We start from the raw sequence: 113811 nt of genomic DNA, 5'->3' as shown, positions 1-113811 counted from the left end.
GACGAAGTGCACGCCTTCAGCCGTGCGCTGCGGGCAAAGGCCGCGTAACAGTTTCATGCTGCAGTGCGATAGCGTTTGAATTGAGCCACCACGGTGCGTGAAGCCAAGGGCACGGGTGGAATCCTCGCCGCTTTGGTGCGCACAGGGTGAGTGACTACTTGCGTGCCGGTGGCCCAAACTGGCCCGGGCAGGGTGTCAAGCGATTTATTTCGCACCTTTTTGTGCGCACCCTGCCTGTCAAGACTTGACTTATGCACAAAGCTGTCGCGGCTTGTTTTTTTCGCGGCGCAGCAGAAAGGCCTGTGCGCATTCAACGCATAAGTGTTTGATTTTTTTGAAAGAAAGCCGCGTGCGCGGAAATCGTGCAAGCTAGAAAAACGCTGGACATATCGGCCTTCGCAGACGTAGCGGCCGACTTTTCAACAAAGTTATCCACAGGTTGTGTGGACAGGCCGGAAAACTGATCCCGCATCAGGGCGCCAAGGCACAAACCTCAAGTAATACTTGAACATCGCGCCCGCCACGGCAAAGGCTGTGGAGGCAAGGTGAGATGGGCAGGACGCTTTTACCGGGTGCAGGATTCGCCGCCGCATCGCAACAATCCCTTTGCAATTCAACCGTTTGCGCTTCGCATGACCACCACCCACGTCGACGCCGCGTTTCCTGATGCCCGGGCGTCGGCCGCCATTGCGCGGGTGGTGATCGATACGCCGCTCGATGCGGTGTTCGACTACCGTTGCGCGCAGCCGGTGTTGCCCGGGCAACTGGTGGTGGTGCCGTTCGGCAACCGGCGCGTCGTGGCACTGGTGATCGACACCGCCGCTACGACCGAGGTGCCGCAAGGCAAGCTGCGCGACGTCGAACGCGTGCTCGATTGGGTCCCGCCACTCGACGCTGAATGGCGCGCCCTGGCCGAATTTGCCGCTGGTTACTACCACCGGGCGCTGGGCGAAGTGACGTTGCCGGCGCTGCCACCGCTATGGCGCACGCCTGGCAGTTGGGACAACCTCGCGCGCCAGGCCACCGAAACCGTCTACGTGATGTTTGAGCCGGCGCGGGTGGCGTTGCTGGACAGCGTCCCGAAGCGCGCCACGGGCGCCATGCGCCTGGCCGAAGCGCTGACCGGCGACGGTGAACTGTCCACCAGCGCCGCCGTCGCCCTGCACGGGCAGGCCGTGGCCAAGCTGCGTGACTGGGCGGCGGTGGGTTGGCTGCGCGCCGAACTGCGGCCGAAGGCGCTACTGCCGCAACCGCTGGAATTGCCCGAACCGTCTGTCGCACCCGCCCTGAATACCGAGCAGGCCGCCGCCGTGGCCGCGATTGCGCAGGGTGGAGCGAGCGGGGCCTTCAGCCCGTTCCTGCTCTACGGCGTGACCGGCAGCGGCAAGACCGAGGTCTACCTGCACGCCATCGCCGACGCCCTGGCGCGCGACTCCGCCGCGCAGGTGCTGATGCTGGTGCCCGAGATCAACCTCACGCCGCAGCTGGAGGCGCGCATTGCGGCGCGTTTTCCCGGCGTACCCATGGCTGCGCTGCACAGCGGCCTGGCGGAGCAGCCGCGCGCGCTGAACTGGCTCGCCGCCCATCGCGGCGAGGCGCGCATCGTGCTCGGTACGCGGCTGGCGATGCTGGCGTCGCTGCCGAACCTGGCGCTCATCCTCGTCGACGAAGAGCACGACACGTCCTACAAGCAGCAGGAAGGCTTGCGCTACTCCGCGCGCGACCTGGCGCTGTGGCGCGCCAAGCAGCGCAACATCCCCGTCGTGCTGGGTTCGGCCACGCCGTCACTGGAAACCTGGTGGCGTGCCGAGCAGGGCGCCACCGTGCGCCTGACGCTCTCGCAGCGCGCGCAGGCCGAGGCGGTGTTGCCGCGCGTGTCGCTCATCGACCTGAACCTGGAGCGCCGCGCGGGGCGGGAGATCCGCGATGGATTGTCCAAGCCGCTGGTCGACGCGATTGCCGACCGCCTCGCACGCGGCGAGCAGAGCCTGCTGTTCCTCAACCGCCGCGGCTATGCGCCGGTGCTGTCGTGCGACTCTTGCGGTTGGCTGTCGGGCTGCCCGCGCTGCTCTGCGTACCTGGTGCTGCACAAGCCGGAGCGGCGCCTGCGCTGCCACCATTGCGGGTACGAATCGCGCATTCCGCATCACTGCCCCGACTGCGGCAACGTCGATATCGCCCCGCTGGGGCGCGGCACACAGCGTATCGAAGAGACGCTCGGTGCACTGTTTCCCCAGGCGCGCGTGGCGCGCATCGACGCCGATTCCACCCGCCGCAAGGGCAGCGCCGAAGCGCTGTTCGACACCGTGCACGAGGGCAGCGTCGACATCCTGATCGGCACGCAGATGGTCGCCAAGGGGCATGACTTCCAGCGCGTGACGCTGGTGGGCGTGGTAGGGCCGGATCCTTCGCTGTTCTCCCATGACTTCCGGGCCGGTGAACATCTGTTTGCCTCGCTGATGCAGGTGGCGGGGCGCGCCGGCCGTGCCGGGCTGGCGGGCGAAGTGCTGATCCAGACGCGCTATCCGGATGCGCCGGCGCTGCAGGCGCTGGTTCGGCACGACTACGGCGGGTTCGCGCGGCAACTGCTGCGCGAGCGCAAGCAGGCCGGGCTGCCGCCGTTTGCCTATCAGGCGTTGCTCACTGCCGAGCACAAGGAGGTGGCGCGCGCGCTGGCGTTCCTCGGCGAGGCCCGCGCGGCCGGAGAATCCCTCGCCGCAGAACTGGGCGCGACGGTTTTCCTGCATGACCCGGTGCCGATGACGATGGTGCGGCTGGCCAACCGCGAACGCGCGCAATTGCTGGTGGAGAGCGCGTCCCGGGGCGCCCTGCAAAAGCTGCTGACGGCCTGGACTGAGGGTTTTGCCGAGATCGGCAAGACCGTCAAAGGCGTGCGGTGGCAACTGGAGATTGATCCGCTGCGGATCTAGGGCCTTGTGGGGTGCATCCCCGCCCCGGCGAGGGGAAAGGCCCCCCGGTTGTCGCCCCAAAACCATGTGCGGTTGCACCAAAATTAGCCCATTAGAAGCAAGGGGTTCTACTAGGTTGCACCTTCTGTTCGCGCGGGCGTATTATCCGCTCCGTTTGCCGGCCACAAGCTTTGGCACTGGCAGCTCTGGTAAAGGAACCCACATGGCTACAACCACCCTCGGGGTCAAGCTGGACGACGCTTCGCGTGAACGCCTCAAGCGCGTTGCACAGTCCATTGACCGCACGCCGCACTGGCTGATCAAGCAGGCGATCTTCACGTATCTGGATCAAGTGGAGCGGGGGCAGCTGCCAACTGAAACAAACGGCACGGCGGCGGATGGCCTCCCGTCCGCTGCCGCCGCCGTCTCGGATGTGCACGAGGGTGACGAACCTGCGGTGCAACCGTTCCTCGAATTCGCGCAGAGCGTGCAACCGCAGTCGGTGCTGCGCGCTGCCATCACGGCCGCGTATCGCCGGCCGGAAACCGAAGCCATTCCGATGCTGCTGGAGCAGGCCCGCTTGCCGGGTGCGCTCGCTTCGGACGCCAAGCAACTTGCTCACAACCTCGCCGGCAAGCTGCGTGCGCAAAAGGCCGGCACGGGCCGTGAAGGCCTCGTCCAAGGCCTCATCCAAGAATTCTCCCTGTCGAGCCAGGAAGGCGTGGCGCTGATGTGCCTGGCCGAAGCGCTGCTGCGCATCCCCGACAAAGCCACGCGCGACGCGCTCATCCGCGACAAGATCAGCAACGGCAACTGGCACTCGCACCTGGGCCAGAGCCCGTCGCTGTTCGTCAACGCCGCCACCTGGGGGCTGCTGCTCACGGGCAAGCTGGTCGCCACGCACAACGAAGCGGGGCTCTCCAAGGCGCTCACGCGCATCATCGGCAAGAGCGGCGAGCCGCTGATCCGCAAGGGCGTGGACATGGCGATGCGCCTGATGGGCGAGCAGTTCGTCACCGGCGAAACCATTTCCGAAGCGCTGGCCAACGCGCGCAAGTTCGAGGCCGAAGGCTTCCGCTACTCCTACGACATGCTCGGCGAGGCCGCCATGACGGAGGAAGACGCGCAGCGCTATCTCGCGTCGTACGAGCAGGCCATCCGCGCGATCGGGCAGGCCTCGGGCGGTCGGGGCATCTACGAAGGGCCGGGCATTTCGATCAAGCTGTCGGCGCTGCACCCGCGTTATAGCCGTGCGCAATACGACCGCACGATCAACGAGCTGTACCCGCGCGTGAAGAGCCTGGCGATGCTGGCCCGCGAGTACGACATCGGCATCAACATCGATGCGGAAGAGGCTGACCGCCTGGAGCTGTCGCTCGATCTGCTGGAGCGCCTGTGCTTTGCGCCCGAGCTGGCTGGCTGGAACGGCATCGGCTTCGTGGTGCAGGGCTATCAGAAGCGCTGCCCGTTCGTGCTCGACTTCATCATCGACCTGGCCCGCCGCAGCAAGCACCGCCTGATGATCCGCCTGGTGAAGGGCGCCTACTGGGACAGCGAGGTCAAGCGCGCCCAGGTCGAGGGCCTGGAGGGTTACCCGGTCTACACGCGCAAGGTCTACACGGATGTGTCGTACCTGGCGTGCGCGCGCAAGCTGCTGGCGGCGCCGGATGCGATCTTCCCGCAGTTCGCCACGCACAACGCGCACACGCTGGCCGCGATCTACCAGATGGCTGGCCAGAACTACTACCCCGGCCAGTACGAATTCCAGTGCCTGCACGGCATGGGCGAGCCGCTGTACGAGCAGGTCGTCGGCAACAAGCCGGGCAAGCTGAACCGCCCGTGCCGCATCTACGCGCCGGTCGGCACGCACGAAACACTGCTGGCCTACCTCGTGCGCCGTCTGCTCGAAAACGGCGCCAACACCTCGTTCGTGAACCGCATTGCGGACGAGGCGATTCCGCTGGACGACCTCGTCGCCGATCCGGTGGCCGTGGTGGAGAAGATGCACGCCGAGGAAGGCACGCTCGGCCTGCCGCATCCGAAGATTCCGCTGCCACGCCACCTGTATGGCGATGTCCGTGCCAACTCGGCCGGTATCGACCTGGCGAATGAGCAGCGCCTGGCGTCGCTATCGTCCGCGCTGCTGGCCAGCACGAGCACCGTGTGGAATGCCGCGCCGACCATCGGCGATGCACCGTACGTCGGTGGCACGCCGCAACCTGTGCGCAATCCGTCGGACCTGCGCGATGTGGTGGGCCACGTGACGGAAGCCACCGAAGCGGATGTCGATGCCGCGCTCGCTGCCGCGACGGCCGCCGCCCCGATCTGGCAAGCCACGCCGCCCGAAGCGCGTGCCGCGCTGCTCGATCGCGCCGCCGATCTGATGGAAGGCGAGATGCAGCACCTGATGGGGCTGATCATCCGCGAGGCGGGCAAGACGCTGTCCAACGCCATCGCCGAAGTGCGTGAAGCCGTGGACTTCCTGCGCTACTACGCGGCACAGGTGCGCGGCGGGTTCTCCAACGACACGCACCGCCCGCTGGGCCCGGTGGTCTGCATCAGCCCGTGGAACTTCCCGCTGGCAATCTTCACCGGTCAGGTGAGCGCCGCGCTGGCCGCCGGCAACCCGGTACTGGCCAAGCCCGCCGAGCAGACCCCGCTGATCGCCGCCCAAGCCGTGCGCATCCTGCGCGAAGCCGGCGTACCTGCCGGTGCCGTGCAACTGCTGCCGGGCCGCGGCGAGACCGTTGGTGCCGCACTGGTGAAAGACACGCGCACCAAGGGTGTGATGTTCACGGGCTCCACCGAAGTCGCGCGCATTTTGCAGCGCACGCTGGCCGGCCGCCTGGATGCCAACGGCGCGCCGATCCCCCTGATTGCCGAAACCGGCGGCCAGAACGCGATGATCGTGGACTCGTCCGCGCTGGCCGAGCAGGTGGTGGCGGATGTGCTGTCGTCCGCGTTCGATTCAGCGGGCCAGCGTTGTTCCGCACTGCGCGTGCTGTGCCTGCAGGACGATGTGGCCGACCGCGTGCTCGCGATGCTCAAGGGCGGCATGGCCGAACTGGCGATGGGCAATCCGGACCGCCTTGCCACGGATGTCGGCCCGGTGATCGACGCCGAAGCGCGCGACAACATCGTCGGCCATATCGAAGCCATGCGTGCCAAGGGCCGCCGCGTGCATCAGGCACCCGTGCCCGATGCGTGCGCACACGGCACCTTCGTGCCGCCGACGGTGATCGAACTCGACAGCCTGTCGGACCTCACGCGCGAAATCTTCGGCCCGGTGCTGCACGTGGTGCGCTGGAAGCGCTCCGGTGACAACGCGGGCCTCACCAAGCTGATCGAGCAGATCAACGGCACGGGCTACGGCCTGACGCTGGGCATCCACACGCGCATTGACGAGACCATCGCACACGTGGTGGACCGCGCGCATGTCGGCAACCTGTATGTGAACCGCAATATCGTCGGCGCCGTGGTGGGGGTGCAGCCGTTCGGCGGCGAAGGCCTGTCGGGCACCGGCCCGAAGGCAGGCGGCCCGCTGTATCTGCTGCGCCTGCTGTCGACGTGCCCGCAGGACGGCATGCGCACCGCGCTGCAGCTGACCGCAGGCACGGGTACGGACGTCGATACCGATGCGCGCCGTGCGCTGCTGGCGCCGTTCGATGCGCTGGCCGATTGGGCGCGCAAGCAGTCGCCTGAACTGGCTGCGTTGTGCGACCGCCTGGCCGCTGCATCGGCCACCGGTGCCACGGCCACGCTGCCGGGCCCGACCGGCGAGCGCAATACCTATACGCTGCTGCCGCGCGAAGCGGTGCTGTGCGTGGCGGCTGATCCGGCCGACTGGCTGCGCCAATTGGCAGCGGTTCTGGCGGTCGGCAGTACGGCTGTCGTGCAGGAAAACCCTGCCATCGAAGCGGTACTGCGTGGCCTGCCGGCGGCAGTACAATCGCGCGTCCGCGTGGTCGGGTCGACCGACGAAGCGGTGTTTGATGCGGTGCTGCACCACGGCGATTCGGACCATCTGCGCGCCATCTGCGAAGGGTTGGCACGGCGTGCCGGCCCGATCGTGGGCGTACAGGGCCTGCCGCACGGCGGGGAAGGGCTGGCGCTGGAGCGCCTGCTGATCGAGCGATCGCTGTCGGTCAACACGGCTGCAGCGGGTGGCAACGCCAGCCTGATGACCATCGGCTGACGGGGAGCACGAGCAGGATTCGCGGTTTCACCCACACGACGGGTGCGGGTGGAATGCGAAGCGGGAGGAGGGCGACGGTGATCCCGTCGCGCTATTGATCCAAATTGCGTTTGAACTAGGAGACGCACAAATGAAATTGAAGCAACTGTGTCTGGCGGCCGCACTGTGCGCGCTGGGGAGTGCAGCATCGGCCCAGGAAGTCATCAAGCTCGGTTACGCCGGCCCGATGACCGGTCCTCAAGCCCAGTACGGCAAGGACATGCAGAACGGCCTGACGCTGGCGGTGGAAGAGTTCAACGCCACCAAGCCGAAGATCGCCGGCAAGGACGTCAAGTTCCAGCTGGTGTCGGAAGACGACCAGGCTGACCCGAAGACGGGCACCACCGTCGCACAGAAGCTGGTGGACAACGGCATCAAGGGCATGCTGGGCCACTTCAACTCGGGCACCACCATCCCGGCCTCGCGCATCTACAACAACGCCGGCATCGCAGAAATCGCCATGGCGACGGCGCCTGAGTACACCAAGCAAGGCTACAAGACGACGTTCCGCATGATGACCTCCGACACCCAGCAGGGCTCGGTGGTCGGCACGTACGCCGTCAAGAAGCTGGGCTACAAGAACATCGCCATCATCGATGACCGCACGGCCTACGGCCAGGGTCTGGCGGACGAGTTCGAGAAGGCCGCCAAGGCTGCCGGCGCCACCATCGTGCGTCGCGAGTTCACCAACGACAAGGCCTCCGACTTCAAGTCGATCCTTACGCAGATCAAGGCCAAGAAGCCGGACGCCGTTTTCTACGGCGGCGCGGAAGGCCAATCGGCCCCGCTGGTCAAGCAGATGCGCGAACTGGGCATGAAGTCGACGCTGATGTCGGGCGAAATGTCCAAGACCGACGACTTCATCAAGCTGGCAGGCGCACAGGCGGCTGAAGGCGTGGTGTGCTCGCTGGCCGGCCTGCCGCTGGAGCAGATGCCGGGCGGCGCGGGCTACAAGGCCCGTTATGAGAAGCGTTTTGGCACGCCGGTGCAGACGTACTCGCCGTACGCCTACGACGGCGCCATGGCGCTGATGCAAGCCATGGTGAAGGCCGGTTCCTCGGACCCGGGCAAGTACCTGCCGATCCTGGCCGCCACCAACATGCAAGGCGTGACCGCCAAGCATTACGCCTACGACGACAAAGGCGACCTGAAGGATGGCGGTATCACCGTCTACAAGGTTACCGGCGGCAAGTGGGCACCGCTGGAGAGCGTGGGCGGCAAGTAAGCCGAACGTCTCTCAGCCGTTGGTTGGAGAAAAAACCGCCCCGAAGGGCGGTTTTTTCTTTGGCCGCGACTTGTCGCCAACACACGCGAATGCCGCAATTAACGATAATTTTCGCCCATCTCCGTTTAAACATCGTGTAACGCAGTCTTATTGCGTGTCAGTGCTTGGCTGACTTTTCGGCTGGGGTGCTTCGGGTACCATGTCGGCCATGACAGGACTTCACGATCTCTTCCCTTCGTGGCCGCCGGAACCTGGTGGCCTGTTCTGGATCGGGCTGGCGCTGGTCGGCGCGGCGCTGTGTGGCGAGTTCGCCCGCGTGGCGCTCAAGCTGCCACGCATCGTCGGTTATGCGTTGGCGGGGCTGGTGGCCGGTGTGCTCGGCCGCCCGCTGATCGACGCCGACATGCTCGACCAGACCCAAATCCTCATTGAGATGGCGCTGGCGCTGGCGCTGTTCGAACTGGGGCATCGGCTCTCGTTCGAGTGGCTGCGGGCCAATCGCTGGCTGCTGCTCACCAGTGGGTTCGAGAGCCTGCTGACCTGGGGCCTGGTGACCTGGGTGCTGCAGGTGTTTGGCGTGGCGGCGCCGGTGGCGGTGGCCGCGGGCGCCATCGCGGTGGCTACGTCCCCCACGGTGCTGCTGCAGCTCAAGAACGAGTTGCGCGCGGAAGGCCAGGTGACGGAGCGGCTGCTTTCGCTGGGCGCGCTCAACAGCATCTATGCGAGCGTGCTGGCGCCTCTTACGGCCGGCTGGCTGCACAGCGAATACGGCCACTGGGCCGCCGCCCTGATCCACCCGCTGTATTTGCTGGCAGGCTCCGTGCTTCTGGCCTGGGTGGTCGGCAAGGTGGGCCATGCGCTGTACCACCGCATGGCGGGTGATGATCACTACGCGTTCCTGGTGCTGGTGGGCCTGGTGCTGTTTGCACTGGCGATGGCCAAGCTGCTCAAACTGTCGGTGCCGCTCACGCTGCTGCTGGCGGGCGTGGTGTTCAAGCACCAGGACGACCACCCGCGCGTGTGGCCGTCGCACTTCGGCAGCGCGGGCAGCATCCTGATCGTGGTGATGATCGTGTCACTCGGCCTGCCGCTGCGGGCGTCGGACTGGATGATCGGCGGTGTGGCGGCGGTGGCGCTGGTGCTGTCGCGCTTCATTGCCAAACTGGCGGCCACGACGGCGCTGGGCTCGTTCACGGGCCTGTCGATGCGGCAGAGCGTGGCCCTGGGCCTGGCGCTCGGGCCGATGTCGGGATTGTCATGGTTGCTGATGCACGATACGGCAGCGCTGTATCCACAGACCGGCGGTCCGCTGGCGGCCATCATCCTGTGCACGCTGGCGATCCAGCAAATTGCTGCGCCCATCCTGACCGCGCGTTCGCTGCGCTGGGCCGGTGAGGTGCGCCAAGACGAAGGGAGGCACTAAGCCCCATGTCCCTCGAACCGTTCTCGAAATCCGAAGCCCTCACGTTTGGCGTCGAGCTGGAGCTGCAGCTCGTCAATCGCCACGACTACGACCTCGCCTCCGCGTCGCCAGACTTGCTGCGCATGCTCAAAGGCAAGGAGTACCCCGGCGACATCAAGCCGGAGATCACCGATTCGATGATCGAAATCTCCACCGGCATCTGCCACAGCCACGATGAGGCGTTGTGGCAACTGCGCGAGATGCGCGACCGCATGGCCGATGCCGCCACGGCGCTGAACATCGGCATCTGCGGCGGCGGCACGCATCCGTTCCAGCAGTGGAGCCAGCGGCAGATTTCGCAGTCGCCGCGCTATCAGTACATCTCGGATCTGTACGGTTATCTGGCCAAGCAGTTCACCGTGTTCGGCCAGCACGTGCACATTGGCTGCCCGAATCCCGACGACGCGCTGTACCTGCTGCACGCCATGTCGCGCTACGTGCCGCACTTCATTGCGCTGGCCGCGTCGTCGCCGTTCGTGCAGGGGGTGGATACCGGGTTTGCCTCGGCACGCATGAATTCGGTCAGCGCCTTCCCGATGTCGGGCCGCGCGCCGTTCGTGCTCACGTGGGATGCCTTCATTGCGTACTTCAACAAGATGCACGCCACCGGCGTGATCGAAAGCATGAAGGACTTCTACTGGGACATCCGCCCCAAGCCCGAATTCGGCACGATCGAAGTGCGCGTGATGGACACCCCGCTCACCGTTGAGCGCGCCGCCGCCATCGCCGCCTACATCCAGGCGCTGGGCCGCTGGCTGCTGCTCGATCGCCCGTTCACGCCGGTGGAAGACGATTACCTCGTCTACACGTTCAACCGATTCCAAGCGTGCCGCTTCGGGCTGGCGGGCGAATACGTCGACCCCGCCACCGGCAGCCGTGGCGCGCTGGCCGATCACATTCTGGAGACGAGCAAGGTGCTCTCGACGCACGCCGAGGCGCTGTCGTCCGAAGGCGCGCTCGACATGGTGCGCGAGGTGGTGGAGGCGCGCGATGCGGATGCCGAGTGGATCCGCGCGGCGCAGCGCGAAACCCGCAACCTGCACGAGACCGTACGACGCGGTTGCGGGCGATGGACGCAGGCTGCTACGCAGCCTGCATAAGGCATCGGCGGAACGGTCAGTCGTTGCCGACCGTGCCCGGTGCTTCGAGCATGCGCTGCATGAAGACGAGGTCGAGCCACTGGCCGCGCTTGATGGCCGCCTCGGGCATGCGGCCCACCTCTTTGAAGCCGAGCTTTTCGTGCATGCGGATCGAGCCCGCGTTGGCACCGTCGATGGCGCCGACCATCACATGCTTGCCGATCGCCGCGGCGCGTTCGCACAGCGCTTCGGTCAGCAGGCTGCCAAGACCCTTGCCGCGCCAGTCGCGGTGAATGTGCACCGAGTGTTCGACCGTGGTCCGAAAGCCCGGATACGGTCGGAAATCCCCAAACGACGCAAAGCCTGCGACCTGCCCATCCTCCTCAGCCACCAGTACCGGATAACCCTGCGTGGCGCGCAGGGCCAGCCACGCGGTGCGGTCTTCCAGCGTGGCCAGGGCTTCGGTGTAGACCGCGTTGGAGGTGGCGATCACATCGTTGTAGATGGCGAGGATGGCCGGCAGATCGGCTTGCGTAGCGTCGCGGAGCAGCATGGTGAGGCGTTGGAACGTTAGTGTGTCGGGCGCACCGCCAGCACGCGGCGCGCGAACGCCCAGCATACCAAGGCGAACACGATCAGCCCAAGCCATTGCGCCGTGCCTTCAAACGACGCGCCCACAATCGCCAGCGGCGCATCGCTGCTCGTGCTGCCAATGATGGCCGCCATCACCACGCCGACCAGGCTCTCGCCCACGATCAGGCCCGAAGCCAGCAGCACGCCGTGGCGGTTCGGCACCTCGGCATAACGCTCGACCGGCACGCCTGCAGCTTGTGCGCGCTTGGCAAGCATCTTCTCGATGACCCACGCCAGCACCGCGCCGGTCACCAGCACCGTACTGATGGTCGGCGGCAGATAGATGCCGATGCCCACGGCCAGCACGGGCAGCCGTGCCACGCCGCCGCGGCGCTTCAATACCCAGTCGATGGCGATGAGGATGGCACCGATCACGATGCCCGCAATCACCATGTTCCACTCCAGCTTGTGCGTGAAGATGCCGGTGGCAATCGCCGTCATGAGCGTGGCTTGCGGTGCGGACAGCGCCTGGGCCGCATCCATGCCGGCGCGCGGCAGCGCACCCGGGAAGCCGTATGCGTTGTAGAGCAGCTCCAGCACCGGCGAGATGACCGCTGCCCCCGCCACGCAGCCGATCAGCAGCGCCACCTGCTGGCGCCACGGCGTAGCCCCGACCAGCCAGCCGGTCTTCAGATCCTGCAGGTTGTCGTTGGAGATGGTCGCCACGGCCACCACGGCCGACGTCGTGAAGATCGCCAGCGCGATGCCCAGCTTGCTCGCTTCCGGCGAACCCATCAGGCCATTGTTCGCGCCAATGGCCAACAACAGCAGCGACACCAAGGTGATGGCGATGATGCCGATGCCCGAAATCGGGCTCGACGACGAGCCGATCAGCCCGGCCATATAGCCGCACGCCGCTGCCACCAGGAAGCCGAACACCACCGCGAAGATCACCGCGCAGGTGATCAGCGTCCAGCGTGAGCCGGCCGACAGCATGGTCGGCGCGAGGAACGCTGCGAAGGTGATCACCAGCACCACCACCATCGCCAGCGTGACGAGCAGAATCCAGCGCGGCGCCATGTCCTGGTCGGTACGCTGTTTGGCGTCGCCTTGCGGGCGCAGGCTGCCGAACGAGCGCTTCACGCCCTGCACCACGGGGCCGATCAGCGTGCCCAGTGTCCACACCGCCGCCACGGCGATCACGCCCGCGCCAATGAAGCGCACCTGCGTGCGCCACACATCGGTGCCGAATGCGGCGAGCGCCTTGCCCGCCGGCATCGGCGTGATGGAAGTCAGGTAGGGCACCGCGATGCCCCAAGCGATGATCAGGCCCACCAGCATTGCCAGCCCGGCCACCAGGCCGATCAGGTAACCCGCGCCGAGCAGCGCCGTTGAAAAGCCCAACGGCAATCGCACCACCGATGCGCCGGCCGCGAACCACCAGCTCGCGCCTTCGCCCAGCACGCGCAGGCCGCTGGTTGCAAACGCCACGATGGCCGCGACGATGCCGCCCGCGGCGAGATCGCGCATGCCGGTGGCGGCGGGCACGGCATCGTCATCGGTGTCTGCACCGTCCGCCGAGTGGCCGCTGCCCACGCGCAGGATTTCCGCCGCAGCCACGCCTTCGGGGTAGGGCAGATCACTCTGCACCACCATCGCGTGGCGCAGCGGGATCGTGAACACCACGCCCAGCATGCCGCCGGCCATGCACACGCCGAACGTTTGCCAGAACGGAAAACCTTGCCAGTGCCCGATCATCACCAGGCCCGGCAGGATGAAGATGATCGAAGACAGCGTCCCGGCCGCAGACGCTTGCGTCTGCACCATGTTGTTCTCGAGGATGTTCGTGCCGCCGAGCATGCGCAGCACCGCCATCGAGATCACCGCTGCGGGAATCGCCGAAGAAAATGTCAGGCCCACTTTCAGGCCGAGGTACACGTTGGATGCGGTGAAGATCACGGTGATGATGGCACCGAGGATCATGCCGCGCAGCGTCAGCTCCGGCAGGGTCGCTGCCGGAATGTGCTTGGGAGGATGGAGAGGTTGCATCCTGCGGGGCTCCTAAAGGGTTCTTGTGGCGCGGATTATAGGAGGGGAGGGATGGGGTGGTTTGTTGGTTTTTTTTGTGCCTCCTCTAATTTTTTGCTTGTGGTGCATCCCCCGTTTCATCCCCTGCCGGGGCTGACTCACTTTCTTTGGTCTTGCCCAAAGAAAGTAAGCAAAGAAATGCGCGCCCGAGATGGCGACTTCCCCTTGGATTTGTGTCGCGGGGAGGGAAGGGAGGCAAACTCGCTACGCTCAGACAAGCCTCCCTTCTTTATCCTCCCCGCAACAAAAATCCAAGGCGCCATCAAGGGCAGGAACGTCAAAGGACAAAAGACAAAGGCCAACCCATCGCGAGGTTGGCCTTGTCGTTTGCGCTGGCGCTTCGAGGGTTTGGCTTTTGACTTTCAGGCCCTATGCGGCGCCTTGAATTTCTGTTGCAAGGAGGAAAAAGAGGGGAGGCTTGTCTGAGCGCAGCGAGTTTGCTTCCCCTCCCTCCTTGCGACAGAAATTCAAGGAGTGGGTCGCCGCATCGGGCGCGCCTTTCTTTGCTTACTTTCTTTGGCAAGACAAAGAAAGTGAGTCAGCCCCGGCAGGGGATGAAACAAGGGATGCACCAACAACACAAATCCAGAAGCTCAGCACTCCACGATATTGACAGCCAACCCACCCCGCGCTGTCTCCTTGTACTTCGTCTTCATATCCGCCCCCGTCTCCCGCATCGTCTTGATGACGGAGTCGAGCGACACATAGTGCGTGCCATCCCCGCGCAACGCCATGCGCGCCGCATTCACGGCCTTCACCGACGCCATCGCATTACGCTCAATACACGGAATCTGCACCAGCCCGCCCACCGGGTCACACGTCAGGCCAAGGTTGTGCTCCATACCGATCTCGGCCGCGTTCTCGACTTGCTCGGGCGTGCCGCCTTGCACGGCAGCCAGCGCACCGGCGGCCATCGAACATGCGACACCCACTTCGCCCTGACAGCCGACTTCCGCGCCGGAGATGGAAGCATTCATCTTGTACAACATGCCGATCGCACCGGCGGTGAGCAGGAAATCCACCACGCCGCTGTCGTTCGCACCGGGCACGAAGCGGTCGTAGTAATGCAGCACTGCCGGGATGATGCCCGCCGCGCCGTTGGTCGGCGCTGTAACCACGCGCCCGCCCGCTGCGTTCTCTTCGTTCACGGCAATCGCATACAGGTTCACCCAGTCGATCACCGACAGCGGGTCGGACAGCGTGCGCTCGGCTTGCACCGTGAGTCGTGAATACAACTCAGCGGCGCGGCGACGCACATGGAACGGGCCCGGCAGTTCACCCTCGGTGCGGCAGCCGCGCGCCACGCACGCCTGCATCACGTGCCAGATGTTGAGCAGGCCCGCGCGCACTTCGGCTTCGGTGCGCCAGACCAGCTCGTTCTCCAACATCAGGCGGGCGATGGATTTGCCGGTCGATTCGCACATCGCCAGCAGTTCCTTGCCGCTGCGGAACGGGTGCGGCAACTGGTCATGCGCGGACAGCACCTGCGTATTCGGTGCCCCGGCCGTGACGACAAAGCCGCCACCGACCGACAGGTAGCGCGCCTCGCGCAGCCGCTCGCCCGCTGCGTCGAAGGCGTGGAACTTCATCCCGTTCGGGTGCTCGGCCATCGCTTCGCGGCGGTAGAAGGCGATGTGCTCCTTCTCGGTAAAGCGCACGGCATGGCGGCCCAGCAGCGACAGGGACTGCGATTTACGCAACTCGGCCAGCTTGGCTTCGATCGTGTCGGGGTCGATGGTGTCCGGTGCCTCGCCCATCAGGCCGAGGATCACGCCGCGATCGGTGCCGTGGCCCTTGCCGGTTGCGCCGAGCGAGCCGTACAGCTCCACGCGCACACTGGCCACTTGCGGCATCAGCCCATCAGTTTCGAGCGCCGTGGCGAACATCAGCGCGGCGCGCATCGGGCCGACGGTGTGTGAGCTGGACGGGCCAATGCCGATCTTGAAGAGGTCGAAAACGGAAACAGCCATGGGGTAGGCCTCCGGGGGCGCGTGGGGATAAAGCGCGCGAGTCGGGTCGTGGCCGCCCGCGCACGGGTTGTTCAGATGCAAACGGCCGCCCCGGGGTACGAGGCGGCCGTCAAGACGCTTGGCGCGGTTTGGCGCCAGGGTCGCCTTTAGTCTTGCGCGTACTCGCTCATCGGCACGCAGGCGCAGAACAGGTTGCGATCGCCGTACACGTTGTCCGCACGGCCAACCGGCGGCCAGTACTTCTGCTTGCGCAGCGACGCCACCGGGTAGGCAGCCTGCTCACGCGTGTACTTGTGCTGCCAGTCGTCAGCCATCACCACGGCAGCGGTGTGCGGCGCGTGCTTGAGCGGGTTGTCTTCGCGGTCGAATTCGCCCGAGATCACCTTGTCCACTTCGCTACGGATGGCGATCATCGCGTCGATGAAGCGGTCGAGTTCCACCTTCGGCTCGCTCTCGGTCGGCTCGATCATCAGCGTGCCGGGCACCGGGAAGCTCATCGTTGGGGCGTGGAAGCCAAAGTCCATCAGGCGCTTGGCGATGTCTTCGTTGCTGATGCCCGATTCCTTCTGCAGCGGGCGGATGTCGAGAATGCACTCGTGCGCGACCAGATCGTGCGCGCCCGTGTACAGCACCGGGTAGTACGGCGCCAGACGCTTGGCCACGTAGTTGGCCGACAGGATGGCCGTCTCGGTAGCAGCGGTCAGGCCCGCCGCGCCCATCATGGCGATGTACATCCACGAGATCGGCAGGATCGACGCCGAACCGAATGCCGCCGCCGACACATTGCCGATGTTCCGGCTGGCGTCTTCACCCGACGCCGCGCGCCCCGGGAGGAACGGGGCGAGATGCGCGCCCACGGCCACCGGACCGACGCCCGGGCCGCCACCGCCGTGCGGAATGCAGAACGTCTTGTGCAGGTTTAGGTGCGAGACGTCGCCGCCGAAGTGGCCCGGCGCAGCGGTGCCGACCATCGCATTCATGTTGGCGCCGTCCACATACACTTGGCCGCCGTGGCTGTGCACGATCTCGCAGACGCGCTTCACGCCTTCCTCGAACACGCCGTGCGTGGACGGGTAGGTGATCATGATTGCCGCGAGGTTCTTGCTGTGCTCGGCGGCCTTCTTTTCCAGATCCGCCAGATCGACGTTGCCGCGCTCATCGCACGCCACGACGACGACCTGCATGCCGGCCATCTGCGCCGATGCCGGGTTCGTGCCGTGCGCCGACGACGGGATCAGGCACACGTTGCGGTGGCCCTCACCACGGCTGGCGTGGTACGCGTGGATGATCAGCAGGCCAGCGTATTCGCCCTGCGAGCCGGCGTTCGGCTGCAGGCTCACGGCGGCGTAGCCGGTGGCGGCGCACAGCATTTGTTCGAGCTGGTCGATCATCTCGCGGTAGCCCACGGTCTGGTCGGCCGGTGCGAACGGGTGGATGTTCGAGAACTCGGGCCACGTCACCGGCAGCATTTCGGCGGTGGCGTTGAGCTTCATCGTGCACGAGCCCAGCGGGATCATCGTGCGGTCCAGCGCCAGGTCCTTGTCGGCCAGGCTGCGCAGGTAGCGCAGCATTTCGTGCTCGGAGTGGTGGGCGTTGAACACCGGGTGCGTCAGGTACGCGCTCTGGCGGACGAGCGATGCCGGGTAGGCATCGGCCACGCTGGCTTCGGTCTTGTCGAAGTCCGGCGCCGCAGCGTGGGCGGCGTGCGCGAAGATGTCCCACAGCGCGACCACGTCGGCGCGCGTAACGGTCTCGTCCAGCGAGATGCCCAGGCGTGCATCATCGATCTGGCGCAGGTTGATGCCGTGCGCCTGCGCAGCGATGTGCAGGTTGGCGGTGCGCGGGCCGGTGGCGATCGTCAGCGTGTCGAAGAAGGCGTCGGCTTCCAGCGTGTAGCCGATCGCGCGCAGGCCGGCGGCCAGCGTGGCGGTCAGACGGTGCACGCGCTGGGCGATGCGCTTGAGGCCCTGCGGGCCGTGGTAGACGGCGTACATCGACGCCATCACACCCAGCAGCACCTGCGCGGTGCAGATGTTCGAGGTGGCCTTCTCGCGGCGGATGTGTTGCTCGCGCGTCTGCAGCGCGAGGCGATACGCCGAGTTGCCCTGCGCATCGATCGTCACGCCGACGAGGCGACCCGGCATCGAACGCTTGAACGCATCGCGCACAGCCATGTAACCAGCGTGCGGGCCACCAAAACCGAACGGCACGCCAAAGCGCTGCGTGTTGCCGATCACCACGTCGGCACCCCATTCGCCCGGCGCGGCCAGCAGCGTGAGCGCCAGCAGGTCCGCAGCGGCGACAACCAGGCCGCCGGCCGCGTGCACGGCGTCGGTCAGCGCTTGATACGTTGCCAGATCCCCCAGCAGTGCACCGTTGGCGCCCGGGTATTGCAGCAGCACGCCGAAGGCATCGTGCTTGGCAGCATCAGCGGCTGGGCCCGTCACCACTTGTACGCCGATCGGCTCGGCGCGCGTGCGGACCACTTCCAGCGTTTGCGGCAGCACGTCGTCGGCCACGAAGAACACCGTCGACTTCGACTTGCCGATGCGCTGCAGCAGCGTCATCGCTTCCGCCGCAGCGGTGGCTTCGTCGAGCATCGACGCGTTGGCGATGTCCATGGCCGTCAGGTCGATCACCATCTGCTGGAAGTTCAGCATCGCTTCCAGGCGGCCCTGCGAGATCTCGGGCTGATACGGCGTGTAGGCCGTGTACCAGGCCGGGTTCTCCAGGATGTTGCGCAGGATGACGCCCGGCGTGTGCGTGCCGTAGTAGCCCTGACCGATCAGGCTCTTGGCCACGCGGTTCTGCCCGGCGATGCCGCGCAGCTTGGCCAGTGCCGCTTCTTCGGTCAGCGGCTGGGTGAATTCGCCCAGCGGCATGCCGTCCTGGCGGCGGATGGCGGCGGGGATCACGGCGTCGATCAGCGCGGCGCGGCTGGCGTAGCCGAGCGCGCTGAGCATGGAAGCCTGCTCGTCGGCCGACGGGCCGATGTGGCGGTGCGAGAAGGCGTCGCGCGCCTCCAGGTCAGCCAAAGAGGGGCGTTCGGCAGACAGCGCCGAGGAAGCGGGGTGCGGAGCGTTCATGGCAAGGGCTCGAATCAAACAGAAAAAGCCGATGCGCAGGTGAGGCGCATCGGCTTGAGGTGTGGCTTAGCCTTTCGTGGCAGCGTACTGCTCGGCCGACATCAGGGCGTTCACGTCGTCGGCGTTGGTCGGCTTGATCTTGAACAGCCACGCCGCGTAGGCATCGGCGTTGACGGATTCGGGCGCGCTGCCAGCATCCTCATTCTTGGCGACGATCTCGCCCGACACCGGTGCGTAAATGTCCGAAGCGGCCTTCACCGATTCCACCACGGCGATCGCTTCATCCTTGGACACGGCGCGGCCGGCTTCCGGCAGATCCAGAAAGACGATGTCGCCGAGCGCATCTTGCGCGAAGTCGGTGATGCCGATGGTCAGCGTGCCGTCGGCTTCAACGCGGACCCACTCGTCGTGTTCGGTGTACTTCAGATCAGCAGGAAAGTTGCTCATGAAAGGGTTCTCCGGAAGATTGGAATGATTGGAATTCGGGGGGGTCAGCTGACCAGCGCCTTGCCATTGCGCACGAACGGCAGTTTAACCACAGTCGCGGTCAACTTGCGGTCGCGGATCTCGACCTGCACGTCGGTGCCGACTGCCACATCCTTGGGCAGGCGCGCCAGCGCGATGGACAGCGACAGGCTCGGGCTGAACGTGCCGCTGGTGATCTCGCCGTCACCGGAAGCGGTGATGACCTTCTGGTGGGCGCGCAGCACGCCGCCCTTGTCGCGCAGGATCAGGCCGACGAACTGCTCGCGCTGGCCGCCGGCCTGCAGCGCCGCCTTGCCGGTGAAGTCGCGTTCGCTTTGCAGGTCGACCGTCCAGGCGAGGCCCGCGTCGAGCGGCGAGACCTGCTCGTCCATGTCCTGGCCGTAGAGGTTCATGCCGGCTTCCAGGCGCAGCGTATCGCGCGCGCCGAGGCCGGCCGGGCGCACGCCGGCTTGCAGCAGGCGTTCCCACACGCCGGCGATCTGCGCGGCGGGCACCACCAGTTCGAAGCCGTCTTCACCGGTGTAGCCGGTGCGCGCGACCATGATCTCGCCCACGTTTTCCACGGTGACGAAGCCTGCATTGAACGGCTTGAGCGCCTCGCCCACGGCTTGCGTGCCGGGCAGCGCGGCGTAGGTCTTGGCGCGGGCGTTCGGGCCTTGCACCGCGAGGATGCCCAGCGGCTCGGCGCCCGCGTTGTTGTCCGAGCGGCGCGGGGTGATGGTCACGCCCGTGCCGGCCGCTTCGTTCTGCGCGACGATCCACTCGAGGTCGGTCGGTGCGGTGCCGGCGTTGACCACCAGGCGGAACCAGTCTTCACGGAAGAAGTAGACGATCAGGTCGTCGATCACGCCGCCCTTGGGGTTGAGCATGCAGCTGTAGAGCGCCTTGCCCGGGGTCTGCAGCTTGTCGACGTTGTTGGCGAGCAGCCCACGCAGGAAATCGCGCACACGCGCGCCGGTGAGGTCGACCACGCACATGTGCGAGACGTCGAAGATGCCGGCGTCTTGGCGCACGGCGTGGTGTTCTTCGATCTGGGAGCCGTAGTTGACGGGCATGTCCCAGCCGCCAAAGTCGACCATGCGGGCGCCCAGCGAGCGGTGGATGGCATTGAGCGGCGTGTGTTGGAGCGTCATGGAATCTCTCGGCTGAGTGCGCCGCCGGTGGCCTGAGCGCGGCGCATGGATCGGGACCAGAAAAGCAAAAAGGCCACCCGCGCAGCCTGATGCCCCATGGTGACGCCATGAAGAATCAAGCTACGCGGATGGCCCCTCTGTCCTTGGTACCTGAGAGATTGCGAAGCGGTGCGCATAGCGGTGCGCGCCGTTCGTGAGCCCCTTCGGTGGGCGCCCGCAGTGGTCGTGCGGCGCCAGCTCTCCAGAGTGCGGTCAGACGCATGTCTGGCCGATCCACCCGGTCCTGGATGCCTGAGAGTTTTCGGGTGCTACCCCTTCGGCGGTGCCTTGCCGTGTGCGGCGGGCACGCTCTCCCGGATGGATGGGCGGAATGTACGGAAGGGGGCTGGGATTGTCAATCAGGACTAATGGATGGCGCTTTTTGGCAGGTATGCCGCAAAAAAATCGGCCACACCCGACGAGGCCCGGCATAACGCCATGCCTCTGGGTGTGGCCCAGGTGTACAGAAGCGGGTTGTTGGAAGCCGGTGATCAGTTGCCGATCTGGCGGCTCACCTTGTTTTCCTGCTGGTTCAGGGTGCGCTGTTCCTGCTTGGTAATGTGGCCGCCATTCTGGGCTGCCATGTCGCGTTCTTCCTGGCGGATCTGACGGTCTTCTTTGTGCAGCGCCTTGGCCTGGCCCTTGGTGATCTCGCCTTCCTTCACTTCGTTGTGGATGCGCTTGTTCTGGTTGGCGAGGCGGTGGTTCACTTCGGCGCGGCGCGGGTGATCCTTCTGCCATTGCGTCTGGGCAAAGGCGCCGGTGGTGGCGGACAGGGCGACGGCGCTAACGGCCAGGATCTTGACGAGGCGGTTCATGGTGTCTCTCCGGTGCGCGGCTGACCGATTCAGCCGCTGTCCCGTCTATAACGAGCCGGATTGCCGGCGCGCTTACGGCCGTCGTGTAACCGCGGGTAAGCCGTGTAACGCGTCCGGGGCAAAGCGGGGGGAGCAAACGAGTGCGGTCATCCTGGACTTTGATGCCTAAAGAGAAACGGACGCGCCCGTGAGGTGCGCGCCCGTCCGCTTTCAGCCAGTCAACGCTGCGAACTTACCAGCCGTAGCCTGCGCCCACGCCGACGTTGTACTCGCTGCCGCCCGCGGTCGAGCCGCCGATCGTGACCGTCGCGCGCGCGCCGACCTTGCGCTGGTAGCCGATCGCCAGGGCGGTCTGGCCGCGGTACAGACCCGTACCGATGGCCATGCGGTTGTCGGTCTGCAGACCAGCCGCGCTCGCCATCATCGTGGACATGGCCGCGCTCATGGCGCCTACGCGGTTGACCTTGCTGTCGATCTGGCCGACTTGGTTTTGCAGGTTGCCGACGCTGTTTTGCACGCCTGCAATTTCGCGATCCATTTGTGCCTTGTTCACCGCATCGGTGGGGTTCATGCCTTCCGCGACGTTGGTAATGGCGCGTTCGTTGCCAACGGAGCCGACGGACACCGTGTTGGCCGTATCCGCGATCGAGCCGGCACCCAAGGCGACGCTGTTCGCTGCGTTTGCCTGGGCATTGGCACCCGTCGCAGTGGAGTTTTGGCCCTTGGCAACCGCGTTGGCGCCTGATGCCGTGGCGTAGGCACCCGATGCTACGGCTTGCTCCTTCTGGCCGGGATTGCCGTTGTTTGCACCGCTACCGGAGAACTTGTCGTTGGCAGCGCCACCGCCGCCGACGCTGCTGCCGATGGTGCCTTCCAGGGTGAAAACGCGGTTATCCAACTTCGAGAGTGCATCGCCCACATTGGTCGACTGGTCGCCATTGCGGAAGGTGTAGGTCGGGCCGGTCCACACACCATTGTTGAACCCAGCACCACCGCCCAACGCGCTGCCCACGCCATTGAGCTGGCTGAAGTTGACGGCGTCGTTGGCATTCACGCCATTGGCGATGTTCGACAGCTTGACCGGTGCCGTTGCCGGAACCATGGCGCCCGTGCCGTCGTCCTTCAGGCCACCCAGCGTAACGCTGTCCTTCTTATCGCTGTCGTATGTCACAGCATTGGCCAATTTGCCATCATTGCCCACCAGGCCTGCGTCTTTGAGTTGCTTGACGTTCACGGCGTCGGTGTCGTCCGTGCCGGCCGCCACGTTCTTGATCTGCACGGGGCCCGTGCCAGTCGCCGGGTTCGTGAGGGTGATGGTGTTGCCGGCAGCGTCGTACTGGACGGAGTTGTTCGCCTTGGTGGCGGCCTGTTCAGCCGCGCTCTTGACGTCGAACAGTTGGCCACCGTTGACGGCGTCCTTGCTGTCCTTGGCCACATCGCCCTTGGCAACGTTATGGAGGGCGACGCCATCCGTGCTGCTGCCGCTGTCGAGCGTGACGGAGTTCAGCTTGGCACCCGTGGCGTCGGTGTCGTACTTGACAGCCAGTCCATCCAGCTTGCCGATCGTCTCGGCATTGCTGACGATGTTGTTGTTCAAGCTTGTCAGCGCATCGCCCACATTGTGGAACGTGTCTTTGCCCGAGATGGGGTCGGGGCTCAGCACGTAGGTCGGCGAGGTCATCTTGCCGTCCGCACCGATGGTCGAGCCGCCACCCAATGCATCCGACACGGCTGTGGCATTGGCTGCGTTGAGGGCATTGGCGGCGCTGAGCTGACCGAAGTTGACGGCGTCAGTGCTGTCCGTGCCGGCCGCCACGTTCTTGATCTGGACGGGGCCCGTGCCAGTCGCCGGATTCGCGAGGGTGATGGTGTTGCCGGCAGCGTCGTATTGGACGGAGTTGTTCGCCACCGCTTTTACCGCGTTGACCTGGCCGACATTGGCGGCATCGGTATCGGCCGTGCCGGCGGCGACATTCGTGATCTGGCGCTCCTTGCCAGCCGAGCCTACCGACACCGTGGATGCGCGGTCGGCCATCGAGCCAGCGCCCAGTGCGACGGAGTTTTCTGCCGCGTCAGAAACGAAGCTGTTTGCACCGATGGCAACGGCATCCTTGGCACCGATTTCGGCACCCGTACCGATGGCGACGGTCGATGCAAAGTTGGTCGAGGCGAATTGGCCAATGGCCACAGCCCCTGCGGCACCCGCCCCAGCGTTGTTGCCCACGGCCACGCTGCCGCCGCCGCTCGCACCAGCTCCCGCGCCGAGTGCGGTGGAAGCCTTGCCGATTGCCTGGCTGCTTCCCCCCACTGCAAGTGCATCGCCGCCTGTTGCCGACGCCGGGGTGGTCTGGTCGACAGCGTTGTATGCAACATATTTGCCGGCGGCACCCGTGGCCCGCTCCAATTGACCGAGGTTGACGGCATCGGTTGCGTTTTCACCGTCGGCCACGTTGGTCAGCTTGCGGTTGATGGTGGCACCCGTCGTGGCATCCTTGCCCGCGAAATTCACTGCGGCACCATCCGTATCTTTCGCCACGGTGATGTCCGCACCGGGCGCAGCTTGCTGAACCATACCGGCCGTGCCGTTGGTGATGTTGGTGATGTTGGTGGTGTTGTTGGCGATGCCAGCAGCGTTGCTTTTGATGCGGTTGTTCAGGTTGCCAAGAGCGCCGCCAACGTTGCTATACGATTGCGTGCCATCTGGATTAACAGGCGTCGTCAGGTCTGAGGGATCTGTATCCAATTTGTACGTTGGTGCGGTACTCAAGCGCCCGTCTACTGGATTAATCGAAGCGCCCCCCCCAAAGAAATCAGCTATTGCACCTGTGGCGCGCGCGAGCTGTCGATAGCTAACGGCGTCAGTATTAGCGGTGCCGTCAGAAATCCCCGTCAATTTGCGAGTTCCAGAACCTGTTGGCGAAAAATCAACGACGTTCCCGCCGGTATTGCCACCAATCTCGATGTTATTCGAAAACGGATCTTGCACCACGAGTTGAGCCGCCGCGCTAGGTGCCAAAATCGTCGCCACACCGGCAACCAACACCGTGCTGACCGCCCGCACCACTGCACGTCCCTTCCCACGCCCACGTGCAATTTCCGAAACCGCCATCCATACACCGCTCGCCTTGTTGAAGACGACCCGATACGCTTTGTTCATGTCCATCACCCCTGCGGATATCAAATTGGAATTCGGTGCCAATTCAAATGCATGATTGGCGGTGGCGGAGTCTGGACAAATCGCGCGAGGAGTTCCGTGGAGTTGCGTGCAAATCGCAATGAATGATGGAAACCAAAAAATCAGAAAGCTCTGATGCCGTGGGTGGCGGATGCGTGTCGGCGACGTTGTAAGCCACGTGTGCCGCAACGCATCAGGCAGGCGCGAGGCGACACAATAAATTCCAAAAATCCGTCAATTCAGGTTTCTCCATTTGACGGAAGTCAACCAACCCCTTTCTGCTTTGAGCCAAGCGCTGCTGTGTGGTCGGTCAATCAGTTTAGGCGCCTATCAGGGGGAAATATTCGGCATAAAACAGGGAGAACCGACCTCGCGATCGGCTCGGAATCACCAAGAAAATGCCGATCCGGATCGAGCTGGACGCAGGCGGTGAGCGACGCCACCCCCGCGTGCTACCATCGCCCTCCGCTGTGCCTTCCCGCCTGATGTTTCCTGCCTGTCCCCCATGTCTTCTGGTCTCGCCCACGGGCTCAATGCTGCCCAATCCGAAGGTGTGCACTTCCTTGATGGCCCGTGCCTGGTGCTGGCCGGGGCGGGGTCGGGCAAGACGCGCGTGATCACGCAGAAGATCGCGCACCTGATCCTGGACAAGGGCTTCGAGCCCAAGCACATCGCCGCGGTCACCTTCACCAACAAGGCGGCCAAGGAAATGCAGGAGCGCGTGGCCAAGCTGATGGAAGGCAAGACGCGCGAAGACGGCAAGCGCATCCCCATCAAGCAGCTGACGGTGTGCACGTTCCACTCGCTGGGCGTGCAGATTCTGCGGGCCGAGGCCGAGCACGTGGGCCTCAAGCCGCGCTTTTCGATCATGGATTCGGACGATTGCTTCGGCATGATCCAGGAGCAGCTGGCAACCACCGATAAGCAACTGATCCGCCGCGTGCAGAGCACGATCTCGCTGTGGAAGAACGGCCTCGTCGATCCGGAAACGGCGATTGCCGAGGCGCTGGCCAACAACAACGTCGATGATCACCAGGCCGCGCTGGTCTACCGCAACTACGTCGCCACGCTGCACGCGTATCAGGCGGTGGACTTCGACGATCTGATCCGCCTGCCCGCCGAGCTGTTCGCGCGCAATGAGGAAGTGCGCCTGAAGTGGCAGAACCGCCTGCGCTACTTCCTCGTCGACGAATACCAAGACACCAACGCCTGCCAGTACCAGTTGCTCAAGCTGCTGGCGGGCGGCTCGCACCTGCGTGCGCCGGCCTTCACGGCGGTGGGCGACGACGACCAGGCCATCTACGGCTGGCGCGGCGCCACGCTCGACAACCTCAAGCTGCTGCAGACGGATTTCCCGAACCTGAAGGTGATCAAGCTGGAGCAGAACTACCGCTCCACGGTGCGCATCCTGAATGCCGCCAACGCGGTGATCGCCCAGAACCCGAAGCTGTTCGAGAAGACGCTGTGGAGCGAGCACGGCATGGGCGATGCCATCAACGTGACCAGCGCCAACGACGAAGAGCACGAAGCCGAGAGCGTCGTCTTCAAGCTCTCCGCGCACAAGTTTGAGCGCCGCGCCCAGTTCCGGGATTACGCGATCCTGTATCGCGGCAATTTCCAGGCGCGGCTGTTCGAGCAGATTCTGCGGCGCGAGCGCATCCCCTATGTGCTCTCGGGCGGGCAGAGCTTTTTCGACAAGGCCGAGATCAAGGATCTGTGCGCGTACCTGCGCCTGATCGCCAACGCGGATGACGACCCTGCCTTCATCCGCGCCATCACCACGCCCAAGCGCGGCGTGGGCAATGCGACGCTGGAAGTGCTGGGCGCCTTCGCCGGGCAGGCCAAGGTGTCATTGTTCGAGGCGGCGATGATGGGCGGCATCGAGGCGCAACTCGCGGCGCGCCAGCTGGAGCCGTTGCGCGTGTTCTGCGAATTCATCGTGCGGCTGTCGGACCGCGCTGCGAAGGAGCCAGCCGCCACGCTGCTCGACGAGATGATGGAAGGCATCCACTACGAGGCCTACCTGTACGACACCTACGACGAGCGCCAGGCCCAGAACAAGTGGACCAACGTGCTGGAGTTTCTCGACTGGCTCAAGCGCAAGGGCACCAAGCCGGAGAAAGACGACGCTGAAGAGGCCACCGGCTTCGACAACGCGGATGGGTTGATGGACACCGGCAAGAATCTGCTCGAACTCACGCAGACCATCGCGCTGATCAGCATGCTCGAAGGCAAGGAAGAGGACCCGGACGCGGTGCGGCTCTCAACGCTGCATGCGAGCAAGGGGCTGGAGTATCCGCACGTGTTCCTGGTGGGCGTGGAGGAGGGCATCCTCCCGCACTGCCGTGAAGACGATGACCTGACCGACGAGAAGATCGAGGAAGAGCGGCGGTTGATGTATGTGGGGATTACGCGGGCGCAGCGCAGCCTGCATATCAGTTGGTGCAAGAAGCGCAAGCGGGCGCGGGAAACGGTTGTGTGTGAGCCTTCGCGGTATATCGCTGAGATGAAGCTTGGTGATGATGCTGGGCCGACGCCCGAGGACTCGATGCCGGCGATGTCGCCTAAGGATCGGCTTGGTGCGCTGAAGGGGTTGTTGTCGGCTAAGAAGCCTGTGGTTTCCTGATGGTTTTTGGGCTTGTGGTCCGCCTCCCTTTCGTTCCCTGCCGGGACCGACTCACTTTTCTTTGTCTTGCCAAAGAAAAGTAAGCAAAAGAAAGGCGCGCCCGAGATGGCGACCCATCCCTTGAATTTTCGTAACCGGGCGGAGATGGGGAAAACTCGCTGCGCTCAGACAGTTCCCCATCTTTTTTCCGCCCGGTTACGAAAATTCAAGGCGCCATCAAGGGCTCAACGTCAAAAGACAAAAACAAAGGCCAACCCATCGCGAGGTTGGCCTTGTCGTTTGGGCTCGCGCACCAAGGGTTTGGTTTTGGCCTTTGACTTTCAGGCCCTATGCGGCGCCTTGAATTTCTGTTGCAAGGAGGAAAAAGAGGGGAGGCTGTCTGAGCGAAGCGAGTTTGCCTCCCCTCCCTCCTTGCGACAGAAATTCAAGGAGTGGGTCGCCGCATCGGGCGCGCCTTTCTTTGCTTACTTTCTTTGGCAAGACAAAGAAAGTGAGTCAGCCCCGGCAGGGGATGAAACAAGGGATGCACCACCAACATAAAAACCCTAATTCCCAACCCCCTGGATGTAATTCAGATCCACAAACTCACTCCCGCGATTCCCGCGCGTGAAGTCCAAAGTAAAGCCACCAACATCCACCCGAGCCTGCAGCGCCCGCCGCAGTTCAGCCCCCGCCACCTTCCCCCCGGCCGCATTCATCGCCTGAATCAGATACGTCGCGGCGATATACCCCGACAACGTCGCAGCAGAAGGCGGCTCATCGAGAAATTGCTTCATGCGCGCCATGTGCTCACGCGCGACCTTGGTGTTGCCGCTGGCCGCATTGGGCACCGTCTGCGCGAGCAGCATCCCGCCGCTGTAGCCGCTGCCAAGAATCTCCCTGGCCACCAGCGGGTTCACTGACGACAGCCCGACCAGAAAGCCATACCACCCCTGCTGCGCGAGCGCGCGTCCAACACCGGCGTAGGTGAGGGTGTCGCCGGCCACGATGACGGCCGTGGGCTTGGTGGGCGCAATGCGTGCGGCCAGTTCACCCGGTTCGCCGGTGAGGGTGTAGAGATCCAGCACCTCGGCAGCCTCGCCCTTGGCCGGTGCCGTGCCAGCCAGCGCGCTTCGCAGGCGCGCGCCGAGCTGCGGGTCGAAGCCCGAGGCGGTGACCAGCGCAATGCGCCGCATGCCGAACTGCCGCAGCCGGTTGTGCGCGGCGATGATCTCGTGGTCGTAGTCGGGGCGGATGAAGAGCACGTTGTCGGACGCTGACGTGGCGCCCGAGAGCGGCGCAAGCAGCGGCACATTGCGCCGCGTGATTTCCGGTGACGCGGCCAGCGCGGGCAGCAGGCGCTCGCTCACGCCGAACAGCACTTCCACGCGGTCGCGCTCAATCATGTCCACGGCCTGCGGCACGGCCTCGTTCTGCGCGGCTTCGCGCCGCACGAGGCTGATGCGCCGGCCCTTGATGCCGCCGCCCTGGTTGGCGGCATCGAACGCGACCTTGGCGCCGGCCATGAAATCACGCGCGTAGTCGGCCTGCGCGCCGCCGCGTTCGACCAGTTGCCCGACCACGAACGGCGCGTTGCCCTGTGCCTGGGCCGCCAGCGTCACGGCGGCGGCCGCACAGGCCAGCGCATGGGCGCTGCGGCGTGCCAGTGTCTGCCACATGGTGCTTCCCCCAAAAGACGAGTCGACGGCGTGCGTTGTGGTGTTGTCGTAGTGGCCTGCGCATCCAGACCATGACGCCGATCGTCGATGTTAGGGGGCGGAACGTGACAGATCGGTGAAGTTGGCTCCCTCCCAACGGAGGGGGGCGAGGCGTTTGAACTGGCGTCGATCGACGTTGACGCACGTCAACGCGGCGCTGACAGGGCGGTTTTAGGATGGACCATCGCCCTCGCCACACCCGCACCATGTTCCCTTTTACCAAGCCGGCCGACGTTCCGTCCGCCGCCAACGACACCGACTTCCGCTGGTCTGCGCCGCAGGTGCGCGCGCTCGCGCAGCGCTTTGACACGCACGGCCCGCGCTATACCTCGTACCCGACGGCAGACCGCTTCCACACCGGGTTCGACAACGCCGATTACCTCGCCGCACTGCACCGCCGCGCCGCCATTGCGCCCGCGCTGCATGCGCCGCTGTCGCTGTACATGCACCTGCCGTTCTGCGCGAACCTCTGCTACTACTGCGGCTGCAACAAGGTCATCACCAAAGACCGCTCCCGCAGCGCCCGCTACGTGCAGACGCTGGCGCGCGAGATGGCCTTGGTGGCCGAGCAGATCGGCCCGCTGCGCCGCGTGACGCAGCTGCACTGGGGCGGCGGCACACCCACCTTCCTCGCGCATGACGAGATGCGTGCGGTGATGGCCGCCACACGCCAGCATTTCGACCTGGCCAGCGATGGCGAGATCTCCGTCGAGCTTGACCCGCGCCACGCTGACGCCGCCACGCTCGCCGTGCTGGCCGAGATCGGCTTCAACCGCGCAAGCCTCGGCATTCAGGACTTTGACCCCGATGTGCAGCGTGCCATCCACCGCACGCAGAGCGTGGAAGAAACGCGCCGCGTGGTCGACACCGCGCGCCGCATGGGCTTCGAATCGATCAGCTTCGACCTGATCTACGGCCTGCCGCATCAGCGCACCGAGACGTTCTATGCCACGCTGGACCGCGTGCTTGAGATGGCGCCGGACCGGCTGTCCGTCTACAGCTACGCGCACCTGCCGCACTTGTTCAAGCCGCAGCGCCGCATCGACATCCTCACGCTGCCGACGGCCGACGAGAAGCTCGACCTGCTGGCGATGACGGTGGAGCGCCTGGTCGCCGAAGGCTACGTGTACATCGGCATGGACCACTTTGCGCGGCCCGACGATGCGCTCGCCATCGCGCAGCGCGAGGGGCGGCTGCAGCGCAACTTCCAGGGCTACTCCACGCACGCCGACTGTGACCTGCTGGCCTTTGGCGTGTCCGCCATCAGCCGCGTGGGCGATGTGTATGCGCAGAACGAAAAGGATCTCGACGCGTATTACGCGCGCATCGATGCGGGGGAACTGGCGGTGCTGCGCGGCATGTCGCTCACGCCGGACGACCATGTGCGCCGCGCGCTGATCGGCGAGCTGATGTGCGGGTTCGAACTGGACATGCGCGCATTCGGCGCCCGCCACGGGTTGGATTTCAAGTCCACCTTCGCCGACGAGCTTGCCGCGCTGGTGCCGCTGGAAGCGGCTGGGCTGTTGAAGGTGGGCGACGAGCGCATCGTCATCACGCCGCAAGGGCGGCTGCTGGTACGACGCATCGCCATGGTGTTTGATGCGCACCTGCGCGCTGCGATGCAGGCCGCGCAGATGGCAGAAGACGCGCGTGAAGCCAACGCTGGCACAGGCATGGCGGCAGTGCCGCTGCCCGTGCCGCGTTACTCCAAGGTGGTCTGACGAACCGGCGTCAGACCGCTGCCGGCTCGATCTGCGAGCTGGTGTCCGCTTGTGCCGTCGACAGTGTCTGCGGCCAGATTTCAGCCAGGCGCAGCAGGTTGGTCGAACCTGCCTGACCGAACGGCATGCCCGCCGTGATGGCGATGTGGTCGCCCGCAGCGGCAAAGCCTTCGCGCGCGGCCGCGCGGCAGGCGGCGTCTACCATCTCGTCCACGCTGCTCACGTCCGGGCTGACGGTGCTGTGCACACCCCAGACGATCGCCAGGCGGCGCGCCGTATCCAGGCGCGGCGTGATGCTGACGATGGGTGCCAGCGGCCGCTCGCGGGCGGCGCGCAGGCTCGTCTTGCCGCTGGACGTGTAGGTGACGGTGGCCACCGCGCCCAGGATGTGCGTCACGTCGCGCAGGGCCGCGCAGATGGCGTCCTGGCGCGTCGGCAGCGGGGCCTGGTGCTGCGCGTCGATCAGGTTGCGGTACAGCGGATCGCGCTCGGTCTCGGCAATGATGCGGTTCATGATGCTGACCGCCGCCACCGGGTGCTTGCCGCTGGCCGATTCGGCCGAGAGCATCACGGCGTCGGTGCCGTCGTACACGGCGGTGGCCACGTCGGACGCTTCGGCGCGCGTCGGCACCGGCGCCTCGATCATCGATTCGAGCATCTGCGTGGCCACGACCACCGGCTTGCCGTGCTGGCGCGCGATGCGCAGGATGCGCTTCTGCACGCCGGGCACGCGCTCGGGCGGCAGCTCCACGCCCAGGTCACCGCGTGCCACCATCAGCGCATCGGAGGCCTGCACGATGTCTTCCAGGTGCAGCAGCGCGGCGGGCTTCTCGATCTTGGAGAGCAGGCCTGCGCGGTCGCCGATGATCTCGCGCGCGGCGATCACGTCTTCGGCGCGCTGCACGAACGACAGCGCAATCCAGTCCACCCCCAGCGACAGCGCGAAGTCCAGATCGCGCAGGTCTTTCTCGGTGAGCGCGGGAATGGGGATCACCGCGTCGGGCACGTTCACGCCCTTGCGGTCCGACAGCGGGCCACCGTCGACCACGCGCGTGACGATGGCCGTCGGGTCGGCGGCTTCCACGGCCAGGCGGATCTTGCCGTCATCCAGCAGCAGCGATTGGCCGGGCGCGGCCGCCGCGTACAGCTCGGGGTGCGGCAGGTGCACGCGGGTGACATCGCCCGGCGTGGGGTCGCGGTCGAGCACGAAGCGCTCGCCGTGCTTGAGCACGACACGGCCTTCGGCAAACGTACCGATGCGCAGCTTCGGGCCTTGCATGTCAGCGAGGATGCCGATGGGGCGGCCGGTCTCGGCTTCCACCGCGCGCACGGTGTCGTAGCGCTTGCGGTGGTCTTCGTGCGAGCCGTGGCTGAAGTTCAGGCGGAAGACGTCTGCGCCCGCGTCGACGAGGGCGCGGATGGTGTCTTTGTCGCTGCTGGCGGGGCCGAGGGTGGCGAGGATTTTGGTGTTGCGGAAGCGGCGCATGATGTGTTGTTCCGGTGTGTTGCTGTTTGGGCCTTGGTGGTCCACTCCCTTTCACCCCCTGCCGGGGGCGACTCACTTTCTTTGTCTTGCCAAAGAAAGTAAGCAAAGAAAGGCGCGCCCGAGATGGCGACCCCCTCCTTGAATTTGTGTAACCGGGCGGAGAAGGAGGCAAACTCGCTGCGCTCAAACAGCCTCCTTCTTGTTTCCGCCCGCTTACACAAATTCAAGGCGCCATCTAGGGCAGGGTACGACCACACCATCTGTGGGCTGCCCCGTGGCGCTGTGTTTCTTGTTCCTATCGACACTCAAAGCGTCGGTGCAAGGACTCCAAGAGTCGATGCTGACTCCCAAAACTCCAGTTCTGGCTCTCAAAGAGCCGGCGTCGACTCTCAAAGCGCTAACACCGGGACTCACAGAGCCAGTGCCGAGTCTCAAAGCATCAGCGTCGGGACTCCAAGAGCCGGCGTTGACTCTCAAAGAGCCAACATCGGGACTCAGGAGAGCCAGCACTGAGGCTCAAAGCATCAGCGTCGGGACTCCAAGAGCCGGCGTTGACTCTCAAAGAGCCAACATCGGGACTCAAGAGAGCCCGCGCTGAGTCTCAAAGCATCAGCGTCGGGACTCCAGGAGCCAGCGTTGACTCCCAAAGAGCCAACATCGGGACTCAGGAGAGCCAGCGCCGAGTCTCAAAGCGTCAGCGTCGGGACTCCGAGAGCCGATGCTGGCTCTCAAAGAGCCGGCGTCGACTCTCAAAGCGCTAACACCGGGACTCACAGAGCCAGTGCCGAGGGCTCCGCGACGGTGTGGCCGTTCCTTGCCCTTGATGGCGCCTTGAATTTCTGTTGCAAGGAGGATCAAGGAAGGGGAACTGTCTGAGCGCAGCGAGTTTTCCCCTTCCCCTCCTTGCGACAGAAATTCAAGGAGGCTTTCGCCATCTCGGGCGCGCCTTTCTTTTGCTTACTTTTCTTTGGCAAGACAAAGAAAAGTGAGTCAGCCCCGGCAGGGGATGAAACAAGGGATGGACCACCAACCTCAATCCATCCCTCATCCAACCTCACCCAGTAATCAAAATCGCCCGAAAGTCATTCACATTCGTCCGAGTCGGCTTGGTAACAATCAAATCGCCGAGCGCATCAAAGAACCCATACCCATCGTTGTTGTCGAGCAGCTGCTTCGGCTTCAGGCCCAGCGCCTCGGCACGAGCAAGACTGTCCGGCGTAAGAATCGCCCCAGCGTTGTCTTCCGAGCCATCGATGCCATCGGTATCGCAAGCAATCGCATGCACGCCCGGCAGGCCGTCCAGCGCCACGCCCAGCGCGAGCAGGAACTCGGCATTGCGGCCACCGCGCCCGTTGCCACGCACGGTGACGGTGGTTTCACCGCCCGACAGAATCACGCACGGCTTGGTGAACGGCTGATTGCGCGCCACGATCTGCCGCACGATGCCGGCATGCACTTCGGCCACATCACGCGCTTCGCCTTCGATGCTGTCCGACAGGATGTGCGCTTCGTAACCGAGTGCGCGTGCCTGTGCGGCAGCCGCTTCCAGCGCATCCTGCGCCGTTGCGATGACATGGCTGCGATGGCCTTCGAAGCGCGCATCGCCGGGCTTGGGCGTTTCGCCCGCGCCGGTTTCCAGATGACGGCGCACCGCTTCCGGCACGTCGATGCCGTATTTGTTGATGACGGCCAGCGCATCCGCGCAGGTGGTCGCATCCGGCAGCGTCGGGCCGCTGGCGATGAGCGTCGGATCATCGCCGGGGATGTCGGAGATCAGCAGCGTCTCCACGCGCGCCGGTGCGCAGGCCAGTGCCAGGCGCCCACCCTTGATCGACGAGAGGTGCTTGCGCACGCAGTTCATCTCGCCGATGCTCGCGCCGCTCTTGAGCAGCGCGCGGTTGACCGTCTGCTTGTCGGCCAGCGTCAGGCCTTCGGCCGGTGCGGCCAGCAGGGCCGAGCCGCCGCCCGAGATCAGGCACAGCACGAGGTCGTCTTCCGTCAGGCCCTTGAGCAGTTCGACCATGCGTTGCGCGGCACGTTGGCCGGCCGCATCGGGCACCGGGTGCGAGGCTTCCACGACTTCAATGCGGCCTTGCGTGCCGGGCGTACGGCCATGCTCATAGCGCGTGACGACCAGGCCCGACAGTTCGCCCGTCCAGTGTTGCTCCACGGCTTCGGCCATCGCCGCAGCACCTTTGCCGGCACCAATGACGATGGTGCGGCCACGCGGGGGTTCCGGCAGAAACGCGGGCAGGCACTGTGCAGCACTGACAGCAGCCACCGCGGTATCAAACAAGCCGTGCAGCAGCGCGCGCGGCGACGGGTTGGGCAGGGCGGCGCGCAAGGCGGCCTGAGCGGAAGAGTCGTTGTGCATGGCAGAAAGCGTGGGGACAGCTCAAACGAAACTGCCGCCACCCGAAGGCGGCGGCAAGGTACGGCTTAGGCGATCTCGTGGTTCGACATGATCTCGATCGCGCGGCACAGTGCCGAGTGATCTTGCTTGCCCATGCCGTTGGCGGCGCAGGTGTTGAACAGCTCTTGCGCGGTCGCGGTGTTCGGCAGGGCCACGCCCAGTGCCTTGGCGCCTTGCAGGGCCAGGTTCAGGTCCTTCTGGTGCAGTTCGATGCGGAAGCCCGGGTCGAACGTACGCTTGACCATGCGCTCGCCGTGCACTTCCAGAATGCGCGAGTTGGCGAAGCCGCCCATCAGCGCCTGACGCACCTTTGCGGGGTCGGCACCGGCCTTCGAGGCAAACAGCAGGGCTTCCGACACGGCCTGGATGTTCAGCGCCACGATGATCTGGTTGGCCACCTTGGTGGTCTGGCCGTCGCCGTTGCCGCCCACCAGCGTGATGTTCTTGCCCATCAGCTGGAACAGCGGCGTGACACGGTCGAATGCAGCTTGGTCACCGCCGACCATGATCGTCAGCGAGGCCGCCTTCGCGCCCACTTCGCCACCCGACACCGGAGCGTCCAGGTATTGGGCACCGGTCTTGTTGATGCGTGCGGCAAAGTCCTTCGTGGCGATCGGCGAGATCGAGCTCATGTCGACCACGATCTTGTTGGCAGCAGCGTCCTTGCCTGCGTCCTTCAGCGCCTTGGCAACGCCCTTCTCGCTGAACAGCACGGCTTCAACGTGCGGGGTGTCCGGCACCATGATGAAGATGATGTCGGCGCGCTTGGCAACTTCCTCGGCGCTTGTGCAGACCGTCACACCGGCTTCCACCAGTGCGGCCGGGGCCGGGTTCACGTCGTGCACGAACAGCGTGTGGCCAGCGGCGCGCAGGTGGCCGGCCATGGGGGCGCCCATGATGCCGAGGCCGATGAAACCGAGGTTGAGTGCGTTTGCCATGGTGAGGGATCTCCTTGGTTTGAATGTTGGTTCGTCGGTTGTTGGATTGGGCCTTGGTGGTCCACTCCCTTTCACCCCCTGCCGGGGGCGACTCACTTTCTTTGTCTTGCCAAAGAAAGTAAGCAAAGAAAGGCGCGCCCGAGATGGCGACACCCTCCTTGAATTTGTGTAACCGGGCGGAGAACGGGAAAACTCGCTTCGCTTAGACAGTTCCCGTTCTTTTTCCGGCCCGCTTACACAAATTCAAGGCGCCATCTAGGGCAAGGGAAAAGCAAACCGTAGGTCTGCATGTCCTGTCGCTCTGTCTGGCTCTTGATTGCTGTTTTGCTGCGTGACCTGCAACTGCTCTTACTACTGCACTAATGAACCGACTGTTTGGCCGTTGGAGCCCTTGATGGCGCCTTGAATTTCTGTTGCAGGGAGGAAAAAGGAAGGGAAACTGTCTGAGCGAAGCGAGTTTTTCCCTTCCCCTCCCTGCGACATAAATTCAAGGAGTCTTTCGCCATCTCGGGCGCGCCTTTCTTTTGCTTACTTTTCTTTGGCAAGACAAAGAAAAGTGAGTCAGCCCCGGCAGGGGATGAAACAAGGGATGCACCACCGGGGCAAAAACCAAACCAGACAAAAAGCTCAAGCCACCTGGTGAGCCTCACGCCAGCCAAGACCTTCAACCGTCCCAGCCTTAGGCTTGTACTCACACCCCACCCAGCCCTTGTACCCAATCTCATCCAGCCAACGGAACAAGAACTGGTAGTTGATCTCGCCAGTCCCCGGCTCATTACGCCCCGGGTTGTCCGCCAGCTGCACATGCTTGATCTTGTCCAGATGGCGCTTCAGCGTGTTCGCCACTTCGCCCTCCATCCGTTGCATGTGATAGATGTCGTACTGCACGTACAGGTTGGACGCATCCACGTCGTTGATGAGGTCCAGCGCCTGCTGCGTGCGGTTCAGGTAGAAGCCAGGAATGTCGAACGTATTGATCGGCTCGACCAGCAGATCAATCTTCTCGGCCTTCAGTGCCTTCGCTGCAAACTTCAGGTTCTCCACCAGCGTCTTGCGTGCAACGTCTTCGCTCACGCCTTCGGGGCGAATGCCCACCAGGCAGTTGAGTTGCTTGACGCCGAGCACCTTGGCGTACTTGATCGCTTCACCCACGCCTTCCTGAAACTCGCCCACGCGATCGGGCAGCACGGCGATGCCGCGCTCGCCACCGTCCCAGTTGCCGGCCGGCAGGTTGTGCAGGACCAGGTCGAGCTGGAAGCGGTTCAGGCGATCAGCAATCTGGTCTGCATGGAACGCGTAGGGGAACAGGAACTCCACACCGCGGAAGCCCGCGCGAGCGGCGGCTTCGAAGCGGTCGAGGAACGCCTGCTCGTTGAAGAGCATGGTCAGGTTGGCTGCCAGCTTTGTCATGTTTTCTCCTTATCGGATCGGTGAGGGACAGACGCGCCGTCTTTATGCGGTGGCGCCTTCGGCTTCCGTGACGGTGTCTTCCAGGTCGAGCACCTCTTCAAACTCGACCACGTTGTCGATCTCCGTGCCCATCGCGATGTTGGTCACGCGCTCGAGAATCACTTCCACCATCACCGGCACCGAGAACTCGGCCATCAGCTTGCGGGCCTGTGCGAATGCGGGTTCGATGTCTTCCGGCTTGAACACGCGGATCGCCTTGCAACCCAGGCCTTCCACGACCTTCACGTGGTCCACGCCGTAGCCGTTCACTTCCGGCGAGTTGACGTTGTCGAAGGCGAGCTGGACGCAGTAGTCCATGTCGAAGTTGCGCTGCGCCTGGCGGATCAGGCCCAGGTACGAGTTGTTCACCACCACGTGGATGTACGGCACCTTGAACTGCGCGGCCACCGCCATTTCTTCGATCATGAACTGGAAGTCGTAGTCACCCGAGATGGCGACGACGTCGCTGTTGGGCGAAGCCACCTTCACGCCGATCGCGGCAGGAATCGTCCAGCCCAGCGGGCCTGCCTGGCCGCAGTTGATCCAGTGGCGCGGCTGGTTGACCGACAGGAACTGCGCAGCGGCGATCTGCGACAGACCGATCGTGCTCACGTAACGCACGTCGCGCGGGAAGTACTGGTTCATCTCGCGGTACACGCGCTGCGGCTTGATGGGCACGTTGTCGAAGTCCGAGCGACGCAGCATCGTGCGCTTGCGCTTCTGCACGTCAGCGTTCCAGCTCTTGCGGCACGGCAGCTTGCCGGCGGCCTTCAGCTCGCGGGCGACTTCAATGAACTTCTCCAATGCAGCCTTGGCGTCCGACACGATGCCCAGGTCGGGGCCGAACACGCGGCCAATCTGGGTCGGTTCGATGTCGACGTGCACGAACTTGCGGCCCTTCGTGTACACCTCGACGCTGCCGGTGTGGCGGTTGGCCCAGCGGTTGCCGATACCGAACACGAAGTCCGAAGCGAGCAGCGTGGCGTTGCCGTAGCGGTGCGACGTTTGCAGGCCGACCATGCCGGCGTTGAGCGGGTGGTCATCAGCCAGCACGCCCCAGCCCATCAGGGTCGGAACCACGGGCACGTTCACCAGCTCGGCAAACTCGACCATCAGCTTGGCCGCATCGGCGTTGATCACGCCGCCGCCGCACACCAGCAGCGGGCGCTCGGCTTCGCACAGCATCTCGATGGCGCGCTCGGCCTGGGCACGCGTGGCCGCGGGCTTGTAGACCGGCAGCGGGCTGTAGGTGTCGGGGTCGAACTCGATCTCGGCGACTTGCACGTCGAACGGCAGGTCGATCAGCACCGGGCCCGGACGGCCCGAACGCATCAGGTGGAATGCCTGCTGGAACACGCGCGGCACCAGGGCCGGTTCGCGAACGGTGACGGCCCACTTGGTGACCGGCTTGGCGATCGACTCGATGTCGACAGCCTGGAAGTCTTCCTTGTACAGACGGGCGCGCGGCGCCTGGCCGGTGATGCAGAGGATGGGAATCGAATCTGCCCAGGCCGAGTACAGGCCGGTGATCATGTCCGTGCCCGCCGGGCCCGAGGTGCCGATACACACGCCGATGTTGCCCGGTTCGGCACGGGTGTAGCCCTCGGCCATGTGCGAGGCGCCCTCAACGTGGCGGGCCAGCACGTGGCTGATGTTGCCGGCCTTACGCAGGGCCGAGTACAACGGGTTGATGGCGGCACCAGGCACGCCGAAGGCGGTGGTGATGCCTTCTTTTTCCATCACCGCAACTGCGGCATCAATCGCTCTCATCTTCGGCATGGTGTGTCTCCAGGAAAGGGGAAGGGTGGGATTGCTTTGAGGTGATCCTATTCCCGCATGCCGATATGGATAAACGCTGATTTCGTCAGTTGATTGCTAACTCCACGTATCGAAATATTTTGCGTGCTGCAGCAATACCCAGGCAGCGAAGATGCTGCAAATGCCCGTGGTAAAGCCATTGCTGGGTGATTTGGTGCGTCGCAAAAACTCGCATCGGTGCGTGGTTATCGATCACATCGCCAATCCCGATTTTTTCCATTCGTCACAGGTGATATGCGCGAGAAAGTGGCAATCCAGGTACGGAATGCTCACTAAAATGGTCAGACATTGCGAACTGGAATGATGGAATGGACAAGCTCAAGCAGATCGAAGCGTTCATCGCCGTGGTGGAGCACGGCAGCATGGCCGCCGCCGCGCTCACGCAGGACGTGACGCCCGTCATGATCGGCCGGCGCATCAACGCGCTGGAAGCCCGCCTGGGTGTGAAGCTGCTGCACCGGTCCACGCGCCGCATTGCCGTGACCGAGCAGGGCGCGGTGTTCATGGAGCAGTGCAAGAAGGCACTGGGCGAACTGGACCGCGCCGAGCTGCTGGTGGCCGAAGGCCGCCACAAGGCGACGGGCCACCTGATCGTGTCCGCACCGGCCGCGTTCGGTCGCAAGCATGTTGCGCCGCACGCGCCGGACTTCCTGCGCGCCAACCCCGATGTGCGCTGCTCGTTCAACCTGACCGACCGCGTGGTCGACCTGGTGCGCGAGGGCTACGACGTGGGCATCCGCATCGGTGGGGCGATCGACCCGAACTTCGTGGCGATCCGCCTGGCGTCGAACAAGCGCGTCGTGTGCGGCACGCCCGCGTACTTTGCCAAGCACGGCGTGCCGCGCACGCTGGATGACCTCGAGCGTCACAACTGCCTCGCCTTCAACCTGCAGGGCGGCCAGCAGCGCGGCTGGTACTTTCAGCAGAACGGCAAGGCCGTCACCGTGAAAGTGAGCGGCAACCTCGACTGCAACGACGGCGAACTGCTGCACCGCTGGATGGGCGAGGGCCTGGGCCTCGGCTGGCGTTCCACCTGGGAAATCCAGCCCGAGTTGGAATCGGGTGCGCTGATGACGGTGCTGGACGACTACGCGCTGCCCGACTACGACATCCTCGCCGTGTACCCGCAGCAGCGGCCGGTGCCGGCGAAGATCCGGTTCTTTATCGAGCACCTGAAGACGGTGTTTGCACAGCCGGGGTACTGGTCGCGCGCGGGGTGAGCGGTACCGAACGGATGAGGGTGCCTCGGCGCGCCATCCGGCGCATAGTGGGGACGTGCTCACGACCGGAGACGGAAGATGCTACGCACAACTGCAGTGGTCGGTGCCCTCATGTTCAGCACCTCCGTGCTGGCGTGCACAACGACCGGGTTTGAGCATCCACTGGTGTTCCCGCCCGGCGAGTCAGCGCTGCCCACCACCGAAATCCTGAAGCTGGCGGACTGGGACTCGCAACTCAAGGAAGATTTCCGCAGCGGCGGCAAGTATCGGGTGAGCTTGCGGGAAGCGCCCGAGCCCGCCACCGACTCGGAACTGGCGGTTCTACGCCTCAGAAGCATCCAGGCCGTCCTGGCCGCTGTTGGGATCGATGGCGACAAGGTGGAGTTGTCCGAAGCCGATACGCGTCTGCGCGCGGTGCAACGCGAGGGTGCCATTCCCAAAATGCCGACCGCTGTCTACGTGGTCTTCCAGCCGGACTGTCCTGACCCGTGTTGCCCTGGCCCCGCGCTCGCCGCGCCGCCTGCTCCCGCACATTAAGCGCTAGGTGATCGACACACGCCCCTGTGTCAGATCCCGCAATGCAACCCGCGCCTGCGCCTCGTCCGTCACAGGCAGTCGCACAGTCAGCGTGACGCCCGCGTCGTAGGCGGCATCGACAAGCGCATACCCGCCGTCGTCAATCCAGCGTCGGATGCGCGCCTCGTCCGCGTAGTCGGTGGCGAGGGTGAGCGTGGTGCTGGCGATGCGCTCCACGCGCTCGGCCTGCATGAGGGCGGTGGCGATGGCATCGGTATAGGCGCGCACGAGGCCACCCGCGCCGAGCTTCACGCCGCCGAAGTAGCGCACCACGGCGCCCAGCGTGCCATCCAGGTCGTGATGGCGCAGCACTTCCAGAATCGGACGGCCAGCCGTGCCGGAGGGTTCGCCGTCATCGGACATGCCGGATTGCCCGCCCGCCAGCAGCGCCCAGCAGACGTGCGTGGCCGTCGGGTGCTCCGCGCGCAAGCGGGCGATGACCTCCATGGCCGCGGCCCGGTCTTCAACCGGCACGGCCCATCCGATGAAGCGGCTTTTCTTGATGTCCAGCTCGGCTGAGACAGGCGCGCGCAGCGTGTACGTCGGCACGACGCGTATCAGGCGAGGAGCGCGGCAACGAGATCCGTTGCGCGGCCACCCGGCGATTCGAACTTGAGCGAAGACTCGGTGTGCGCCATGTGTTCTTCCATCAGGGCGATGGCGCCTTCCACGTCGCCGCGCTTGGCGGCCTCCAGGAAGGCGGTGTGCTCGTCGGACGAGCGCACGGCGTCATAGGTGGACTGGTACATCATCGTGATGACCGAGCTGCGCGCGGAAAGCTCACGCAGCATTTCCTTGAGCACGCTGTTGCCGACCACATCGGCCATCAACAGGTGGAAGTCCGCCATCATGCGGTTGCGGCGCGGCACGTCGGCGAGGCTGCCGCTTGCCGCCGCCCGGTGTTCTTCGGCCAGGTGCTTTTCCAGTCGCTTGTAATCGGCGGGGGTGGCTTTCGCGATGAACTCGCGCACCAGCGCCACCTCCAGCACGCGGCGCACGGCAAACACCTCGCGCGCCTCGGTCTCGTCGGGCTTGGCCACGAACGCGCCGCGGTCCGGCTCCATGCGGATCAGCTTGTCTTTGGCCAGCATCAGCAGCGCCGCCCGAATCTTGGTGCGGCTCACGCCGTAGACCTTCGCCAGCGCCTCTTCACGCAGCTTGGTGCCCGGGGGCAGCCGATGCGCGACGATCGCCTGGGCGATGTCGTCGGCGATGCCTTCGGAGGAGATGTCGGCGGCGGTGGTTTCAGTCATGGTGCCGATTTTACCGCCGTCCGACAGGAGGGCCGCTTCAGGCATGCGGCAGCGTGTGTGCAGCCGGTGCTGCCACGCCTTGACCGTGCGCAATCGCCTCGCCTTCCTCGGTGATGTCGATCTTGCCGTCGAGCACCGCATTGGCGCGCACGCGGTCGATGTCCTTCTCCCACGCGGCAATCACCACCGTGGCCACGCAGTTGCCGATCAGGTTGCCCAGCGCACGGGCAATCCCGATGAACCAGTCGACGGAGAGCACCAGCACCAGGCCCACCGCCGGAATGGCCGGGATGACCGACAGCGTGGCCGCCAGGATCACGATGGCCGAACCCGGAATGCCGTGCGCGCCCTTGGAGGTGATCAGCGCCACACCCAGGATCAGCAGCAGGTCTTGGAAAGCCAGCGGCGTGTTGGTCGCCTGCGCGATGAATACGGCGGCCAGCGTCAGGTAGATCGAGAACGCATCGAGGTTGAACGAGTAGCCGGTCGGAATGACAAGGCCCACCACCGAGCGCTTGATGCCCATCTTCTCGAGCTTGTTCATGATGGACGGCAGCACCGCATCGGACGATGCCGTGCCCAGCACCACCAGCAGCTCGGCGCGCAGGAAGCGGATCAGTTTGAAGATGTTGAAGCCAGCCAGCTTCAGGATGCCGCCCAGCACCACCACCACGAAGATCACCACCGCTGCGTAGAACAGCAGCACCAGGAAGCCGAGCTGCTTGAGCGAGCCCGCGCCGTACTTGCCCACGGTGAAGGCCACCGCACCCAGCACGCCCAGCGGTGCCAGGCGGATGATCACCGCCATCATGCGGAACAGCACGTGCGAGAGCTGGTCGATCAGGCTGACGAGCGGCTTGGTGCGCTCACCCAGCAGCGACAGCGAGCAGCCGAACAGGATCGACACCAGCAGCACCTGCAGGATGTCGCCCTTCACAAAGCCGCTGACGAACGTATCGGGAATCAGCTTGAGGAAGAACGCCGCCACGCCGGTCGATTCCACCTGCTTGGCGGTGTTCATGTACGACGCCATGGCAGCCGGGTCGAGCGATTTCGGATCCACGTTCATGCCGTGGCCCGGCCCGACCAGATACGCCAGCCCAATACCCAGCGCCAGCGCAATCGTCGTGACCACCTCGAAGTAGAGGACGGCCTTGCCGCCCACGCGCCCGACCTTCTTCAGCTCGCCCGCGCCGCAGATCCCCACCACCACCACCGAAAACACGATCGGCGCGATCAGCATCTTGATGAGCTTGAGGAAACCGTCGCCGAGCGGCTGCAGCTTCTGTGCAAATTCCGGCACCCAGATGCCCAGCGCGATGCCGATTGCCAGAGCAATCAAAACCTGCCCGAACAACGGGCGCGTAAAGCGTTGCATGGTGAATCCTCCTTTGGATTTCAGGTGTCTCAAGCCCTGCGGGATCGTCTGTTGCGATTGTCGTCACGGCTTTGTTTTGCGCATCGTGCCGCAACAAATTGTTGTCGCGGATTGTCGAGCGATGACGGCATCATAGGCGATCCAATTTTTGTATGCAATTTTTGAATTCACATGCTAGCATCGGTTCATGCAGTCCCGCGAAGCCTTGTGCTTCCAGCATCCACGCTGCACTTCCGGCGTTCCCATCGCCACAGTTTCGAATGTTCTTACTCGGCGTTTTTGTTCGATGGGCCTGCCGTATAACATCCAGAGACAAACACCAAGGAGTTTTCCCATGGCGCTGCCTACGCTCGATCCGAACGCCCCAGAATTCACCCGCCGCTACCCGAACCTGGCCGATCCGCGCCTGGGCGCCGTAGCCACGTTCGCGACCGACGAATTCTTCGCACCGAAAGACCGCATGCTTAATCCCGAGCCGGCCGTCTTCATCCCCGGCAAGTACGACGACCACGGCAAGTGGATGGACGGCTGGGAGACGCGCCGTCGCCGCAACGGCGGCTATGACCACTGCATCGTCCGCCTGGCACGCCCGGGCGTCGTGAAGGGCGTCGATATCGACACCAGCCATTTCACCGGCAACTTCCCGCCGGCCGCGTCCATTGAAGCCGCCTACCTGCCGGACGGCGAGCCGACCGATGCCACGCAGTGGACCGAAATCGTTCCGTCGACCACGCTGCAAGGCAACAGCCACGCCTACGTGGCCGTGACCAACACCGGCGCCTTCACGCACCTGCGCGTGAACATCTTCCCGGATGGCGGCATCGCGCGCTTGCGCGTCTACGGCCAGCCGCAAGTCGACTGGAAGGGCGCTGACCGCACCAAGCTGTTCGACCTGGCCGCCATGGAAAACGGCGCCTACGTGGTCGAAGCCAACAACGAACACTTCGGGCCGGCCTCGCGCATGCTGATGCCGGGCCGCGGCGTGAACATGGGCGACGGCTGGGAAACGCGCCGCCGCCGCGAACCGGGCAACGACTGGTGCGTGATCGCGCTGGCGCAGCCGGGCCGCATCCGCAAGATCGAAGTCGACACCGCGCACTTCAAGGGCAACTTTGCCGACCGCGTTTCCATCCAGGCTGCGCGCGTGGTGGGGGGCACCGACAGCTCGCTGAAGACGCAGGCGATGTTCTGGCAGACGCTGCTGCCCGAGCAGAAGCTGCAGATGGATCTGCAGCACTACTACGAGGCGGAAATCGCCGACTTGGGGCTCGTTACGCACGTGCGCTTCAACATGTTCCCGGACGGCGGTGTGTCGCGTCTGCGCCTGTGGGGGGTGCTGGAATGAGCCAAGACACTGTGACGCGCGTTGCGCTGACCATCGAGCCGCTCACGCGCGAAGCCTTCGCGCCGTTCGGCGACGTAATCGAACTGGAAGGCGCCAAGCAGTTCCCCATCAACCAGGGCACGACCATCCGCTTTCATGACCTCGCCAACGTGGATGTAGGCGAGGGCGGCCGGGCGCTGATCAACCTGTTCCGTGGCCAGCCGCGGTCGCTGCCGTTCGAGATCAAGATGCTGGAGCGCCACCCGCGTGGCAGCCAGGCCTTCATCCCGCAGAACGACAAGCCGTACCTGGTGGTCGTGGCACCGGCGGGCGATCTCGATCCGTCCAAGCTGCGCGCGTTCGTCTCGCGCGGCTGGCAGGGCGTGAACTATGCGCGCGGCGTGTGGCATCACCCGCTGCTGGCCTTGGGCGAGGTGAGCGACTTCCTCGTCATCGACCGCGGCGGCGAAGGCCATAACTGCGACGAGCAGGATCTGCCTGAATCGGTGTGGTTGACCGAAGAGGCGATGCAAGCCGCCAAGTAAGCGTCCCCTTCATCGGCGACCACCCTGGGCCCCCGCACAACGGGGGCTCAGTCACATTCAACACCCATCCCCCGACAACAGGGAGACATCGACATGACTCAGGCTCAACTCGCCAACCCCGGCATCGGCGCGGACATCCGCGCGTTTGTCGAGGCCGCGCACCCGCAGCAGATCGAATTTCTGCGCGAGCTGGTGAAGGTGCCGTCGGACAACCCGTCCGGCGACTGTGCACCGCATGCGGCGCGCGCCAAGGCGCTGCTGGAGGCGCTGGGCTTGACGGTCGAGGCGCATCCCGTGCCCGAGGCGCAAGTGCGCGCCGTCGGCATGGTCAGCGTCACCAACCTGATCGTGCGGCACACGTTCGGCAGCGGCGGCCCCACTGTGGCCATGAACGCGCACGGCGACGTTGTTCCGCCCGGCCTGGGCTGGACGCACGACCCGTACGGCGGCGAGATTGTCGAGACCGAACACGGCCCCACCATGTTCGGCCGTGGCGTGGCCGTGTCCAAATCGGATTTCGTCACCTACACGTGGGCGCTACTCGCGCTGATCGACGCTGAAAAGCGCGGCGCCAAGCTCAACGGCACCATCGAACTGCATTTCACGTACGACGAAGAAACCGGCGGTGACATCGGCCCGAAGTGGCTGCTGGATCAGGGCCTGACCAAGCCGGACTACGCCATCTCGGCCGGCTTTGCATACGGCATCACCTCGGCGCACAACGGCTGCCTGCACGTGCAGGTGACGGTGCGCGGCAAGCAGGCGCACGCTGCCATGCCGCACACGGGCATCGATGCGATTGAAGCGGCCACGCACATCCTGCAGGCCGTGTATGCATATCGCGCAGAACTGGCAACGCGCAAATCCGCCGTGCCCGGCATCGACCACGCGACGCTCAATGTCGGTCTCATCCAAGGCGGCATCAACACCAACGTCGTGCCGGATCTGGTGACGTTCCGTATCGACCGCCGCATGATTCCCGAAGAGGCCGGGCGCGATGCCGAAGGCGAACTGCGTGCCGTGATCGAGCGTGCTGCGGCTGAGCGGCCCGGGATCGAGGTGTCGGTAGAGCGCATCATCCTGGCGCAGCCGTTGGCCGAACTGCCGGGGGTGGAGACCCTGATCGGTGCGTTGAAGCGCAACGTGCAGGCAGTATTCGGCGGTGAGGTTCCGGTGCATGGCGTGCCGCTGTACACCGATGCGCGCCACTACACGGCGCACGGTGTGCCGACCGTGCTATACGGCGCCGGCCCACGCACGTTGATGGAAGCGCGTGGGCACAACACGGATGAGAACCTGCGATTGAATGATCTGCGCGGCGCGACGGTGGTAGTTGGCTGCGCTGTGGCGGAGTTGTTGGGCGGTTGATTGGTTGCGGTTTGAGGTTTTGCGTGGGGCCGGCTTTTGTCGGCCCTTCGTGTTTTGTGGGGGGGGCACCAAAAGAAGCCCCCTTTAGCCAGACGCGAAATCTGCAACAGCATCCACCCATTAAGATGGCACCCATCCACAACAAGCCAACCATCTCGACATGCAGATCTACCACAACCCCCGGTGCTCCAAATCCCGCACCGCGCTTGAACAAGCCCAGGCTTTTGCAGCAAAACAGGGCGAACCGCTGGAAGTCATCGAATACCTGAACACACCGCCCACGCTGGCCGAGCTCAAGACGCTGGCCGCGCAACTCGACACCCCCGTCCGCTCGCTTGTGCGCGAAAACGAAGACGAATACGCACAGCTGAACCTGGCCGGCGCTTCGGACGACGCGCTGTTGAAGGCCATCGCTGCACATCCCAGGCTCCTGCAGCGCCCCGTGCTCGTTCGTAACGACCGCGCCACCATCGGCCGCACGCCCGAAGCGCTCGACGCGTTCCTGAAGTAAATCGCAATGGGCGCGGCCACAAAGTTGAACGGCCTGCCGATTTCCATCGGACAGGCCGTTCAGGGGTGGCCGTATCGCCTTGCGCGAGGGCCGGGGCTGCGTCCGTCAAGACGCGCAGGGGCTCCGGATCATTCCAGGCCCATCCATCGGGCCATTTCTGACCCGAAACCAACTGCCAGCAGGGCTGCAAGCACCACTGCCAGCGCCGTCACGGTAGACACCATGGCGACTTTCATGACTTCCGCGTCGTCGTGCCCATTGCTGTGCGTGTGATGTGGATGCTGCGCACGCATGCTCAACGGCATCGCCTTCGCGGAGGGTTTGCGATGCCAATGCAAGCGCTCCGTCATCGCTCGCAAGTGTTGCGTGTCAAACGCGTCACGGGAAAATCGCATCGCAGAACCTCCCCGTCGTTAGCTGATAAGCCGACGCCGGCACGCACCGGCGTCGGGGGTACGTGCGGCCCGAAAACGATACGACAAGCAAATGGCGTATGCGAGTGGCTTTGCTTGCCGGCGCCGGGTGGCGCAGTCGTCTGGTCGCCTCGCACGAACCCAGCGTAGACGCGGGTTTGCGGCGCCGCAAGTTGCGTTGCGGCATGGTGTGCGCGTCACGCGGGCGAGAGGCAAACGGCGTGCGGCTCTTCGCGAAATGCGTGATGCCTTCGACGCCCCAACCGCGCGTTCAATCCTGAGCAGATTGGTCGGGCACTTGTGTGGCGGCGCGCTCTGCCTCGCGCTTGCGCAACTCGGCGAGCATGTTGCAGAAGAGCGCGCCTTGCTCCTTCGCGTCATCCAGCGCGACATGCGTGTGCGGCAGCGGGTCATGCCAGTGCTCGGGAAAGAGCGCCTTGACGTTGCGCCGGTACGGCAGCCCCGTCAGCGCAAAGGCCAGCGTCTTGATGTCGAGTGCAGCCCACCCAAACGGCGAGCGCCCGGCAAAACGCATCATGTACCAGAACATGTACGTGAAATCGAAGCCCGCCGGAAACGCCACGAACACCGGCTTGCCGGGCAGGCTTTCCACCCATTCCACGTAGCGCGGCAGAGCCACTTCGGGCGCTTCAAGATTCTGCCGGCACGCGGCCCAGGCTTCAGGCTGCGTTTTCCACCACTGCATCTGGATCGGATGGCCTTCCGCGCCGGGCAGCGTTTCGAGATTGGCTTCGAAGGTGCTGATAAGCGTCTTGTCGGCCAGATACGCCGCGCTGGCAAAGCTCAGCATCGAATGCGGCCCGGGGATGGGGCCATCGGCTTCGATGTCGGTGCTGACGTAGATCTCGGGCCGCGTGTCCGGCGCCTGGTTGCCGCGCTTGCGGCGGGGCTTGTCTGCCGGCGCAGCAGGCGCGGTGTCGGCGAAGGTGTCGTCGCTCATGCCGCGCCTTCGTTGGCAAACAGGCGATCGGCGACGTAGGGGTTGCTCGCGCGCTCATCGCCGAAGGTGGAGACCGGCCCGTGGCCCGGCACGAAGGTGACGTCGTCGCCGAGCGGCCAGAGCTTGGTGCGGATCGAGCGGATCAGGTCCGCATGGTTGCCGCGCGGGAAATCCGTGCGGCCGATCGAGCCCGCGAACAGCACATCCCCGACGATCGCAACGCGATCTTCCGGGCTGAAGAACACCACGTGGCCCGGCGTGTGACCGGGGCAGTGGAAGACCTGCAGCGTGCGGCCGGCGGCTTCCACGGTGTCGCCGTCGTCCAGCCAGCGATCGGGCACGAAGGCCTTGGCGGGCGGAAAACCGAAGCGCTGGCTCTGCATCGGGAGCTGGTCGATCCAGAACGCCTCGTCCTTCTGCGGGCCTTCGATCGGCACACCGAGTTGCGTGCGCAGCGCGTCAGCGGCCGCGCAGTGGTCGACGTGGCCGTGCGTGAGCAGGATCTTTTCGATGCGCGCGCCGTGCTGCTCGGCGGCGGCCAGGATGCGTTCGATATCGCCGCCGGGATCGGTGACGGCGGCAGCACCATCGTCGCCAATCAGCAGCGTGCAGTTCTGTTCAAACGGCGTAACGGGGACGACAACGACTTTCATGTGATCTTATGTGCGCATTTGCGCGAGGCAGGGATAACCCGATTGTATCGGGCCGAGCCCGCGCCAGCACTGGGCTGGCGGGGAACGCTGTTACATCGGAAAGAAAATATTACAAAATTGATGCGAGATGACTGCATGATGTGATCGTTTTAATAGGAAATGTAAATAGTCGATCCGAGCATGCGTGTTAGACTCGCGCCCATGCTCAAGCTTCCCCACCCGATCTCCAGCCTTCAGGCCGGCCGCACGCTGCGTGCCTGGCTGATGCATGGCACCGCGTTGCTGGTGCTGGCAGGCTGTGCCGCTGTCCCGGGCGAACCGCCCGCCGGCGTGCAGACCGGTGTGCAGGCCAGCAAGCCAGCGCCTGCCCTCAAGCTCGCCGACCCGCGCGACAACCCCGATGCCTGGGGCACGCTGTCGTTTCGCGGCAGCCCGGATTCGAGCAGCCTCAAGCTCGACGAGAACACCGACACGTCGCCCGGCCTGCGCGCCGACCTTGGCACGTTCGAACAGCGCGGCCTGGCCTCGTGGTATGGCCGCGGCTTCCACGGCCGCCGCACTGCCAGCGGCGAGCGCTTCAACATGAACGCCTTCACGGTGGCGCACCCGTCGCTGCCGCTGCAAAGCTGGGTGCTGGTGCGCAACCTCTCCAACGACCGCGTGGTCGTGGCCAAGGTGACGGATCGCGGTCCGTACTACGGCAAGCGCATCCTCGACATGTCGTATGCCGCGGCCAAGCGGCTGGACTTCGTCCGTCGCGGTTCGACGCAGGTGGAGATCCGCCGCCTGTCGCGCGCCGAAGTCGAAGCGCTGCGCCCTGAACTCACGCAGACGGACCTCGCCAGCAACGATGGCGATGCCGATGTGGGCGCCGACGACCCGGCACCGCTGAAGAAGCGCGTGAAGCATCGCGCCAAGAAGGCGCGTCACCGTTAATCCTTCCCATCGTTCTTCAGTGCCAGTGCGCTCTGATACAGCGCGTCCACCGGCGCACCCGTGATCGCCCCGGCCAGCTTGGCCGCGCGCTTGGTGGGCAGCTCGGCCAGCAGCAGACGCAAGACCTGATCCGCCGCCATTGCAGCCGGCGCCGCATCCTGCGGGCCCGCGCCTTCGACCACCAACACGAATTCACCCTTGCCATGCGAGGCATCGGCGGCAAGCCATGCCGGCGCCTCGGCGGCTGGTATCACCACGATCTGTTCGAACAGTTTGGTCAGCTCGCGGCCGATGAGGATGCGCCGCGCGGGCAGGTGTTCCGCCAGCGCCGCGAGCGTCGCGTCAATGCGATGCGGCGCCTCGTACAGCACCCACGCCGGCCCGTGCGCTGCCCATTGGCGGATGGCCGCGTCACGCTGCCCCGCCTTGGGCGGCAGGAAGCCGACGAATGTGAATTGCCCAGCCGACGTATCGAGCAGCTCGCCGGCGGCAGAGAGCGCCGTCACCACCGCGCTCGCACCGGGCAGTGGGATCACGCGATGCCCGGCCGCACGCACCGCTTCGACAATCCGTGCACCTGGATCCGACACGCCGGGCGTACCGGCATCGGACACATAGGCGATGCGCTCGCCCTGCGCCAGACGCGCGACGATGCGCGCAGCGGCCTCGCGCTCGTTGTGCTCGTGCGCCGCCAGCATCGGCCGTGACAGGCCCAGCCGATTGAGCAATTGCCCGGTATTGCGCGTGTCCTCGCAGGCCACCGCGTCGACGAGGCCGAGCACGTATCGAGCCCGCAGCGACACGTCGGCGGCGTTCCCGATGGGGGTGGCCACCACATATAATGCGCCGGCGGGATAGTGCTGGTCTTGCGCCAGCAGGGTCCAGTCAGGATCACTCACGAGAACTTCTCTCCGTCACTTGGTTCAAACCGCCAATGCACGCGCCGCAGCCCGTCCCTTCACAGCCCATCACAGCCGCAACCGGTGAAGCCGGTGAGGACCGCGCGCTGCGCTACTTGCAGGCGCGCGGGTTATCGGTGGTGGCCCGCAATTATCGCTGCAAGGGCGGCGAGATCGATCTGGTGATGCGCGATGCGGCCGGCGCACTGGTGTTTGTCGAGGTGCGGGCCCGCGTGGCGCGTTCCACGCAGCGCTTCGGCGGTGCGGCCGCGAGCGTGACACCAGCCAAGCAGCGCCGCCTGATTGCCGCGGCCGAAGATTTTCTCGCGCGGCAGGTTGAGGACGTTCCCGCCTGCCGTTTCGACGTCATCGCCATCGACGGCAGCCGCATCGAATGGATGCGCGATGCCTTCGGTGTTGAAGCATGAGCTTCGCTCTTCTCCCTTCCGGACTTCCTTCAAGGACAGCATGAAACTCTCGTCCCCTACGTCTGCCCGTATCAAGCGCACCGTTGTGCTGGCCGCGCTGGCCGGCATCACCGCCACGCAGCTGACCGCGTGCTTCCCGCTGTTTGCCGGCGCAGTGGCGGGCGGTGTGGCCTTGGCCACCGACCGTCGCCCGACCGCAACCCAGACCATCGACCGTGGCCTGCAACTGGAGGCCGAGAACACGCTCATCACGCGCTACAACGGCCGTGCCCACGTCAACGTCACGGTCTACAACCGCAAGGTGCTGCTGACCGGCGAGGCCGGCACCGAGCAGACCAAGCAGGAGATCGGCCAGTACGCGCAGAAGCTCGAAAACGCACGCGAGGTCGTCAACGAGCTGGTCGTGACCGGCGAATCCAGCACGATGAGCTCGCGCGCCAACGACACCTTCATCACCACCAAGGTGAAGAGCGTGCTGGCCGGCACGGAAGGCGTGCCCTGGAACTCCATCAAGGTGACCACCGAAGCCCAGACCGTCTTCCTGATGGGCGTGGTGACCGAGGCCGAAGGCAACCGTGCCACCGAGGCCGTGCGCACCGTGAGCGGCGTCAACAAGGTCGTGAAGGTGTTCGACTACGTGAGCGAAGACGAGCGCAAGCGCCTGGACACGAACGCCACGTCGACCAACCCGTCGACCACGCCAGGCGCCTCGCAGGGCACGCCGGCGCCGGTGCAAGGTACGCCGACGGCCACGCAGGCACCGGCGCCCGTCACCTCGGCCTCGCCGGGTGTCACGGTGTCGCCGACCAATTCGCCGGCGCTGCCGCCAGGTAAGCAACTGCCCTGAGTCGTCGGCAACATCGCCCCGCAAGGAACGCAGCCACCGTGCTGCGTTTTTTGTTGGCTGCGCGCATCACGGGGCACATGGCGGGCCGTGCGTGTTAGCGTATGACGCTCCCGCGACTTCGCAGCCCCCCAATGCCCGTCGTCCACCGCCTTGCCGCCGCAGCCTGGCTTGCGGCACTGTCCACGGCCCAAGCGGCTCAAGCAGCCCAAGCGGCTCAAGCAGCCCAAGCGGCCCAAGCGGCCGATCGTCCGCCCTCCAATCTGCAGGCGCGCACCTGGGCCGCCACGTGCGCGAGCTGCCATCACACGGATACCGCGCCCGGCGCCCGGCTGCCCGCGCAGACGCTGCCGCCGCTGGCCGGCCGCTCCCAGGCGGAGTTGATCGACGCGCTGCAGGCGTTCCGCAACGGCACGCGCCCAGCCACGGTGATGGGCCAGATCGCGCGCGGTTACGACGACGCGCAGATCGCCGCCATTGCCGGCTGGCTGTCGCGCCAATCGCAGGAGGGGCGTCATGAGCAGTAAGGATCGACGCGCGGTGCTGCGCGCGCTGGGGGCGACGGCGCTCGCGGGGCCGCTGGCGGCATGTGCGTCGCTGTCGGGCACACGCAATGCGCGGGTGGTGGTCGTGGGCGGCGGCTACGGTGGCGCCACGGCGGCCAAGCACGTGCGCGTGTTCTCCGGCGGCCGTGTCGACGTGACGCTGGTGGAGCCGAATGCCGCGTTCGTGTCGTGCCCGCTGTCGAACCTCGTGCTGTCGGGCGACCGCGATCTCGCCTCGATCACCGTGCCGTACGACGCATTGGTCGAGCGCCACGGCGTGCGCTGGGTGCGTGACCGCGCCTCGGCCATCGATCTCGGGGCCAGGCAGGTGCGCCTGGCCGGCGGCGGCACGCTCGACTACGACCGGCTGATCCTCTCGCCCGGGATCGACTTCATGCCGGGCGCGATTCCCGGTCTCGCCAACCCGGCCACGGCGGCGCAGGCGCCGCACGCGTGGAAGGCCGGCATGCAGACGCTCGCGTTGCGCCATCGGCTGGAAGCCATGCCCAACGGCGGCACGGTGGCGATCAGCATTCCGCTGGCGCCGTACCGCTGCCCGCCCGCGCCGTACGAGCGCGCCTGCCTGATCGCCCACTGGCTGCAGCGCGCCAAGCCGGCCTCGCGCGTGCTCATCCTCGATGCCAACGACGATGTCACCTCCAAGGGCGCATTGTTCAAGCGCGTGTGGGCCGAGCGTTATCCACAGCACATCGAATATCGCCCGCAATACAACGCTGTCGATATCGACCCGACCGGCCGCGTGCTCAAGTTCGACGTGCAGGACGACGTGCAGGCCGATGTGGTCAACCTGATTCCGCCGCAACGGGCGGGGGCGATTGCCGTGTCGGCGGGGCTGGCGACAGCCAACGGGCGCTGGTGCGAAGTGGATTTCCTCTCGTTCGAGTCGAAGGTGGCACCGGGCGTGCATGTGATCGGCGATGCCATCCAGACCGCGCCGCTGATGCCCAAGTCGGGCCACATGGCCAACCAGCACGGCAAGGTGGCCGCCGCCGCGGTGGTGGCCATGCTGGCCGGCCATGCGCCCGATGCGTCGCCGCTGTATGCCAACACCTGCTACAGCTTCGCTACGCCCGACGAGGCAATGCACATAGCGACCGTCCACCGCTACGACCCGGGCCAGCACACCATGGTGACGGTGCCCGGCGCCGGTGGGCTCTCGGATGCGCCTTCCGCCGCCGAGGGCAAGCTCGCGCAAGGCTGGAGCCGGGCCATCTGGTCGGACATGCTCGGCTAGGCACGCCGTCCTTGGACGGCACGAACAATGCGCAAGATTGTGCAAGCCGTACCCGCTGCCTGGGCCTACAGTGCGTCATCGGGCCGCGCGGGCGGCCGTTTGATCATGTGCTCATCATGTCTCCCAAGGATCTGCTGCTGGCCCTGACCGTTGTGCTGGTGTGGGGCGTCAACTTCGTCGTCATCAAGGTCGGCCTGCACGGTGTGCCGCCCATGCTGCTGGGTGCGCTGCGCTTTGCGCTGGTGGCCTTCCCGGCGGTGCTGTTCGTGCCGCGCCCGAAGATTCCGCTCAAGTGGTTGCTGGCTTACGGCGCCACGATCAGCTTCGGGCAGTTCGCGTTCCTGTTCTCGGCCATGTATGTGGGCATGCCGGCGGGGCTGGCCTCGCTGGTGCTGCAGTCGCAGGCGTTCTTTACGCTGACGATCGCGGCGGTGGTGCTGCGCGAGCCGATCCGCTGGTTTCACCTGGCGGGCATGGCGGTGGCCGGCTGCGGGTTGGCGATCATCGGCATGGCCGGCAATGCCGCCGCCACAGGCATGACCACCGCGGGCTTTCTGCTCACGCTGTGCGCGGCACTCTCGTGGGCCAGCGGCAACATCGTCACCAAACGCGTGGGGCCGGTGAATGTGGTGAGCCTGGTGGTGTGGGGCGCGGTGATCCCACCCGTGCCGTTCCTGCTGCTGTCGCTCTGGATGGAAGGCCCGGAGCAGATCGCGCATAGCCTGGCCAATATCAGCGCGTCGAGCATCGGGGCGATCGTGTACCTGTCGTTTGGCGCCACCATCTTCGGCTACAGCTTGTGGAGCAAGTTGCTGGCGCGCTATGCGGCCAGCCGGGTGGCGCCGCTGTCGCTGCTGGTACCGGTGGTGGGGCTGGTGTCGGCCGCCGTGTTGTTGGGCGAACGGCTGGCGCCCGCGCAGTGGCTGGGCGGCGCCGTGGTGATGGCCGGCTTGCTGCTGAACGTATTCGGTGGCCGGCTGGCTGCGCGGCGCGCGATGGCCTGAGTCAACGTGCCAGCGTTGGACCTCAAAGGTCCAGCGATGGCCCTCTAAGGTCCACCGTCGAACCTAAAACCCCCGGCGTTGAACCTAAAACACGCAACGTCGACCCTCGCAGGTTCTCGCATGCCCCAAATAGGGGCATCACTGCTGAAAAAAGCATCAACGCCGGAGCGAAAAGACTCGACGATGAGGCTCTCGGGCCTCAACGCTGCTGCTTTTTTCAGCAATGATGCTGCTTTTTTAGGCAGCGACGACTGTCCAAGCCTCGACGTTGATGCTTTTTGCCTCAACGCCGGGGCTTTTTGCGCCGCGCGTGGCTGTCCGAGCCGCGCAGGCGAGCCTCGGCGAAGCGCTTGGGGCACAATATCGGCGCAAGCGGCCCGCAACGACACGCGGGCCGCCCCATTTTCCGGAGACCACATGAAGTTCGCCCCCACGCTCGCCGCTTCGGCGGTGCTGGCCGGCCTGGCGCTGTCCGCCTTGCCCGCACAGGCCGCCGTTGATGCCGCCCGCGCGCAATCCCTCGCCAACCAGAACGCCTGCATGGGCTGCCACGCCGTGGATCGCAAGCTCGTCGGCCCGGCCTACAAGGACGTTGCCGCCAAGTACAAGGGCGATGCGGGCGCCGAGGCCAGGCTCATCAAGAAAGTGCGCGAAGGCGGCATGGGCAACTGGGGCCAGATCCCGATGCCGGCCAACCCGAAGGTCAGCGACGCCGATCTGAAGACCGTGATCGAGTGGGTGCTCGCGGGCGCCCCGGCCAAGTGAGGAATGCGATGACGGATTCCGTGAACCTCTCCCGCCGCGACGTGCTGCGCGCCGGCGCCATGATGGCGCTGCTGGTGTCCGCCGGCATTGCCACGCCCGCCCAGGCCGCCGAGTGGAACAAGACCGCCTTCAGCATCAAGGGCGTGAACGACGTGCTCAAGCAACTGGGTGGTGGCGCTGTCGATAAGGGTGGCTCGGGCGTGCACCTGACCGCGCCGGACATCGCCGAGAACGGCGCCGTGGTGCCGCTGGTGGTGACCAGCACGCTGCCGGGCACCGACATGATCGCCATCCTGGTGGAGAAGAACCCGAACACGCTGGCGGCCACGTTTGGCATTCCCGCCAGTACCGAGCCGTTCGTGAGCACGCGCGTGAAGATGGGCGAGACCTCGGTGGTCTACGCAGCCGTGCGCGCGGGCGGCAAGTGGGTGCTGGCAAGCAAGGAAGTGAAGGTCACCCTCGGTGGCTGCGGCGGTTAAGGAACAGAGGAGCACACCATGGCAGACCCGATGCGCATTCGCGCAATGGAAAACGGCGGCACGACCGACGTGAAGATCCTGATGAAGCACGATATGGAAACCGGCCAGCGCAAAGACGCGTCCGGCAAGCTCGTGCCGGCTTGGCACATCACCAACGTGACGGTGCTGCACAACGGCAAGACGGTGCTCGACGCGCAGTTCGGCACGGCCGTGTCGAAGGATCCGTTCCTCAACTTCAAGTTCAAGGGCGGCGCCAAGGGCGACAAGGTGACGGTCACCTGGGTCGACAATCACGGTGACAAGCGCACCGACGAAACGGCAATTCAATAAGCCCCGGAGGCCGACATGCGACGCAGCTTCTTTCGTGTGACCGCCGCGCTGGCGGCACTGGGCGTGGCGGGCAAGGCCGCCGCGCAGAACGCGCCCCGCTCTGGTGGTGCGGGTGCCCGCTACAAGGTGGTCTACCAACTCAGTGAAGGCATCGACCAGGCCACGCGCGCGATCGGCAACCTGCGCAACCACCTGAACGGCGCGCCCGGCACGAAGATCGTGGTGGTGGCGTTCGGGCACGGCATCGACTTCCTCGTCGAAGGGGCCAAGGATGCGCAGGGCCGCACGTTTGATGCGCCAGTGGCTGCACTGGCGAGCATGGGCGTGGAGTTTCGCGTGTGCCACAACTCGCTGATGGCCTTCAAGGTGCCGGAAGACAAGCTGCTGCTCGAAGCCAAGGTGGTGCCCGCCGGCGTGGTGGAAGTCACCCGCTTGCAGCAGGAAGAAGGTTTCGCCTATCTCAAGCCGTAGGCGTGCCATGGACTGTAGGTGCTCCATGGCCTGTAGGCGACCCACGGAGGGGACCGTGAAACGACTCACATCGATCGCATCGATCACCGCAGCAGCGGTGGTACTTGCAGCGGGCGTCAACATGACGGCCCGCGCGCAAGATCAAAAAGACAGCACCGCTGCCGGCATCGCGCAGTACCGCGAAATGCTGGCCGACGGCAATCCGGCCGAGCTCTGGGAAGCCGCCGGCGAAGAACTCTGGAAGAAGCCCGCCGGCCCGAAGCAGACCTCGCTCGAAGCGTGCGACCTGGGCCTGGGCCCCGGCGTGGTGAAGGGCGCGTACGCCAAGCTGCCGCGCTTCTTCAAGGACACCGGCCGTGTGATGGACGCCGAACAGCGCCTCATGTACTGCCGCATGACGCTGCAGGGGCTGACGAAGGAAGAGGCTTCGGCCACGCCGTTCTCGTCGCCGGGCAAGCCGTCGCAGATCGAACGGTTGATGGCATACATCACCTCGGAATCGCGCGGCGCGGCCATCGATATTCCACTGGCGCATCCGGAAGAAAAGCGCACGTACGAACTCGGCCGCCGCATGTTCTTCTACCGTGGCGGCGCGTATGACTTTGCCTGCGCCACGTGCCACGCGCAGCCGGGTTTGCGCATCCGCCTGCAGGAACTGCCCGATCTGCTGACGGCTGACGGTGCGCGCTTTGCGTATTCCACATGGCCGGGCTACCGCGTCTCGCAAGGCGAGGTGCGCACGATGCAGCACCGCCTGTACGACTGCCTGCGCCAGCAGCGCTTTCCGGAGCCGCTCTACGGCAGCGAGGTGATCACCGCGCTGGAGCTGTTTCTCGCCCGCAACGCCAACGGCGGCAAGATGGACGCGCCGTCGATCAAACGATGAGGCCCGCCATGCTTCGAACAACCCTCATCGCTTTGATGCTGGCTGCCGGCACCGCACACGCTGCGGACGCAGCCAAGACCATCACCGCGCCCAAGCCCGATGCGAAAGCCGACGCCGCGCTCGCCAAGGTGATCCACGAGAGCTTTGTCTCCAAGGGCCCGGCCACCGTGGAAGGCGTGACCGAGCGCGACGACGTGCAGAAGACCTGCAGCCAGTACGCCGACCGCAATGCCGTGCCCGCCGCCGTCGCCAAGACGCTGGAAGACGCGCAGATGAAGACCATCCATTACCCCGCCGACGGCAAGTGGCTGGGCGACTGGAAGGAAGGCGAGAAGACCGCGCAGAGCGGCCGCGGCATGCAGTTCTCCGACCCGGCCGGTGGTGTGAACGGCGCCAATTGCTATGCGTGCCACCGCCTGTCGAAAGACGAGGTGTCGTACGGCACCATCGGCCCGTCGCTGTACCAGTACGGCAAGCTGCGTGGTAACTCGGAGGCGATCCTGCGCTACACGTGGGGCAAGATCTACAACTCCAACGCATACGCCGCGTGCTCCAACATGCCGCGCTTCGGGCACAAGGGCATCCTGACCGAGCAGCAGATCCGTGATGTGATGGCGCTGTTGCTGGACCCGGCATCTCCAGTCAATCAGTAACGCCATGCACGCGATTCGACGGTTCTTGATGTGGGCAGCAGCGGCGATGGTGTTTGCCGGTGGCGCTGCACAGGCCGTCGAAGTGGGCGATGTGGTGACGATGCCCGATGTGCAATTGCTTGACGGTACGCGGATGCCCGGCAGTGCATGGCGCGGGCATCCGGTCATCATCGAGACATGGGCATCGTGGTGCCCGTTCTGCGCGCTGCAGAACCCGCGTCTGCAAAAGCTCCACGACGCCACGCGCGGCAAGGACCTGCGCATTCTCACCATCAGCATCGACGCCAACCCGCAGCTCGCAAAGGACTACGTCGCCAAGCGCGGCTTCACCTTCCCGGTGACGATGGAATCCGACGCGCTGTGCGCCGCCACCGGCCCGCGCAAGGGTCTGCCGGAGCTGCTTGTGCTCGACGCCAACGGCCGCGTCGTGCGCAAGGAAGTCGGCGAGATGCTCGAAGACGACGTAGCTGACCTGGCCCAGTACGCCCACCCGGCCCACAGCCCCAAACCATGAACCGCCGCGAATTCGTCCAAGCCCTGGCGATTGCCGCAGCCGCCGGCCTGCGCCTGACCGACGCCCACGCAGACACGGTGGTCTACAACGTGCCGCACTTCGGCAACGTCCACCTACTGCACTTCACCGACTGCCACGCGCAGTTGCTGCCCATCGAATACCGCGAACCCAGCGTCAACCTGGGCGTGGGGCAGTGGGCGGGGCAGCCGCCGCATCTGGTGGGCAATGCATTGCTCAAGCGCTATGGCATCGCACCGGGTTCGCGCACGGCGCACGCCTTCACCTCGCTCGATTTCACCGAAGCCGCGCGCCGCTATGGCCGCATGGGCGGCTTTGCGCATCTGGCGACGCTCATCAAGCACCTGCGCGCCACGCGGCCCAATGCATTGCTGCTCGACGGTGGCGATACGTGGCAGGGCTCGGCCACTGCGCTGTGGACCAACGGGCAGGACATGGTCGACGCGGCCCTCACGCTCGGCGTCGATGTCATGACCCCGCACTGGGAAATGACCTACGGCGCCGACCGCGTGCGCCACGTGGTCGACCACGATTTCAAGAACAAGGTCGCCTTCGTCGCGCAGAACATCCAGACCGCCGACTTTGGCGACCCGGTGTTTGATCCTTACGTGCTGCGTGAGCTGAACGGCGTGCCAGTGGCCATCATCGGCCAGGCGTTCCCCTACACGCCCGTCGCGCATCCGGCGGATTTCACGCCCGACTGGACCTTCGGCATCCAGGAAGAACGGCTGCAGAAGATGATCGACGAGGCGCGCGGCAAGGGCGCCAAGGTGGTCGTCCTGCTGTCGCACAACGGCATGGATGTCGACCTGAAACTCGCCTCGCGCGTGCGCGGGTTGGATGCCATCCTCGGCGGCCACACGCACGATGCGGTGCCGGCGCCGATCAAGGTCAGCAACCCCGGCGGCGTGACGCTGGTCACCAACGCGGGTGCCAATGGCAAGTTTGTCGGCGTGCTCGATCTGGACGTGCGTGGCGGCACCGTGCGCGACATCCGCTACACGTTGTTGCCCGTCTTCGCCGATCTGCTGCCGCCTGATCCGACGATGATGGCGCTCATCGAGCGCGTGCGCGCGCCGTACAAAGACAAGCTCGGCGAGACGCTCGCCACGAACCGCGGCCTGCTGTACCGGCGCGGCAACTTCAACGGCACGTTCGATCAGCTCATCGTCGATGGCTTGATGCAGGCACAGGGCGCGGAGATCGCCTTGTCGCCCGGCTTCCGCTGGGGCACCACGCTGCTGCCCGGCGAGGCCGTCACCATGGAAGCGCTGATGGCCCAGACCGCCATCACGTACCCGGCTACCACGCTCACCGAGATGACCGGCGCCACCATCAAGACCGTGCTCGAAGACGTGGCCGACAACCTGTTCAACCCCGACCCGTACTACCAGCAGGGCGGCGACATGGTGCGCACCGGCGGCCTGCGCTACACCATCGACCCGCTGAAGCCCATGGGCCAGCGCATTACCGACATGCGCCTCGGCGACAAGCCGCTCGACGCCGACCGCCGCTACAAGGTCGCCGGCTGGGCCGCCGTGTCGCCCGAAGCGCGCAAGGCCGGCGGCCGCCCCGTGTGGGACGTGCTGGCCGACTGGCTGCGCGACCAGCGCGAAGTGACGGCGCGGCCCCTGAATACGCCGCGCATTGTGGGCATGGCGGACAACCCCGGCATGGAGCTGGGGGGCGGGTTGACCCGCGATTGAAGGCGCACCGGGACTTCGGGTAGACTTATTTTTCACGGGCCGATAGCTCAGCTGGGAGAGCGCCGCGTTCGCAATGCGGAGGTCGGGAGTTCGATCCTCCTTCGGTCCACCAAGAACAAATCTGAAGCAGTCTCAAGAAGTCCAGAGAACCCCGTAGATTCAAGGTCTGCGGGGTTTTTTGTTGCCGGCGGCATCCATTCCGATCTGTTGACATCCGGAATGATAAGGGGGTATTTGTGGGGGTATGCAGTGCCCACCAACGGAGAGATACCCCCAATGCCGCTAACCGACACCGCCATCAAGAATACGAAGCCGGGCGACAAGCCAATCAAGCTGTTTGACGGGGGTGGGCTCTTCCTTCTTATCACTCCAGCAGGGCAGAGATACTGGCGGCTCAAGTATCGAGTCTTGGGAAAGGAGAAGCTGCTAGCGATAGGCGTATATCCCGACGTGGGCCTGAAGGATGCTCGCGGCAAGCGGGATGCAGCGCGCAAATTGCTGGCGAACGGCGTAGACCCCGGCGAAGCGCGTAAGGCGCAGAAGATTGCCAAGGTCGAACGAGCTGCAAACAGTTTCGAAGCGGTCGCTCGCGAGTGGTTCGCTAGACAGGCGCCGGGTTGGGCTTCAACCCATGCAAGCAAGATCATTCAGCGGCTCGAAAAAGACATCTTCCCCTGGTTGGGCGGGCGCCCCATCGCTGAAATCGCAGCGCCCGAATTGCTGGCGGTGCTGCGTCGTATCGAAGGGCGCGGCGCACTGGATACCGCTCACCGGGCGCATCAAAACTGCGGGCAGATTTTTCGGTATGCCGTGGCGACCGGTCGAGCAGAGCGCGACCCTTCAGGTGATCTGCGAGGCGCGCTACAGCCGTCCAAACATGAAAACTTCGCGTCGATCACGGACCCGGTAAGGGTGGGCGAGTTGCTGCGAGCGATCGATGCCTTCAGGGGAACGTTCGTTGTGAAGTGCGCGCTGCTGTTGGCCCCGCTGTTGTTCGTGCGTCCCGGTGAGCTTCGTTCGGCAGAGTGGGCGGGGTTCGATCTGGACAGAGCTGAGTGGCGCTACTTCGTGACGAAGACCAAGACAGACCACGTGGTGCCGCTGGCATCGCAGGCCGTTGCCATTCTTCGGGAGCTGCATGCTCTGACTGGCGGAGGGCGCTATGTCTTCCCTGGCCGAGACCCCAAAAAGCCCATGAGCGAAGCCGCAGTTAATGCGGCACTGCGCCGCATGGGTTACGACACGAAGACGGAGATCACCGGCCACGGCTTCCGGGCGATGGCTCGGACGATCCTGCACGAAGAGCTGGAGATAAAGCCCGAGGTTATCGAGCACCAACTGGCTCACAAGGTGGCGGACTCCTTAGGCACCGCCTACAACCGGACGAAATTTATAGACGCTCGTATCAAGATGATGCAAGCGTGGGCTGACTACCTGGATCAACTGAAAGCGGGCGCCCGCATTATTCCTGGCAAATTCGGGCAGGTAGCGTAGTCAGTGCAGGAGGGAGGAGGGCGGCAAGCCGCCGACTATCCATGGACGACGTGACAGCGTCTCGCGTCATGCGGCATTACTGTGGGAATGCAGCTACTGCATTGCGTCGCAAGAAGGGCGAGGATCGCCCTCATCCGCGCGATGTCGTGTGCATCTCGTCGACTTCATCCTCGTCAAACAACGCACGCACATTTACGCCAAGAGCATCGGCAATCGTCTGAATCGCGTCTAGAGATGGGTTGGCTTTCCCTGTCTCGACTTTGCCCATATAGCTGCGCACAAACCCACATCTGTCCGCCAGAGCCTCCTGGCTGAGGTCCGTCATGGTTTTGCGGAGATGTCGAACGCGCGCCCCAAACCGTTCCCGAAGTGATGTGTGTTTCCTCATCCGCCGGATGGTGTCGCGTGCGTATAATCCGCTCCACACCCTAATAAAGGCCACCCTAAAAGTGGCATTCGAATGCCCGAACTAGGGATGCAAGATCACGGAGGGGAAGTGGAAAATCGCGCGAAACCGGCAGCGTCAATCATCATTGCGTTGCTCTGCGGCCTAACCGCAACTACCGCACACGCTGGCGGCTACGGCAACGAGACACAGAAGATCGAGCTGTGCCGGATGGTGGGCGCTGAGGCAGAGATTGGCTTCGGTAACCGGGGAACACCGCTACCGACCAACATTGACGACGAGACGCGCAACAGCTGGATAGGCGGGATCATGACCTTTGCCTACAACTACGGGCATGACGTGGCGCCCAACCCGCGCAACGCCCACATGGTCGCGTTTGGGAAATGCATGGACAATCTGGACCATGCCGCACACCGCAGTCCCGGCAGCTACATGACGGAAGACGAAGTTCGCCACTGAGGTGCCAGCCATGAGAAAAACTGCCTTCCTTCTTGCTGCGCTTGCGACATCGGGTTGCGCCACCTACCCGCAATACGAAGAGCTGAAGGCCGCGCCCTCCAACAAGACGATTACCGTGCCGGCACCGCTCGCATGCCTGTATCAGAAGGGTCTGGAGCATGTCACGTCGCGCAGCAATGCCACCGAGCCGGTCCCTACTGGCTACATCAATGAGCGCCAGGGTTATGCGTGGTTCCGACAACCGCTCACCCTTGTTATGCTGACGGACACGGCCGGTGCCACACTGGTTGAGCGTCACCAGACGGACAGCGCCGCGCTGTTTGGGCAAGGTGACAACCTGATCGCGTATCTGATGGCCAATCCGTGTTCTGAGTAGCGAGGAGCAACGATCTGCGATATTTCAATCGCTATCGCAGCGGGTAAGGTGGGAGTGCACATGAAGCTGTCGCTTGAAAAAGCCGACTTTATCCTGCGCATTTTGACGTTCGTTGCGCTCGTTGTCGGCGGTGGATGGGCGATCTACCAATATGAGTTGTCCGGGGCGACCGACTGGACGAACAACATCACGCTAGACACGAAAGTTCTCCCATACCGGGATAATCTTCGACTGCTGGTTGTGCATGTCAGATCAAAGAATCCGCGCGGCTACGAGTTTGAGCTAAACAGCAAAGCTGGCGACTCATTCGAGCTACGCTTCCGTCGTATCGCGATGGACAGGAAAGAAAGGGCCGTTGTCGATGAAGATGAGGGCGAGCTGATCGCAAAGGTCGACCTGATGGAGAAAACCGGGGGTGAATACCTGCTTCTTCCCAGCGCGGAAATGGACGACATGCGCACCCTGGTCGTCCCGGTAGGTGCGATCATCTCGATGACCGCTGAGATGCAGATTCACAACGGCTCTTCCAGGTGGCGTGGTAAGCCGGACACGGATTTCATATCGGCCTCAACGGTTGTTCGCGTTGAGCCATGACCGAGCATCAAGCTGACGCACGAAGACGATGCGGGCGTGGGCTGACATGGTGGATGCTCGGGGCAGGGCCCACATTACTCCGGGCAAGGTCAGGCGAGTGGCCTAATGAATGGGGCGAGTATTGGGATAAACCCGCCTGCCCTTCTGCCGTTGGGTTGGCGACATACCGACCCGGTAGATACGATTATTCTTGGCTGCATTGGCGTGTAGCCAATGGGCTTTGGTGCTGAAGGAGCAAAACCTGACGGAAGGGGCCGGAGAGCGAAGTTAAGAGTTCGCCAAGGGGGCTGGCAAGATTTACCTCAACGCGCGATTTACACAACAATTCAAAAACATAAATTATGCTGAGAATTTTCCTTGCAATCATATTTGTCATTTCAATTTCGGGTTGCGCCTTTCACAAAACACCTTATGTCATGTATGAAGGAAACCCACCGTTATCTACAACAACGGTGTTCTCGGCATCAGATCACACGCAAACGAAACACATTGTGGCACGTATTACACAGGTCGATGGGAAAGATACATCCTGTTTTCAGGTTGGCTGCCCAATTTGGGTTCGTGTTTTGCCAGGCTCTCATACTTTCACAATTCGCTACACTGCAAATATCGCGCTAATGGGCCCCGTCATTACATCCACAGTTGCAACGGTTAATATTGAGGTGGTGGACATGAAACCGATGCATGTCTATGAGGCTAGATATCAGGAGTTTTATGACCAAAAGAGGCTTAACGCAACTTTTGCCGATCTTGGCGAGAAGCCAAAAGTGGGGTTATGGCTTGGTCTAAAAGGAGTTAATCAGGAATTTTATCCTGTCTCATTTGAGTGAAATTGAGCTTAATTGGTGCGGCTAGTTCTGTAAGGATCGGGGGATTTTTGCTACCCGTTGACAAAACGCACCCCATCCCGAGGGTGCGTTTTTTCTAGGGGTTTTACTTTCTAATGAAGCCGGCGCGTGCCAGCATATGATGCCGAATTCCTTACTGGATATTCTTACAGCGGTATCTTGGGGGGATCATTTGGAGCTGAGACCCAATGTGAGCCTTGACGGGCAAGGGGCTAGGTCTGTAGCCGCGCGTGATTGCCGGTTGGCCGGTGCGACGCGGGGACGAATGTCAGTCAGCTATGACTGATCGCGTGACACGTCGTCAGAACAGACGACGCAAAGGCGGGAAGGCTGAAGGGTCAGTAGATGATGGCGCCGACGCTTTCAGCTTCGTGGTAGATGCCAGTCACTAGCGCACCTTCGAGCGTGCCAATATGGATCGTCGTGTGTCCGTGCCGGATGGTGCTGGTGATGTCCATCTGGTCGATGACTTCGAAATAGTTGTCGATGTCGTGTTGCTGTGCATGTTGCATGGGGGGAGTTCTCCTTTCGTTGGGTTGCCCTGGTCGGCGCACGTGCCGATGGTGCGCACGCGCGGTCGCCGGGATGGTCGATTGTGTCGATGCGCGACGCGGTTTACAACAAGGCGAGGCGCTGGCTGGAAAGGTCGGCCAGCGCGCCGGTTGCTGAGAAAATAGGCAGCTCAAGAATTGGAAACTTGGGGTGTGTTTTTTCTCAGCATAGAGCGTTGTGGCACAAGGGTTTATGGTGAGAAGGAACATACCGGGAATCTATAGATTCCCGGAGACACCATCCCTCCCTCACTGCATGTCCCAGGGCATCTCGAATTTGCTCGTCTTCGCGCTTCTGCTGCCGCGCGATTCGGAGACGTTGTAGAACACCCAATCGAGATCACGCGCAGCGGTGCTGGTGCGCATGTCAATGTCTTGCCAGAGACCGTATAGGCGGGCTGTCTTGGTCGGGCTGCGTCCAGTCATCTCTCCGCACAGCCAAATGCGGTAGCGCCGTTCCAAAGTATGCGTCGCCTCGCCTTCGCCCTGCCGTCGCTTCGCTTCCGGTAGCTGCGCCATGATCGCCTTGTGGGTCTTCACGCGCCGATACCGTAGACCCTGTGCGGCATGCCTGACTGGCTGACTGCGAAGCACGTTGCACTCCCACTGCTGGTCGACGGTGAGAGCCATCTGGCGAACGAGAATCCAGGTCTTGGCCTGATGCTTGGTCGTCCACAGATATTCCGCTCGGGGAAGCCAGCTATCGCCCTCGCCATGCAGCAGGCTCGCGTAGCTACCGGACGCTTTCCGCCACTGCTCCGGATACATCGTTCTGATCCACTGGAGGTCATGCGCCAGCAGGTCGAACGCCATGTCGGCCACCCGGTGTGCGTCGTCCAGGCGAAAGCATGGCGGGAGCGGGGCACGCCGAGCGGTCAGCGCTTCGCTCAGCAAGAACGCAAGTTCCCGCTTTCCGGTCGCCATGGCCCGCTGGTAAGCCTGCACCAGCTTGTGGCGGTGCTGGGTGGCTAGCCGATCCCGATGGTGAGCCAACTCATAGGGACCGATAGCGGCCAGCAGGACCGACAGCGGACGCTGAGACGTATCGCCAATTGGGCTGATCGGCCCGATACCGGCAACCCCTTGCAGCCCTTCCGATTGAGTGGACTGGGCACTCATGCGACAGGCGCTGTGTCTTCGTGTCCGGCGAGCAGACCGTATTCATCGCCCGGCTCATAGGGCCGGGTAGGCATGAACACCATATGGCGCAGCTCGCCGTCGTCGCCTTCACCCTTCTCACGCACGCACAGGAAGGCGTAGCCACCCCCTGTCCCGTCCATACCGTGGTTCGGAGATAGCCAGCCATAGAGCACGACGACCGGACCGCCAATGTCTTGCTCGCCGTCGATCTGCGCACCCTCCAAGAGGCTCGCGAGGTCGCTGTCTGTGAAAAGGTGCGCCACCGTTCCTGCAACGGGATGCCATTGCGATGCATCAAGCAACCAGTCGCGGGCAGCGTGCAGGGCTTCGCCACCTTTCTGGAATTCCTCGCGTGTCATCGTTTGTTCCCCTTCATATTTAGCGCGGACTCTGCGATCAACGCGCGCTCGTCGGCGGTTCGATACTCGATGACCATCCAATCAAGCAGGGCGGCAGGCGTCATGTTCTCCGCCTGGGCGAGCAGTTCCACCATGGCGAACGTGTGCTCTGGAATGTCGATTTCGATCATGGCTGTCGCTCCGTCAGTGCGCGATGCGGCGAGAGGTCAACCAAGCTTCGAGACTTTCAACCAACCAGCCTTTGGCGTTGGGGCCGAGCTGAACGTCCGGAGGAGGGAATACTCCTTCGGAGATCATGGCGTAAAGGGTGGATTTTCCGAGCGCGACGTATGCCGACACGTCTTTCATACGCATGACGCGCTGGTAGGGTGCCGCGTTCGTGGTGATGGCCGCGTGATGGGCGACCGGGAGGGATGCCACCGAAGCGGCGAGGTGACTGCTTTGCGTCATGCATGCTCCTGTCTCGTATGACCCGGCCCATCCGGGTCAACAGGAGCACTCTAGTGATGGGCGTAGAGCGGGAGAACCACTGAAAAGATTGAATGTTTAAGGGGTGTCATCGAGCCAGATATTCCCGTAACGCTGGAGGAGCGCCTTAACCCTGTCCATCCGCTTGTAATACTCTTTATCGGTCAGGGAGCGCCGAGCTTTGACTACGTTTTCACCATGCAGCGCCTCATACGCAAGTTCGAGTCCGCGCGCGTGGCGCTCATGCTCCACTTCGCTCTCGCGTGTGAGCTTCAAAAGAAGCGTTGCGAATTCGGCCGGATCAGCGCCTTTGGGAGTGAGTGCGTGTCCATCAGAGGCAGTTTCACAGCCTTCGGGCAAGACATAACCAGGGTGGCCCTTCGGCCATGCGCTCTGGTATGCAGCTCGGACGGCTTCAATTTGTTCGAGCGTGGGACTGGGCCGGCCTTGTCTACCATTCAACTTCAGGGCCGACTCTATCGTTTCAATCTCGCCGTCGAGATAGGCCAAACCGACCAAGGCAAACCACGTTTGGTAGACCTTGCTCGGTTCGTCACCACGCAGGGTTGCTTCACAGTGCTCCCGCAATAGGCGCCTCGCGGTAGTCTTTGGGTCAGTGTCTCCAATCGTTGGGGCACGAAAGGTCGCGTCGCCGGTCAAGAGCATGTCGATGTCCCACGTCACCTTAGCGTCTGCGACCGAGCCCGGCGCTAGCTCCTGAATCTTGGACAAGATCATTGCATCGAACTCCGCCTTCTTCACTCTCAACCCCTTACTCAAATTTTCAACATACCAACCGAACAACTCGTCTTCAGGCGTTCGCCGCACACGCCGCCAGCGTAACGCCGCTCCCCGCATCGTGGCGTATGAGCGAGCGGAGCAGTAGGCTATGGCATGCGAGTGACTGCCGGTCGATCGGTGGACAGCAGCCCTAGGGTGGGGGTATTTTTGGGGGTATATGCAAAGGCGATTTTTCACAGTGCCTTTGTTTTTGTGGCTTTGCGGCAACTGTTTTGTAGCCCTTCGGTCCACAGATTCATCGGCAAAGCCTGACAAGTGCGATGCCAAAAAAAAAGCCCGCGATGCTGCAAAGCCTCGCGGGCTTTTTATCGCTGGCCGGGCCTGTGAGTAACTTTGTGTTCAAGGCATAACTTGCCCTCAAGGAGGGTTTATGTCTCGCAAACCGAAGACGAAACCGGCCAGGCGCACTGCTTAAGCCGTTTGGCAACGGGCCGTGACCCCCCGGTTAGCGCCGAGATGGTGGGGCGCCTTCAACCCCAAGGAGGCTCCTAAGCCAATTTCCGACGCGACGTGGCCCGCCTCCTACCCCTCTCCACCCGCACCAGCAGCACTGGCGTATCTCAAGCGCACGCACCGTCATGTGCACACACGGCCAATGCCCAGCCACGTGTGCCGCGCGCGGAGCTTCAGGTCTCCTCCACGCAGTCATTCCCGCCGGCAGTCATTAAAAGCTTTGTCGATGCAATGGATGCGTACGCTTCGATGTCACTCCGGGGGCGTGATGTCGATCAGCAAACGGGGGATGTGCCAACAGCCGTCGCCCAAGACACTGACTCGCCCTAGGGCGGGCCCTATTGCCTGCATATCCGGCACAGGGTAAAAATTTATCCATTGCCCAATGTCGATCGGGAGTCGTGCACCCATGGACCAGCCAGCCAAGCTCAATGCCGATTCCCTGGGCATCGTCGAATCGGTGATCATGGGTATCGCCGGTACTGCACCGGCCTACAGCATCGAGATCACGACTTCCACCATCATCGGGACGGCAGGCACGCAGTCGCCGGCGAGCATCCTGGTGTGCGGCCTCATCATGTTTGGCATCGCGTACGCGTTCATCAACATGAACCGCGCCCTGGCGAGCGCCGGCACCTCTTACTCGTGGGTGAGCATGGTATTCGGGCGCGCGCTCGGCTTCCTTGCAGGCTGGGCGCTGCTGGTGCTGTGCTGCGTGTTCATGGTGTCTGCCATGATTCCGGCGGCGAATGCCACACTGCTGATCTTTGATCGGCCCATGATGAACAACGTGCACTACGTGACGCTGATCGCGGCGGCATGGCTCACGTTTGTCAGCGTGGTGGTCGTCAAGGGCATCAAGCTCACCAGCTACGTGCAGGTGCTGATGACGATCGTCGAGGGTGTCATCCTGCTCGTGATCATCGTCGCGAGTTTCATCGTGTTCCCGCGTGCGCCACAGCACCCCTTCTCGTGGGTCTGGTTCTGGCCTTTCGCGTTCACGCCCAAGCTGTTCGCGAACGGCGCGTTGGTGGCGATCTTCTTCTTTTACGGCTGGGACGTGACAATGAACCTCAGCGAAGAGACGCGCGACGCTAACCGCACTCCCGGTCGTGCCGCGTTCTGGTCGATGGTGTTCTTGATGGTGTTCTTCCTCGTCTTCATCGTCATTACGCAGCTTGGTCTGTCGGATGCCGAGATTCAGCACTACAACACGAACATCATTTTCGCCATTGCCGAGAAGCTGTTTGGGCCGACCTGGGGTTACGTCGCGATCGTCGCGGTATTGCTGAGCACGGTGGGAACGGTCGAAACCCAGATGCTGCAGTTCACGCGCACACTTTTTGCCAAAAGCCGCGACGGCGCACTGCACGCTCGCTATGCGCGTCTGCATCCAGTTTGGCGCACGCCGCACATCGCCATCTTCTTCATCTGGCTCACGGGACTCGCACTGCTGTTCGTGTCGTCTTATTTGCCGACGATCAACGTCATCCTGCAGGATTCGATTACCGCCATCGGCTTCCAGATCTGCTTCTACCTTGGGCTCACTGGGCTGGCCTGTGGCTGGTACTACCGCAAGGTGCTGACGCAGGGGCCGTGGGTCGCCATCACCCATGTCATCTGGCCGGTAGCAAGCGGGCTCTTCCTCTTCTTTATCGCGCTCTACAGCATCCCGACCTTTGACTGGGTCACCAATGTCGTGGGGATGGGCGGCATCGCCATCGGTGTCATTCCGCTGCTGCTGAACCGTAAAAAGATCTGGTTGGCTCGCTCTGCCTGAACTGGCCCCGCGCGAAGCGCCGCCCACTCAGACGGCGCGACAACATCCGTTGCCATTCACCCGGCGCCAAACGGGCGGCGAGCCCATCGCTCAGACCTGCGCCATTCCTCCATCAACAAACAACTCGATGCCATTGATAAAGCTGGCGGCATCAGAGGCAAGAAACGCGACAGCCTTGCCCACTTCGGATGGCTCCCCCAAGCGGCCCAGCGGCACTTGTGCGGCGAGGAAGTCGAACAGGCCCTGGCGCGTTTCATCCGACGCCAGGCCGCCAAGGCCCGGCGTACGGATGGGGCCCGGGCTCACCACATTCACGCGGATACCGCGATCCTTCAGATCCATTACCCATGAGCGAGCGAAGTTGCGCACTGCCGCCTTGCTGGCGCTGTAGACGCTGAAGTTGGCCGTGCCTTGCACGGACACCGTGGACGATGTGAGGATGATCGACGCGCCGTCGGTCAGCAGCGGCAGGGCTTTCTGCACGGTGAACAGCACGCCGCGCACATTCGTCCCGAAGATTCGGTCGAAATGCTCTTCGGTGATGGCACCCAGCGGCATCATGTCGCCACCGCCGGCATTGGCGAACAAGATGTCCAGCCTGCCGGCTACCTTGGCGATCTGGGCATAGACGGCGTCGAGATCGGAGAGCACCGACACATCGGCCCGCAATGCGGTGGCTCCAGCGCCGATCTCTGCGACGGCCTCATCCAGCTCGGCCTGACGGCGGCCAGTGATAAATACGCGCGCGCCTTGGGCCGCGAGCTCCTTGGCTGCGCCAAGACCGATACCGCTGCTGCCACCCGTGACGAGTGCGATCTTGCCTTCCAGTTGCTTGCTCATGATGTGCTCCATGTCGTGATTTCAGGTTTGGATGAATGACCTCGGGGCGGGGCTTGCTTTGCTTTGCATTTCCCCGTCGCGTCGGGCATGGACACACTGTAGGGCCCACCTATTTTTCGAAAAAGCGATATAAATGGAATGACTATCCACAACTGTGGATATTTTGAGGTCGCACGGCGGCAGGGACGTTTGAATGGATCAACTACTGGCAATGCGCTCTTTTGCGCGGGTGGTGGAAGCGGGCAGCTTTACGCGGGCGGCCGATTCGCTTGACATGCCCATCGCCACGGTCAGCAAGCAGGTACAGGAGTTGGAGGCCCATCTGGGTGTGCGCCTGCTGCAGCGGACGACACGGCGCGTGACGGTGACGCCCGAAGGTGAGGACTACTACGCCAAGAGCACGCGAATCCTGCGCGACCTGGAAGACATCGACGCCTCGCTCAGCCTCGCACGCGGGCGGCCGCGCGGGTCCTTGCGCATCGATGTCGGCGGCTCGACCGCGCGGGACGTGCTCATTCCTCTGCTGCCTGAGTTCGCTGCGCGCTATCCCGAGATCCGGATCGACTTGGGCGTGTCAGACCGCTCGGTGGATCTGATCGCGGACAACGTCGACTGCGTGATCCGTGGTGGCCCGCTGGATAACTCGTCCCTGGTCGCACGCCACCTGGGCGATGCGTCCCTGATCACGTGCGCCACCCCGGAATACCTCCGGCAATACGGGACGCCGGCCTATCCCGACGAGTTGAGGAATGGCCACCGGCTGGTGAGCTATGTCTTTAGCCAGACGGGCCGGTCGGTTCCATTCCGCTTCGAGCGCGACGGCGAAAAGACCGAGATCAAGGTCGAGCATCGCATCAGCGTGAACGAGAGCAATGCGCATCTGGCCGCGTGTCTTGCCGGCCTGGGCATCGTGCAGACCTTTGGTTATGCGGCTGAAGCGGCGATCAACGACGGCGCGATGGTGGAAATCCTGAAGCCGTGGCGGCCGGCGCCTTACCCGTTCCACGTCGTCTATCCGCAGACGCGCCATGTCACGCATCGTCTGAGAGTATTCATTGATTGGCTGGTGGAGTTTTTCCCGGCGCGACTGGGGCGGGGGCCGACACAGTAACCATGGTGCACGGTCACGGTCGTGATTGTCGCTGTGGATAAGCGCGTGAAGAACTTCAGGGACAACTGTGTTCGCTGTCCGGGGTCAGGTTGTCCACAGCATTGGAATAACTTTGGCGTATGCCGAGGGGTGGGACGCGCTTTGCACGACTCATCCACGCAACGGCACACTCTGTCCGATGGGTTGTGCATTTCGCAAGCAGTTGACGCAAAAGCGTTTTCTGCAGCTATCCACAGAAACGATCCACCGTTATCTACTACTACTATTTTTATATACAGAAGAAATAAAGAAGACAGCAAAGACGGGCAAGTCGAACGCTCAGAGGGTTTGAGCGTTTGACTTGCGCTACGTGAGCGCAGCCGGCAGCGCCTGCGCGCTGATCACCAGATTGCGCCCGGCCGCCTTGGCCCGGTACAGCGCGGCATCGGCGGTTTCGACCAGCATGTCGATGGAGAAGGTGCCTGTGCCCGGCGCGGCCGTGGCGCAGCCGGCGCTGACGGTCACGTAGCGCGACGGCGCGGTGGCTTCGATGCGCAGACGCAGCACCGCTTCACGCGCGCGCTCGGCCAGGTCCTGTGCGGCCTGTGCATCGGTTTCGGGCAGCACGACGACGAACTCTTCGCCACCGTAGCGGACGATGAAATCGGCCGGGCGGCGCACCACGCCGGCTAGCGCATCGGCTACGGCCGCCAGGCAGGCGTCGCCCTTGAGGTGGCCGAATGCGTCGTTGTAGCGCTTGAAGTGGTCCACATCGACCATCACCAGCGAGAGCGGCTGCCCCGCGTGCTGCGCAGCGCTGATCGTCGTGCCGATCTGCTCGTTGAAATAGCTGCGGTTGTACAGGCCGGTCAGCGCATCACGCATGGACGCTTGCCGCAGCGACACATGCGCTTCGAACAGGCGCCGGTACAGCGCCGTGACTTCCCACACCAGCACGCACACCAACACGCCGGGCGCCAGCATGCTGAACAAGCGTGCCACGTACCAGCCGACGGTAAAGCGGTCGGTGCTCAGCAGGTTGAGGGTGGTGTCGGTCAGGCAGGCCAGGGCGGCAACGGCCAGCCACACGTCGAGCACGCCGCGCAGGCGGCTCTTGGCGACTACCAGCAGCACGGCGATGGCGTTGATTGCCCACAGGATGACTGCCACCGGGTTGTCGCTGTTGGTCGCATGCAGTGGTGGCGGCAGGTTGGTCACCAGCGCGAAGCCGCACAGCATGGCACCCACCGCCACCGGTCCGCCGATCAGGAGCCAAGCCCATAGGCCGACCCGCCCGGCGGGAATGGCATCGCGCGAGAGCCGGTCGCGCATGAGCACCGCCAGGGTCACGAACAGCGGAAAGCCGCCGTGCCAGAACACCCACATCCACACGGCGCTCGTGGGGCGGGCGCCGAGCAGGCCCGTCGGGGAGAACACGCCCGGGAACATCAGCAATTGCAGGGCAACGGCCAGCGCGGTGAAGGCATATGCGCCTCCCAGCGCGCCCAGCATTGGCTGCCGCGTGACGGTGAACTGCGCGCCCAGAAGGAACGCCGCAATGCCGGCCGTGGTGAACACCGTCAATGCGCACATCGGCATGAATGGGTGGATTGCTGGCCATTGCACGCCGGCGCGCGGCGCGGCCAGCGCCAGCGTGAGCAAGATCAGCAGCGCCACCGTGCCGGCACTGACCGCTTGCCGGCGCGTAGCCCGCTGAATCAGGAAACTTTCCATCCACCCCCCAGGGTTTTGACTGTGGTGTTCGATGCCTGCCGGGCGCCTTGTTGTGTCTTCCGGCATGCGGTAGCCCGCCCGGCTGCGCGTCGAGGTGCCTACATCATAGGCACCGGCAGGCGGTGCGAAAAGCCTAGGCAATGATCCGCTGGTGCTACGGCTGGGCTAAGTCTGACACCGTAGGCTTGTGCGCTGGCCGGCTCCAAGCGAATTGAAGGGAACGTCCCGTACCCTCGGCCGGACCAACCACCGCTGTCGAATCACTCCGGTCTGCGGGCCGATGCTGTATGGAATCGCTCAATCACACACTGTTTCTCTGGATCAACGCACCCGCCGACCCTGCCGTCACCACGGTCTGGCTGGCGATGGCCTTTGCTGAATACGCCATCTGGCTGGTGCCGCTCACGCTCGTGGCTGGCTGGTTGTGGGGGGCGCCCACCACGCGCCGCCAGGCGTTGCAGACCGCCGTGGCCACGGTGCTGGCGCTGCTGATCAACGTCGGGCTTGGCCTGGTGTGGTATCACCCGCGGCCGTTTGCAATCGGGTTGGGGACCAACCTGCTGCCGCACGTGCCGGACTCCTCGTTCCCGAGCGATCACCTGACCGTACTCTGGACCGTGGCGTTCAGCCTGATGTGGAACGCGCGCCTGCGTCGCACCGGGGTGCTGCTAGCGCTGCTGGGCTTGCCGATGGCCTGGGCGCGCATCTACCTCGGTGTGCACTATCCGTTCGACATGCTCGGCGCGGCGGCCGTAGCGGCCCTGAGCGCATGGCTGTGCAGCGGGCGCGTGGCACATACGCTGTCCGAGCCGCTGCACCGCCTGGGGCTGGCGGTGCACGGCGTGGTGCTTGCGCCGTGCGTGCGGCGCGGCTGGGTGCGTAAGTAAGCGGCAACGTCGCTGTACCCGGGCCATCTGCCCGACTTGGCAGCGCAAACAGGGGACACGGCCCGCTTCATCCCGGCTGCATCGCCGGCGGCCTGCATGGAACCCGAGCTGCCGCAACGCTCGGTATCTATTTGATTGCATTCAGCACAGGTCATAAAGACATTAATATGTGCCCGTTTTGCCGGACGGGCATGGCCTCGTCATATCGGGCGCCCATTGCGGCGGAGCCGTTTTGGCCCAAAATTTGTGCCTACGTGTTATATCCCGCTGTGACGTTGTGGCACATTAGAGCCAGCCTGTGCAGTCAATCAAAACAAGTCGAATAGGAATCTGCCAACATGAACTGGACCGCGACCCGACCGATTCGCGTGGTCGTGCTCGATGACCATGCGGTCGTCCGCCATGGCTTGGCCGCGCGCCTGAAGCAGGAATCGGACATCGAGGTCACAGCCCTGTTTGCGTCGGGCCGCGAGGTGGTGCAGGCGCTCAAGGACAGCGCCGTCGAAGTGGACGTCCTGCTGATGGACTACTCGCTCGGGCCCGCCGAAATCGACGGGCTGAACCTGATCCGCCTGATTCGCGTGCGGTATCCGGATTTGAAGATCCTGGTGGCTTCGGCGCACCACAACAAGGCGACGGTCGGCATGGTCATGCATGCCGGCGCGCGCGGGTTTGTCGGCAAGGAAGAAGAGCTGTCGGAACTGGTGCGCGCCATCCGCACCGTGGCCACGGGCGGCAAACGCCTGAACGACACCCTGGCCGCCGAGATGGAACGCGATGCGCTGGCCGATGCGCCGGCTGCTGCAGCCGACGGGGCCGCTGGCGATCTCGCCGCCCTGGTCGATCGCCCTGAACTGAGCCCGCGTGAGCGCGAAGTACTGCGCTGCTGCCTCGACGGCATGTCGGTGACGGACATTGCCGAGAAGTTCGCACGCAGCATCAAGACCATCAGCTCGCAGAAGCAATCCGCCTATCGCAAGCTCGGCATCCGTACCGACACCGAACTCTTCAAGATCAAGCACGAGCTGGAGGGGCAATGAGCGCTGGCCAGCCTGTCCGGCCGCGCCCCCGCGTGCTGGTGGTCGATGACCAGCCGGCCAACCTGCTGATCCTCGAATACCAGCTGCGCGAACTCGACTGCGATGTCGAACTCGCCGCCGATGGCGCGCAGGCGCTGGAGAAGGCTGGCGCGCAGCCGTTTGATCTGATCCTGCTGGATTGCCAGTTGCCTGATCTCGATGGCTATGCCGTGGCCGAGCGCATTCGTGCGCATGAGTCCGGCACGGGCGCTCATATGCCCATCCTCGCCATCTCTTCGGCCACCGACGACGAACACCAGCAGCGCGTCATGGCGAGCGGAATGGACGGCATGCTGACCAAGCCGATTCGCGAAGACGTCCTGCGCGACCTGCTCGCGCTGTGGTGTGACCGTGCTGATGATGTGCAGGCTCACATGCCCGTCACGGCCGCGGTCGGGCGCGATCTTTGGTCGGTCTATCTGGAGTCGCTCGACGAGGATCTGGAGCGCCTGGCCCATGCCATCGCTGCGGCCGACCTGGAAGGGCTCCGCCATGCGGCGCATCGCATCAAAGGCGCGGCCCTGGCCGTGGAGCAGGGCACGATCGCGCAGCGTGCCGGCGCATTGGAGGCGGTGCTGAAGCAGGCTGCCGCCATTCCCATCGATGCACCCGATACGCTGGCAGAACTGCGCCGCCAGCGCGACAACCTGCGCGCCGGCAGCACCGCCGGCTGAGACTGCCGCGCAGCATTGCCAGCGCCCGAATCGATCAGGCGTTGTGCAGCACGCGCAGCAGCAGGTTTTCCAACTGCTTGACCTCGGTCTGCGAGAACCCGCGCAGCAGGTGGTTCAGCACGTCGATGATCAAGGGCCGGATCTCCGGATACAGCGCACGGCCCTGTTCGGTGAGCGAGACCACCACCGAGCGGCGGTCCGCATCGCTCGGGGCGCGCTTGACGATGTTCTTCTTCTCCAGCCGATCGATCAGTCGCGTCATCGCACCTGGATCGTAGTGCAACAGGCGCGAGAGTTCGGCTGGCGTGGTCGCCAGGTCTTCCGCAAGGTAGATGACCACGGTCCACTGCGCGGCTGTCAGGTCCAGCGAGGCCATGGCGCTGTCGATATGCGTCACCAGCGCATGCCGGACCCGCTGCACGAGCCGGCCGACGTTGGTTTCGCGGTCCATGGTGTCAATCTGGTAAGCGCCTTCGATGGCGCTGTTGCCGGCGGCGGCCTCAGGTGTCTGTACGTCGATGCTCATGGTGGTGCTCCCCGTTCTGCCGGTGATCCGGCTTGTATGGCACGCCATGCGTTCCCTGTCTGTTTCCCCGATTCGCGCGGGGCGTGCTCCATTGCACACTAATCGTCGCTTGCCCAGGCCGTCAAGCCGGGATCGACACCAACGCTGACCATCAAATCTCGTTGGATACCGCTGCAAAACGATTGCGGCTGCCAAGGGCCGGGGGGCTTCGTATCATGGTTGAAACGTCGCCCCAGCACCAAGTGGCGCGGCGTGCTCCTCCTCCTCCATATTCCTTTTTTGCACGCCATGAACCTCCACCTTCAGAACAAGCTAGCCCTCGTCACGGGCTCGACCAAGGGCATCGGACATGCCATTGCTGTAGCACTCGCCGCCGAAGGCGCCCGCGTGATCGTCAACGGCCGCACCGAAGGCTCGGTCTCCGATGCGATTGCGCGGTTGCGCACCGAGGTGCCCGACGCCCAGGTCGAAGGCTTTGCGGGCGATTTGTCCAACCCGGCTCAGGTCGACGCGCTGCTGGGCCGCTTCCCCGCGGTCGACATCCTCGTCAACAACCTCGGTATCTTCGATCCGAAGCCGTTCGAAGACATCGACGACGCCGAGTGGCTGCGTTTCTTCAACGTGAACGTGATGAGCGGCGTGCGGCTTTCGCGCGCGTACCTGCCCGGCATGCGTGCACAGAACTGGGGCCGGATCGTCTTCATCAGCAGCGAGAGCGGCGTGCAGATTCCGGCCGAGATGATCCACTACGGTGTGACGAAGACGGCGCTGCTGGGCCTCTCGCGCGGGTTGGCCGAACTGACCGCCGGCACGGCCGTCACCGTGAATGCCGTGCTGCCCGGGCCGACGCGCTCGGAAGGCGTGGATGAGTTTGTCGGCAAGCTCTCGGGCGGCCAGAGCTTCGAGGCCTTCGAGAAAACCTTCTTCGAGACCGCCCGGCCGACCTCGCTCATCAAGCGCTTTGCCACGACGCAGGAGGTGGCCAACCTGGTCGCCTACGTGGCCAGCCCGTTGTCGTCGGCCACCACCGGTGCTGCGCTGCGGGTGGATGGCGGGGTGGTGAAGTCGGCGTTCTGACGTCGACCTGTTTGACGGAGAACGACCATGCCTCGCGCGAGCAGTCTCAGGGCATTGAAGAGGTCAACCGGGCTGTCACGGTGATGGACGAGGTGACGCAGCAGAACGCTGCGCTGGTGGAAGAGGCCGCCGCTGCTGCCGAAAGCCTGCGCCAGCAAGCGCAGGAATTGCGCGGCGCGGTGGATGTGTTCCGCCTCGCTTGAGCCGGCGGAGGGCATGGCTTGTGACCCTACGTTGCAATTGACAAGGATCTGACGCCTGTTCGGTGCAAACCTGTACCGCGCGGAACCTGGCTTGCACGGGCGCACTCGCACCATGGAATCCGCCGTGTTTTTGCAACGGAACGTGGCGGAAAGTCCAACCCGTGCGAACGCCAGCGACCATGTCCACCGTAGATCCCACGTTTTACTCTGTCGTCGCGATTGACGACCATCCAATCGTCCTGGAGTCTATCCAGGCCTTGCTTGCCGGCTCCCCCCAACTGCAGTTGGTTGCCACCGCCGCCGACGGCGCGCAGGGGCTGCAACTGGTGCGCTCGGCGGCCCCGAAGCTCGCCATCGTCGATATCAACCTGCCCAACCTCGACGGCCTGGAGCTCGTACGCCGCGTGCGTGCGCAGCGCCAGGACATCGGCTTCGTGATGACCTCTTCCGACACCACAGGCAACGAAGCCCGGCTGGCCTTTCTCGCGGGCGCCAATGCGTACGTCCCGAAGTCGGAGGCGACATCCGTGCTGACGGCAGCGCTGCTGCTGGCGGCGCGAGGCTATCTCGCGTTTCCGACCACGGCGATGAGCCCCGCCGAAGGCGGTGGCATCGCCACGCTCACCCAGCGCGAGATGCGCGTGAACCAGCTGCTGGCAGAAGGCCACCGGAACACCGAGATCGCCAAGCGGCTGGGCATCTCTCCGAAGACCGTCTCCACCTTCAAGCACCGCATATCGAGGAAGGTCGGGCTCGCCACCTGAAACCCGCAGGTTTTGCGCGCGAAAAAAAAGAGGCCGCTGTGTAGGCGGCCCCTTAAGGTCGATATGAAGCTGTGAAACTGTCATTCAAGCTTCGGCCCGAATCATAATCGAAAACAGCCGTCCTTCAATATTTTAATTTGCGTAATTTATTTGATGATTTTGTTGCTTCATTGGATTACGTGTGGAGGTGCATTGGATTACGTGTTTGTGAGGCATGCTTACGGTGGCGTTTGATTCGGTGTAAGTCATTGATTTGCATGTTGAATTCATGGATCAAGGCTTAGGTTTCATATTTACCACAGGGCAATCGGCTTCATTGTTCGGCACGCGTTATCGGCATACATAATGGCCGTCGATCGCAAATCCTTGCGATGGTGTTTTTCAAGGAAAACGATATGAAGATCAAGCTGTTTGCGGCTGCTGCCGCATCCCTGGTTTCGGCAGGCGCATTCGCGCAATCGAGCGTCTCCCTGTACGGTACGGTTGACGCCGGCGTTGAGTGGGTGAACAACGGCCCGGGCAACGGTGGCTCGCGCACGGCCGTGCAATCGGGTAGCGAAATGACGGGTTCCCGTTGGGGCCTGCGTGGTGTTGAAGACCTGGGCGGTGGCCTGAAGGGCATCTTCAATCTGGAAAGCGGCTTCACGCTCGACGACGGCAAGTCGGCCCAGCTGGATGCCAACGGCAATAGCCGCCTGTTCGGCCGTGCTGCTTACGTCGGCCTGCAAGGCCAGTGGGGCCAACTGACCCTGGGTCGCCAGACGAACCTGCTGTACGACTTCACGACCAAGTACGACCCGATGGCGCTGACTTCGCGCTACTCGATCCTGTCGCAGGATCCGGCAATGGGCGGCCGTGCCGACAACGCCGTGAAGTACGTAGGCACGTTCGGCGGCCTGACGGCCTCGGGGCTGTACTCGACGCGCAACGACGGTCAAGAAGTGGCTGGCAACAACCATGTGGGCCGTGAGTGGAGCGCTGGTGTGAACTACGCCACGGGCCCCTTCTCGGTGGGTGCGGTGTATGACCAATCGAACAGCAACGGCGGCATCCTCATCCCCAACACGAGCGCCAAGCAACAGCGCGCAACCGTGGCTGGCACCTATGCATTTGGTCCGGCCAAGCTGTTTGCCGGCTACCGTTGGTCCAACGCGAGTGCCGATTACCTGGCGGCTAACCTGCCTAACGTGCGCTCGAACCTGTACTGGCTGGGCGCTGGCTACCAAGCCACGCCGGCGGTGTCCCTGACGGGCGCCGCGTACTACCAGCAAGACAAGGGCAGCAACGTGGGTAGCCCGTGGCTGTTCGTGGTCGGCAGCGATTACGCCCTGTCCAAGCGTACGGACGCCTACCTGAACCTGGCTTATGCCAAGAACAGCAGCGGTTCGATCCTGGGTGTGGCAGGCATGGGTGATGTGCAGTACACCCCAGCGGTCGGTACCACGCCGGCAGAAAGCAGCAACCAGATGGGCGCCATGGTTGGTCTGCGCCACAAGTTCTAATCGACACCCAGTCGGCTAGATCAAAAACCCGGGCTTCGGCCCGGGTTTTTTTATTGGCGCTCACTGTACGACACGCCGAGTGGCCTAGTGCAGCATGACCCGCCGCACCAGTGCCACCAGCGGAGGCCGGATCGAACGCTCGAATCCCGGGCGCAGTCGCAGCGGCTTGAGCAGCATCTTGGCCGCCATATCGATCGGCAGGTAGGCGCGCACCAGCGCGCTTACTTGTGAGTTGAGTGCGTGCACGTCGGCTTCGGGCACGTCTTTCTGATCGCGCTCGATGCGCAGCACATTGCGCAGGGCGATCATCGAATCCTCGTTCTTGATCTCGCGCAGGCGCAGGGCGAGCGCCTTGAGCACGCGTGCGCGGCCCACGCCTTCGTGTGCGTTGCATTCGTTGAAGAAGCGATAGAAGTGTTTGTAGTGCCGCACTTCGTCGGCCGAGATGCGGCTGGCGAGGTCTTGCAGCACGGGCTCGCGGGCGTCGTCGGCAGCCTGGGCGATGGCGCGGTAGAACGTGGCGGTACCGGTTTCGACCACGCAGCGCGCGACCATCTCCAGCGCCTGCGTGGGCTCGAACTGGTCGACCGAACACGTGACGGAGTATTCCTCGAAGAAGCGGGCGTAGCCGCGTTCCCAATCGAACTCGGGCCACACGGTTTCGACGTAGCGGCGCAACGCGCGGCCGTGCTGGAGCTCTTCGCGCTCCCAGTGGGCGATCAGCCAGTGTGCGGTTTCAGGACGGTCGGCGTAGTACTGGGCGAGATTGCCGGCGTAGAGATCCGAGCCGCTCTCGATGAACGAGGCGCTGGCGACCAGATAGAACAGCGTGCGGTTCTCGCGCACGCGGGCGGTGTCGATGCTGCCGTAGGCGATCTCCTGGATCGACCACGGCATGCGTTCACTCGCAGATGCTGTTTCCAGATGAGCCTGTGACACGGCGCTTCCTCCGTTGACGGTTTCGCAAAAACCGGGCCGCCTCTTACGAGAATGAAACATCACGTCTCAGGATTCAAGACAGATTTGCGCGTGAAAAGGTTCCTAAAAGCAATCTTCTGCGTACAAAGTGCCGAAAACATTATGGCGATTGCGTCACCTCGCCACGTGCCGCAGCAGTGGGTACGGTGCGTGCCTGCGCGTGCCGCAAGGCATAGGTGAAGGCTGCGAGCGCGATGAACGCAGCCGCCACCATCGCCCATTCGACCGCCGCGTAGCCGCCGGTGGCCCGCCACAACAAGGCGCCGAGCCAGGGCGCGCTGGCCTGCGCAAGCAGCACCGGCGTCATCATCAGGCCGTTGAGCGTGGCGTACTGGCTGCGCGAGACCAGCTCCGGCATGGCAATCGCTCGCACCATCGTGTTGATGCCGTTGGCCGCGCCGTACACGAGTGCGAACACCAGCAGCAGCGGGCCGCTGGAGAGTGCGAGCAAGGCAAGCCCCGCTGCCATGGCGAGGTACGTCCACGGCGCGATGCGTACCGGGTGCGCGGGGCGCGAGCGCATCATCGCCAGCCGGCCGAGCACCTGCGCAGGGCCGATGAGTGCGGCGATCAGCAACTGCCGGCCGGTCGGCACGCCTTTCTCCGTCAACAGTGGAATCAGGTGCGCGCCCAGCACCGTGGCGATCAGGCTGACGGCCACGAAGGCCAGCACCACCGCCCAGAACACCGGCATGCGCAGTGCCATCCGCCACGCCGATGCGTGCACCGGTGCGGCCGGGTCGACCGCCGCAGCCGGCGCATGCGCGGGTGGCCGCACGCGCAGCCTCGCATGGATCGGCAGGCAGATCAGCACATGCGCCAGCGCAAACACCTGCAGCGTGTGCCGCCAGCCGATGTGCTCGACGCCCCATTGCGCGAGCGGAATGCACAGCGTGCTGGAGAACCCCGCGATCAGCGTGAGGCCGATGATGGGCCGCTGGTAGGCATCACCAAACGCCTGGCGCAGCACGACGAAGGCGGGGTCGTAGAGCGTGGTCGCCATGGCCACGCCCATCGGCAGCCAGAGCAGCAGGAAGGCCGTCTCACCGGAGACGAGCGACCAGGCCAGCAGGCTGCCTGCTGCCAGGACGGTGCCCGCGCCCATCACACGGCGCGCCGGCCAGCGATCCAGCGCGCGCCCGACCCAGAACGAGCACAGCGCCCACACCAGGAGCCCCAGCGAAAAGCCGCCCGCCAGAAACGGCCGTGTCCAGCCGAGCGCGTCGTGCATCGGCGCAAGAAACACGGTGAAGGTGAAGTACAGCGTGCCCCACGAGACCATCTGGGCCAGGCCGAGCAGCAACACAAGGCGCCGGCCTTCGGGCGAGCCCGGCGAGAACATGGGGGTCATGGGGCAGGTGAGGGCGGCCAGCGCCGCGCGCAGCAAAAAACCATTCTATTGGCGCATGCCCCGAGCGCGCGTGCCCCCTCCGCGGGGCTCCGTCAGGAGGGGGTGTTGCCGATCAGCATGCGCAAAGCCGCTGCATCGACGATCTCGACGCCCCGGTAGTGGCACCGGACCCAGCCCGCGCGCTGCCACGCCTGCAGGTACTTGGAGATCGTCTGCCGCGAGCGCGCCAGCATGCGGCCGAGCTCTTCGTTGCTGGCGGCCACCATGTGACCGTCACCCGTGCGGGCGAGCAGCAGCAGGCGTTGCGCGAGACGGGCCTCGGCGGGCATCTCGCTGGCGTGCTCCACCTCGTCGAAGATCAGGCGAATGCGCTCACAGAGCTGCTGCATCAGCGCCCATCGGCTGGCCGGATACCCGTCGACGATGCGCGTGAACGCTGCGCTGCCGAGCAGGATGAGCGTGGTCGACCCCTGCGCATGGGCGCTGTGCGTGCGGCCGCCGCCGTCGATGAGTGCGATCTCGCCAAACCATTCGCCCGCGCGCAGCACGCTGTAGACGAGTTCACTGCCGGCACCCGTCGTGCGGCTGATGCGTACCCGGCCCCGCACGATCAGGAACATGCCCTGCGCCGGGTCACCGTGCAGGTGGATGCACTCGCCGTCGGGGTAGGTGACGAGGCGTGTGGTGGGGGCAATCTCGGCCAGCAGGTCGGCGGGGGCGTCGCGCAGCCAGCCCTGCGCAAGCTGGGCGGGCGTGGGGGCAGGGTGGGCGCGGGAAGCTTCGGCAGACATGGCAGCAGGATGCGGCGAAGGCGGACGGGGCATTGTCAAACGCTTGACAGTCTGCACGCAAGGCCCGGGCAGAGAATGCCCCACAAGCTGCGCGCCCGGACGTTCATATGACGCGGCATCGATGACACCCTGGAGACCATTCAGGCGACGAAGGAGACACCTCATGACGCAACACACCGCCCCGCACGCAACGTTTTCCCATATGGAGCGCGGCACGCGCGAAGACTGGGCCGCCATCTCGGCTGAATTCGTGCCGTTCGCCCGGGCGCTGCCCGACCGCGTGCTCGCGCACCTGAAGCTGCTCGACGGCGACTGCGGCGGCTTCCCGATCGACCGCCTCGCCCACTCGCTGCAGACCGCCACGCTGGCGCACCGCGACGGCCGGGATGAGGAATACGTGGTCTGCGCGCTGCTGCACGACATCGGCGATACGCTCGGCAGCTTCAACCACCCGGACATCGCCGCCGCCATCCTCAAGCCGTTCGTCAGCCCCGAGAACCTGTGGATGGTCGAGAAGCACGGCATCTTCCAGGGCTACTACTTCTTCCACCACCTGGGCCTGGACCGCAACCTGCGTGAGCAGTACCGCAGCCAGCCCGAGCTGTTCGAGCGCACCGCCGAGTTCTGCGCCAAATACGACGGCGCCGCCTTCATGGCGGACTACGACAACCTGCCGCTGTCGTTCTTCGAGCCGATGGTGCGCCGCGTGCTGGCTAAGCCGCGCAACTCCATCTATGTGAAGGAAGGCGAAAGCGAGCTGTCCAAGCCGAAAGCCGCCTGAGCGCTGGCGGGGCTTTGCCCGTCGGTCTGTTTGCCTTGTCGGATGGGCCGTCGCTGCGTTCAGCCGATGTTCCACTGCGGTGCGATGGCCAGGAGCTCGCCGCGCAGGTGCTCGACTTCGCTGGCAAAGCGCTGCGCCAGTGCGCCTTCGGCAGAGAGCGGCGCGGGCCGGCTGGTTGCCGTCGAGTTGTCCACAGGGGCGCCCGCTGCGCGGTCGTGCGCCAGGCGTGTCACCGTACCGAACCTGAGCGCGCGGGACATGCCGATGAGCGTATCGCGCAAGCGCCGGTCTTGCGCCGCTGACACTGCATCTGCCGCTGCGTGTTCGGCTGAAGCGCCCGACGATGCGCGTGCCGCATCGAGCAGCTCCAGCGTGCTGATGCAGATGCGCAGACTGCGCTGGATGCGGTCGAGCCGATCGATCGGCACACCGATCTCCTTGGAGACCGACGGCATGAGCGAGCGCAATTGCACCAGCAGCGTGTTGAGCTTCGTGAGGTGTGCGTGCCGCCCGCTATCGGCAGTGCGGCCTGCCGTCTGCAGACCGGCATAGGCCTTGGCACATTCGCGCAACGCATCGGCCATCCGGTAGCGCCACGAGAAAGTGGCATACAGCGGCAGCGCAAAGGAGAACAGCAGGGCAATCGCAATCCCGATCAGGACATTGAGCGTGCGCCAGGCACCCTCGAGCAGATCGGTGTTGCCGTGCCCCACCACGATGACCAGCGTAATGGCGGCCAGCAGGGCGATGTAGCCCCCCTTGCCGATCGCGTGGTAGGCGCAGACGCCGCAGGCCAAGGCCATCAGCGCGTAGGTGAGCGGCAGGTGGCCGAGCCAGGTCTGCTGAATGATGATCAACAGACCGGCCAGCGCGCCGATCAACGTGCCCCAGGCCCGCTCGGCCGCGCGCTTGCGGATGTTGCCGTGGTGTTGCAGCCCGGCAATGACGATCAACAACGAGATGGTGGCCCATTCGCCGTGCGGCAGACCGAGCCCCGACGTCACCACGATCGACAGCAGCACGCCAAGGCTCACCCGCGTCGCATGGATGACGCGCGCATGGTGATAGCGCCGGTGCGGATCGCGTACCAGCCGGAGCGCGGAAAGAAAGGGGGCGGGGAGTCTCAAGGGGCGATGGAGGCGGATGGAAGTCGGCATTGCGGCGCTAACGTTTGGGGCTGGGGCGCCAATTGCACTGCAGCGGCGCCAAGCGGGTGTCGATGCCCCGATGCGGTGCGGCTGCGCGTTGGCGACATCGGGTTTCCCCTAGGTATTGCAGGAATCCTGCCATGTCCGAGACCGCCGGGCCGCGAACACCGTCTGTGTCGATGGGAAGGCACGCCGCTGATCCGCCATCGCAGCTAAGGTTTCACGACATTGATCGGCGCCCCCGCCGCCCATGCCGCAACGTTGGCGAGCGTCGTATCGGCAATGCCCGCCAGCGCCTCGCGCGTAAAGAACGCCTGATGCGCGGTGACGATCACGTTGGGAAACGTCAGCAGCCGCGCGAACACATCGTCCTGCAGCACATCGGCGGAGCGGTCCTCGAAGAAGAGGTCGGCTTCTTCTTCATACACATCCAGCCCGAGGTGGCCGAGCTGGCCGGTCTTGAGTGCATCGATCAGCGCGGGGCTGTCGACCAGGCCGCCGCGGCTCGTGTTGATGAGCATGGCGCCGGTCTTCATGCTGGCGATGGCGCTGGCGTCGATCAGGTGGTGTGTGTCGGCATTGAGCGGGCAGTGCAGGCTGACGATGTCGGACTGCGCCAGCAAGTCCGGCAGCGGCACATAACGCACGCCCAGCGCCGTGAGCGCCGCCTGCGGGAATGGATCGAACGCCAGCACCTGGCACCCGAAGCCCGCCATGATGCGCGCGAACACCTGCCCGATCTGCCCGGTGCCGACCACGCCGACGGTCTTGCCAGCCAGGTCGAAACCGAGCAGCCCATCCAGCGAGAAATCGCCCTCGCGCGTGCGATTGCAGGCGCGGTGCAGCCGACGATTGAGCGTGAGGATCATGCCGACCGCGTGCTCGGCCACCGCATGCGGCGAATAGGCAGGCACGCGCACCACCGTCAGCCCCAGGCGCTGCGCCGCCGCCAGATCGACATGGTTGAAGCCCGCCGAGCGCAGTGCGATCAGGCGCGTGCCGCCGGCAGCCAGGGCGACCAGCACCTCGGCGCTGAGCGAGTCGTTCACGAATGGGCAGACCACCTCGAAGCCGGTGGCGAGCGGTGCCGTATGCGCGTCGAGATGCGCGCGCTGGAAGACAAGGTCGAAGCTGTGGCCACCGCGCGCTTGTGCGGCGCGGAAGCTGTCTTCGTCATAACGGTGGCTGCTGAAGAAGAGGATGCGCATGGTGGCTCGGGCGCGTGGGGCAAGTGGGCGACCGCACTAGCTTACTCCCGCCCCAGGCCGGGTTTGCGCGGCCCGGCCGGCTGGGCTGTTAGCATGCCGGCATCTTTTGCCTTTTCCAGCGAGCCACCGCCTTGCCCCCTTCACCCGTTAGCCAGACCTTCCTCTGGCACGACTACGAAACCTTCGGCGCCGTGCCGCGCCGTGACCGCCCGGCCCAGTTTGCGGGCATCCGCACCGATGCCGAACTCAACGAGATCGGCGAGCCGGTCGAGCTGTTCTGCCAGCCCTCCAACGACTGGCTGCCCGACCCGGTGTCGTGCCTGATCACCGGTATCACGCCGCAGCAGTGCGCCAGGCAGGGCATCCCGGAATACCGCTTTGCGCAGGCCATCGAGCGCGAGCTGGGCACGCCCGGCACCATCGGCGTCGGCTACAACACCATCCGCTTTGATGACGAGGTGACGCGCCACCTGTTCTGGCGCAACCTGATCGACCCGTACGCCCGCGAGTGGCAGAACGAATGCGGGCGGTGGGATTTGCTCGACGTGGTGCGCACCACGTGGGCGCTGCGGCCCGAAGGCATCCAATGGCCGAAACACGAAGACGGCAGGCCGAGCTTCAAGCTTGAGCATCTGTCCAAGGCCAACGGCCTGGTGCACGAAGCCGCGCACGATGCGGTATCCGACGTGCGCGCGACGATCGCGCTGGCGCGCCTGATCCGCAACGCACAGCCGCGCCTGTTCGACTTCTGCCTGGCGCTGCGCAAGAAAGACCGCGTGGTAGCCGAGATTGGCAACGCGCCACGCCCGCTGCTGCACATCTCCGGCATGTACGGCGTGGAGCGCGGCTGCATGGCTGTCGTCTGGCCGCTGGGTGGGCACCCGACCAACAAGAACGAGCTGATCGTGTGGGACCTCGCGTTCGATCCGTCGGAGCTGTTCGACATGGATGTCGCCACGATCCGCGAGCGCATGTTCACGCGCACTGCCGATCTGGCCGAGGGCACCACGCGCCTGCCGATCAAGTCGATCCACATCAACAAGTCGCCCATCGTCATCGGCAACCTGAAGACGCTGCAGCCCGCGCAGGCCGAGCGCTGGGGCATCGACTTCGCCACCATTGACCGCCACGCCGCCATCGCCCAGGCCGCGCCCGATATGCGCGAAACCTGGCGCCAGGTCTACGCCCGCGAGCTGGAGCCCATCGACGATGTCGACCAGAACCTCTACGGCGGCTTCGTCAGCAACGACGACCGCCGCACGCTGAACGAACTGCGCACGCTCAGCGGCGAGCAGCTCGCGCAGTTGCATCCGGATTTCGCCGATGCGCGCCTGCCGGAACTGCTGTTCCACTACCGCGCACGCAACTTCCCCGACACGCTCAGCGAAGAGGAATACGAGCAGTGGGAGCAGTTGCGCGCCGAGCGCCTGTTCGAGGGCAACGGCGGTTACCTGACGTTCGAAGCCTTCGGCGAGCGGCTCCAACAACTGGGCGCGGAAGCCACGGAGAAAGGCGACACCCGCGCGCAGCGCCTCCTGCAAGACCTGTACGACTACGCGCAGCAGATCGTGCCGGGCTAAGCCTCCGCCGCTGACTTCGCGAGTGCCGGTGTTGGCACCGTGGGAGCCACTGTCGAGTCCCAAAGACCCGATGCTGGCTCTCCTGAGACCCACTGTCGACGCTCCCAGAGCCGATGCCGACACTCCGAGAATCGGCGCTGGCTCTCAAAGACCCGGGCGCTGGCTCTTAAAGACCCACGGCTCGCTCTCAAAGCGTCGCCGGTGGGTGTGTGGAGTGCCAGTGCTGGCGCTTAAAGACCCGAAGGCGACGCTCTGAGACCCGGCGTTGGCTCTGAAAGACCCGCTGCCGGCGCTCCGAGAGCCGCCTTCGTGGAGCGCCGCGTCCTGCGCGCCCCTTCTTGAGACTTTGACCGATCAGGCTGCGCGCTGCGCCCCTGCCGGATCACGCCACTGCGCGAGCAGCTTGTTCCAGCGGATGCGTGCGGCGGCCAGGTTGGCCTCCTTCACATGGCCGAAGCCGCGGATGTCTTCCGGCAGACGTGCCAGTTCCACGGCCTGCGCCAGCTTCTGCGCGTTCAGCCCCTTTACCAACTCATCCACCAGCGCACGGTATTCGCCGATCAGCGCGCGCTCGGTGCGGCGCTCTTCGGTCTTGCCGAACACGTCGAACGCCGTGCCGCGCAGGCCTTTGAGCTTGGCCAGCAGCTTGAAGATGCGCATCGTGTTCGGGCCGAAGCGTTGCTTGACCAGGTGGCCCTTCTCGTCGCGCTTGGCCGTCATGGGCGGCGCGAGCCAGAAGTTGAGCTGGTAGTCGCGGCCGGGTTCGCCTTCAAACTGCGCGCGCAGCTTGTCGAGGAAGGCCGGATCGGTGTACAGGCGGGCGACTTCGTATTCGTCCTTGTACGCCATCAGCTTCGACAGGTTGCGTGCCACGGCTTCCGTGAGCGTGAGCGCTTGGCCGGCACCGACCACCGCCGTTTCCGCTGCGCGCACGCGCTCGACCACGCTGCGGAACTCAGCAGCGTAGGCAGCGTTCTGGTACGCGGTCAGCAGATCGACGCGGCGGGCGATGAGCGTATCGAGCGAGGGCAGGGCGATCACGTCCGCTTTGGCACGCGGCGCATCGTCGGCCAGCTTGAGCACCGCATCGCGGTCTTGTGCCAAGTGGCGGCCCCATTCGAACGCGGTCTTGTTCTTCTCGACCGCCACGCCGTTGAGTTCGATCGCGCGGAGGAGCGCGTCGTACGTCAGCGGAATCCAGCCCTTCTGCCACGCAAAGCCCAGCACCAGCGGGTTGGTGAAGATCGCGTCGCCCAGCAGGCGCACGGCCAGCGTGCTGGCGTCTTCAAACGCGCAGGCATCACCCACGGCCGCGCGGATGTCCGCCTCGGCCGAGCTGCCCGGGAAGCGCCAGTTCGGGTTTTTGATGAAGTCCGCCGTGGGCGAGGCCGCGCTGTTGACGATGGCGCGCGTCTGGCCGTGCTGCACCTTCGACAGCACTTCGTCCGAGGCCGAGACGATCGCATCGCAGCCGATCACCAGGTCCGCTTCGCCCATGGCGATGCGCGTGGCGTGGATCGAATCCGGACGCTCGCCGATCTGCACGTGCGAGAGCACCGCGCCGCCCTTCTGCGCCAGGCCTGCCATGTCGAGCACGGTCACGCCCTTGCCTTCGATGTGCGCGGCCATGCCGAGCAGGCCGCCGATGGTTACCACGCCCGTGCCGCCCACGCCGGTCACCAGCACGCCGTACGCGCGCTGGATGGCGGGCAGCTCAGGATGCGGCAGCAGCGGCAAGTCGCTCATCGACACGCCGCGCGACTCGGGCTTGCGCACCTGTGCGCCTTCGGCCGTCACAAAGCTCGGGCAGAAGCCGTTCACGCACGAGAAATCCTTGTTGCACGACGACTGGTTGATCTTGCGCTTGGTGCCCAGCTCCGTTTCCAGCGGCTCGACCGACAGGCAATTCGACTTGACCGAGCAATCGCCGCAGCCTTCACACACCGCGTCATTGATGAACGCGCGGCGTGCCGGATCGGCCATCGTGCCGCGCTTGCGGCGGCGGCGCTTCTCCGTCGCGCAGGTCTGGTCGTAGATCAGGATGCTGGTGCCTTGCACCTCGCGCAGCTCGCGCTGGATGGCGTCCAGGCGATCGCGGTGGTGCACGGTCACGCCTTCGGGCAGCTTGATGGCCGCGTTGTACTTCTCAGGCTCGTCCGTGACGATGACGATGCGCGACGTGCCTTCGGCATGCACCTGCGCGGCAATCTGCGGCACCGACAGCGGGCCGTCCACCGGCTGGCCGCCGGTCATGGCCACCGCATCGTTGTAGAGGATCTTGTAGGTGATGTTCACCTTGGCCGCGATGGAGGCGCGAATCGCCAGCAGGCCCGAGTGGTAGTACGTGCCATCGCCCAGGTTGGCGAACACGTGCTGGTCGCCCGAGAACGGCATCTGGCCGATCCATGCCACGCCTTCGCCGCCCATCTGGCTGAAGGTGTCTGTGCGGCGGTCCATCCACACGGTCATGTAGTGGCAGCCGATGCCGGCCAGCGCGCGCGAGCCTTCCGGCACGTTGGTCGACGTGTTGTGCGGGCAGCCCGAGCAGAACCACGGCTTGCGCTCGGCGGTGATGCGCGGCTTGGCGAGCGCCTTCTCCTTGGCGTCGATGATGGCGATGCGCGAGGCAATGCGCGCGCGCACATCCGACGGCAGCTCGAACTTCTCCAGCCGCGTGGCGATGGCACGGGCGATCAGCGCCGGCGACAGCTCGTAGTGCGCCGGCAGCAGCCAGTTGGCCATCGGCACCGACCATTCGCCGCCGGCGTTGTCCTTCTCATCAAACTTGCCGTACACGCGCGGACGGACGTCGTCGCGGTAGTTGTACAGCTCTTCCTTCAGTTGGTATTCGAGGATCTGGCGCTTTTCTTCCACCACCAGAATCTCTTGCAGCCCTTCGGCAAAGGCGCGCGCGCCGTGCGCTTCGAGCGGCCATACGCAGCCGACCTTGTACAGGCGGATGCCGATGCGGCGGCAGGTTTCCTCGTCCAGGCCGAGGTCGACCAGCGCCTGGCGTACGTCCAGGTACGCCTTGCCGGCGGTCATGATGCCGAAGCGCGCTTGCGGCGAATCCATCACCACGCGGTCGAGCTTGTTGGCACGCACGTACGACAGGCCGGCGTACCACTTGTAGTCCAGCAGGCGGGCTTCCTGTACCAGCGGCGGATCGGGCCAGCGGATGTTGAGGCCGCCCTGCGGCATGATGAAATCTTCGGGCAGGATGATCTCGGCGCGGTGCGGGTCGACATCCACCGAGGCGGACGATTCCACCACGTCCGTCACGCACTTCATCGACACCCACAGGCCGGAGTAGCGGCTCATCGCCCAGCCGTGCAGGCCGTAGTCGAGGTACTCCTGCACGTTGGACGGATACAGCACCGGAATGCCGGCCGCCTTGAAGACGTGCTCCGACTGGTGCGCCAGCGTGGACGACTTGGCGGCGTGGTCATCGCCCGCCAGCACCAGCACCCCGCCGTGCGCGGACGAGCCGGCCGAGTTGGCGTGCTTGAACACGTCGATCGTGCGGTCCACACCCGGGCCCTTGCCGTACCACATGCCGAACACGCCGCTGAACTTGGCGTTCGGATACAGATTGACCTGCTGCGAGCCCCAGACCGCCGTGGCGGCCAGGTCTTCATTGAGCCCCGCCTGGAAGACGATGTTGTGCCCGGCCAGATGCTTCTTGGCCTTCCACAACGCTTGGTCCAGCGCACCCAGCGGCGAGCCGCGGTAGCCGGAGATGAAGCCTGCCGTATTGAGCCCAGCGGCGCGGTCGCGCTCCTGCTGCAGCATCGGCAAGCGAACCAGTGCCTGCGTGCCGCTGATATAGATGCGGCCACGCTCGAGCGTGTACTTGTCGTCCAGGGAAACGGTTTCGAGCGCGCGGCGTAGCGCGTCGTTCAGAGGGGCATTCATGCGTGCTCCGTGTGGGTGTGCCGGGATCACCGACAACAGGTCTCTTTTGATGCTGCCTGCGCCGCTTCTTGTGGAAACTGGCAGACAGCGATGGATCGCCGCATCGTAGCATCGCGTGACACTCGCAACACCATGCAACGCAGCAAGAATGGGGGTGGGTTTTCCCGAGGTTGCGGCGTTTTCGGCACAGATGTGGCGCATTGGCTGAGTCGTTCGGGCACATGCTGCGGTGCACGCGAAACGCGCAGGCCGGCCGGTTGAAGCGCCGGGTATTGGCAAACTTGCGTCAAGAAGCAGCGCGTGCGTCACCTTGCCACTGGACTTTCGGGGTCGCCGCCGCCATCCTGCGCCGCTCCATCTTGAATGCCTCCTTTCCAGACCATGCGCCGCCCCCAATCCACCCGCATCCAGCACCGGCAAGCTTCGCCGGCAGCCTGCGCGCGCGTGCATTGCGCGGCCGCGCATGACCTGCCGCCCACGCACGCGGCCCTCCGGCACTTCCTGCTCGCCCGGCTTTCGTAAGCCGTGCGGGGCGTAGCCCCAGCTGGCACACCCGCTCCGCACGGCACCCTCCGCTTTCGCTTTCCTCTTCAACTCCGGTCTGGTGCTGACATGCGCCGGCACCGGTTCGCCCGCCATTGCCGGACACGACTCGCTATGGCGGCGCAGGAATCGCCATGGAACTCACGCAGAACTTCGTCAAGGCCAAGCGGCCTTGCGCGGATGGCTACCGCTGGTACATCCGCAACCGCCACAACGGCACCGACTACCAACACCTGCTCGACAGCCTCGTGCGCGAGGGCCGCATCACCGACGCGATCTGGCTGCTCGACAACTTCGGCCCGACTGATGCCGTGCTCGAAGCCGACGCCATCGAGGCCGATGCGCTCGTCTTTGCGGGCACGATCCTTGTGCGCCACGGCATCCACGTCGACGGCTTGTTGCGCGCTGGGCAGGCCATCCGCGCGGGCGGTGGCGTCCGTGCCGGCACGTCGATCACCACTGGCGGCAATCTCGAAGCCAAGGCTGGCCTTTACTGCGACGGCGCCGTGCACGTGGGCGGCGACCTGCGCGTCGGCTGGACCCTCACCGCCACCGGAGCGCTGCACTGCGGCGGCGTGGCGCGCGTGCACCGCGACCTGCATTGCGATGCCGACATCGAGGTCGCGGCCGACCTGCTGATCGGCGAGGCGCTGGCCGCGCGCGGCAACGTGCGCTGCGGCAAGGGCCTGCGCGCGGGCGGTGAGGTGAGCTGCGAGGCCGGCATCGTGAGCGGCAACGGCATCCTGGCTGGCGGCGACCTGCGCGTCGGCACACACCTCGAAGCGGACTGGGGTATCAGGGCGGGCGGCGATGTCGAGGCGGGCGGCGCGATCCGCGTGGGCGAAGGCGTCGAGGCCGGCGGCGTAATCCTCGCCGGGCCGGGCTACGGCATCCACGCGGGCCTGAACGTGCGCATGGACGACTGGCCCGCGAGCGCGCGCATCCGTGCCGCCGAGCCGCCGGCGCGGCTCATCAGCGGTTACTGGGCGGAGGCGGCATGAGCGCCGTACCGACCCTGCCCATGCCGCCACCAGCGTTGCCGACGTTGGCATCGATGGTGCAATCGCTGCGCGAGTGGCTGCAGCCGCTCGGCCTGCGCACGGACGTCGACTTCAACAACGACGACATCGAGCGCGAACTCGACGCGCTGTATGAACGCATGCAAACGCCCGGCACGCCGCTGCACGGCATGACCTTCGACGACGGCACCTTGCCGGGTTTCCGCATCCACACGCGCGAGGCCGATGGCGAGACCTATGTCTATGTCGAAGACGTGGCGGCGCGGCGCCTGGCCGGCTACACGGTCTTCAACCGCTTGATTGAATTGGACAAGCGCGCGGATCGCTATCTGCGTGCGCCGCACTCGAAGTACGCGTTGGCGTACCAGCGGCGCGGGTTGGCCTCGACCGTATTCCGGCGCGCGCTCGACGGGGGGATGTGTCTGATGAGCGGCGCGCGTCAGTCCGTCGGGGTGCACGGGGTGTGGCAGTCGCTCGCCAGGCGCTACCCATCTGGCTATGTGGAGGTGCGCGACAAGCGCCTGCGCTACCTGGGCGAGCAGGTGGACGATGCCGTGCTGCTGGAGGACTTGCACACGCGGCGCGTGCTGCTGGGGACAGGCTGGAGCCTGGCTGAACTGGCCGCCGCCACGAGGATGGTCGTCTGATCAACCAGCGACCGCTTCGATCACGTCGCGCATGCGCATCACCAACCCGTCCATCGCCTCGGCGGGCACGTTGCCGTACCCGAGCACCAGGCCGTTGTACTGCGGGGTGAACGTGCCGGGCAGGCAGAAGCGCGACAGCGGCCGCAGCACCATCCCGTGTTCGCGCGCGGCGCGGCTGACCTCGGTGTCGGGCACCGGCGCGTCGAGCCGGGCGGAAAGATGCATGCCGCCCGCACCACCCGACACGGTGACGATGCCATCCAGATGTCGCTCGATGGCGGCTTGCAGTGCATCACGCCGCTCGCCGTACAGGCGCCGCATGCGCCGCAGGTGCCGTGTGAAATGCCCCGCCTCGATGAACTCCGCCAGTGCGAGCTGCTCGGCCACGCGCCCGCGCAGCATCAACGCGCCCGCCGTCTTGCGCAGCACGGGCGCCAGCGCGGGCGGCACCACCATGTAGCCCAGGCGCAGCGCCGGGAATAGCATCTTGCTGAACGTGCCGAGGTAGATGACCGGCGCATCTTCGGTCAGCCCCTGCACCGCAGAGAGCGGCGCCCCCGTGTGGCGGAATTCGCTGTCGTAATCGTCTTCGATGATCCACGCGCCGGCTGCGCGCGCATGCTGGATCAACGCGAGGCGCCGTTCCAGGCTCATCACCGCGCCCAGCGGGTACTGGTGCGACGGCGTGATGTAGATGAGCTTGGGCGCGGTGTCGCGCCAGTCTGCCTCGCGCGGGGCAAGGCCGTCGACATCCACGCCGATCGGCACGAGGCGCAGGTCGGCCGCCTGCAGTGCGGCACGTGCGCCGTAGTAGCCGGGGTTCTCGATCCAGGCGATGTCGCCCGCATCGGCCAGGGTGCGGGCGCACATGTCGAGGCTGTTCTGCGTGCCGTCGGTGATGAACACCTGCCCCGCATCGCAGCGCACTCCGCGCGAGACGCGCAGGTATTCCGCCACCGCTTGCCGCAGGGCGACGTTGCCTTCCACCGGGCCGTAGCCCATCTGGCCGGGGCCGATGGCGCGCCATCCGCGCTCCATGCAGCGGCGCCATTGCGAGAGCGGAAACGCATCCAGCGCGGGCGTGCCGGGCAGGAAGGGCAGCAGGTCGCTCATCTCGCCGCGTGGGCGCTCCAGATCGCGCGCGCGGCGTGACAGCACCGGCGGAGCTTCCGGCGCCTGCACCGGCGTCTGCTGCAGGCCCACGCGCGCCACCACCGTGCCCTGGCGCCGGCTGAGTACAAAGCCTTCCGCAGCGAGCTGCTCATACGCGTACAGCACCGAGTTGCGCGCAATGCCCAGCTCCTCGGCCAGCGTGCGCGACGGCGCCAGACGTGTGCCTTCCTCGATCTGTCCGCTCAGGATGGCCGCCCGCAGGCAGGCATACAGGCGATGCTGTTGCGACGTGCGTGTGCCATCGACGTTGCTGCGTGCCGCAGTGCGCTCGTAGTTCGACAGCAAGACGCCGTAGTCCATCGTGGCTCCAAGGTTCTGCATTTTGGTGGGTCTATGCATGGTGCCACGGTTTTTCTATCGTCGGCACATCGATTGATGACCCGGAGCCTTGCATGTCGACCACAGAACCCACGTCGCCGACTGACCGCACACGCGTGCGCCGCGTCGCGCATCGCGGCCACTACGACCGCACCACGCTGCACGCCATCCTCGACGAGGCTTATGTCTGCCACATCGCCTTCACCGATGCGCATGGCGTGCACTGCATTCCCACCGCATGCTGGCGCGAAGGCGATCACCTCTACATCCACGGCTCCAATGGCAGCCGCATGCTCAAGCTGGCAGCCAGCGGCGCGCAGGTGTGCGTGACCGTCACGCATATCGACGGCTTGGTGCTGGCGCGATCGGCGTTCAACCATTCGATGAACTATCGCTCGGCTGTCATCTACGGGGCCTTTGAAGTCGTGCCCGATGCGCAGAAGCCGGCTGTGCTGGATGCGTTCATGGAGGTCCTCGCGCCGGGCCGGTCGCGGCAGGCGCGGCCCGGTAATGCCAAGGAGCTGGCTGCGACCACCGTGTTGCGCATTCCGCTGGACGAGGCGGCCTGCAAGATCCGCGCGGGTGGCCCGAAGGACGATGCCGAAGACCTGGATCTGCCGGTGTGGGCTGGTGTGCTGCCGATGGCGTTGTTGCCGCTAGCGCCCGTGGTTGAAGCCGCACCAGCCGGCACACCGGACTACGTGCAGGAGTGGAAGGACAGCGCTCGGCTTTCCGTCGATGAAGCGGTAGCGCTGTGAGCGTGTGCAGCAGCGGCGTTGTTGTTTGATGTTGTTGGGGCATCCCCGGTATCGGCCCCGGCAGGGGATGAAACAGGGGATGAACCAAAAGAAATCCAAACCAACCAGTCAGTGCACCAGTTGGTTGATCTCGATGATCGGCATCAGCACAGCCAACACGATGAGCAGCACAACCACCCCCATCGTCAAAATCAAAGCCGGTTCCAGCAGCCCAGTCAGGAACAAGGTGCGGCGCTCAAGCTCTTGAGCCTCACCCTGCGCCGCCCTTTCCAGCATTGCGGGCAAGTTGCCAGTCGCCTCGCCGGAACGAATCAGATGCACCAGCACAGGCGGAAACTGATTCTGCGCCGCCAACGCCCGCGCCAGCGATGTCCCTTCCCGCACCCGCGTGGACGCATCCTCAACGTTCGTCTTGAGCGCGACGTTATTCAACGTCTCCCCTGCCGCCTGCAGCCCACGCAAAATCGGCACACCCGCACTGGTGAGAATCGCCAGCGTGCTCGCAAACCGCGCCGTGTTGTAGCCGCGGACGAGCTTGCCGAACAGCGGCGCCGTCAGCAGCCACTTGTGCCACGACAAGCGCAATGCCGGCTGCTTGAGCAGATTGCGGATCAGCAAGCCCAACGCCACCAGCACGATCGCAGCCAGCCACCCCCAGTTCCGCACGAAGTCCGACAACCACAGCATGATGATCGTGAGCGTGGGCAGCTTCTGCTTGGTATTGGCGAACACGCTCACCACCTGCGGCACCACATACGACAGCAGGAAGATCACGATCGCAAACGCCACTACTGTGACGATGGCCGGGTATGTGAACGCCAGCTTGATCTTGGACGTAAGCGCGTTGCGGCTCTCGATGTAGTCGGCCAGGCGCGAGAGCACGAGGCCCAGGTTGCCCGAGTGCTCGCCTGCGGAAACGAGCGCGCGATAGATGTCAGGAAAATCCTTCGGATGCTGTGCCAGCGCGACGGATAACGAACTCCCGCCCACGACTTCCGCGCGGATGGCGGCGAGCAGTTCGCCTACGTAAGCGCGCTCCGCCTGATCAGCCAGCGCGGCAAGCGCTTCATCGAGCGGCAAGCCCGCAACCAACAAGCTGGCGAGCTGGCGTGTGACCAGTGCGTTCTCCTGTGCCGAGAGTCTCTTACCGAAACTCGAGCCGCCACGCTTGGTGGCCTGTGCCCCGAGCGCATCGACCACCAGCGGCGTGAGCCCGCGTGCACGCAGCACAGTACGCGCCTGGCGCGCGCTGTCGGCTTCGATGACGCCCTTGTCGGTTTTGCCGGCGGCGTCGGCGGCTTCGTAGCGGAAGGCTGGCATGCGCTATTCGTTTAATCGCGCCTTAGTCGCGCGTCACGCGCAACACTTCTTCCAGCGACGTGGCACCCGTGTCGATCCAGCGCTGCGCATCCATGCGCATGGTCTGCATGCCCTGGTTGATGGCGAAGGCCTTGATCTCGGATTCAGCGGCCTGGCGGTGGATCATGGTCTGGATCTCAGGCGTGACAGTCAGCAGTTCGTACACACCGGTCCGGCCCTGGTAGCCCGAGTTGCTGCAGCGCTCGCACCCGACGTGATGCCACACGGATTTGCGTGCCGGTGCAGCCGGTGCCACGCCTTCTGCAACCGGTGTGCCGGCCACGGCTTCGACTTCTGCAGGCGTGAGTTCGAGCACTTCCTCGCGGCGGCAATGCACGCACAGGCGGCGTACCAGCCGCTGCGCCAGCACGCCCAGCAATGACGACGACAGCAGGAACGGCTCGATCCCCATGTCGATGAGGCGCGTCACAGCCGAGGCGGAATCATTCGTATGCAGCGTCGCCAGCACCAGGTGGCCGGTCAAGGAGGCCTGCACGGCGATCTGCGCGGTTTCCAGATCGCGGATTTCCCCGATCATCACCACGTCCGGGTCCTGGCGCAGGATGGCGCGCAGGGCCTTGGCGAAGGTCATGTCGATCTTCGGGTTGACCTGCGTCTGGCCGATGCCGTCGAGGTCGTATTCGATCGGGTCTTCCACCGTCATGATGTTGGTGGATGACGCATCGAGCCGCGATAGCGCCGCGTACAGCGTCGTTGTCTTGCCGGAACCCGTCGGGCCGGTGACGAGCACGATGCCGTGCGGCTGGTTGATCAGGTGGTCGAAGCGCGCCAGCGTGCTGGCGCCCATGCCGAGCTTGCCGAGGTCGAGCCGGCCGGCTTCCTTGTCGAGCAGACGCAACACCGCGCGTTCGCCGTGGCCGGTGGGCAGCGTGCTGACGCGCACGTCGACCGGGCGTCCACCGACACGCAGCGTGATGCGGCCGTCTTGCGGCAGGCGTTTTTCAGCAATGTCGAGCTGCGCCATGATCTTGATGCGCGAGATCAGCGCGCCGTGCAGTGCCTTCTTCGGACGCACCACATCGCGTAGCGTGCCATCCACGCGAAAGCGCACGACCGATGCATTCTCGAACGGCTCGATGTGGATGTCCGAGGCGCCCTCACGCGCGGCCTGCGTGAGCAGCGCGTTGATCATGCGGATGATCGGCGCGTCGTCTTCGGATTCGAGCAGGTCTTCCACGGCGGGAATGTCCTGCATCAGGCGCGAGAGATCGACTTCGCCTTCCACCTCGCCGACGACCTGGGCGGCACTGCCGTCTTGCGCGTTGTAGGCGGTTTGCGTGGCGGTGGAGAGCGCCGCAGCATCCAGCGTCACCAAGTGCAGCGCGCCGAACACACGTGCGAGTTCGGCCAGCGCCGTGCGCGAGGTGTCGGGGCAGACCCACACCTCGAGCGTGTCGACGCCTTGCCGGGCGACCAGCAACTTGGCGTCGCGCGCGAACGCATACGGCACCAGCCGCACAGCCGACTGCGAAGGCGGCTCGAGCGTGCTGGCGTCGGTGGTGAGGGCTTGCGTTGCCATGGTCGGGTGTCCTTCGTCGCCTTCGCCGTGCTTAACCACCGTTGCGCGGCGCGTTGCTGTCGTAGCCGCCCGAAGTGGGCGCCGCGAAGTTCTGCAGGCGCGGCTGGGGGCGCGTGGTCGATTGCGGCATCGGCATCGGGGCACCCGGGGGCACCTGCGTACCGGCCGGGCCCTTCGGCACGATCGACACATCACCGTAGTTGTCGGCCGGGCGCACAGTTTCGGGCGCGGGCAGCACCGGCGTGTCCTTGTCGGAGGTGGTCGGCAGCATGTTCGGCGAGACAAAGCCCTGCTGCGTGTCGCGCATGTAGTTGTAGCGGTTGTCCGACAGCGCGCCGGTGGCATCGGCCGTGCGCAGGATGATCGGGCGGAGGAACACCAGCAGGTTGGTCTTCACGCGCGTCTTGTTCTCCGAGCGGAACAGCGCACCCAGGATCGGGATGTCGCCCAGGCCCGGCACCTTCTGTTCGCCGTCCTGGTAGTTGTCTTCCAGCAGCCCGCCGAGCACGACGACCTGGCCGTCGTTGGCCAGCACGTTGGTCTCGATCGAGCGCACGTTGGTGGTCGGCCCTTGCGTCGCATTCTGCGTGCCCGGCACCACCGCCGACGATTCCTGGAAGATCTGCAGCTTCACCAGCCCGCCGTCGGTGATCTGCGGCTTGACGCGCAGCGTGATGCCGACGTCCTTGCGGTCGAATGTCTGGAACGGCGTGACCGAAGCCGCAGTGCCCGTCTGCGCATACGAGCCGGTGGTGATCGGTACGTTCTGGCCGATCAGGATCTTGGCTTCTTCGTTGTCGAGCGTGATGAGGTTCGGGGTCGACAGCACGTTGACCGAGCCGTCCGAACCCAGCGCCGAGAGCAGCACGCCCAAGCCGCTGCCTTTGTTGAACACGCCGAAATTTCCGCCGTTGAGCTGGCCGACGTTGAGGCTGCCCAGCGCCGTCTGTGCCGCCGCGCTGCCGATGCCGCCCGAACCGATGGCGGCGATCGTGCCGGCCAGATTGAGCAGGTTGCCCGAACCGGTGCCGTAGTTGGTGCCGCCGCCAACGAACGTGCCCGGCCCGCCGCCGCCCACCAGCCACTGAATGCCCAACTGCGACGCCTTGGTGGCCGTCACCTCGACGATCATCGATTCGATGTAGACCTGTGCGCGACGCGCATCCAGGTCGTCGATCACCGCGCGCAGGTTGCGGTAGACCGGCTCGCTGGCGGTGATGATGAGCGCGTTGGTGGCCGGATCGGCCTGGATGATGCCGCCGGTGGCGGGCGTGTTGTTCTGCCCGAACGAGGCCCGGAACGACGAGTTGCCGCTGCCCATGCCGCTGCCAGAACCGCCGGTGTTGGTGTTCTGCGTGTTCTGGTTGAACTGCGAGCCGCTCGTGCCGCCGGTTGGCTGCGAGGTGGCGCCTTGCGCGGCGTTCTGGCCGCCGGGGCCGGTGGATGCGGAGGCCGACAGCGTCGCATCCGCCGCCACGATGGCGCGCAGGGTGGTCGCCAGTTGCACGGCGTTGGCGTTCTTGAGCGGCACCACCCAGATATTGCCGGGGCGTGCGTTGGGCACATCCAGCTTGGCGACCAGTTGTTTGGCCTGCGCCAGGCGCGCCGCGCTGGAGGCACGGATCATCACGCTGTTCGAGCGCGGCTCCGCCACGACCGACGTGCGCAGGCTCGGGTCCGACAGCGCCGCGCCGGCGCCTGCGCCACCCGCGCCACCGGCTGACGGGTCGAGCAGCTTCTGCAGCGTGGCGGCCACGTCGATGGCCACGGCGTTCTTCAGCGGGATCAGCTCCGTCTCGCCGGCCACCGGCGTATCGATCGACGCGATGATGCGGCCGATGCGGCGCAGGTTGTCGGCGTAGTCGGTAATGACCAGCGTGTTGTTGGCCGGGTACGCGGTGATCGTGTTGTTGGGCGCGATCATCGGGCGCAGCACTGGCACCAGGTTGTTGGCCGATTCATGCTGCAGGCGGAAGACCTGCGTGACGACCTGCTCGCCGCCGCGTGCACCCGCCGCGCCCACGCTGGTCGGCGAGCCCTGCAGCTTGGCATCGGCTTCCGGCACGACCTTGGTGAAGCCGTTGCCTTCGACGATCGCGTAGCCCTGCATGCGCAGGATCGAGCCCAGCGATTCGAGCGCCTGCGCGCGCGTCACCGGCTTCTCGGTGACGAGGTTGACGGTGCCCTTCACGCGCGGGTCGACGATGAAGTTCTTGCCGGTGGCCTGGCCTACGGCCTTGACCACCGAATCCAGATCGGCGTTGACGAAATTCAGCGAGACCTCATCCCCAGCGGATGCCGCGTTCGGCGGGGCAGCGTGGGCCGACATCAAGGGCATCGAACCACCCACCATCGCTACGCAGCATGCCAGGACGATGGCGCGGACGGTGAGTCGGGAAGCGGCGTTGTACATGGTCTCGTTCATGGTTGTCGGCGTGCTGGCTCGCGCGCCGGCTTGGAAATCAAAAGCGGAGTCGATGGTGCGACCCGTCTCGCGGGCCCAGCAGACTCAACAGGCCAATCAATTGCGGTTCCGACTCCGGCGTGGCACTGGCCACGCCGTCAAAATGTGCGCCTCGGCCCAGCGTCCCCTGGCCCTGCAGAGACAGCGGCCCGGCCAGTGTCGACAGCGCCAGCTGCATGGGCCCGCCGCTCACGCCGCCAAAGGAAACCACCGCCTGGTAGCTGCCCAGGGGCCGTACCCGGCTGAGGCTGGATGATACCTGCTCAAGCGTGACGGTCAGCGCCCCCTGGGCGGTGTCCGGCGTGCCTTTGCTGTGCCCAAACTGGCCCCAGAGCGGCGTCCACTGCGCGCGCAGGCGGCCGTCGAGTTTGAGCGTGTTGAATGGCGCGCCGATGCCCTGCAGCAGCGAGGCCGGCAGCGTGACCGTGCCGGCTTCCGCCTCCCAGTGGCCCGGGGTGACCGTCAACGTCACGGGCTTCTCCAGCGCGCGATCGTGCGTGAGGTGCGCGCGCAGTGTGCCGGCCAGCAGCGGCAGTATGTCGATCGACCATGACAGTCGCCCCGGCAGCACCGTCGCATCGGCGCCCCCGTTGCCGGCAGTGAGTGCCAGCGTGGCGCTGCCGTGCCAGAGCGTTCCCTGGCTGTCGGCCAGCAAGACACGGTGCCCTGTGGCTGCGGCCACGCGCTCGGCGGCCCAGGCGGCCGGGTATTGCGCGACGACCGTCACCGCAATGGCGAGCAGCGCCGCCACGCACCACAGCACGCGCCAGCCCAGGCTCGTGCGCTCGTCGGCTTCGGCGCGGCGGCGCAGGCGTAGCGGCGGCAGGGATTCGATCGCCATCGGGCAGGCGTCAGCGGCTCGCGGCGGCGGGGCCTTGCAGCGTCGCCGTCACGTTGACCAGGGCGGTGGCGCCCACGTACTTGATGCTTGCGTCGATCACCTTCATGCGCTGGGCCTGCCTGACTTCCTGCAGCCATTCGGCAACGGCGCCAAAGGGCGCCTTGTCGAGCTGCACCTGCACGCTCTCGCCTGACATCGCCATCCGCGTGGCCTTCAGGCCGTGGTTGGTCAGGCTCGTGTTCAGCGCCTGCTGCAGGTCGGCGCCGCGCGGCACGGGTGCGGCGGCAATGGCCGACAGGCCGCGCGCTTCCTGGCCGAGCGTTTCCATCTCGGCCAGCTGGGTGCGCATCTGCGGCAGGGCCTTTTCGATGCGGCGCTGGCCCTCGAACGCGGGCTCCCACAGCGCCAGGTAGAGGATGACGAGCAGCAGGATTACGCCGCCGCCGGCCAGGATGCGGCGTTCGCGTGGCTCGCGCTGCATCCAGAACGTCGTGGCCGCCGAATTGATCGAATCAAGCACCGAATCCAGCACACCGATGCGCGGCAGCCGGCGGGTCGACGATCGGGCGGAGGAGGGGGAAGAGGTCGCCATGGGGGGATCGTTATTGGGCGATGGAGACCGTCCAGCGCGAGCCGGGCACGGTAGCCTCAGCGCCGCGCGGGGCCTCGGCGGTGTCCATGTTCAGGCCGACGTTGCGGGCGGCGGTGCGCAGGCTGGCGGTGTCGGTGCCGTCCTTGAGCGTGACCGTCAGCGCGCGGCCGTGGTAATCAAGTGCGAGCAGCGCATCGGGCGCGAGGCCCGTGGCGGCCTGGGCAAAGCGATCGGCCAGCGGCAGGAAATCTTCCGGCGCCGATTTGCCGGCGGCCAGCCGCAGCTGTTCGATCTGGCGGCGCATCTGCGCGGGCGGATCGAGGATCACCGGCGTATTCGGGAAGGCGGTCTGCAATTGTGCGCGCATGGCCGTATCGAGCCGCTTCTGCTCGGCGCGCAGGGTGAGCCAGCGCGCGTTCATGCCAACCAACTGCACGACCACCAGCAGCACGGCCAACGCGACCGGCAGGCGCCACAGGCTCCAGTCCATGCCGGCCACGCCGCCGCGTGCAAAGTCGAACTGGCAGAGGTCGGCGTCACCCGAGGCCAGTGCGTCCCGCGCGCCGGCGGCCCAGGTGGACCAGTCCAGCGTGGCGGTGGCCGGGTCGGCCGACAGGCCGGGCGTGAGCTGAGTTGCCAATGCATGCAGTGCGGGCGACACCATCAGCGTGGCCGGGGTGGGCGCAATGGCCAGCCAGTTGGCCACGTTGGCCGGCAGCAGGCGCAGGCCGTAGCCCTCGGCAACGCCGGTGCGCACGGTGATGTCGACGGCGACTGGCGCGTCGGGGTCCGACGGCGGGGCGGCATCGAGGGCGATGGTCGCGTGAGCGACTGCCGCCGCGGTTTCCACAACGGGTGTGTCGCTTGCCGGTTCGGCGGGCGTCTCGAGCGAGGGCTCAGCGCGTACGACGCCGTTGGCAGATTCTGCGATCGCGACCGCTGTAGCGGCAGGCGTTTCAAACGGCACACAAAGCTGCGCGGGCAGCAGATGGCAGGTGCGGTGCTTGTGGCTGGCGAAGGTATCGAGGATGAAGCGGACCCACGCGCGGTCGGCAATCATCAGTGCGCGCGATTGCGGTTCGCGCGGCGCACGCCAGCCGCGCGCGGGTGCCGCCCCCAGCCGGGGGCCCAGGGCGATATGGCACTGCTGCGCGTCCTGCACGAGGCGGTCTTCCACCAAGTTGGGCAGGGCCAGGCGGAGTTTGGGCAGCGCAAGCGGCGGCACGTTGGCCGGCACCAGCAGCACATCGGCGGCGGGCAGTAGCAGGATCAGGCGATCGGCGGCGGGCAGCTCGTCGGGGCGCGACGTGCCTTCGCGCTGGATGCGCTGCGGTCCTTGTGCGCCGTCCTCGCGCACCAGGGCAAAGGGCACGGAGGCCAGCGCACCCGCTGACCAGCGCTCGGGTGATTGAATGGGCCGGTGCGGCAGGCGCACGTACAGGGAGGTCGTCAAACCGCTCCTCTAATTGAATATGGATGCGAGTGACCAACGAAACCGAGAGAGCCGCCGGATTGCGCAAGACCCGCGATGCTGAACGATGCGGATGACAATACGGCGAAGGCTGGGGTCTGTCTACTTGCGCAACGTACGCATGCAGAAGGGTATTGTGGCGCCGTCATGACGGAATCTCGTCCACGCGGCGGACCCAGACGATCCGGGTCGCGTTATTGTTGACCGGATCACCACGTGATACAAGCGCCACTTCCCCGATCTGCGCGCGCTCGTGACGGGCCATGCCGTAGACCAGGAAATAGTGCGTCTGCACGTCCAGCAGGTTGGCCGCGGCGGTGGTGTCCGCCCCCGGCGCGATGCCGCGCAAATTGTTGACGACGTCGCCGATGTTGCGGAAGTAGGCGCGATCGCGCACCAGCACCAGCGCGCGGGCGCGGTCCAGACTCAGGTTCGGGATGACGGCGGCCAGCACCTCGGCGCTGGCTGTGTTGGCGTTGATCTGCGTGCGGGCGGGCAGCACGATCACGTAGGGGCGCAGCTTGGCGATCATGTCCGCCGTGTAGCCGGGCACCGTCAGCAGGCTGTCGACATCGTCCAGCGGGCGCGGGCCGTTGTCGCCGCCGCTCCCGCCACTGCTGCTGTCTTCGCCGCCGGGCTGGCCGCCCTGCGTGCCTTCGGCCGACTGGAAGCCGCCCAGCATCTGCGCCAGCGTCGTCGCCGTGACGTTGGCCAGGCTCGGATCGAGGTTGAGCGATTGCAGCAGCAGGCCGTAGGCCTTGATGCCGTCCTTGTCGCGGCCCGTGACGATGGTGCGCGCGCCCAGCGTCTGCATCGTCAGCAGGTTCATCAGGTTGAAGCGCGCCTGGGCGTCGAAGATGCGGCCCGACAGGTACGACTCCTCGCCGGCCGTGTCCGTGCGCAGCGAGCTGCCGAGGAAGTCCGACAGCTTGGTCTCCTGGATGGGCACCGCCCAGATCTCGCCCAAGTGGTCGACGGCGCCGGTGCGGCGCTGGTCGTCGCGCAGGATCAGGCGCGCCCAGTCGATGCCCGCCCGCGCGATCCAGGTGGCCTGCGCCTTGAGGCGTTGGTTTTCCACCGCGCGGATCTCCACCTGCTGGCGCCACAGCATGCCCGAGACGATCACCACCGCCAGCGTGACCACCAGCAGCGCGGTGATGATGGCCGCACCGCGCTGGCGTGCGTGGCGTTGAGCAGGTCGACGGGAGCACCGAGTCATGTCAGAGCCCCGTCATGCAGATGCGCGTGAAGCGCTGCGGCGCCCCCTGCGGCGTCATGCGCACAAGCAGCGCCAGTTCCACCGCACGCACCGAGGCGGCGGGCACCACCACGCCTGGGCTGTTGGCCACGGGTGCCGGTGCGCTGGGCGTGGATGCCGACGGCAGTCCGGCGAGGGTGGTCGTATTGCTGCCGGCGGGGAACAGCGCCGCCGACAGCGTGCCGCTGTTGTCCATCCAGCCGCCGGGTTCGATCCAGGCGCGCGCGCTGATGCTGTCGACGTTGCTGGCGAGCAGGTAGCGCGCCGCACCGCCGCCGCCTTGGCGCAGGCTGTCGAGCGCGCCGCGCAGGTCTCCGCGGTTCGTGATCGGCGGGCTCTGCAGGCGTTCAAGGCGGCCATCGGTGATGCGATAGAGCACCACCTGCCACGCGGGCGGCTGGCCATCGTCACGGCGGTCGCGCACCATCAGCACGCGGTTGGCGTCCACCTCGATGGGCGGGCGCGACAGCGTGTTCGGATCGGCCAGCTGGGTGCAGTCGGCGTCGAACTGGGCGTAGGCCGTCTTGAGGGCTTCGATGCGTTCGTCGCGCTGGGCCAGCGCTTCGCGCGTGCGGGTCATGCTGTCCAGCCCACGCCAGGCGATCACGGCCAGGATGGCCATCAGCGTGATCGCCACCAGCAGTTCGAGCAGCGTGAAGCCGCGCGCGCCGATATGCGCCGGACGCTTAGAAGACATTGCGCGCATCGTTGGGCAGCAGGGTCACGAGCCAGGCCAGGCGCACGGATTTGGACGCATCCGGATAGACGGACACCTCCGCGCGGCGGAACACCGGGTTGGGCGTGGTAGCGATGGTCTCTTCGCACCACAGTTGCGTGTCGCCCTGTGGGCACGCAAAGCCGCGCGAGCCCGGATCGGGAAACGCGCGTGACAGCCGTAGGTTGGCCAGGTGGTTCTCGGCGCTCCAGGTAGCGATCATGCGGGTCTGCAAGGAATCGCTGGCAGTCGTCATGCTGCCCATGGCGCGCATGGTGGCGGTGAGTGCCACGGCCACGATGGTCAGTGCCACCAGCACTTCGAGCAGGGTGAAGCCGCGAGCGCGGTCCATTGCCGGGGTCATTGCGTTTCCGTCAGCACGCGTGGGCCGCCGTCGGAGACCACATCCACGCGCGCGCCCTGCGAGGTCAGCGCCACGCGCCACGGCAGTCCGATCGCCTCGCGGCCGAACACCAGGCGTTGCGGCGCGCCCGGTATCCCGGTGGCACCTGCGACGATCTGCACGCTGTCCATGCCCTGTCGCCAGTGGCCGGGCGCCAGCACGTCTCGCGTGAGCGGGCGCCAGCCGTTGGGGGTCGATTCGTAGAAGCGCCAGCCCTGTGCGTCGCCTTCCCACGCCACGGGGCGCGAAGTGAGCTGCGCCTCTTCCTGCGCGAGTTCGATCAGGCGGGCCAGCTTCTGCGCATCATCGGCCAGTTGCGAGCGCGGGTTGGGTGTGGCGTTCACGGCCACCACCCCCAGCACGATGCCGATGATGACCACCACCACCAGCAGTTCCAGCAGCGTGAAGCCGCGCAGATGCCGGCGGCGGGGCGGGTGGCCGAGCATGACGCGCGGGGTGGATGGAAAAGGGCGGGGCTTAGTTGTCCCAGTTGCCGATATCGGCGTCGTTGCCCGTGCCGCCGGCCTGGCCGTCGGCGCCAAAGCTGAAGACGTCCACTTCACCGCGCACGCCCGGGTTCAGGTACTGATACGGATGGCCCCAAGGGTCCTTGGGCAGGCGTTCCAGATAGCCACCGCCCTTCCAGTTGTTGGGGATCGGCTCGGTGGTTGGCTTGGTGACGAGTGCGGCAATGCCCTGTTCGGTGGTCGGGTAGCGGCCGTTGTCCAGGCGATAGAGCTTGAGCGCCTGCGAAATGGACGCGATGTCTTGCTTGGCGGCGATGATGCGGGCCTCGTCTGGGCGGCTCATGATCTTCGGCACCACCAGCGCGGCGAGGATGCCCAGGATCACCACCACCACCATGATCTCGATCAGGGTGAAGCCGCGCGACGAGTTGCGGGCGAGGGCACGTTGGCGGAATGAGGAGCGAAGTTGGCCTTGCATCATGGCAACAGAGTTGGCAATAGGAGGAAGAGTCAGAGTATATCCGTGACATATGACCATACATTGCCCGGCAGGGTCACGCCGTGCAATGCCTGGAACCACCCCTCCGGGCCGTTCACCGAACGGGCATGAAGGGCGGATAGAATCAACGCATTCTTACGGTGCCTCGCCCCATTTTCATGACCGCTCGACAGTCGTCCCGCCTGCTCAGCCTTGCCCTGTTTGCCGCCCTGTGCGCGCTGTTGACGCATTGGGTGCTGACGCTGTCTTCGCTGCGCTCGCTGAGTGCGCCGCGCGAGGCCCGCGTCGCCCAGACCGATGCGCTGGAAACCGGCGCCGCTGTCACGCTCTTCGGTGGCGGCCCGCAGAACGGCCCGCGTGATGTGCAGGTGATTGGCGTGGTGGCAGATCTGGCCGATGGTGGTGGCGCGGCCATCGTGTCGGTGGACGGTGGCGCACCGCAGGCCGTGCGTGCGGGCAAATCGCTGTCGTCCAACCTCAAGCTGGTGGAGATCAAGGCGCGCTCGGTGGTGATCGAGCGCAACGGCGCGCGCCAGGAGATTCCGCTGCCGGCCAACGCCGTGGCGGGGGTGTCGCCCGCCAATCGCAATGCGGCGCCGATGCCCACGATGCCGTTGCCGCCGTCGGGTGCAGCGGCGCCGCTGTCGACGCCGGCTACGCCACCTGTGCCGCCCGCAGCACCGGCGGTGGCCAACAACCCGGCCAACACGGCGATGCCGGGCGCCATGCTGCCCATCGCGCCGGCACAGATCAACACGGGCGAGCCTGGCGCCAATCCACAGGGTGGCGGCGGTATCGCTGGCCCGCGTCACCGCGCGGCAGCGGCGGCGCGCAAGGGCGATGCCGCTGACCCGGTGGCCGATCACTAGTCATTTTTGCGGCCCGCCATGCGTGGGCGGGCGCATATTACAGCGCATGTCATCGGGGTAACAGCGTGTAAAACACGGCAACGTGCTGGCATTGTCGGGTTCTAATCCGCTACACAGTCCATGTGAAAAGGAGCTGACCATGACCAACAAACGTGCTGTCCAAGCCTTCCTCGCCACCTCGGCCCTGTTCCTGGCCATGTCCGGCATGAACGCCCGCGCCCAGGATGCCAGCGCCCCCGCCGCCAGCGCACAAGCGCCGGCCGCCGCACCGGCCGCGCCGCAAACCGACGCGCGCGCCGGCAAGCCGGGTCACCACCACGGCGGCCAGGGTGGCTTTAAGGCCATCGACACCAACGGCGACGGCCAGATCTCGCGCGACGAGGCCCGCGGCCACGCCTGGCTCGAGAAGAACTTCGACCAGATCGACACCAACCACGACGGCCAACTTAGCAAGGACGAGCTGGCTGCCTGGCACAAGGCCCACAAGGGCGAGATGCGCGAAAAGATGGCGCAGCGCTTCGACGCCAAGTTCAAGGCCGCCGACAAGGACAACGACGGCAGCTTGACCAAGGAAGAAGCGCAGACCGGCATGCCGCGCCTGGCCAAGAACTTCGACCAGATCGACGCCAACCACGACGGCAAGATCACGCAGGACGAAATCCGTGCGTACATGCTGGCCCGCCACGAGGCGCGCAAGGCGCAGAAGAGCAACCCGGCCACCGCAGCCATGCCGGGCGGCGCGACGGCCACCAAGGGCGAGTGATCGCTCCCATCTGCAGTCAGCAAGCGGCGCCTTCGGGCGCCGTTTTTCATGCGCGCAAAAAAAAACACCCCGATGGCGAACCACCGGGGTGTGGGTACAGCTTGCCTGAAGTTTGAGGGTCTTCAGGCTGGCTGATCGTCGGCCTTGAGCACGCCGCGGCGCATCTGGTCGAGCTCGATCGACTCGAACAGCGCCTTGAAGTTGCCCTCGCCAAAACCTTGGTTGCCCTTGCGCTGGATGAACTCGAAGAAGATCGGGCCGAGTTGGTTTTCCGAGAAGATCTGCAGCAGCAGATCACCCGGGGCACCGTCGATCAGGATCTTGCGCTTCTTCAATTCCGCCACGTCTTCGCCATGGCCTGGGATGCGCTTGTCGACCAGTTCGTAATACGTGTCGATGGTGTCGAGCAGCGTGATGCCGTTGGCGCGCAGTGCGTCCACCGTCTTGTACAGGTTGGTCGAACCGAGCGCGATGTGCTGGATGCCCTCGCCGTGGTACATGTCCAGGTACTCCTGGATCTGGCCGGCTTTCTCCGTCCCTTCCTCGTTGATGGGGATGCGGATGTTGCCGCATGGGCTCGTCATCGCCTTGCTCTTCACGCCTGTGACCTGGCCTTCGATGTCGAAGTAGCGCACCTCACGGAAGTTGAAGAAGCGTTCGTAAAACTCGGCCCATTCCTTCATGCGGCCACGGTAGACGTTGTGCGTCAGGTGGTCGATGTAGGTCAGGCCGTGCCCGGTGGGGTTGGGGTTGGCGCCCGCGATGGGCACGAAATCCACGTCGTAGATGCTGATGTTGCCGATGTCGCCCGGTTTGGCGCCGTTCTTGCCGGCCCAGCGGTCGACCAGGTAGATCAGCGAATCGCCGATGCCCTTGATGGCCGGGATGTTCAGCTCCATCGGGCCGCTGTGGGTGTCGAAGCCCCAGGCGCCCAGCTCCAGCGCGCGCTTGTAGGCGAACGCGGCATCCTGCACGCGGAACGCAATCGCGCAGATCGACGGCCCATGCAGACGTGCAAAGCGCTGCGCGAACGAATCGGGCTCGGCGTTGATGATGAAGTTGATCTCGCCCTGGCGATACAGCGTCACGTTCTTGTGGCGGTGCTTGGCAATGGCGGTGAAGCCCATGTTCTCGAACAGCTTGCCCATGGCAACGGGGTCCGGTGCGGCGTATTCGATGAACTCGAAGCCGGCGGTGCCCATCGGGTTTTCCCAAGGCGTGAATTGCATGGTGAGTCTCCTGTGGGGCGCGCGCCTTCAGTGCAAAGGAGGGCGCTCAGGTCTTTGATGATGCTCGCAGTGTAGGAGTGTCGATTCACGCAAAAATTGCGAAGTTGTGCCCGGCTTGCTAAATTTGCGCAAGAAAATTGCCGAATTAATTGGTGCGGAGCAACAAAATGAATAAAGTGGAGCTCGACAAGATCGACCGCAAGATCCTGGAAGTCCTCCAGAACAACGGCCGCCTCACCAACCTGGAAGTCGCCGAACGGGTGAACCTGTCGCCCAGCCCGTGTCTGCGACGCATCCGCCGTCTGGAAGAGAGCGGCGTGATCCGCCAGTACGCCGCGCTGCTCGACCCGGGCAAGATCGGCCTGGGGCTGTCGGCGTACATCAATGTGCGGCTGGAGAAGCAGGGTGGGGCGCCCAAGGGCAAGGGGCCGTCCGACATCTTTCGCGCTGCTGTGGCGACGTGGCCCGAGGTGGTCACCTGCTACGCCATGACCGGCGAGATGGACTACCTGCTCAAGGTGTTCGTGGAGGACATGGAGCACTTCGCGCGCTTCATCCGTGACCAGCTGCTCGCGCACCCGGCGGTGATCGATGTGAAGAGCAGCTTTGCGCTGGAGCGGATTAAGGATACGACGGCGTTACCGGTGGTGGTTTGAGGGACCGTGCCTGTATCAGGCGGTATCCGCCATCACCAAATTCGCATCCCGCGAAAGCCGCCACTTCCCATCTGCCCCTTTCCGCAGAATCGTCAGCGTGTATCCGGACCGCGATGCCGTCTTCCCATCCGGTATCGTCATCTTGATGCGCAGGAAGTTGCGCAGATACGCCACGTCGCCAAACACCTGCACCTCCTGAATATCGCTCGTGCCTTCCACGCGCACGTCTTTCATGGCGCCAGACATGGCCGCGAAGGCTTCCTTGCCGAAGGGTGGCTGGCCGGGTGTCATGAAGAGCGCATCGTCGGTCATGAGGCTCAACACGGTGGGCAGATCGCCGGCTTTGCTGGCGGCGAGCCAGGTGTCTACTACGGCGCGGATGGCGCGTTCGTCGTCGGTCATGGCAGTCGATGCGGGGCTCGGGTGTTTGATCGGAGCCACTGTACCGCGTCGCAATGGTTGCGCCGCCGAAAGCCCTCTCTTTCGGCGGTGGGCGTTGCTTATTGCTTGGGCGACGGATCGTCCTGCGGATTGACGTACTTGATGTCCAGCGGCCCGGTGCCGTGAATCTGCACCACCGTTGCGTTCTTCGTGAAGGCGTAGTGGTGCACGCCGCCCGGCAGGTTATGGAAGCCCCCGGCCTTGAGCGCATGCGCTGCGCCCATGTCCATCGTGTCGCCGCCGCCCAGATAGAGCGTGCCGGAGATCACTGTGAGGTTCTCCGTTTGCGTGTGCCAGTGCGGGGGCACCTTGTAGCCGCCCGGCGCTTTCATGCGGATGACGTAGGGGCCGTCCTTGCCGGGGTCGCCATACAGTACGGCCAGCTTGAGGCCCTTGGGCATCGTCGGCGGGCCGTCGACCCATTTCAGGCCTGCCGGATTCATCATCATCATCTCGCCCATGGCGGCGTCCTGGGCAGCGGCGGGCAGCGCGCCGGCGCAGAGCAAGACGGCGGCCGTTAGCAGCGGCCAGTGTGCAGAGGGTATCTTCATCTTCGTCTCCTTCTTGCCTCGGCACGGGCTCGCGGGCGACGTAGAGGGCCGCCCCTGAAAGGCGAGAGGTGCCTTGCCATCATCGTAGGGAAGGCCCCCATGCGGCTGACAAGCAGGCAATTGCTCTAAGCCTGCGGATAGGCGCGGATCTCCAGCGCGTGCCCGTCGGGATCATTGAAGTAGATGGCCGCCGCCAGGCCACGTGCGCCGTAGCTCTGTCCGACCTGGCCGTTTTGCCGCTCGAACGGCGAGCCGCCGTAGGTGATGCCGCGCTCCACCAGCCGCGCGTGGACGGCATCGAACGACGTGCGGTCCAGGCTGAAGGCGAAGTGCTCGCTGTGCAGTTCGTCGGCCTGGCGCAGGTCGAGGGTGAAGGTGTCGTTCACGCGCACGACGTCGAACGGGCCCATCCGCCCCTCGTGCGCAAAGCCGAGCACCTGGGTATAGAACGCGACCGAACGGGCTGCGTCGCGCACCCGCAGGATGGTGTGATCAAGCACAATCATGTCAAGCCTCCTTCCGCCGACTCAACCGACATAGCGGGCAATGACCATGCACACCAGCGCCACGGCCAGCAGCGGGGCCGCAACGCGATGCGCCAGCGCTGGCCGCTTGCGCAGTGCGCCTTGCACGCCCGCCGCCGCGATGCCGGCCAGCGCACCGAGCATCAGCACCGTGCGCGGCCAGCCGAGCAGCCCGGCGTGGACAAGGCCCCCGAGCCCAAGCCCGGTGAGCACCGCCACGGTTGCCGCGCCCATCTGCGGGCGGAACATGACATCCGCATTGGCGCCCCCGGTGCGGGCGAGCATGAAGGTGGACCCGGTCCAGAACACCGTGGCCATGGCGTGAAGCGCGATCAGCAGAATCCATCCGAGTTGCATGGTGACTCCTGGTTTGAGCAGCAGGGTGAATTGAACCGATGTGCGACCGGATGCGGTCGCACAACACTTCGACATCGAATAATTCGATATCTATCATAGATCAACATGAAGCCAATGCAAGCCCATGGCATGCCTGT

Annotated in this window: 104 protein-coding genes, 1 tRNA gene, 3 pseudogenes and 2 riboswitches (2 of these 110 only partly in view); of the genes and pseudogenes, 53 read left to right on the top strand and 55 right to left on the bottom strand. The window is 65.0% G+C overall.

The features are described from left to right. From hemE to NG900_RS21570, 6 genes are all read left to right on the top strand, one after another. Window positions 1–48: the 3' portion of a uroporphyrinogen decarboxylase gene (hemE, locus tag NG900_RS21595; RefSeq protein WP_252683553.1), read on the top strand. It extends 1047 nt beyond the left edge of the window; 48 of the gene's 1095 nt are visible here — the last part of the coding sequence; the start codon falls outside the window, past its left edge; the stop codon is at window positions 46–48. 584 nt (window positions 49–632) lie between these two features. After that, a complete protein-coding gene (locus NG900_RS21590) occupies window positions 633–2930 on the top strand; it encodes a primosomal protein N' (RefSeq protein ID WP_252683551.1) in 2298 nt (765 codons plus the stop codon). 202 nt (window positions 2931–3132) lie between these two features. Next, window positions 3133–7104: a trifunctional transcriptional regulator/proline dehydrogenase/L-glutamate gamma-semialdehyde dehydrogenase gene (gene putA, locus NG900_RS21585; protein WP_252683549.1), complete on the top strand. Its 3972-nt coding sequence runs from the start codon at window positions 3133–3135 to the stop codon at window positions 7102–7104. A gap of 130 nt (window positions 7105–7234) precedes the next feature. Beyond that, window positions 7235–8368, top strand: a complete 1134-nt coding sequence (locus NG900_RS21580; protein ID WP_252683547.1) for a branched-chain amino acid ABC transporter substrate-binding protein — start codon at window positions 7235–7237, stop codon at window positions 8366–8368. A 199-nt stretch (window positions 8369–8567) separates the two neighbouring features. Beyond that, entirely contained in the window at window positions 8568–9791 is a 1224-nt protein-coding gene (locus tag NG900_RS21575) for a cation:proton antiporter (protein WP_252683545.1), read from the top strand. A 5-nt stretch (window positions 9792–9796) separates the two neighbouring features. Then, window positions 9797–10930 carry a YbdK family carboxylate-amine ligase gene (locus NG900_RS21570; RefSeq protein WP_252683544.1) on the top strand — a complete coding sequence of 378 codons (1134 nt, stop codon included), beginning with the start codon at window positions 9797–9799 and terminating at the stop codon, window positions 10928–10930. A 16-nt stretch (window positions 10931–10946) separates the two neighbouring features. Here NG900_RS21570 and NG900_RS21565 read toward each other — a convergent pair whose 3' ends face one another. From NG900_RS21565 to NG900_RS26770, 9 genes and pseudogenes are all read right to left on the bottom strand, one after another. Further along, window positions 10947–11462 carry a GNAT family N-acetyltransferase gene (locus NG900_RS21565; protein ID WP_252683542.1) on the bottom strand — a complete coding sequence of 172 codons (516 nt, stop codon included), beginning with the start codon at window positions 11460–11462 and terminating at the stop codon, window positions 10947–10949. Between the two features lie 17 nt (window positions 11463–11479). Beyond that, complete coding sequence (locus tag NG900_RS21560) at window positions 11480–13531, bottom strand: OPT family oligopeptide transporter (protein WP_252683540.1); 2052 nt, start codon at window positions 13529–13531, stop codon at window positions 11480–11482. 632 nt (window positions 13532–14163) lie between these two features. Beyond that, window positions 14164–15540 (bottom strand): L-serine ammonia-lyase, encoded by a 1377-nt coding sequence (locus NG900_RS21555; RefSeq protein WP_252683538.1) that lies wholly within the window; start codon window positions 15538–15540, stop codon window positions 14164–14166. A gap of 146 nt (window positions 15541–15686) precedes the next feature. Next, the gene (gene gcvP / locus NG900_RS21550; RefSeq protein WP_252683536.1) at window positions 15687–18626 is read right to left on the bottom strand and encodes an aminomethyl-transferring glycine dehydrogenase; all 2940 of its coding nucleotides are present in this window, start codon (window positions 18624–18626) and stop codon (window positions 15687–15689) included. 66 nt (window positions 18627–18692) lie between these two features. Beyond that, complete coding sequence (gcvH, locus tag NG900_RS21545; RefSeq protein ID WP_252683534.1) at window positions 18693–19073, bottom strand: glycine cleavage system protein GcvH; 381 nt, start codon at window positions 19071–19073, stop codon at window positions 18693–18695. Between the two features lie 44 nt (window positions 19074–19117). Continuing rightward, entirely contained in the window at window positions 19118–20245 is a 1128-nt protein-coding gene (gcvT, locus tag NG900_RS21540; protein ID WP_252683532.1) for a glycine cleavage system aminomethyltransferase GcvT, read from the bottom strand. 127 nt (window positions 20246–20372) lie between these two features. Then, window positions 20373–20500, bottom strand: a riboswitch (glycine riboswitch). A 13-nt stretch (window positions 20501–20513) separates the two neighbouring features. Then, a riboswitch (glycine riboswitch) is annotated at window positions 20514–20611 on the bottom strand. 164 nt (window positions 20612–20775) lie between these two features. Continuing rightward, window positions 20776–21102: a hypothetical protein gene (locus NG900_RS21535; protein ID WP_252683530.1), complete on the bottom strand. Its 327-nt coding sequence runs from the start codon at window positions 21100–21102 to the stop codon at window positions 20776–20778. A 232-nt stretch (window positions 21103–21334) separates the two neighbouring features. After that, entirely contained in the window at window positions 21335–23845 is a 2511-nt protein-coding gene (locus NG900_RS21530) for a YadA family autotransporter adhesin (protein WP_252683528.1), read from the bottom strand. A gap of 78 nt (window positions 23846–23923) precedes the next feature. Next, window positions 23924–24259: pseudogene (locus NG900_RS26770) on the bottom strand (ESPR domain-containing protein); the annotation flags it as partial. Between the two features lie 523 nt (window positions 24260–24782). Between NG900_RS26770 and NG900_RS21525 the strand changes: the two are divergent. After that, window positions 24783–26903 (top strand): UvrD-helicase domain-containing protein, encoded by a 2121-nt coding sequence (locus tag NG900_RS21525; RefSeq protein ID WP_252683527.1) that lies wholly within the window; start codon window positions 24783–24785, stop codon window positions 26901–26903. A gap of 545 nt (window positions 26904–27448) precedes the next feature. Here the strand turns inward: NG900_RS21525 and NG900_RS21520 are convergent. After that, the gene (locus NG900_RS21520; protein WP_252683525.1) at window positions 27449–28561 is read right to left on the bottom strand and encodes an ABC transporter substrate-binding protein; all 1113 of its coding nucleotides are present in this window, start codon (window positions 28559–28561) and stop codon (window positions 27449–27451) included. A 245-nt stretch (window positions 28562–28806) separates the two neighbouring features. Here NG900_RS21520 and hemN point away from each other — a divergent pair, with 245 nt between their 5' ends. After that, window positions 28807–30321: an oxygen-independent coproporphyrinogen III oxidase gene (gene hemN / locus NG900_RS21515; RefSeq protein ID WP_252683892.1), complete on the top strand. Its 1515-nt coding sequence runs from the start codon at window positions 28807–28809 to the stop codon at window positions 30319–30321. 10 nt (window positions 30322–30331) lie between these two features. Here hemN and pyk read toward each other — a convergent pair whose 3' ends face one another. The 5 genes from pyk to gcl all read right to left on the bottom strand — a co-directional run bounded on the left by pyk (window position 30332) and on the right by gcl (window position 38386). Then, window positions 30332–31807: a pyruvate kinase gene (pyk, locus tag NG900_RS21510; protein WP_252683522.1), complete on the bottom strand. Its 1476-nt coding sequence runs from the start codon at window positions 31805–31807 to the stop codon at window positions 30332–30334. A 1054-nt stretch (window positions 31808–32861) separates the two neighbouring features. After that, the gene (locus tag NG900_RS21505; RefSeq protein WP_252683520.1) at window positions 32862–34181 is read right to left on the bottom strand and encodes a glycerate kinase type-2 family protein; all 1320 of its coding nucleotides are present in this window, start codon (window positions 34179–34181) and stop codon (window positions 32862–32864) included. Between the two features lie 65 nt (window positions 34182–34246). Next, a complete protein-coding gene (glxR, locus tag NG900_RS21500; RefSeq protein ID WP_252683518.1) occupies window positions 34247–35158 on the bottom strand; it encodes a 2-hydroxy-3-oxopropionate reductase in 912 nt (303 codons plus the stop codon). A gap of 627 nt (window positions 35159–35785) precedes the next feature. Then, entirely contained in the window at window positions 35786–36568 is a 783-nt protein-coding gene (hyi, locus tag NG900_RS21495; protein WP_252683516.1) for a hydroxypyruvate isomerase, read from the bottom strand. A gap of 42 nt (window positions 36569–36610) precedes the next feature. Beyond that, the gene (gene gcl, locus NG900_RS21490; RefSeq protein WP_252683513.1) at window positions 36611–38386 is read right to left on the bottom strand and encodes a glyoxylate carboligase; all 1776 of its coding nucleotides are present in this window, start codon (window positions 38384–38386) and stop codon (window positions 36611–36613) included. Between the two features lie 347 nt (window positions 38387–38733). Between gcl and NG900_RS21485 the strand changes: the two genes are divergently transcribed. Further along, window positions 38734–39645: a LysR family transcriptional regulator gene (locus NG900_RS21485; protein ID WP_252683511.1), complete on the top strand. Its 912-nt coding sequence runs from the start codon at window positions 38734–38736 to the stop codon at window positions 39643–39645. A gap of 78 nt (window positions 39646–39723) precedes the next feature. Beyond that, window positions 39724–40182: a hypothetical protein gene (locus NG900_RS21480; protein ID WP_252683509.1), complete on the top strand. Its 459-nt coding sequence runs from the start codon at window positions 39724–39726 to the stop codon at window positions 40180–40182. Between the two features lie 3 nt (window positions 40183–40185). On the opposite strand, the gene NG900_RS21475 is transcribed toward NG900_RS21480, so the two are convergent. Genes NG900_RS21475 through NG900_RS21465 form a run of 3 tightly spaced genes read right to left on the bottom strand, consistent with a single transcriptional unit; the run spans window position 40186 to window position 42852 of the window. After that, window positions 40186–40770, bottom strand: coding sequence for an IMPACT family protein (locus NG900_RS21475; protein ID WP_252683507.1), 585 nt, complete (start codon window positions 40768–40770; stop codon window positions 40186–40188). A gap of 8 nt (window positions 40771–40778) precedes the next feature. Beyond that, complete coding sequence (locus NG900_RS21470) at window positions 40779–41474, bottom strand: GntR family transcriptional regulator (RefSeq protein ID WP_252683505.1); 696 nt, start codon at window positions 41472–41474, stop codon at window positions 40779–40781. Between the two features lie 37 nt (window positions 41475–41511). Then, a complete protein-coding gene (locus tag NG900_RS21465) occupies window positions 41512–42852 on the bottom strand; it encodes a C4-dicarboxylate transporter DctA (RefSeq protein ID WP_252683503.1) in 1341 nt (446 codons plus the stop codon). A 334-nt stretch (window positions 42853–43186) separates the two neighbouring features. Here NG900_RS21465 and alc point away from each other — a divergent pair, with 334 nt between their 5' ends. The 4 genes from alc to arsC all read left to right on the top strand — a co-directional run bounded on the left by alc (window position 43187) and on the right by arsC (window position 46600). Further along, window positions 43187–44197: an allantoicase gene (alc, locus tag NG900_RS21460; RefSeq protein ID WP_252683501.1), complete on the top strand. Its 1011-nt coding sequence runs from the start codon at window positions 43187–43189 to the stop codon at window positions 44195–44197. Continuing rightward, the gene (locus NG900_RS21455; RefSeq protein WP_252683499.1) at window positions 44194–44721 is read left to right on the top strand and encodes an ureidoglycolate lyase; all 528 of its coding nucleotides are present in this window, start codon (window positions 44194–44196) and stop codon (window positions 44719–44721) included. Before alc ends, NG900_RS21455 begins: the two co-directional genes overlap by 4 nt. Before the next feature lie 93 nt (window positions 44722–44814). Next, window positions 44815–46089: a M20/M25/M40 family metallo-hydrolase gene (locus NG900_RS21450; protein ID WP_252683497.1), complete on the top strand. Its 1275-nt coding sequence runs from the start codon at window positions 44815–44817 to the stop codon at window positions 46087–46089. Between the two features lie 160 nt (window positions 46090–46249). After that, on the top strand, window positions 46250–46600 hold the full coding sequence (gene arsC, locus NG900_RS21445) for an arsenate reductase (glutaredoxin) (RefSeq protein WP_252683495.1): 351 nt from the start codon (window positions 46250–46252) through the stop codon (window positions 46598–46600). 128 nt (window positions 46601–46728) lie between these two features. Here the strand turns inward: arsC and NG900_RS21440 are convergent, their stop codons facing one another. The 3 genes from NG900_RS21440 to NG900_RS21430 all read right to left on the bottom strand — a co-directional run bounded on the left by NG900_RS21440 (window position 46729) and on the right by NG900_RS21430 (window position 48627). Then, window positions 46729–46995 (bottom strand): hypothetical protein, encoded by a 267-nt coding sequence (locus tag NG900_RS21440; protein WP_315862387.1) that lies wholly within the window; start codon window positions 46993–46995, stop codon window positions 46729–46731. 289 nt (window positions 46996–47284) lie between these two features. Continuing rightward, the gene (locus tag NG900_RS21435; protein WP_252683491.1) at window positions 47285–47974 is read right to left on the bottom strand and encodes a PolC-type DNA polymerase III domain-containing protein; all 690 of its coding nucleotides are present in this window, start codon (window positions 47972–47974) and stop codon (window positions 47285–47287) included. After that, complete coding sequence (locus tag NG900_RS21430; protein WP_252683489.1) at window positions 47971–48627, bottom strand: MBL fold metallo-hydrolase; 657 nt, start codon at window positions 48625–48627, stop codon at window positions 47971–47973. Before NG900_RS21430 ends, NG900_RS21435 begins: the two co-directional genes overlap by 4 nt. Before the next feature lie 201 nt (window positions 48628–48828). On the opposite strand from NG900_RS21430, the gene NG900_RS21425 reads away from it, so the two are divergent. After that, window positions 48829–49563, top strand: a complete 735-nt coding sequence (locus NG900_RS21425; RefSeq protein WP_252683890.1) for a septal ring lytic transglycosylase RlpA family protein — start codon at window positions 48829–48831, stop codon at window positions 49561–49563. Here NG900_RS21425 and rsmI read toward each other — a convergent pair. After that, window positions 49560–50462, bottom strand: coding sequence for a 16S rRNA (cytidine(1402)-2'-O)-methyltransferase (gene rsmI, locus NG900_RS21420; RefSeq protein WP_252683487.1), 903 nt, complete (start codon window positions 50460–50462; stop codon window positions 49560–49562). The two genes, NG900_RS21425 and rsmI, sit on opposite strands and share 4 nt — an antisense overlap. A gap of 35 nt (window positions 50463–50497) precedes the next feature. On the opposite strand from rsmI, the gene NG900_RS21415 reads away from it, so the two are divergent. The 15 genes from NG900_RS21415 to NG900_RS21345 all read left to right on the top strand — a co-directional run bounded on the left by NG900_RS21415 (window position 50498) and on the right by NG900_RS21345 (window position 61854). Further along, window positions 50498–50890, top strand: a complete 393-nt coding sequence (locus NG900_RS21415) for a YraN family protein (protein ID WP_252683485.1) — start codon at window positions 50498–50500, stop codon at window positions 50888–50890. 40 nt (window positions 50891–50930) lie between these two features. Next, window positions 50931–51737: a BON domain-containing protein gene (locus NG900_RS21410; RefSeq protein WP_252683483.1), complete on the top strand. Its 807-nt coding sequence runs from the start codon at window positions 50931–50933 to the stop codon at window positions 51735–51737. A 131-nt stretch (window positions 51738–51868) separates the two neighbouring features. Continuing rightward, window positions 51869–52261: a c-type cytochrome gene (locus tag NG900_RS21405; RefSeq protein WP_252683481.1), complete on the top strand. Its 393-nt coding sequence runs from the start codon at window positions 51869–51871 to the stop codon at window positions 52259–52261. After that, entirely contained in the window at window positions 52251–53534 is a 1284-nt protein-coding gene (locus NG900_RS21400) for an NAD(P)/FAD-dependent oxidoreductase (protein WP_252683479.1), read from the top strand. The genes NG900_RS21405 and NG900_RS21400 overlap by 11 nt, the downstream gene beginning before the upstream one ends. Before the next feature lie 116 nt (window positions 53535–53650). Continuing rightward, window positions 53651–54538 (top strand): EamA family transporter, encoded by an 888-nt coding sequence (locus tag NG900_RS21395; RefSeq protein WP_252683477.1) that lies wholly within the window; start codon window positions 53651–53653, stop codon window positions 54536–54538. 417 nt (window positions 54539–54955) lie between these two features. Continuing rightward, window positions 54956–55303, top strand: coding sequence for a c-type cytochrome (locus NG900_RS21390; RefSeq protein ID WP_252683475.1), 348 nt, complete (start codon window positions 54956–54958; stop codon window positions 55301–55303). 8 nt (window positions 55304–55311) lie between these two features. Then, a complete protein-coding gene (gene soxY / locus NG900_RS21385) occupies window positions 55312–55782 on the top strand; it encodes a thiosulfate oxidation carrier protein SoxY (RefSeq protein WP_252683473.1) in 471 nt (156 codons plus the stop codon). 18 nt (window positions 55783–55800) lie between these two features. After that, window positions 55801–56112, top strand: coding sequence for a thiosulfate oxidation carrier complex protein SoxZ (gene soxZ, locus NG900_RS21380; protein WP_252683471.1), 312 nt, complete (start codon window positions 55801–55803; stop codon window positions 56110–56112). Between the two features lie 15 nt (window positions 56113–56127). Then, entirely contained in the window at window positions 56128–56583 is a 456-nt protein-coding gene (locus NG900_RS21375; RefSeq protein ID WP_252683469.1) for a DsrE family protein, read from the top strand. Between the two features lie 121 nt (window positions 56584–56704). Further along, window positions 56705–57469, top strand: coding sequence for a sulfur oxidation c-type cytochrome SoxA (gene soxA, locus NG900_RS21370; RefSeq protein WP_252683888.1), 765 nt, complete (start codon window positions 56705–56707; stop codon window positions 57467–57469). After that, entirely contained in the window at window positions 57466–58122 is a 657-nt protein-coding gene (gene soxX, locus NG900_RS21365) for a sulfur oxidation c-type cytochrome SoxX (RefSeq protein ID WP_252683466.1), read from the top strand. Before soxA ends, soxX begins: the two co-directional genes overlap by 4 nt. A 4-nt stretch (window positions 58123–58126) precedes the next feature. After that, window positions 58127–58636 (top strand): TlpA family protein disulfide reductase, encoded by a 510-nt coding sequence (locus NG900_RS21360; RefSeq protein ID WP_252683464.1) that lies wholly within the window; start codon window positions 58127–58129, stop codon window positions 58634–58636. Next, a complete protein-coding gene (gene soxB / locus NG900_RS21355) occupies window positions 58633–60360 on the top strand; it encodes a thiosulfohydrolase SoxB (protein WP_252683462.1) in 1728 nt (575 codons plus the stop codon). The genes NG900_RS21360 and soxB overlap by 4 nt, the downstream gene beginning before the upstream one ends. Window positions 60361–60396: 36 nt before the next feature. Next, window positions 60397–60472, top strand: a tRNA-Ala gene (locus tag NG900_RS21350). A gap of 164 nt (window positions 60473–60636) precedes the next feature. Next, the gene (locus NG900_RS21345) at window positions 60637–61854 is read left to right on the top strand and encodes a tyrosine-type recombinase/integrase (RefSeq protein ID WP_252683460.1); all 1218 of its coding nucleotides are present in this window, start codon (window positions 60637–60639) and stop codon (window positions 61852–61854) included. Between the two features lie 130 nt (window positions 61855–61984). On the opposite strand, the gene NG900_RS21340 is transcribed toward NG900_RS21345, so the two are convergent. Next, on the bottom strand, window positions 61985–62242 hold the full coding sequence (locus NG900_RS21340; RefSeq protein ID WP_289813924.1) for a helix-turn-helix domain-containing protein: 258 nt from the start codon (window positions 62240–62242) through the stop codon (window positions 61985–61987). A 108-nt stretch (window positions 62243–62350) separates the two neighbouring features. Here NG900_RS21340 and NG900_RS21335 point away from each other — a divergent pair, with 108 nt between their 5' ends. The 4 genes from NG900_RS21335 to NG900_RS21320 all read left to right on the top strand — a co-directional run bounded on the left by NG900_RS21335 (window position 62351) and on the right by NG900_RS21320 (window position 64519). Then, window positions 62351–62719, top strand: a complete 369-nt coding sequence (locus NG900_RS21335; protein ID WP_252683456.1) for a hypothetical protein — start codon at window positions 62351–62353, stop codon at window positions 62717–62719. 10 nt (window positions 62720–62729) lie between these two features. Next, a complete protein-coding gene (locus tag NG900_RS21330) occupies window positions 62730–63095 on the top strand; it encodes a hypothetical protein (RefSeq protein WP_252683454.1) in 366 nt (121 codons plus the stop codon). A gap of 60 nt (window positions 63096–63155) precedes the next feature. Then, the gene (locus NG900_RS21325) at window positions 63156–63689 is read left to right on the top strand and encodes a hypothetical protein (protein WP_252683452.1); all 534 of its coding nucleotides are present in this window, start codon (window positions 63156–63158) and stop codon (window positions 63687–63689) included. A gap of 341 nt (window positions 63690–64030) precedes the next feature. After that, window positions 64031–64519 carry a hypothetical protein gene (locus NG900_RS21320; RefSeq protein ID WP_252683450.1) on the top strand — a complete coding sequence of 163 codons (489 nt, stop codon included), beginning with the start codon at window positions 64031–64033 and terminating at the stop codon, window positions 64517–64519. A 356-nt stretch (window positions 64520–64875) separates the two neighbouring features. On the opposite strand, the gene NG900_RS21315 is transcribed toward NG900_RS21320, so the two are convergent. The 6 genes from NG900_RS21315 to NG900_RS21290 form a co-directional block, all read right to left on the bottom strand. Then, window positions 64876–65049, bottom strand: coding sequence for a hypothetical protein (locus tag NG900_RS21315; RefSeq protein ID WP_252683448.1), 174 nt, complete (start codon window positions 65047–65049; stop codon window positions 64876–64878). Between the two features lie 288 nt (window positions 65050–65337). Continuing rightward, window positions 65338–66207, bottom strand: a complete 870-nt coding sequence (locus NG900_RS21310; protein ID WP_252683446.1) for a hypothetical protein — start codon at window positions 66205–66207, stop codon at window positions 65338–65340. Continuing rightward, a complete protein-coding gene (locus NG900_RS21305) occupies window positions 66204–66587 on the bottom strand; it encodes a hypothetical protein (protein WP_252683444.1) in 384 nt (127 codons plus the stop codon). The genes NG900_RS21310 and NG900_RS21305 overlap by 4 nt, the downstream gene beginning before the upstream one ends. Beyond that, window positions 66584–66757, bottom strand: coding sequence for a hypothetical protein (locus NG900_RS21300; protein WP_252683442.1), 174 nt, complete (start codon window positions 66755–66757; stop codon window positions 66584–66586). Before NG900_RS21300 ends, NG900_RS21305 begins: the two co-directional genes overlap by 4 nt. A 13-nt stretch (window positions 66758–66770) precedes the next feature. Beyond that, window positions 66771–67037, bottom strand: a complete 267-nt coding sequence (locus NG900_RS21295; protein WP_252683440.1) for a helix-turn-helix transcriptional regulator — start codon at window positions 67035–67037, stop codon at window positions 66771–66773. Window positions 67038–67133: 96 nt separating this feature from the next. Then, entirely contained in the window at window positions 67134–67793 is a 660-nt protein-coding gene (locus NG900_RS21290; RefSeq protein ID WP_252683438.1) for a hypothetical protein, read from the bottom strand. A gap of 559 nt (window positions 67794–68352) precedes the next feature. Here NG900_RS21290 and NG900_RS26765 point away from each other — a divergent pair. Beyond that, a pseudogene (locus NG900_RS26765) lies at window positions 68353–68639 on the top strand (hypothetical protein). A 79-nt stretch (window positions 68640–68718) separates the two neighbouring features. Beyond that, complete coding sequence (locus NG900_RS21285) at window positions 68719–70089, top strand: APC family permease (RefSeq protein ID WP_252683436.1); 1371 nt, start codon at window positions 68719–68721, stop codon at window positions 70087–70089. A 90-nt stretch (window positions 70090–70179) separates the two neighbouring features. Here the strand turns inward: NG900_RS21285 and NG900_RS21280 are convergent, their stop codons facing one another. Next, window positions 70180–70929, bottom strand: a complete 750-nt coding sequence (locus tag NG900_RS21280; RefSeq protein WP_252683434.1) for an SDR family NAD(P)-dependent oxidoreductase — start codon at window positions 70927–70929, stop codon at window positions 70180–70182. 193 nt (window positions 70930–71122) lie between these two features. Here NG900_RS21280 and NG900_RS21275 point away from each other — a divergent pair, with 193 nt between their 5' ends. Continuing rightward, window positions 71123–72040 (top strand): LysR family transcriptional regulator, encoded by a 918-nt coding sequence (locus NG900_RS21275; protein ID WP_252683432.1) that lies wholly within the window; start codon window positions 71123–71125, stop codon window positions 72038–72040. 345 nt (window positions 72041–72385) lie between these two features. On the opposite strand, the gene NG900_RS21270 is transcribed toward NG900_RS21275, so the two are convergent. Next, a complete protein-coding gene (locus NG900_RS21270; RefSeq protein ID WP_252683430.1) occupies window positions 72386–73753 on the bottom strand; it encodes a sensor domain-containing diguanylate cyclase in 1368 nt (455 codons plus the stop codon). A 287-nt stretch (window positions 73754–74040) separates the two neighbouring features. Here NG900_RS21270 and NG900_RS21265 point away from each other — a divergent pair, with 287 nt between their 5' ends. The 3 genes from NG900_RS21265 (at window position 74041) to NG900_RS21255 (ending at window position 76393) form a co-directional block, all read left to right on the top strand. Beyond that, a complete protein-coding gene (locus NG900_RS21265) occupies window positions 74041–74640 on the top strand; it encodes an undecaprenyl-diphosphatase (protein WP_252683428.1) in 600 nt (199 codons plus the stop codon). Window positions 74641–74978: 338 nt separating this feature from the next. Continuing rightward, entirely contained in the window at window positions 74979–75680 is a 702-nt protein-coding gene (locus tag NG900_RS21260) for a response regulator (protein ID WP_252683427.1), read from the top strand. Next, window positions 75677–76393, top strand: a complete 717-nt coding sequence (locus tag NG900_RS21255; protein ID WP_252683425.1) for a response regulator — start codon at window positions 75677–75679, stop codon at window positions 76391–76393. The genes NG900_RS21260 and NG900_RS21255 overlap by 4 nt, the downstream gene beginning before the upstream one ends. A 34-nt stretch (window positions 76394–76427) precedes the next feature. On the opposite strand, the gene NG900_RS21250 is transcribed toward NG900_RS21255, so the two are convergent. Further along, window positions 76428–76919 (bottom strand): MarR family winged helix-turn-helix transcriptional regulator, encoded by a 492-nt coding sequence (locus NG900_RS21250; RefSeq protein WP_252683423.1) that lies wholly within the window; start codon window positions 76917–76919, stop codon window positions 76428–76430. A gap of 288 nt (window positions 76920–77207) precedes the next feature. Here NG900_RS21250 and NG900_RS21245 point away from each other — a divergent pair, with 288 nt between their 5' ends. The 4 genes and pseudogenes from NG900_RS21245 (at window position 77208) to NG900_RS21230 (ending at window position 80465) form a co-directional block, all read left to right on the top strand. Next, the gene (locus NG900_RS21245; RefSeq protein ID WP_252683421.1) at window positions 77208–77996 is read left to right on the top strand and encodes an SDR family NAD(P)-dependent oxidoreductase; all 789 of its coding nucleotides are present in this window, start codon (window positions 77208–77210) and stop codon (window positions 77994–77996) included. Window positions 77997–78013: 17 nt separating this feature from the next. Then, window positions 78014–78199, top strand: a pseudogene (locus NG900_RS21240) (methyl-accepting chemotaxis protein); the annotation flags it as partial. A gap of 179 nt (window positions 78200–78378) precedes the next feature. Then, window positions 78379–78963, top strand: a complete 585-nt coding sequence (locus NG900_RS21235; protein ID WP_252683419.1) for a response regulator — start codon at window positions 78379–78381, stop codon at window positions 78961–78963. A gap of 395 nt (window positions 78964–79358) precedes the next feature. Beyond that, window positions 79359–80465, top strand: a complete 1107-nt coding sequence (locus tag NG900_RS21230; protein ID WP_252683416.1) for a porin — start codon at window positions 79359–79361, stop codon at window positions 80463–80465. Between the two features lie 84 nt (window positions 80466–80549). Here NG900_RS21230 and NG900_RS21225 read toward each other — a convergent pair whose 3' ends face one another. The 3 genes from NG900_RS21225 to NG900_RS21215 all read right to left on the bottom strand — a co-directional run bounded on the left by NG900_RS21225 (window position 80550) and on the right by NG900_RS21215 (window position 83585). Continuing rightward, window positions 80550–81362 carry a ferritin-like domain-containing protein gene (locus NG900_RS21225; protein ID WP_252683415.1) on the bottom strand — a complete coding sequence of 271 codons (813 nt, stop codon included), beginning with the start codon at window positions 81360–81362 and terminating at the stop codon, window positions 80550–80552. Between the two features lie 181 nt (window positions 81363–81543). Then, a complete protein-coding gene (locus NG900_RS21220; RefSeq protein WP_252683413.1) occupies window positions 81544–82794 on the bottom strand; it encodes an MFS transporter in 1251 nt (416 codons plus the stop codon). 92 nt (window positions 82795–82886) lie between these two features. Then, entirely contained in the window at window positions 82887–83585 is a 699-nt protein-coding gene (locus tag NG900_RS21215; RefSeq protein ID WP_252683411.1) for a Crp/Fnr family transcriptional regulator, read from the bottom strand. Between the two features lie 163 nt (window positions 83586–83748). Here NG900_RS21215 and NG900_RS21210 point away from each other — a divergent pair, with 163 nt between their 5' ends. Next, window positions 83749–84366, top strand: a complete 618-nt coding sequence (locus NG900_RS21210) for an HD domain-containing protein (RefSeq protein WP_252683409.1) — start codon at window positions 83749–83751, stop codon at window positions 84364–84366. Between the two features lie 59 nt (window positions 84367–84425). On the opposite strand, the gene NG900_RS21205 is transcribed toward NG900_RS21210, so the two are convergent. Together NG900_RS21205 and NG900_RS21200 are read right to left on the bottom strand one after the other, a co-directional pair. After that, a complete protein-coding gene (locus NG900_RS21205) occupies window positions 84426–85523 on the bottom strand; it encodes an FUSC family protein (protein ID WP_252683407.1) in 1098 nt (365 codons plus the stop codon). 203 nt (window positions 85524–85726) lie between these two features. Continuing rightward, entirely contained in the window at window positions 85727–86722 is a 996-nt protein-coding gene (locus NG900_RS21200) for a 2-hydroxyacid dehydrogenase (RefSeq protein WP_252683405.1), read from the bottom strand. Window positions 86723–86853: 131 nt separating this feature from the next. Between NG900_RS21200 and sbcB the strand changes: the two genes are divergently transcribed. Next, window positions 86854–88302, top strand: coding sequence for an exodeoxyribonuclease I (sbcB, locus tag NG900_RS21195; protein ID WP_252683403.1), 1449 nt, complete (start codon window positions 86854–86856; stop codon window positions 88300–88302). A gap of 354 nt (window positions 88303–88656) precedes the next feature. On the opposite strand, the gene NG900_RS21190 is transcribed toward sbcB, so the two are convergent. Further along, entirely contained in the window at window positions 88657–92217 is a 3561-nt protein-coding gene (locus NG900_RS21190; protein ID WP_252683401.1) for an indolepyruvate ferredoxin oxidoreductase family protein, read from the bottom strand. Window positions 92218–92894: 677 nt separating this feature from the next. Here NG900_RS21190 and NG900_RS21185 point away from each other — a divergent pair. Beyond that, window positions 92895–93761, top strand: a complete 867-nt coding sequence (locus NG900_RS21185) for a hypothetical protein (RefSeq protein WP_252683399.1) — start codon at window positions 92895–92897, stop codon at window positions 93759–93761. Beyond that, window positions 93758–94426 carry an N-acetyltransferase gene (locus NG900_RS21180; protein WP_315862386.1) on the top strand — a complete coding sequence of 223 codons (669 nt, stop codon included), beginning with the start codon at window positions 93758–93760 and terminating at the stop codon, window positions 94424–94426. Before NG900_RS21185 ends, NG900_RS21180 begins: the two co-directional genes overlap by 4 nt. Here the strand turns inward: NG900_RS21180 and pdxR are convergent, their stop codons facing one another. Then, on the bottom strand, window positions 94427–95899 hold the full coding sequence (gene pdxR, locus NG900_RS21175; RefSeq protein WP_252683398.1) for a MocR-like pyridoxine biosynthesis transcription factor PdxR: 1473 nt from the start codon (window positions 95897–95899) through the stop codon (window positions 94427–94429). 92 nt (window positions 95900–95991) lie between these two features. On the opposite strand from pdxR, the gene NG900_RS21170 reads away from it, so the two are divergent. After that, entirely contained in the window at window positions 95992–96675 is a 684-nt protein-coding gene (locus tag NG900_RS21170) for a pyridoxamine 5'-phosphate oxidase family protein (RefSeq protein ID WP_252683396.1), read from the top strand. A gap of 108 nt (window positions 96676–96783) precedes the next feature. On the opposite strand, the gene gspF is transcribed toward NG900_RS21170, so the two are convergent. The 11 genes from gspF to gspG form a co-directional block, all read right to left on the bottom strand. Then, entirely contained in the window at window positions 96784–97995 is a 1212-nt protein-coding gene (gene gspF, locus NG900_RS21165) for a type II secretion system inner membrane protein GspF (RefSeq protein WP_252683394.1), read from the bottom strand. 22 nt (window positions 97996–98017) lie between these two features. Beyond that, complete coding sequence (gspE, locus tag NG900_RS21160; protein WP_252683392.1) at window positions 98018–99574, bottom strand: type II secretion system ATPase GspE; 1557 nt, start codon at window positions 99572–99574, stop codon at window positions 98018–98020. Window positions 99575–99605: 31 nt separating this feature from the next. Further along, window positions 99606–101999, bottom strand: coding sequence for a type II secretion system secretin GspD (gspD, locus tag NG900_RS21155; protein WP_252683390.1), 2394 nt, complete (start codon window positions 101997–101999; stop codon window positions 99606–99608). Between the two features lie 37 nt (window positions 102000–102036). Continuing rightward, on the bottom strand, window positions 102037–102879 hold the full coding sequence (locus NG900_RS21150) for a type II secretion system protein N (protein ID WP_252683387.1): 843 nt from the start codon (window positions 102877–102879) through the stop codon (window positions 102037–102039). Window positions 102880–102889: 10 nt separating this feature from the next. Then, a complete protein-coding gene (gene gspM, locus NG900_RS21145) occupies window positions 102890–103471 on the bottom strand; it encodes a type II secretion system protein GspM (RefSeq protein ID WP_252683385.1) in 582 nt (193 codons plus the stop codon). A gap of 10 nt (window positions 103472–103481) precedes the next feature. Next, a complete protein-coding gene (gene gspL, locus NG900_RS21140) occupies window positions 103482–104924 on the bottom strand; it encodes a type II secretion system protein GspL (protein WP_252683383.1) in 1443 nt (480 codons plus the stop codon). A gap of 163 nt (window positions 104925–105087) precedes the next feature. Continuing rightward, the gene (gene gspK, locus NG900_RS21135) at window positions 105088–106161 is read right to left on the bottom strand and encodes a type II secretion system minor pseudopilin GspK (RefSeq protein ID WP_252683381.1); all 1074 of its coding nucleotides are present in this window, start codon (window positions 106159–106161) and stop codon (window positions 105088–105090) included. 1 nt (window position 106162) lies between these two features. Beyond that, window positions 106163–106906, bottom strand: coding sequence for a PulJ/GspJ family protein (locus tag NG900_RS21130; protein WP_252683379.1), 744 nt, complete (start codon window positions 106904–106906; stop codon window positions 106163–106165). Continuing rightward, a complete protein-coding gene (gspI, locus tag NG900_RS21125) occupies window positions 106887–107279 on the bottom strand; it encodes a type II secretion system minor pseudopilin GspI (protein ID WP_252683377.1) in 393 nt (130 codons plus the stop codon). The genes NG900_RS21130 and gspI overlap by 20 nt, the downstream gene beginning before the upstream one ends. Continuing rightward, window positions 107276–107764, bottom strand: coding sequence for a GspH/FimT family pseudopilin (locus NG900_RS21120; RefSeq protein ID WP_252683375.1), 489 nt, complete (start codon window positions 107762–107764; stop codon window positions 107276–107278). Before NG900_RS21120 ends, gspI begins: the two co-directional genes overlap by 4 nt. A gap of 31 nt (window positions 107765–107795) precedes the next feature. Beyond that, a complete protein-coding gene (gene gspG, locus NG900_RS21115; RefSeq protein ID WP_289813923.1) occupies window positions 107796–108266 on the bottom strand; it encodes a type II secretion system major pseudopilin GspG in 471 nt (156 codons plus the stop codon). Between the two features lie 176 nt (window positions 108267–108442). On the opposite strand from gspG, the gene NG900_RS21110 reads away from it, so the two are divergent. Further along, window positions 108443–109153, top strand: coding sequence for a type II secretion system protein N (locus tag NG900_RS21110; protein ID WP_252683373.1), 711 nt, complete (start codon window positions 108443–108445; stop codon window positions 109151–109153). 139 nt (window positions 109154–109292) lie between these two features. After that, the gene (locus NG900_RS21105; RefSeq protein WP_252683371.1) at window positions 109293–109916 is read left to right on the top strand and encodes an EF-hand domain-containing protein; all 624 of its coding nucleotides are present in this window, start codon (window positions 109293–109295) and stop codon (window positions 109914–109916) included. Window positions 109917–110038: 122 nt separating this feature from the next. Here NG900_RS21105 and hppD read toward each other — a convergent pair whose 3' ends face one another. Further along, window positions 110039–111145: a 4-hydroxyphenylpyruvate dioxygenase gene (hppD, locus tag NG900_RS21100; RefSeq protein WP_252683370.1), complete on the bottom strand. Its 1107-nt coding sequence runs from the start codon at window positions 111143–111145 to the stop codon at window positions 110039–110041. A gap of 167 nt (window positions 111146–111312) precedes the next feature. Here hppD and NG900_RS21095 point away from each other — a divergent pair, with 167 nt between their 5' ends. Continuing rightward, window positions 111313–111801 (top strand): Lrp/AsnC family transcriptional regulator, encoded by a 489-nt coding sequence (locus NG900_RS21095; RefSeq protein WP_252683367.1) that lies wholly within the window; start codon window positions 111313–111315, stop codon window positions 111799–111801. A gap of 15 nt (window positions 111802–111816) precedes the next feature. On the opposite strand, the gene NG900_RS21090 is transcribed toward NG900_RS21095, so the two are convergent. From NG900_RS21090 to NG900_RS21075, 4 genes are all read right to left on the bottom strand, one after another. After that, the gene (locus NG900_RS21090) at window positions 111817–112203 is read right to left on the bottom strand and encodes an SgcJ/EcaC family oxidoreductase (RefSeq protein ID WP_252683365.1); all 387 of its coding nucleotides are present in this window, start codon (window positions 112201–112203) and stop codon (window positions 111817–111819) included. Window positions 112204–112301: 98 nt separating this feature from the next. After that, window positions 112302–112793 (bottom strand): cupin domain-containing protein, encoded by a 492-nt coding sequence (locus tag NG900_RS21085; RefSeq protein ID WP_252683363.1) that lies wholly within the window; start codon window positions 112791–112793, stop codon window positions 112302–112304. Window positions 112794–112918: 125 nt separating this feature from the next. Beyond that, window positions 112919–113299, bottom strand: a complete 381-nt coding sequence (locus NG900_RS21080; RefSeq protein WP_252683361.1) for a VOC family protein — start codon at window positions 113297–113299, stop codon at window positions 112919–112921. Between the two features lie 21 nt (window positions 113300–113320). After that, window positions 113321–113674 (bottom strand): hypothetical protein, encoded by a 354-nt coding sequence (locus tag NG900_RS21075; RefSeq protein WP_252683359.1) that lies wholly within the window; start codon window positions 113672–113674, stop codon window positions 113321–113323. A 105-nt stretch (window positions 113675–113779) separates the two neighbouring features. Here NG900_RS21075 and NG900_RS21070 point away from each other — a divergent pair, with 105 nt between their 5' ends. After that, window positions 113780–113811, top strand: partial view of a MarR family winged helix-turn-helix transcriptional regulator gene (locus tag NG900_RS21070; protein WP_252683357.1) — the start only. The gene runs 427 nt beyond the window's last position; only the first 32 of its 459 coding nucleotides appear in the window; it begins with the start codon at window positions 113780–113782; its stop codon lies off the right edge, out of view.

It is taken from the genome of Ralstonia soli, assembly GCF_023955655.1.
Taxonomy (GTDB): Bacteria; Pseudomonadota; Gammaproteobacteria; order Burkholderiales; family Burkholderiaceae; genus Ralstonia; species Ralstonia soli.
The sequence above is the reverse complement of the archived record's forward strand: the minus strand, read 5'-3'. Positions and strand labels throughout refer to the sequence as shown.

Coding starts and splice junctions, on each gene's coding strand:
- NG900_RS21555 (WP_252683538.1), bottom strand. CDS start 15,540: ATGGCTGTTTCCGTTTTCGACCTCTTCAAGATCGGCATTGGCCCGTCC.
- NG900_RS21395 (WP_252683477.1), top strand. CDS start 53,651: ATGTCTCCCAAGGATCTGCTGCTGGCCCTGACCGTTGTGCTGGTGTGG.
- hppD (WP_252683370.1), bottom strand. CDS start 111,145: ATGCAATTCACGCCTTGGGAAAACCCGATGGGCACCGCCGGCTTCGAG.
- NG900_RS21525 (WP_252683527.1), top strand. CDS start 24,783: ATGTCTTCTGGTCTCGCCCACGGGCTCAATGCTGCCCAATCCGAAGGT.
- hyi (WP_252683516.1), bottom strand. CDS start 36,568: ATGACAAAGCTGGCAGCCAACCTGACCATGCTCTTCAACGAGCAGGCG.
- gcvP (WP_252683536.1), bottom strand. CDS start 18,626: ATGAACGCTCCGCACCCCGCTTCCTCGGCGCTGTCTGCCGAACGCCCC.
- NG900_RS21190 (WP_252683401.1), bottom strand. CDS start 92,217: ATGAATGCCCCTCTGAACGACGCGCTACGCCGCGCGCTCGAAACCGTT.
- NG900_RS21245 (WP_252683421.1), top strand. CDS start 77,208: ATGAACCTCCACCTTCAGAACAAGCTAGCCCTCGTCACGGGCTCGACC.
- NG900_RS21210 (WP_252683409.1), top strand. CDS start 83,749: ATGACGCAACACACCGCCCCGCACGCAACGTTTTCCCATATGGAGCGC.
- NG900_RS21095 (WP_252683367.1), top strand. CDS start 111,313: ATGAATAAAGTGGAGCTCGACAAGATCGACCGCAAGATCCTGGAAGTC.
- NG900_RS21415 (WP_252683485.1), top strand. CDS start 50,498: ATGCACGCGCCGCAGCCCGTCCCTTCACAGCCCATCACAGCCGCAACC.
- NG900_RS21205 (WP_252683407.1), bottom strand. CDS start 85,523: ATGCCGACTTCCATCCGCCTCCATCGCCCCTTGAGACTCCCCGCCCCC.
- NG900_RS21565 (WP_252683542.1), bottom strand. CDS start 11,462: ATGCTGCTCCGCGACGCTACGCAAGCCGATCTGCCGGCCATCCTCGCC.
- gspF (WP_252683394.1), bottom strand. CDS start 97,995: ATGCCAGCCTTCCGCTACGAAGCCGCCGACGCCGCCGGCAAAACCGAC.
- soxX (WP_252683466.1), top strand. CDS start 57,466: ATGAGGCCCGCCATGCTTCGAACAACCCTCATCGCTTTGATGCTGGCT.
- NG900_RS21430 (WP_252683489.1), bottom strand. CDS start 48,627: ATGAAAGTCGTTGTCGTCCCCGTTACGCCGTTTGAACAGAACTGCACG.
- NG900_RS21120 (WP_252683375.1), bottom strand. CDS start 107,764: ATGCTCGGCCACCCGCCCCGCCGCCGGCATCTGCGCGGCTTCACGCTG.
- NG900_RS21110 (WP_252683373.1), top strand. CDS start 108,443: ATGACCGCTCGACAGTCGTCCCGCCTGCTCAGCCTTGCCCTGTTTGCC.
- NG900_RS21235 (WP_252683419.1), top strand. CDS start 78,379: ATGTCCACCGTAGATCCCACGTTTTACTCTGTCGTCGCGATTGACGAC.
- NG900_RS21305 (WP_252683444.1), bottom strand. CDS start 66,587: ATGACACGCGAGGAATTCCAGAAAGGTGGCGAAGCCCTGCACGCTGCC.
- soxY (WP_252683473.1), top strand. CDS start 55,312: ATGACGGATTCCGTGAACCTCTCCCGCCGCGACGTGCTGCGCGCCGGC.
- pdxR (WP_252683398.1), bottom strand. CDS start 95,899: ATGGACTACGGCGTCTTGCTGTCGAACTACGAGCGCACTGCGGCACGC.
- NG900_RS21360 (WP_252683464.1), top strand. CDS start 58,127: ATGCACGCGATTCGACGGTTCTTGATGTGGGCAGCAGCGGCGATGGTG.
- NG900_RS21575 (WP_252683545.1), top strand. CDS start 8,568: ATGTCGGCCATGACAGGACTTCACGATCTCTTCCCTTCGTGGCCGCCG.
- NG900_RS21200 (WP_252683405.1), bottom strand. CDS start 86,722: ATGCGCATCCTCTTCTTCAGCAGCCACCGTTATGACGAAGACAGCTTC.
- NG900_RS21485 (WP_252683511.1), top strand. CDS start 38,734: ATGGACAAGCTCAAGCAGATCGAAGCGTTCATCGCCGTGGTGGAGCAC.
- soxB (WP_252683462.1), top strand. CDS start 58,633: ATGAACCGCCGCGAATTCGTCCAAGCCCTGGCGATTGCCGCAGCCGCC.
- NG900_RS21270 (WP_252683430.1), bottom strand. CDS start 73,753: ATGGAAAGTTTCCTGATTCAGCGGGCTACGCGCCGGCAAGCGGTCAGT.
- NG900_RS21535 (WP_252683530.1), bottom strand. CDS start 21,102: ATGAACCGCCTCGTCAAGATCCTGGCCGTTAGCGCCGTCGCCCTGTCC.
- NG900_RS21480 (WP_252683509.1), top strand. CDS start 39,724: ATGCTACGCACAACTGCAGTGGTCGGTGCCCTCATGTTCAGCACCTCC.
- soxA (WP_252683888.1), top strand. CDS start 56,705: ATGACGGCCCGCGCGCAAGATCAAAAAGACAGCACCGCTGCCGGCATC.
- NG900_RS21285 (WP_252683436.1), top strand. CDS start 68,719: ATGGACCAGCCAGCCAAGCTCAATGCCGATTCCCTGGGCATCGTCGAA.
- gspM (WP_252683385.1), bottom strand. CDS start 103,471: ATGGCGACCTCTTCCCCCTCCTCCGCCCGATCGTCGACCCGCCGGCTG.
- NG900_RS21340 (WP_289813924.1), bottom strand. CDS start 62,242: ATGAGGAAACACACATCACTTCGGGAACGGTTTGGGGCGCGCGTTCGA.
- NG900_RS21315 (WP_252683448.1), bottom strand. CDS start 65,049: ATGCAACATGCACAGCAACACGACATCGACAACTATTTCGAAGTCATC.
- pyk (WP_252683522.1), bottom strand. CDS start 31,807: ATGCGCCGCTTCCGCAACACCAAAATCCTCGCCACCCTCGGCCCCGCC.
- alc (WP_252683501.1), top strand. CDS start 43,187: ATGGCGCTGCCTACGCTCGATCCGAACGCCCCAGAATTCACCCGCCGC.
- NG900_RS21130 (WP_252683379.1), bottom strand. CDS start 106,906: ATGCGCGCAATGTCTTCTAAGCGTCCGGCGCATATCGGCGCGCGCGGC.
- NG900_RS21410 (WP_252683483.1), top strand. CDS start 50,931: ATGAAACTCTCGTCCCCTACGTCTGCCCGTATCAAGCGCACCGTTGTG.
- NG900_RS21180 (WP_315862386.1), top strand. CDS start 93,758: ATGAGCGCCGTACCGACCCTGCCCATGCCGCCACCAGCGTTGCCGACG.
- soxZ (WP_252683471.1), top strand. CDS start 55,801: ATGGCAGACCCGATGCGCATTCGCGCAATGGAAAACGGCGGCACGACC.
- NG900_RS21090 (WP_252683365.1), bottom strand. CDS start 112,203: ATGACCGACGACGAACGCGCCATCCGCGCCGTAGTAGACACCTGGCTC.
- NG900_RS21325 (WP_252683452.1), top strand. CDS start 63,156: ATGAAGCTGTCGCTTGAAAAAGCCGACTTTATCCTGCGCATTTTGACG.
- NG900_RS21345 (WP_252683460.1), top strand. CDS start 60,637: ATGCCGCTAACCGACACCGCCATCAAGAATACGAAGCCGGGCGACAAG.
- NG900_RS21330 (WP_252683454.1), top strand. CDS start 62,730: ATGAGAAAAACTGCCTTCCTTCTTGCTGCGCTTGCGACATCGGGTTGC.
- hemN (WP_252683892.1), top strand. CDS start 28,807: ATGTTCCCTTTTACCAAGCCGGCCGACGTTCCGTCCGCCGCCAACGAC.
- gcl (WP_252683513.1), bottom strand. CDS start 38,386: ATGCCGAAGATGAGAGCGATTGATGCCGCAGTTGCGGTGATGGAAAAA.
- NG900_RS21440 (WP_315862387.1), bottom strand. CDS start 46,995: ATGCGATTTTCCCGTGACGCGTTTGACACGCAACACTTGCGAGCGATG.
- NG900_RS21255 (WP_252683425.1), top strand. CDS start 75,677: ATGAGCGCTGGCCAGCCTGTCCGGCCGCGCCCCCGCGTGCTGGTGGTC.
- NG900_RS21435 (WP_252683491.1), bottom strand. CDS start 47,974: ATGAGCGACGACACCTTCGCCGACACCGCGCCTGCTGCGCCGGCAGAC.
- NG900_RS21280 (WP_252683434.1), bottom strand. CDS start 70,929: ATGAGCAAGCAACTGGAAGGCAAGATCGCACTCGTCACGGGTGGCAGC.
- NG900_RS21465 (WP_252683503.1), bottom strand. CDS start 42,852: ATGCAACGCTTTACGCGCCCGTTGTTCGGGCAGGTTTTGATTGCTCTG.
- NG900_RS21320 (WP_252683450.1), top strand. CDS start 64,031: ATGCTGAGAATTTTCCTTGCAATCATATTTGTCATTTCAATTTCGGGT.
- NG900_RS21405 (WP_252683481.1), top strand. CDS start 51,869: ATGCCCGTCGTCCACCGCCTTGCCGCCGCAGCCTGGCTTGCGGCACTG.
- NG900_RS21520 (WP_252683525.1), bottom strand. CDS start 28,561: ATGTGGCAGACACTGGCACGCCGCAGCGCCCATGCGCTGGCCTGTGCG.
- NG900_RS21265 (WP_252683428.1), top strand. CDS start 74,041: ATGGAATCGCTCAATCACACACTGTTTCTCTGGATCAACGCACCCGCC.
- gspK (WP_252683381.1), bottom strand. CDS start 106,161: ATGACTCGGTGCTCCCGTCGACCTGCTCAACGCCACGCACGCCAGCGC.
- arsC (WP_252683495.1), top strand. CDS start 46,250: ATGCAGATCTACCACAACCCCCGGTGCTCCAAATCCCGCACCGCGCTT.
- NG900_RS21230 (WP_252683416.1), top strand. CDS start 79,359: ATGAAGATCAAGCTGTTTGCGGCTGCTGCCGCATCCCTGGTTTCGGCA.
- NG900_RS21505 (WP_252683520.1), bottom strand. CDS start 34,181: ATGCACAACGACTCTTCCGCTCAGGCCGCCTTGCGCGCCGCCCTGCCC.
- NG900_RS21455 (WP_252683499.1), top strand. CDS start 44,194: ATGAGCCAAGACACTGTGACGCGCGTTGCGCTGACCATCGAGCCGCTC.
- NG900_RS21220 (WP_252683413.1), bottom strand. CDS start 82,794: ATGACCCCCATGTTCTCGCCGGGCTCGCCCGAAGGCCGGCGCCTTGTG.
- NG900_RS21400 (WP_252683479.1), top strand. CDS start 52,251: ATGAGCAGTAAGGATCGACGCGCGGTGCTGCGCGCGCTGGGGGCGACG.
- gspG (WP_289813923.1), bottom strand. CDS start 108,266: ATGATGCAAGGCCAACTTCGCTCCTCATTCCGCCAACGTGCCCTCGCC.
- NG900_RS21425 (WP_252683890.1), top strand. CDS start 48,829: ATGCTCAAGCTTCCCCACCCGATCTCCAGCCTTCAGGCCGGCCGCACG.
- NG900_RS21260 (WP_252683427.1), top strand. CDS start 74,979: ATGAACTGGACCGCGACCCGACCGATTCGCGTGGTCGTGCTCGATGAC.
- NG900_RS21080 (WP_252683361.1), bottom strand. CDS start 113,299: ATGATTGTGCTTGATCACACCATCCTGCGGGTGCGCGACGCAGCCCGT.
- NG900_RS21590 (WP_252683551.1), top strand. CDS start 633: ATGACCACCACCCACGTCGACGCCGCGTTTCCTGATGCCCGGGCGTCG.
- NG900_RS21150 (WP_252683387.1), bottom strand. CDS start 102,879: ATGGCGATCGAATCCCTGCCGCCGCTACGCCTGCGCCGCCGCGCCGAA.
- NG900_RS21570 (WP_252683544.1), top strand. CDS start 9,797: ATGTCCCTCGAACCGTTCTCGAAATCCGAAGCCCTCACGTTTGGCGTC.
- gspD (WP_252683390.1), bottom strand. CDS start 101,999: ATGAACGAGACCATGTACAACGCCGCTTCCCGACTCACCGTCCGCGCC.
- putA (WP_252683549.1), top strand. CDS start 3,133: ATGGCTACAACCACCCTCGGGGTCAAGCTGGACGACGCTTCGCGTGAA.
- gspI (WP_252683377.1), bottom strand. CDS start 107,279: ATGACCCCGGCAATGGACCGCGCTCGCGGCTTCACCCTGCTCGAAGTG.
- gcvT (WP_252683532.1), bottom strand. CDS start 20,245: ATGACGCTCCAACACACGCCGCTCAATGCCATCCACCGCTCGCTGGGC.
- NG900_RS21105 (WP_252683371.1), top strand. CDS start 109,293: ATGACCAACAAACGTGCTGTCCAAGCCTTCCTCGCCACCTCGGCCCTG.
- NG900_RS21225 (WP_252683415.1), bottom strand. CDS start 81,362: ATGCCGTGGTCGATCCAGGAGATCGCCTACGGCAGCATCGACACCGCC.
- NG900_RS21185 (WP_252683399.1), top strand. CDS start 92,895: ATGGAACTCACGCAGAACTTCGTCAAGGCCAAGCGGCCTTGCGCGGAT.
- NG900_RS21470 (WP_252683505.1), bottom strand. CDS start 41,474: ATGACTGAAACCACCGCCGCCGACATCTCCTCCGAAGGCATCGCCGAC.
- NG900_RS21290 (WP_252683438.1), bottom strand. CDS start 67,793: ATGATCTTGTCCAAGATTCAGGAGCTAGCGCCGGGCTCGGTCGCAGAC.
- NG900_RS21300 (WP_252683442.1), bottom strand. CDS start 66,757: ATGATCGAAATCGACATTCCAGAGCACACGTTCGCCATGGTGGAACTG.
- NG900_RS21170 (WP_252683396.1), top strand. CDS start 95,992: ATGTCGACCACAGAACCCACGTCGCCGACTGACCGCACACGCGTGCGC.
- glxR (WP_252683518.1), bottom strand. CDS start 35,158: ATGGCAAACGCACTCAACCTCGGTTTCATCGGCCTCGGCATCATGGGC.
- NG900_RS21250 (WP_252683423.1), bottom strand. CDS start 76,919: ATGAGCATCGACGTACAGACACCTGAGGCCGCCGCCGGCAACAGCGCC.
- NG900_RS21275 (WP_252683432.1), top strand. CDS start 71,123: ATGGATCAACTACTGGCAATGCGCTCTTTTGCGCGGGTGGTGGAAGCG.
- NG900_RS21580 (WP_252683547.1), top strand. CDS start 7,235: ATGAAATTGAAGCAACTGTGTCTGGCGGCCGCACTGTGCGCGCTGGGG.
- NG900_RS21310 (WP_252683446.1), bottom strand. CDS start 66,207: ATGAGTGCCCAGTCCACTCAATCGGAAGGGCTGCAAGGGGTTGCCGGT.
- gcvH (WP_252683534.1), bottom strand. CDS start 19,073: ATGAGCAACTTTCCTGCTGATCTGAAGTACACCGAACACGACGAGTGG.
- NG900_RS21215 (WP_252683411.1), bottom strand. CDS start 83,585: ATGTCTGCCGAAGCTTCCCGCGCCCACCCTGCCCCCACGCCCGCCCAG.
- NG900_RS21295 (WP_252683440.1), bottom strand. CDS start 67,037: ATGACGCAAAGCAGTCACCTCGCCGCTTCGGTGGCATCCCTCCCGGTC.
- NG900_RS21450 (WP_252683497.1), top strand. CDS start 44,815: ATGACTCAGGCTCAACTCGCCAACCCCGGCATCGGCGCGGACATCCGC.
- NG900_RS21375 (WP_252683469.1), top strand. CDS start 56,128: ATGCGACGCAGCTTCTTTCGTGTGACCGCCGCGCTGGCGGCACTGGGC.
- NG900_RS21390 (WP_252683475.1), top strand. CDS start 54,956: ATGAAGTTCGCCCCCACGCTCGCCGCTTCGGCGGTGCTGGCCGGCCTG.
- NG900_RS21560 (WP_252683540.1), bottom strand. CDS start 13,531: ATGCAACCTCTCCATCCTCCCAAGCACATTCCGGCAGCGACCCTGCCG.
- NG900_RS21085 (WP_252683363.1), bottom strand. CDS start 112,793: ATGAAGATACCCTCTGCACACTGGCCGCTGCTAACGGCCGCCGTCTTG.
- NG900_RS21075 (WP_252683359.1), bottom strand. CDS start 113,674: ATGCAACTCGGATGGATTCTGCTGATCGCGCTTCACGCCATGGCCACG.
- gspE (WP_252683392.1), bottom strand. CDS start 99,574: ATGGCAACGCAAGCCCTCACCACCGACGCCAGCACGCTCGAGCCGCCT.